Source organism: Sphingomonas sp. ERG5 (genome assembly GCF_000803065.1).
Lineage (GTDB): Bacteria > Pseudomonadota > Alphaproteobacteria > Sphingomonadales > Sphingomonadaceae > Sphingomonas.
Window position 1 is genome coordinate 55,196 of sequence record NZ_JSXI01000001.1, and the last position, 115,343, is coordinate 170,538.

The window sequence follows — 115,343 nt, forward strand, 5'->3', positions numbered from 1 at the left end:
GTTGCGAAACAGGTTGGTGCGGCGCGCCAGGAACAGGATCACGCTGGGCCAGAAGATCGTGTTCCACAGATCATGGACATTGGCGGCGAAATTCTGCGCCGTACCGTCGACATAGCGATCACGAATGTCCCAGATCTCGCCGATCACGGCCCCCGCCGCGACAACCAGCCATGGCTTCCAGCTGCTCAGACGCCAGCCGAACAGCAAAGCCGACCCGAACAACAGGCCAAGCGCGACATAGATGTGCAGCGCGTCCTTGGCGAGATTCAGGTTGTTGACCAGCCACAGCTTGGTCGCCTGAAGCGGGCTCAAACGCGTGCCTTGAACGGCGTGAAGTCCGTCCCTTCGTCAAACACGTCGATGCCTTCGCGACGCTTGAGGAAGCCGACCACGATGTAGGTGACCGGCGTCAGGATCACTTCCCAGCTGACTTTCAGCACCCATTGCGTGACCAGCACGGTCAGGACGAGATTGGTCGTCCATCCTTCCGCACCCCAAAAGGCAAGCGGATAGAAGATCAGACTGTCGACCCCCTGCCCCGCCACCGTCGACCCGATCGTGCGAGTCCATAAATGCCTGCCCTTGGTCCAGAGCTTCATCTTCGCCAGCACATAGGAATTGACGAACTCGCCGACCCAGAAAGCGCAAAGCGATGCGAAGACGATCCGCGGCACCTGGCCGAAAATGGTCTCGTACGCCGCCTGGTTGCCCCAGCTTGGTGCCGGCGGCAGTTCGACGACGACCCAGGACATGAACGCCATGAACAGCACCGCCACCGACCCTGTCCAGATCACCCGCCGCGCCCGCGCATAACCATAAACCTCGGTCAGCACGTCGCCGATCACATAGGAGATCGGGAAGAACAGGATGCCCGCACCGAACGGCCAGTCGCCAATCCACGGCAGATTGACCGTCGCGACCTTCCCCGCGCCGAGCACATTCGACAGCAGGATGATCGCGACGAACGCCGCCATCACGAAATCGAAATAGCGCAATTGCCCCCCGGCAATCTCGCCCGCCGAAACGGGCTTTGGCCCGCCAATATGCCCATCACTCATGAACTGATTTATGAAGCCGGTTTCGCTCCCGCGCAATCCGCGCTAACCGCATCCCGCACGCGCCCGTAGCTCAGTTGGATAGAGCACGAGACTTCTAATCTTGAGGCCGCAGGTTCGACTCCTGCCGGGCGCGCCAATATTTTCAATGAATTATCAGCCCCCTCAAACGTAGTGCGACCGGCATAACGAGCCACGCAATCGGTTCGCCCATTCGATCGGGCCATCGAACCTGATTGGGGTCTGATTAATTCCCTATATTACTCAGCTATTTACTAGATTATTTGGCGTGAGACTAAGCAGTCGAAATTGGGTGGAGCCTGCCCCCAAGCGCCCGCAATCGAGATACTTTTGAAGAAATGGACAGCGGATGTTAGACATTTCGCATGATACGGCCTGCCTTGCTGAACAGGTTGCGCCAGTAAGCCGCCGCTAGGCGCGGGCCACGTTCGTCGTCGGGACGACACGGGCGGAGGCGGTAGCACGCGCTACGCAGCCCCCCTCAGCGTCGAACAACTCGCCTTCCAAAAACGCGATCGTTTTGCCCATCTGGACGATCCGGCCAACTCCAGTGAACAAACCAGGCCGAGCGGGGGCGAGGTAACTGACATTGAGGTCGATCGTCGCGCAGTAATGAGCGCCTCCTGATTTCACGAGAACCGTTGGTCCGAGCGTGTCATCGAGCATCGCGGCAAGGAAGCCACCCTGTATGTTCCCGCCCGGATTGCAGAACGCCGGCTTTCCCTCCATCGCAACGCGCACGGTGCCCGTTTCGGGATCAGCTTCAATAAGTTGCCAACCAAGCGTTTCAGCACATGGTGGCCGTGCGAAGGTGTCGAAGACGCTCATTCCTCTCTCCCGTCACGCCAAGCTTATGGCAGCTATCTGCCGTTTCTATGCTGAAAGCCGACCGTCGCAAGACCATCAGGCCCAGCCATACCCGGATATCCAGAATTACTCTCCAACATGGAAACCGGACCGGCAGGTTTCGGGAAGCAACGTCGAACGCTGGAACGACCGTTGAAGAACGGAGGCAAGCTCCCGGACTTTGTCGACGAGCGGTGGAACTTGACCCCAATGATCAGACAGTCATCGCCCTCATAGTAGTGGGTGCCATCCGCTCGGGCGTTGATGACCTCGCCTCCAATCCTCGTTCCGGCAGTCGGCAAGCGTTGGCGCGAAACTCCTAAGATGCAGGATCGTGGGACGACTGCGCCTCGACACAAATCGGCACGCATATGACCACAGCAGCGACGATCCACCTCATACAAACAATCGCCCATCGTCGCGGACTTGGGGTAGTCCGATCAGGCGCAGCGCGTCCGGCCCGTCAGCGGTTCGCCCGTTGGCCACATATCGGTGAACCGGCCTGATCATTTGATCAGGCCGGTCCGTCCGTTACGCTATGAGATTGCCGGATTATGAGCCGCTTGCAGATATTTGAACCAGGTCGTGCCCGCCCCATTTGCGCCCAAAGCCTGTTGTTCGGTCTTCTTCTGGCTGCGCCGGGTCGTTGCCGTCGTCTCTGCGGTTGTGAGGTCGCTGCCGCTTTGCCCCAGATGTAGTCTCAGGATCGAGGGTGCCGCGATGAGCTGGTCCATTGCTTGTCCGTCCCTGAGGTCGGTTGAGCCGCCATACTGGAACACGTCCCAGGTGGGCGAATTACCGTTCTGCGTCGCGACTGCCGCATAGGTTTGCGGCAGGGAAGCGGCAGCACCGCCAGCGCTGGACATGGCGCTGCCAGGCCACAAGGTAAACAGGTAGTCGGACCCGGTGCCAGGGTTGGCGAGCGGCGCATTGTTGATTCGACCCACCACCCTTTTCCTGTGCTGCGCAATGATCCAATCCAGCACCGCACCCGCCTTGGTCGAAGCCGCCCGCAGCGCCGCATTGAAACCAAGACGTTCGCCAATTCCGAGCGCGGTCAGCCAGTAGCCGATGTAGAAGTCGTGCTGGACCACCGCATCGTCCAACCATCCACACACACCAAAGCGCTGGGTTGCCGCATACACCGCCAGATTCTGATCGACGCTGCCGCCGGCCATCACGTTCGCCGGTGGATGATCGAAGCCCGGTGTCGACGTCTTGTGCTGATCACTGAATGATTCGAAATCGTTGACGACGAACTGCATGATTTCGGCTCGCGAATAGAGCCGGTCGGACGTCCGCGATGCGGTTTTCCAGATCAGGACGCTATGCAAGAACTGCCACGCCGCGCTTCTTTCGGCGAAGAGCGAGCCGACGCCGAAACTGCTCGCCAAAATGAAGTTCTCATAGAGCCGGCCCTGATCGCTCAGCTTATGCCCCAGAAAAGCGAACTCCGGTGTCTTGCAGAGCAGCGATCCCCAATGCGGAAACTGATGCGCATGCGGCAGGTCGATTTCATTGGCCCCGAAATAGGGCTTGCGGATCGCCGAGCCGCCATAAGGCACCTTTGCCGTCCAGGGGTTGTAGCTATCGGCCATCTCATAGGGGCGCCCGCCCTGGATATACCAGGAACGGTTGGCGGGACGAGACGCCTCTCCCTGCCCGTAATAGTGATTGCGCAGACCGATATCGCGACCGCCGTTCGCGCCCTTGAACAGTGGCACGCAGCGCCCGCCCTCGAAGCAATGATAGGGATCGCTCACATAAGCGGTCAGATAATCGAGTGCGATCGTGGACCATGGCTTGCTGTCGTGAGGCCGGTTCGCCGCGACATTATACATATATTGGCCCACCGGTTCGGCCAAAGCCGCGCGATCGTCCCGAACCCCGCCCGGCCCGGTAAGGGGCGAACGGCCCGACTGATTGAAGGGCGTATATTTGAGCCAGGTGGACGCCACTGCCGCCAGCGAACCGAACGAGTAGAGCGAGCCCTTCCACGGGTCGGACGTCAGGCCCACCTGAGTCGTCAGCGTCGCATAGTTGGACGGCTCGTATGGCATCACCCTGGTATTGCCAAAGCCGTTGCTGTTGTCCGCGCCCCAAAGTCTCACATCGAAGCCGTTATTGGAATAATGAGTGTGCGACGCATAGCCGATGGTCACGTCGTATCGCGGCAGGTTGGCATTGATGAATGCCTGGTCATAGGCGGCTGGCGCCCCGGACCGCCAGATGACGCCGGCGCGCACCGTTCCGCGCGGATACCATTTGTTCGTGGCATTGGTGACGGCAACGCCGTTGCCGTCATAGGTGCCGGTGAAGATTCCCGGGACATCGTTGCCATTCAGCGGACCGCCATCGGGTCGCTGGATGGTTGCCAGTACCGTGCCGTTCTTGTCCTCGATTCGCCACTTGTGCGGCACCATATAGCTTTCCTTGCCGCTCGGGTCGCCGAACGGGTTGTCGGGCATGGTCGCGGCAGTCCAGTCATAGCCGAACTGGAACTGCACATAGGTGCCGATACGTGTCGCCTCGCAATAATAGGCGATGTTGGAGATGACCGGCACCGGCCCTTGGGGCAAGCATTCCATCCAGCGCGGCTGATTGGCACGCAGCGTCGCATCCTCGAACTGACAGTTTTGCCGCACCGGCCTGGTCATGACGAGGACATTGGCGTCGCTGACTGCGGAACCGGTCGACCAATTCTCCAGAATCGCGCGATATGCCGTACCGACAGGCACATCGAGCGGGCCGACAATGACGTTTACGGTCGATGCCGTCCCTCCGCCGGCCGGCGTATAGGACACTGTTCTGCTCGGCTGCGGTGTCGAAACGGAAAGCGCATCGACATAGAGCCGTTCGATATCAGCGCCGCTAATCGATCCCGACGACACCGGCGTGAACGTCTCTGTGTCGGCCAGCACCTCCAGTTTCACGGAGATTTCCTTGACCTTCAGATTGACCGAGTTGCCGGTGTTGCCGAACGACGCGTTGGATTCGAGCAGCATGTCAGGCGTGATCTTCGGCTTGAACGCGACAGGCTGTGCCGGTCCGAACGCCGCGCCGTTGCGCAGGAAGATGATCGTTCCCCCGGCACCGGCGAGATTGTCGTCGTAACGAACGCCGATGTCCTCCTGTGCGGTGTTGGAAAGACCGGTCGCGCTGTAGAGGACCACAGTCTGGCCATCCCGTTCCAGATAGACCGCAACCTGACCCGTTGACCAATAGCCATAGAGCGAGAATTGCGCTTCGCCATAATCATAGAGCGACACCAGCGGCGCTTCGGCCAGCGGCAGGATGCCTTTGAAGCCGAGGGTCATCGACCGCGGGGTGCGAGTCTTGGCTGGATCCGAGTTGGTCGGCAGGGAGATGCCGATTGCGCCGGCCGACAGATAAGTGCCGGTCGGCAGGTTGAGGCGGCTGCCGGTATAGGTCGCACCCGACCCGACGATACCGAGCGCGTTTGCGATGATACCCCCGTTGGTCTGGGTGGGCGGATAAGACGCGGCCAGCGCATTGATGGTATAGGCTGAGGTCTTCGTCACCGCCGTCGGCGTCACTGTCCGTTTCACCAGCGTCAGGCCTGACGGGACGGTCAGGTTATAGCTGCCGCTTGCCCCGCCCAGATCGACGCCAAGGGCGAAACGCGTGGCCGGATCACCATAGACTGTCATGTCGCCCGGGCCCGGAGGAGTGACGGGGTCGCTGGTTTCGGTCACGCTGATGGCGATCTGCCTGACTTTCTGGAGGGCGGAGTTACTTGTGTTGCCAACCGAGGCATTGCACTGAAACTCGCACTGCGGCGTCACGCGAAGCTTGAAGGCGATCGCCTGGGGTGGGCCAAATGCCGCACCATTGCGCAAAAAAGTAACGGTGCCGCCGGCACCGCTGGGGTCGTCGTCATAGCGCACCCCCACGGTTTCCTCGGCAGTCATCGACAGGCCGCCGATGCTATCAAGCGTCGCTGTCGTTCCGCTTCGCTCGACCTGCACGCGGAGCTTGCCCGCGTCCCAATGAGCCGTCAGCTCGAAGCGCGCATCGCCATAATCGAAGAGGGAGCAGAGCGGACTCTCGGCCGCCGGCAGGATGCCGATCCAACTCAGCGTCAACGAGGCGGGAGTTTGCGTCAAGGCAGGATTGGCATTGGTCGGCAGCGTGATCCCGAGCTGCCCGGCATCGAGATAGGTGTTGACCGGCAGGTTGAGCCGCGTCCCGCTATAGGTCGCGCCGGACCCGATGATAGCGAAGCTGTGCGTCGTCGCACCGCCGTTGGTCTGTGTCGGGGCAAACGGCCCCGTGGCATTTGTAAAACTATAGGTCGAAATTACCGGCCCGGGCATGGTGTATCTCCAAGCAAATGAGGTGCGACGCAGGCACAGCGCCTCGCCCGAGATCGTCCTCGAGTAAGCCAGCACCTGGTCGCGCAGTCATTTGATCGCTTTTGCCCGGCGGTTGAATCGACGGGGTCCGCGGCCCCGGATGCGGTACTACTTTAGGAAGCGGGCGCTTGTGATGTCCTGCAAGTCTGGCGCTGCAGATCTCGACGTCACGGGCTGGTTGTGATGATCGGGAAGTCTAGAAGTGAAGGGACAACCGCTGCGCTGCAAGAGCGATCGCAAGCGCGATTCCGCCCAGCACGAGGCTGCGCCGATCGGTGATAGCAAAGGCAATCGGATCGCCGGACACCTGGCCGCGCCGGGCCATCATCCATATGCGGTTGAGCCAATAGAGCAGGACTAGGCAAAGGCCCCAGAGCAATTCGGGCGTGCCGTGCTGATAGGCGGGCGAGGCGCTCTTGATGAACAGCGCGAGGACCAGGATGGAGACCATGCCACTGGCTACACCGCTCGTCATCACGATCGCGATATCGCTACCGACATAGCCACGCCCGCTCAGCAGCCGGTCCGGCGCCTGGGTGGCACCGGCAAGCTCGGTATAGCGTTTGAGATAAGCGAGGCTGAGGAAGAAGAAGACTGCGAAGGTCAGCAGCCAGGAACTGACCGGCACGCCGACGGCCACACCACCGGCGAAGATGCGGATGGTGTAGAGGCACGCGAGCACGATCACATCGAGCGTCATCGCCTGCTTCAGCCGTAACGAATAGGCGGTCGTGACGACAAGATAGGTGCCCAGGACCGCAGCAAACGCCAGATCCAATGTCAGCGCAGCAATCAGAAGCGGGAGGGTCAACAGCACCAGGCCGAGCCCGAGCGCCATGGGGATCGGCAACGCGCCGGACGCGATCGGTCGGCTGAATTTCACCCGGTGCGCACGATCTGCTTCGATGTCGAGCAAATCGTTGATGAGATAGACACCGGAGGCTGTCAGCGAGAAGAGCACAAAGGCCAACCCCGTACGCAGGATTGCCGAAGGCTCAGCCCATAAACCCGAGGTTGCGAGAGGCACGCCGATCAGCGCGTTCTTTGCCCATTGATGTGGCCGCATTGCGCGCAAGGCTGCACGCCAGAGCGGAACGCGTCGGCAAGGCAGGATCCGCACATTGGCCTGTCGCGGATTATGGCCGACCGTCAGCCCCTCATACGCGGCGGACCAGATCGGGCGATCGGCGCGACTATCGCCGACATAGTCGAACGCTCCTTCGGCATCGCCATCGATCCATAAAAGCTTGGTGCGCCCCTTGAGATTACGCCGCCCCAAGGTTCCAACCGCGGCATCGAACAGCCCGAGATGGCGCGCGATACGAGCGACGTGCCGTTGGTGCGAGCCACTCGCGAGCACTACGCGCCGGCCCTCGGCCCGCGCGGTGCGAACGATCTCCAACACTTCCTCCCGATAAGGTAACATCGCGGGATTCAGCGAAACGCGTCGCGCCACCATGGACTTGGCATAGGCGCGGCCACGCAACAGCCACCAGCACAAGAGCAGCGCCGGACCGATGCCGCGTTTTGCGAAAGTCAGCCAGGTCTCCATCGAGACGTCCGCCGCGATCAACGTCCTGTCCAGGTCCACATAGAGCGGGCGGGCGAGCGGCGCCTTCAGGCCGATGACCGGGGCGTTCATGCCGGCACCGTCGCGGCGGGCACGCGGACCGGACGCCGTGCGAGTGGCAATGCGGCACTCGCCGCCGAGATGAGCAGCAGCGGCATGATCGGCAAGCGATAGCGCGGCATGACATAGGCCGCGGCATGAATTGCCCAGAAGCCGGCGATCACCAGGAGGATAAGGCGCTCGGCCTTCGTGCGACGGCGCCACTGCACAACCGCCAACAGGCCCAATGCGACGATCAATAGATGTTGGAGCCCGTCGATCCACCGAAGGGTGGTTATCGCAGCGCCACGGGATTGATCGGTGCTGTCGGGAAAGTCGGGTGACCAGAAGAGCGCAAGCTTGCGTAGGGCGAGTATGCCGGTTTGCACGGGATACGCCCGCATATGCGCCACCGCAAGTTCACCCAGATAGTCCGTCGCCCGCAGTTCGCCGTCGCGGGCCCGGATGACGCGCCATTCTGCGCCGAGCGGCGTATCCGCCATGCTGACGAAGCGTCCGTTGGCGGCCGGATTGTTACCGACATACAGATTGAATGGTCCATTGGTATTCAGCGCGGGGCGCCCGAGCACATGATCGACATGAAGGACCCACGGACCGAGCATGAGGGCAGTGCCGGCGGCGAACGCGAACGCAGCGGCGCTCGTTCCGGGCCAGGAGCGATGGCGCCATAGCAGGGCAACCACCACAGTCCCGCCGGTGAGGATGACCGAAGCGCCGGCGAGCATGCCGGCACCGTAGAGCAGCCCTGCCACCCCGGCGACGAGCAAGGGGCGCCTGGTCTCCAGCAGTATCACGATTGCCAGCGTGAAGCCGAGCAGTAGCGGCACCGAAAGATTCTCGCGCAACAAAAGGGCGGATCCGGCGACTGCGGGAATCAGAACGGCGAAACCAGCGGCTGCAATCAGTGCAAGCACACCATTTCCCGTCGCACGCCGAGCGAGCAAATAGGTGAGCAAGGTGGAGATCGTGGCAAGTATGAGATTGAGCGTGAGTGCCGCGCTCAGCTTTACCCCCGCAATGCCGAACATGGCCGCCAGGGCGAACGGATAACCGGGACTGTAGAAGGCGGCATTGCCATATGTATCATGCATCGCGCCAGGCGCGAGCAGTGTACGCGCCATCTCGAAATAAGCGGCGGAATCGCTCTGGAGCGATTCTTTGAGCACCATCATGGCAACGCAGCGTGCACCGATCCCAAGGAGAAGCACGACGCCGAGCGCCGCCCATTCCAGGCGAGGATCCAGCCTCGGTTTCGAGAATGCCGCTGACGGGGACAAGTGCATATCGCATGCGCTATCCGCTCCTGCTTACTATTGAATTAAGCGGTTCTTATTCCGTGCCACCCTATCGCCAGATCGGAGCATTTTCATGAAGACAACCGATCTAATCCTGATTCTGAGTAGTGTTGCCCTGAGCGCTACGGCCCAATTGCTGCTGAAGCTCGGCGCCACCGCGCCGGCGGTACGCGCCGCCATGGCCAGTGACGGGGCATTGGCTGGTCGAGCCGTCGCGTTGATGACGTCCCCGACCCTGGTCGGCGGCCTGGCAATCTATGCCTTGTCGGCCGCGTTCTGGATCGTGGTGCTTTCCAGGGTCGAGCTCTCCCTGGCCTATCCGTTCGTGGGCCTCGGCTTCGTTCTTACCTTCCTGATAGGCACCGTGTTTCTGGGTGAAACCGCGAATGCGGCGCGCCTGGCCGGTACGCTGTTGATCATGGCAGGGGCCGTGTTGGTGGCGCGAAGCGCATAAGATCGCGCCACCATAGTGCTCCTTCGAGAACGACGCCCTGCAGCATGGCGAGCAACAGTGGTCAGACTCTCAATGCGAGAGGCGCCCTTTCATAGTTGTCCATCGAGCCAGCTCCTCCTGTCGCTCCGCATTGCCGGTGCGCTCTTTCTCAGTGTCAAAAACAGCATCGCGACAGGGCTATCGGTGCTGCGATACTCCAGCATCTGCGCGCTCCGTCAGAATGGCTCGCACGCCTGTGAGCGGCAGCGAAACCATTCCCGGCAGGCCGGATGGCCAGCGTAACCGGGTCTATCCGACGTCAGGCAACCATGCCGCATTGCTGTCGGCACGGGTCCGCCCCGCCAGCCATTGCCGTACCGCTCTGCCCATAGACCGACTGACCGGAGCCTCGACGCCATTCCGCAACCGGACGCGCCAGACCGATCCCGCACCGCGTATCCCCTCGACCGCCTCCAGCCGCACGATCGCCGATCGGTGGACGCGCATGTACCGGTCTTCGGGAAGCCGGTTGACCCAATCCTTCAATCGCCCCCTCACAAGATACTGCTTGGACGGCGTGTGCAGGCGCACATAATCGCGCTCGGCTTCAAACAGGATGACATTCTCCATTGGCACCCGCACGCGCCAATGCGCATCCTCGCTCCACACGTCGGGCCAGTTCATCGGCTGGTCGGCGGGCATGGCCATTCGGCCGGGGGCACCGGCAGTGGTCTCGCCCAGAACCAGAAGACAGAAAGTCGCCCATAGGGCGATCATCCATCCCGGCCCCCCGCTCAGGGCGCTGGCGACGACCTCTGGTTCGAGCGGGCCCCACAAAGGACGGTAGAGATGGAACACGGCCAGCCGGACAGCGAGATGGATGAGATATGCAACGGAGCTCAGGACCAGAGCCACGCCGATCCGCTGCGGCATCGGCCGTGAGCTGACCCGTTGCAGAACCGGCACCATCGCGAGGCAAAGCGCGAAGCCGGCGACGCAGGTGACGATCCGGCGCAGCGCCCGTTCCGGCTGATGCTCGATCGGTGGAGTGAGCCAGCCAAGATTCAGGATGACATAGGTGATCACCCAGAGCGCGAGGGCGATCAGCAGCAGTTGAGTGCGCTCGGGTCTGCCAATGCCGGGGAAGGGATTCGGTACCGCAATGCGTCGTTCAGCCATACCTACCTCTCATCGAATTCCGTCGACCGATCGTCGCTCCGGGCTCGCGGATGCCGCTCGGTCCGGCTTTGTATGGGCCGCTGGCGACGTTCGTGTCTGCCATACATCGATCAGAGGGGAAATGGCGTTGCCCGGGCAAGAAATAGGGTTGGAATTCGATCGTCGTCGACGCGGCATCGCTGCCGCAAATGTTCAGGGAGGCATGAGGATGGTAGCTCTCCAATCTGCAATCGGCCGCCACTGGACGGCTTCCGCCATGGCAATGGTCCTCGGCTTGGCCGCCACCCCCATGGCAAGCGCCACCGACTACACCGTGCTGACGTCTGGCCAGCCCAGCGGCGCGATGTCGGTCGTGGAGGCACCCGGAGGCCGCGAGATCAGCTTCCGGTTCAATGATCGCGGCCGCGGCCCTGAGGTCCGGTCGGTCGTGACGGTCGACAGCGACCTCCTCCCCGTCAACCTCAGCATCGATGGCGTGGATTATTATAAGCTCGCCGTCTCCGAACACTTCAAACAGGCGGGCCCGGCCGCGACGTGGCGAGCGGCCAATGACAGCGGAACCGTCAAGGCCGCCGGCTTTTATCTGCCGAGCGAAACAACACCCGAACACCTCTCCATGCTGGCGCGGGCGCTCCTGCGCAGTCCCGGACACCGCATCCCGCTCCTGCCCTCCGGCGAAGCGCGCCTCGAACCCTTGATCGAACGCCCGATCGACATTGGCGGCACGCCTGCCGTAGCGCGGCTCTTCGCGCTTCAGGGGCTAGGCTATGAAGCCCGTCCGATCTGGCTGGATGCGCACGGCGAATTGCTGATGCAGGGCAACGCCTGGTTCGCGACCGTCAGGCACGGGATGGAAGCGCAGGCCGAAGGTTTGATACGCGCTCAGGCCGAAGCGCTCGAAAAACGCGATCTGGCCAGGAGCTCGGCGCTCATGCGGCGGCCGTCCGGTCCGGTCATGTTCCGCAATGTTTCCCTGTTCGACGCCGTGGCGCGCGTGACGCGCGCGAACATGACGGTCATTGTCGATGGCTCGCGGATCGTCGCGGTCGGCCAGAATGGAGAAACCGCGGCGCCGCCGGGCGCGACCGTGATCGACGGGACCGGAAAAACATTGTTACCCGGCCTTTGGGACATGCACGTCCACCTGGCAACCAACAGTGACGGGCTGCTTCATTTGGCTGCCGGCGTCACGTCGGTGCGCGACCTGGCCAACACCATGGAGGACACCCTTCTGCGCAAGCGGCGCTTCGAGACCGGAGAGCTTCCCGGTCCGAGAATGGTGCTGGCGGGCTTTATCGACGGGCCGGGGCCGCTTTCCGGGCCCATCAAAGTGCTGGTGAGCACACCCGAGGAAATGCGCGCCGCGATCCGCACCTATGCCGCGCGCGGCTATGAGCAGATCAAGCTCTACTCTTCGCTCGATCCCGCCCTGGTCCCGGTCGCAGCGCTCGAGGCGCATCGGCTTGGCCTAAGGCTGAGCGGCCACGTGCCGGCCGGCATGACGATGCGCCAGGCTGTCGCAGCCGGATTCGACGAAGTGCATCATCTGAACTTCACCGCCCTGAACTTCATGAGTGCGGACATCAATGCCAAGACCAATGGCATCACCCGCATCACCGCGATCGCGGAGCATGCCTGGGAAATCGATCCTGGCTCGCCGAAGGTCCGGGAGTTCATCGCCTTCCTGAAAGCGAAGGGCACTGTCGTCGATCCCACCATGTCGCTTTACGAGAGCGATCTGCTTGGCCGACCCGGCACGCCGGCGCCGAACCTCGCCGCGGACATCGATCGGCTGCCTCCGGTCGTTCGTCGAGCCGCCTACGGCGCCGGCCTCGCGCGAGGCGAGAAGGAAGTGGTTCGCAATGCGGCTTCGTTCCGCACCATGAGCGGGCTGTTGAAGGCTCTCTACGATGGCGGCGTGCCGCTCGTGGCCGGAACCGACGACACACCGGGATTTACCTATCATCGCGAGCTGGAACTCTATCAGAAGGCGGGGATTCCGGCAGCGGACGTCCTCTACATCGCCACTCTTGGCGCCGCTCGCGTCGCGGGGCGGGAAGCGGAACTCGGCTCGGTCTCGCCCGGCAAGTTGGCGGATCTTATCCTGGTCGACGGGAATCCCACCGCCAGTGTCTCGGACCTGCGCAAGACGGTCCTGGTGATGAAGGATGGCGTGCTGTTCCAGCCGGACACATTGCTGTCCGAAGTGGGCGTCGGCCCGGCAGCGAAGTAGGGGCGCAGCTCGCACCCCGTTTGCGCACTCCTGTGGATTTCCCAATGCGCGATGCCCGGTCACGGCTCAAGACCGAACCGACGGGTTCGGAAAACGGGCATGGTCGGGCATCCGCAACAAAGAGACCCGGCTGCCCGGCGGCACGCGCTACTTACCTGTGAAGAGCTTGTGCAGGCGACCGAAAGTGCGGGCGAGGACGCACCGCCACTTTAACAGGAAGAGCGCAGACAGATACGGCTTCCGCCGTCGAGAAACCGGAGAGCCGCAGGCCTCCAACTCCCCCTGAGCCTTACCTCAGGATCACTTGATTCCGCACGATCGATCGCCCACGACGTGATCGACCGACTTGGCAAAGAACGGAGGGGGAAATATGGCTGACGACATGCTCGTACTGGAAGATTTCGAGCGTCATATCGGCACGACATTCGTCCTGACCGACGAAACGGGACAAACCGCCGACCTGGTATTGACCGAGGTCACAGCGGTGAGCGCCTCTTCCGCGGCTGCGCAGCGCGCCCAGTTTTCACTGTTGTTCACGTCGCACGAGGCCATCGTCCGGCCGCAAACCGTCTATTCGCTCGGCCATGCGGAAATGGGCGATCTGGCGATATTCCTGGTACCGATCGCGCGGAATGAGACAGGCGTTAGCTATGAGGCGTGCTTCGGCTGATCGCCGCCCGGTTCGTAAGCCCGCTCCATTTCGAGATAGACTTCAGTCTCGCTGATCTCGGTAAAACCGAGCCGTCGATAGAGCCTCAGCGCGGGGTTGAAGCGCTCGACGAAAATGCCGATACCGCGCCCCGATACCGCCGCCGTGGCGATCAGCGCCTCGATAATGGCGCGCCCTACGCCCCTGCCCCGTGCGTCGGGCATCAGCGCGATGTCGACGATGGATATCTGGGTCTGGCGCTGCTCCAGATACAGCCGGCCGACCGGCGCACCATGATGCTCGATCAGCGCAAAATCGCATGCCATCTGTGTCTTGTAATGATGACGCTGCGCTGCGAATTGCTGCGCCAGGAACAGGGATTTTTGCTCCGCGCTCCAATCGACCTGCGCCAGTTCGTCCTCGCGAGTCGACGCATAAAGCTGCATCGCGAACGGCACGTCCGCGTCGGTTTCGGCGCGCAGCGAAAAGCCCTCGGCAACCAGCGTTGCCGGGAGCTCGAACGGAAACCCGGCATCCGCCATCATCGATCCGCCACGGCGCTTAATTGCGCGCGGGGAAAACGCCTTGCAGCGCAATGCAGAAGTTCAGCGTGAGATAAGGCTGTAGATTGTCATGCGGCTGCCCTCCCCCCTGTGGCAGAAGCGCCTCATTGGCCAACGCTACCGCCGGCGTCGCCACCGACGAATAGGCATTCCCGGGATTGGATGTGCCCAGTTGCGCGCCGCTGTTCGGCGTCGGCACGTTCTGCGCCTGGTTGATCGGGTTCAGCGTGGCCGCGTTGAGCACATGGTCGTGGGCAGGCATCTCGGTGATCAGCAAAGTCACGTCGCGTTCGCCGCTTTGTTCGCCAAGAACATAGTCGCTCAGGCCCGGCCCCTGTCCCGGGGCCATGGGCGCGCGGTCGCGGAGATCAGGCAGCGCAAAGGTCGAGGTGCCATTGCCACCATAGGTGGTGCCGAGCAGCGAGAACAACGCGGTGTTCTGCGAAATCGGCAGAATCTGACCAGCGCAGAAAGCCCAGCCTCTTGGCGCGAAGTTGAAACCGAAGATCCGAATCTCGGCCACAAATGGATTAGACATTGTCCGAGGCTCCTAAATTACTGCGTGGGGAAGACGCCGAACAGCGAAATGATGAACGATATGTTCAGCGCCGGCATCCGGTTCTCATGTGCCTGGCTGCCGCCGATCGGCGAGATGCTCGTCGGGGCCATCGGCGCCTGAACCATCGTGCTCGTTCCCGGCATGACATAAAAGGAGTATTGGGTTGCGGTCGGATTGACCGTACCAGGCAACGCGCCGACAGGCGATGGGAGCGTCGCAGGGGTGGTGGACGCCACCAGCGTGTGGCTGTGCGTCGGCAACTGGTTGATATTCACCGTCACGCTTTCGGTGCCGGCCGCTTCGCCTATGGAGCGAGTCGTGAGGCCGCCGCCCGTCCCCTGATGCACCGGCAATCGGCCACGCAAATCGGGCAAGGCGAAGGTATTCTGGCCATCGCCCCCATAGGTGGTACCGATCAGCTGAAACAGCACATCATTTTCGGAGATGGCCACCAGGCGGCCATCGCAGAACGCCCAGCCCACCGGGGGGAAGTTGCCCCCGAACATCCGAATTTCACCGACATATGGTTGCGACATAAAATTCTCCGTGCCGATTGGCCGAACGCTGGATCAATTGCGCGAGGGAAAGATGCCCTGCAGCGCGACGACGAAGGTGATGACCAGATAGGGCTGCATATTGTTATGCGCCTGGTTCCCGCCGCGGCTGCCGACCGATGCGGGGGCCAAGGGGATTGGATTGGTGACGGGCGAGTAGAATTGCACATCGTTCCGCGAATCGGCGGCCAGCGTATTGCCGTTCGCGAACCGCTTGTCGCCGACGGCGGAGGTGCCGTTCAGTTGATGGTCGTGCTGCGGTATCTCAGTGATGAGCAGCGTGTGATTTTCCTGGCCCGCGCGCGCGCCAAGGGTAAAGTTACTGCCGAAACTATTCGGCGTTCGCCCCCGCAGGTCGGGAAGCGCGAATGTCGTTCGGCCATCGCCGCCATAGGTGGTTCCGAACAGCGAAAACAGCGCTTGATTCTGATTGATCGGCAGGAGCTGGCCATTGCACAGCGCAAAGCCCCTTGGCGCGAAGTTGAAAGCGCACAGCTTAATTTCACCGAGATAAGGAGTGCTCATGGCGGCCTCTCAAGCTTCGATCGGGGAAAGAAGCCGTCTGTCAGCCACCCGCCCCCAAGTGTTGAAATGTGTGGATGGATCGTTTTGCGACAGGACACAACAGCAATTTTTCGCCCTGGCGCAGCATAAGCTTGCGATGACCGACTAAGTCATGGAAAGTGTGCGCCGATTATGATTTGCGCCCGTCGGATCGGCGACCCGCACTCCCGCCCTGCGCGACAGCCACAAGAATTTACCCTCAAGCGATCATGTTGCGCGGCGCAGTCTATTCTGTCATCCTGAAGAGAACGGGCAACTGGCGTAGCGCGCCTTGGGGAGCATTTGGGGGCATGAAGGCGATCAATTTCAAAACTGCGGCGTCGGTCGAAATAGAGACTGGGGGCGAAACGACCCTGACCGAATCGATCGGCGTGGCAGGTAACACCCGCAAAGCCTGGTCAACACCGATGGTGATCGTCGGTAGCACGGCACAGCAAACCACTCACTATACGGTCGGCTTTGGGACAGATGCAGCGACTGGGCCATACGGACCGTTCGGCTCCTGACGGATTTCGTTCCTCCCGCAGTCAACGGTTGGAGTCGTCGAACCAGGCGATGAAGCGGGCGAGCGCGATCGTCCGCGACGCCCGATGTAGCGCGCGCAGGTTCAATCGCGAAATCTCCTCCGGCCGATCGACGGCGGCATTCAGTGGCGCGATCGACTCCATTACTTTGGCAAAATCGATATAGCGCGATAAGCGGCTGTCCTGATCGAGCGTCTGTACTGCCGCCAATGCTGCGGGGACGCTATCGCGTAGCGCCCGGTACATGTCAGGGCCTTCCGAGACATTACCCGGTCCACTGCGCAACAAGCGCTCGGGCAGGACATCGGCCAGCGCCTGCCGCGCCAGATAGCGTTCATTGCCACATCGAAATTGCAGCGCCTCCGGTATCGCCAGCGAAAGCTCGACGACGCGGCGATCCTGATAGGGCCTGGAATAGGTCAGTCCCTCGCTTGCTGCCAAGATCGTCTCGAGCGGTTCGCCCCACGCCATTTTGCGCAGGAAATCCAGCCAGCGCGCCTGCCATCGATGATAGGCGGGCGCAGGAACGATCAACCGCTTCGGATTGATCGTACCGTCATCGAACAATCTTTGCGCAAAAGCGGCATTGATGGCGCGGGTGCGCCACATCGGCACCCCCCGCCGGCGATAGGAGCGGATCGCAGCCGAGAGCCATAACGGGATCAACGCCGGAAGCACGTCCTCGCGTATGACATGCCGCAACGATCGTCCGGTTACCCGCCGTCGTGCGCGGACTTCGCGCGCAAAGGTGATCACGCGGCCGCGCAAGAGGAACCGGCCGAGCATCGCCCCCGCCCGGACATTCAGCGTGACATCGCCCCCAGTGCCGTCCAGCACCAGGCGTGCACCGGCTGACGATGCCATGCGATACAGGCCACGCCGGACATACGCCGTCCCCGCACTGTCCTCGGTTGCGGCGAACGTCGCTTCGATATCGCTGAAAGGGGTTTCGTCACCCCTGACGAAATACCGCAGGTCGATATGGGGGTAGCGACGGAATGCCTCTGCGGCAGCGCGAGAATCGCGCACCGGCGGCGGCGCATCCTCGGCCAGCGCCGAGCACAAGGCGATCAATTGCCGTCCCTGCGCGACAACGACCGGCGCGGCGAGCGCGGCAATCCCGCCGCTGTCGAACCCGCCACTGAACAACAGCGCAGGCGGCCGTGTCAGCCGACGCAACCGGCAGGCGACCGCCTCGCCCAGCACCCTGCGATAGGCTTCGATGTAATAGGTTTCGTCCCGGCCGATATGTTCGGGCGCCGCCTGCGGCTCCCAATAGGTTCGCATTTCGCACGAGCCATCCCCTGTCAGCACCAGCAGGCACCCGCCGGGAAGGATTGCGATTCCGTCATACAGTGTCGCACCCGGCGTGATGTCGACCGGGAACAGCAACCGGTAGCCGATAGCCTTTTCCGACAGGCGGCGTGGCACGCCTTCCACCGCCCACAACGCCTTGGCTTCGCTGGCAAAAGCGAAGAAGCCGTCGCCATGATGATAGAATAGGCCACGCTGGCCCATATGGTCGCGCGCAACCGTGAGCGCACGCGTCGCACTGTCCCAAATCGCGAAGGTGAAATCGCCGAGCAGGTGACTGGCGCACTCTCCTCCCCAATGGCGATAGGCGGCGAGCAATATGACGCTGTCCGGCATGTCGCGCAGCGCCGTGTCGTCGATGCCGAGCGCCGATGCCAGCGCCTCGCGATTGTCCAGCCTGATGTCCGCGACCAGCGTGATGCCCCCGTCGCGGATCGGTTGCGCTTCGTGCCAGTCCTCCTGTGTGACGCGCATCAGGCAATGCCCCATGCCAACGCCATCATGGACCGCGATATGACGGCCATCGGGCCCGCGATGGGCCAGCGTATTGGCCATACGCCCGATCTCGCGTTCCGACACCAGCGCGCCATCGGTCCGGACGACGCCGAATATCGCGCTCATCGGGAGCCTGAGATCGCGCCTTGCGCGAGGCGCAGTTCTTCGAGGCGACGATAGGGCTCGGCCAGATGCTCGGCAGCCGCGGTGCGAACTGCCGGCGTCGCCGCTTGCTGCTTGCGTTCAGCATCGCGTTGGAACGCGTACACTGGCGCCTTGGCATCTTTCCCGGCTGCGCCGCGCAACGCAGCGCGGGCATCGTCATCGGGATTGATCCCGAAATGGGACAGGATTTGCGTTTCAACGGCACCTGGCAGCGCATCATAGTTGATCAGCAGCCCGCCTCCGAGTCCCTGATGTTCGATCGCCGCCTCCGAAATGCGGCGCAGCACGCGCGCCGCATATTCCTCGACCGGCATATTCTGGCCATCGACGATCCCGAATGTCTCGATCGAGGCTCCGGCGACGGTCTGCATGCCCCTCATGCGCATATGCGACACGAGGATCTCGACCGGATCACGGTAGAGAAAGACCCATGGTGTGTCGGGAAAGGCTCGCCGCAACAGCGGCAATGCCAGCATATGCCAGCAGTCGAGCTTGACCACATAATGCCGCGATCCGCCAGTGCGGTCGCGCCCGAGCGCCCCGACCATCGCCCGCAAAATGTCGACGCGGATGTCGATCGACACATCAGTCCGCATGCGCGCCCATTGGATGACATCGTCGAGCGGCGGCGGCTCCGACACGACGATGGTATCATCCATCGCCGCCAGCATCTGGGCGACAAGCGTCGAGCCGCAGCGCGACAGATGAAAGATGAATCCGTCCGGGACCGGCAGGCCGTCGGCTGGCGCTGCTTGTGCGAAATTGGACAGCGGCGTGCGATAGCGCATCAGCCGGTTGATCGGCAGCGGTCGCGCGTTGAACAGCGTGTCCGTGAAGAACGGATCGGCAAGAGGCCGACCGGCAAAATGCACCCAGTCCACCGCCATTTCCGGGCCCGCCGCGACCATTGCCGAGGGCAGCCATTGCGGACCGGGCCAGGCGAGTCCGCGCGGTGGCCTCGTGTCGAACCGGTCCATGCCGGCCGGATCGGGCTTCAGGGCGCTCCGGACGTCTGCGGTCGAAAGCGCAATGCCCAATTCAGCGGCGGCATCGACGACGGCAGTGGCGAAAATATTGTCGTCGTAGATTGGCGCCAGGCGCTGCTGCAGCGCCACGTTGCTCATTGCGTGACCACGAAACTGCTCAAGCAACGCCGCCGCGTCGCGAATATCGGTACTGCCTGTCATGGATCGCGAACGCCGTCTTTCCAACCGCCCCCACGGCCGATAGTCTGACCGGATATCGGGGCGTCGACCCCGGTCAGGGGTGTTCGCCTATCATGCTCATTGTGCCGCAACAATCCGCACCAACCTATGCCGATCGGCTGCGCCTGCCGCTGTCGTTCGACCCCGTGCGACTGCGCGAAGATTTCGAGCGGCTCGAACGCAATGCCTGGACCAGGCACTATGTGCCGCAGAATTACGAGGGCGACTGGAGCGTGTTGCCGCTGCGTTTCGCCAAGGGCGCGACGCATCCGATCAAGATGATCTATGCAGATCCGACCGCGACCGAATTCGTCGACGGGCCCAATCTCGCCGCCTCGCCCTATCTTACCGAGGTGCTGGCGGCGTTCGACTGTCCGATGGACGCGGCGCGGTTGATGCGGCTGACCCCGGGGTCGGTGATCAAGGAACATACCGACCATGACCTGGCCGCAGACTGGGGCAAGGCACGGATCCATATCCCGATCACCACCAATCCCGGCGTCGAATTCATGCTTAACGACGTGCACGTCGCGATGCTGCCGGGCAGCGTCTGGTATCTGCGGCTGTCCGATCGGCACCGGGTCGCCAATCGCGGCACCGAAGACCGCGTCCATCTCGTCATCGACTGCAAGATGAACGACTGGCTCGAATGTATGCTGCGTACCGCCGCCTGAACGCTTGTACCGAGCCGGCCGCGCGGCTACGCAAAGACCAACGGGGATTGGCAAGCGGCGGGCAAACGCGCAATATCCGGATCGATTCTGGTGACGAAAGTCCGGGTGGGGTAATCGCGTGAAGTTCCAAGGTAAATCAGCGTCAGTCTGGCTGGCAGGCATTGCCGCCATGGTTCAATCGAGCGCCGCCACGGCGCAGGATTCGCTCACCGATCCAGCGGGCTCGGGCGTGCTGGTATCGGCCGTGCAATGGATGCAGGGAACCTTGCTCGGCACCGTCGCGACCGTCGTCGCGGTGATCGCGGTCGCGGTGGTCGGTTTCATGATGCTGACCGGGCGGATCAACTGGCGTTACGGCGCGACCGTGATCCTCGGCTGTTTCATCCTGTTCGGCGCGGCGAGCATCGTCGCGGGCATCCAGTCCACCGCCAGCCTCGGCAACTGAGCGGTGAACGGGCTGGAACGCGATACGGTGTTCGTCGCCCTCACCCGGCCGCAGATGTTCGCCGGCGTCACCTATAGCTATTTCGTGGTCAACGCGGTCGTCGCCACGGAATTGTTCCTGATCTTCCATTCGATCTGGGTGCTGGCGGTGGCGCTGGTCGTCCATATCGCGGGCGTGCTGCTGTGCCTGCGCGAACCGCGCATCTTCGACCTCTGGCTGACACGCGTGTCGCGCTGCCCGCGCGTCCGCAACCATGCGATCTGGCGATGCAACTCCTACCGCCCCTGAGCCAGGACCCAAAGGCGGCAGCGCGAGAAAAACCGGCCGGCCATCACCTCCCTTATGCGCGCCATGTTGACGATCACACGATCGCGACGCGCGACGGGATGCTGATGCAGGTAATCCATCTGCGCGGCCTGTTGTTCGAAACCGCCGACACCGAGGAAATCAATTACCGCAAGACGCTGCGCAATGCGATGCTGCAGGCGATCGGATCGTCGCGCTTCGCGCTCAACCATCATGTCGTGCGGCGGCGCGTCGAGACCGATCTGAGCGCCGAATTCCCCGACCCTTTTTCCGAACAGCTCGACGCCGCTTGGCGCGCGCGGCTGTCGGCCAAACAACTCTATGTCAATGAACTGTTCCTGACGCTGATCCGACGGCCGCTGCAAGGCCGGGTCGGCATCGCCGATCGGGTTCGCGGGCTGCTCGGCCGGACGATCACCACAGCGGACGACGAATCGATCCATGAGGTGCGCCAGCTCGATGCCGCGCGCGACGCGCTGCTCGCACAGCTCGGCAGCTATGCGCCACGCCTGCTTGGCGTATATGACACACCGCAAGGTCCCTGTTCCGAACCGCTGGAATTCCTCTCCTCGCTGTACAATGGCGAGATGCGTCCAGTGCTGCTGCCGATGCAGGACGCCGGCGATTATCTGCCTTATCGCCGCATCAGCTTCGGTCAGGACACGATCGAGCTGGCCCCCGCCGGTGCCACGCCGCGCAGCTTTGTCGGCATGGTGTCGATCAAGGATTATCCCGGCCAGACCGCACCCGGCATGCTCGACGAGCTGTTGCGGCTGCCGTTTGAACTGACCGTGTCGCAAAGCTTCGGTTTCGTCGATCGCCAGGCCGCGCTCGGCAAGATGAACCTGGCGATGCGGCGGATGAAATCGGCCGAAGACGAGGCCGTCAGCCTGCGTGCCGAACTGTCCAGCGCCAAGGACGAGGTCGCCGCCGGCCGAGCCGGTTATGGCGAACATCACATGACCGTCGCGGTCCGCGGCGCTTCGCCCGCCGATGTCGATAATGGCGTGGCCGAGGTGCAGGCATCGCTCGCCGATCTGGGCATTATCGCGGTGCGCGAGGAAATTGCGCTGGAGCCCGCCTTCTGGGCGCAATTCCCTGGCAACTTCAAATATATCGCGCGACGCGGTCTGGTCTCGACGGGTAATTTCGCCGGGCTGGCGAGCAGCCATAATTTCCCGCTCGGCCGTGCCCAGGGCAATCACTGGGGCGATGCGGTGACCTTGCTCGAAACGACGGCCGCAGGCCCCTATCATTTCAATTTCCATCAGGGCGACCTGGGCAATTTCACCGTTATCGGCCCGTCCGGTTCGGGCAAGACAGTTGTGCTCAATTTCCTGCTCGCCCAGGCGCGCAAGTTTCGCCCGCGCATCATCTTCTTCGACAAGGATCGCGGTGCGGAATTGTTCATCCGCGCGATCGGCGGGCGCTATGACCTGTTGCGCCCCGGCATCGCGTCGGGCCTTAATCCGCTGCAGATCGACGACAATCCGGCCAATCGCCAGTTCCTGATCGACTGGGTCGCGATGCTCGTCGGGGGAGCCGACATCGACGATGTCGCCAAGATCAAGGACGCGATCGACGCCAATTTCGGCCAACCGGTCGAGCATCGCCGCCTGCGCCATCTCGCGGAGCTGTTCCGCGGCGGACATCGCCCGCATGCCGCCGACTTGTGGTCGCGACTCCGTCCCTGGTGGGGTGATGGTGAGCGCGCCTGGCTATTCGACAATGAGCGAGACCTGACCGATCTTTCGGCCGAAGCGGTCGGGTTCGACATGACGGCGATACTCGACGATCCGACGGTGCGGACCCCGGCGATGATGTATCTGTTTCACCGCGTCGAGGAACGGCTCGACGGTACGGCCGCAATTATCGTCGTCGACGAAGGGTGGAAAGCGCTTGATGACGAGGTGTTCGTGCGCCGCATCAAGGATTGGGAAAAGACCATCCGCAAGCGCAACGGCATTGTCGGTTTCGCGACGCAAAGCGCGCAGGACGCGCTCGAAAGCAAGATCGCCAGCGCGATCATCGAACAGGCCGCGACGCAGATCTTCATGACCAATCCGAAGGCGCGGGCGAGCGACTATGTCGATGGTTTCGGCTTGACGCCGCATGAATATGAACTGGTGCGCTCGCTGCCCGACGATGCGCATTGCTTCCTGGTCAAGCACGGCACCGATAGTGTCGTGGCGCGGCTCAACCTGACCGGCGAACGCGACCTGCTGACCATTTTGTCGGGCCGCGAGCGCACCGTCCGGTTGCTCGACGAGATACGCGAAGCGAACGGCGACGATCCTGCCGACTGGATCCCGCGATTGCTGGAGCGCGCCTGATGGCTTGCCCCTCACTCTATTCCGGCGGCGCCTTCCTGTCGGGCGTGCTCAACTATGTCGACTGCCAGGCTCAGGCGGTCGGCCAGAGCGGCTATCAAGCACTGGCGACACCGGGGTCGGGCATCTCGCTGCTGCTCACCGGCGTGCTGACGATCTTTATCGCGATGTTCGGCTATCGGATGATCCTGGGACAGACGCCCGATGCGCGCGATGGCGTGACGGCCGTGGTCAAGATGGGGCTCGTGCTGGTGCTCGCGACAAGCTGGCCTGCTTTTCGCACCCTGGCCTATGACGTCGCGATGCACGGCCCTGCGCAACTTGCCGCCAATATCGGCCAGCCCGCCGGTTTGCCTGGATCCGATGGCGGCCTGGTCAGCCGATTGCAGGGCGTCGACAATGGGATCGCCGCGCTGATCACACTTGGCGCGGGCAAGCCCGACAACACCGACGTCATCGCCGGACCAACCCAGGCGTTGACCCCGCAACAACAGCAGCAGGAACAGCAACGCCTGCAAAGGAGCCTGCAGCGGCCGCGCTGGGATCCGGCCAAGGATAATGACCGTCTGGGTCAGGCGCGCACTCTCTATCTTACCGGCGCGATCGCCGCCTTCGCCTCAGTGCGCCTGGTTGCCGGCCTGCTGCTCGCTTTGGGGCCTTTGTTTGCTCTGTTCCTGCTGTTCGATGCGACTCGTGGCCTGTTCGAAGGCTGGATTCGCGGCGTGGTTGGCGCCACGCTCGGCGCGCTGTCCACAGCGATCATCCTGGGCGTCGAGCTCGCGCTGATCGAACCCTGGCTGGCCAATGTCCTTGCCCAGCGCAATCTCGATATCGCAACGCCCGCCGCGCCCGTCGAGTTGCTGGTGATGACCCTGGTGTTCGGGCTGACCCTGATTGCCGCCCTGATCGCGACGGCGCGTGTCGCACACGGATTCCGCATTCCCGATAGCTGGCGCCTGATGCCCACGCGGCTGGCCGACGCGCTTGGCGGACTGGAGGGACGCCGTGGGCTGGCATCACCGGGCAGTCATTCAAACGCCGCCGATGAACCCCGTTCGCGCGCGATCGCCATTGCCGATGCCGTGGCAGCGAGCCAGCGGCGCGAAAGCGCTGGATCGCCGCCACCGGTAACGCAGATCGGTGCGCGAGTCGGCAGCCAGGCCGTATCGCGTGACATTCCGGTGGCGACGGCGACGCCGCTCGGCCAAAGCTATCGCCGCCGAACCAAGGGACGCGTATCGGCGGGGGCCGCGCGGCGGGACGGGAACGCATGAACAAGAACACAAAGATACCACGCGAAGGCTATTACAAAGCGGCCGAAAGCTGGGCCAACGACCAGCAGGAAGCGTTGCGCGGGTCGCGCAAGACGGCCTGGATCGTCGCATCGGTCGCCGCAGCGGTGGCGCTGGTCGAGGGCATTGCGCTGATCGTGCTGATGCCGCTCAAGACCGTCGTCCCCTATACCTTGCTGGTCGATCGCAACACGGGCTTCGTCGAAACGCTAAAGCCGCTCGACGCGGCGACGATCGCGCCGGACAAGGCGCTGACCCAGTCCTTCCTGGTGCAATATGTCATTGCGCGCGAAAGCTTCGACATCGATGCGCTGCAATCCAATTACCGCAAGGCATCGCTTTGGTCCGCCGATCAGGCGCGATCGGACTATGTCTCAAGCGTGCAGGTCGCCAACCCCGATAGTCCGCTCGCGCGGTTGCCGCGCTCGACCGTTATCTCCACTCGCGTGAAGAGCATTTCGCCGCTCGGCAACAACTCGGCGCTCGTCCGCTTCGAAACGCAGCGCCGCGATGCGGTCGGACAACCGAAACCGGCTCAGGCCTGGGTATCGATCATCCGTTATCGCTTCTCGGGCGAACCGATGCAGCGCGAAGACCGCTTCGTGAATCCGCTTGGCTTCCAGGTCGTGCGCTATCGCCGTGACGCCGAAAACCTGCCGGCGACCGATCCCGCCGTGCCGGTCGCCGGCGATGACCCGCAAACCACGGGGGCGGTCGGGAATACGGTACAGGGCTATACTCCGGCACCCCAATTCCCGCCTCAAGCTCCAATGTCGAACAGACGCCCACAAGGCATCGAGATCGTCCCTTGAGGTTGATCCTGCTCCTCTGCTGCCTGCTCGCCGCGCCAATCGCCGCGAGCGCGCAAACGCGCCCCGTTCCCGGCCCGGGCGATCCCCGTATCCAGACGGTCGCTTATGACGCCGCGCAGGTCGTCTCCCTGCAGGTGGCGAACGGCTATCAGCTGACGATCGAATTCGGCGCCGGCGAGCGGATCGAGAATGTCGCGATCGGCGATAGCGGCGCGTGGCAGGTGACACCCAACAAGCGCGGCGACCATCTGTTCATCAAGGCACTGCAGAACGGCGTGTCGACCAACATGACGGTGGTGACCGATGCACGAAGCTATACGTTCGAATTGCTCCCGCTCTATGGGCCGCTGCCCGACATGGCCTTCATCGTGCGCTTTACCTATCCCATTCCTGCAGTGGCGACGATCGCCACCGCGGTGGCGGCCCAGCCGGGGCGCTACAAGCTGAGCGGCGCGCGCGATATCTGGCCGACCACCATCGATGACGATGGTGCCAAGACGTTCATCGCCTGGCCCACGGATCGCGCCTTGCCCGCGGTCTTCGCGATCGATTCGAGAAAGAACGAGACATTGCTCGATGGCGCAATGCGCGACGGGGAATATGTCATTGATAGCGTGCAGCAAAAACTGGTCTTCCGTTTCGACAAGAAGGTCGCGCGCGCCGAGCGGATCAAGGCGAAGAAGTGATGGCAACCAGAGCCTCAGGGGGCGATCCGCGCCTCTCCGGCGATCGCGAAGCCGATGTCCGGCCGATCGTCGCCAAGCCGTCGTCCGGTTTGCCGATATGGGTGATCGCCGCAGGCGTCGTCATCGCCGCGGTGCTGTTGTTCACGATCCTGGACGGCCGCCGCCGCTCGCTGTCCGCGCCCGCAACCAAGGCGCGCGCATCCGATCTCTCGGGTGGCGCGGCACTGCAGCCCGCACCGCTCTATGTCCCACCCGTCCCGGCCCCGGTCGTCGTACAACCGCTCACCGCACCAGCGCCGCCGCCATCCAGTGTGGCGCCGGCCCAGCCGCGCATCGTCTATGTACCGCAACCAGGTCCGCCCATGCAGCAGCAGATGCCGGTGCCCCCGACCCCTCCGGTCGTGCGCAATGCGGCAGATCCGGTCCTGGTGGTCGATCTCGGCACGGCCGAGCCACCTGCACCCGCCGCCGATCCCGCAGCGAGTGCCGGCGGCATTGCCGGCGCCGGGGTGCGTGCCGGCTATATGCGCAATCGCGCAACCACCGTGCCGCAGGGTGCGCTGATCCCCGCTGTGCTTGAGACCGCGCTCGATTCGACCCGGCCCGGCCTCGCGCGGGCGCTGGTGCAGACCGATGTCCGCGGCTTCGACGGCAGCAAGGTATTGATCCAGCGCGGCAGCCGCCTGATCGGCGAGTACAAGGCCGACCTGCAACCCGGCCAGAACCGCGCGCTGGTCATGTGGACTCGGTTGGTGCGACCCGATGGCGTAACGATCGCGCTCAATTCGCCCGCGGCCGACCCGCTCGGCCAGGTCGGCATCAAGGGCAAGGTCAACAGTCATTTCTTCCAGCGCTTCGGCGCGGCGATCCTTCAGTCGGCGCTCGACATCGGCGTCAACGTCGCCTCGCGGTCTGTCGGCGGCAAGAATTCCGCCCTGGTCGTCGCGCTGCCCGGCGCCGTGCAGAACAGCACCGCATCGCTGACCAACGGCGCGCAGATTCAGCCGACCCTACGCGTCAAACAGGGCACCGCGATCGGCGTGTTCGTGGCGCGCGACCTCGACTTCACAGGCGTCGAGGGCCGACGGTGAACGCGGCTGCCGCCAGCGATCGGCCACTTTATCTGCACAGCTATCTCGCGCCGCTCGCCGATTATCTGAGCCGGCCCGACATCACCGACATCTATATCAACCGCCCGGGCGAAGTGTGGATCGAAACCATCACCGGCGCGATCGATCGCCACAATGCGCCGGGCCTGGACGAAGCGACGCTCGCGCGACTCGCACGCCAGATCGCGGCCTTGTCCAACCAGGGGATCAGCCGCGAACATCCCTTGCTCTCCGCGTCCTTGCCCGACGGCGCACGTGTACAGATCGTCATCCCACCGGCCACCCGGTCCGGCCTGGCACTGGCGATCCGCAAGCATGTCTCGCCCGACCTGACGCTCGACGATTATGTCACGACCGGCGCGTTTGCCGACACCAGGCGCGGCGATCTTTCGGTGCGCAGCGAGATCGACGAGAGATTGGCGGCCCTGCTCGATGCCCGTGACATCGCCGCGATGCTGTCGCTGGCGGTCAAGTCGCGCAAGAATATCCTGGTGTCCGGCGGCACATCCACCGGCAAGACCACGTTCCTCAATGCATTGCTGCGCGAGATTCCGCCCGAGGAAAGACTGATCCTGATCGAGGATACGCCCGAGCTCAACCTGCGCCACGCCAATGCGATCGGCTTGCTCGCGGCGCGGGGCGACCTGGGCGAGGCACGAGTGACCGCCGACGATCTGCTCGCGGCGTCGCTGCGCATGCGGCCCGACCGGATCATCGTCGGCGAGTTGCGCGGCAGCGAAGCCTATACCTTTCTGCGCGCGGTCAATACGGGCCATCCGGGCTCGTTGACCACCGTCCATGCCGACAGCACCCAACGCGCGATCGAGCAGATCACCCTGCTGGTGCTGCAGACCGGTACGCAACTCGGCCGCGAGGATGTGCACCATTATGTCCGCAGCACGGTCGATGTCTTCGTACAGCTCGCACGCAGCAATGGCCGCCGCCACATCACCGAGGTGATGCTCGCGCGCTAGGATATGGTTGTAACCATCAGGATCTGTCGTTACGCTGTCGATATAGCCATAGTGGCGACATTTTGGGGGCCAGCATGTCGAACGAAACTGATCTCGTAACCTCGTCGGTGGAGCAACTCGCCGCGAAGCCGATCAATCGTCGCAAAGTTGTCGCCGGAATGGCGGTCGCGCCGATCGCGACGTCGGCAATCGGCGGCGTTGCGGCTCCGGCAATGGCCGCGACGATTGACCCTTCGGATGCACGCATCAATGCCTATAAGGGCCAATATGCCCTTAGCGGCGGCAAGATCATCGACGGCTATTTCGCGCAGCCGCGTGGCAAGACCAACCTTAACGTCGTGCTGGTCATGCCCAAGGGCAACGCGCTCGACGCCGAGACCGAGAACGAAGTCCGCCGCCATGCGCTGGCCGGCTATCTCGCCATTGCGCCCGATCTGAAGGCGACCGGCGGTGCATTGTCGCTCGCCGGGCGCGACGCGATGATCGCCGACATGATGACCGCCCTGCCTGGCCTGAAGAAGATGGCGCATGGCAATGACCATCTCCGCATCGTGGGCGCCGAGGGCTGAGCGCTTTTTCACTGAAGCACTAACCGCCATGCTTTCTGCCGCTTCCTGCCGGGAGCGGCAGGCAATACTCATCCGGGCCATAAGCTGATCGTTTCCCTTCCTCGCAAATCACGATAGCCTGGGCGCATGTCCAAAGGCGGTCGCCCATGAACCTGCGCCATATCGAAATCTTCCACGCCGTGTACGTCAACGGCTCGGTCAGCGCCGCCGCGCGAGCACTCAACGTGTCGCAGCCCTCTGTATCCAAGATGCTGCGTCACGCTGAATCGCTGCTTGGCTTCCCGCTGTTCCAGCGCACCAATGGCGGCCTGGTCGCGACCGAAGACGCGCATACGCTGTTCAGCGAGGTCAGCGAAATCCAGGACCGCGTCTATGCACTGCGCGAGGCTGGGCGGAACCTGAAGCGCGGAGCGACCGGGATGCTGCGCATCTCCGCGCTGCCCTCGCTCGCGCTCGATGCGCTGCCGACGGCGGTATCACGCTTCCTGCGCAGCCATGAGAAGGTGCGCTTCGACCTGCAGACCGTCCATCACGATGACCTGCTGCGCAAACTCTATGAGCGCGAGACCGATATCGCGCTGGCCTTCGAAGTCCCGCCGGCGACGCCGATCAGCCATCGCTGGCTCGGCGAAGGCGAACTGGTCGTGCTGTACCGCGAGCAGGACATGCCCGACGCGCCGCCAAGAGTGGAGCTGGAAGCGCTGCGCGGGCAACGTTTCATCAGCCTCGCGGGCAGCGGCCCGATCGGTCATCTCTTTGCCCAGGAGCTGCAGCGGCTCGACCTAGAGCTCGACGAAGTGGTGTCCGCGCGCACCTTCTACATCGCCGCCGCGCTGGTACGGCAAGGTGTCGGCATGACCGTGGTCGACAGCTTCACCGCGCAGGCATCGCTCGCCCCCGGCCTGTCGATCCGGCCGCTCAAGCCGCAACTGACTTTCGACGTGCACGCCATGTTCCTGGTCAACCGACCGCCGACCGCACTGGCCACCGACTTCCTCAACATGCTCGCCCGCGTGATCGACACGCCATAACGCGAGGCTATAGCCAGCCTTTCACTCACTATGCCGGAGACGAACAAGGCGAGGATACCATCCTGCAGATGATCCCTTCCCCTTATCTGCTTTACCTCGGTCACAGCACCGACCCGGTCGGCATCAAGACCTCGCGCGGTCTCGCCGTGTTCCGCCGCGACGCCTGTGTCGGCGAGTTCCGCTACGATGACTGCCCCTTCACGCTCGACTTGCCGCGCATGACCATGGCGGAGGGCGCGGCTGCGGGTGCGCGCACGCTCGTGCTCGGCATCGCCAATTCGGGCGGCACGATGGGCGACGATTTGATCGCCGACGCCGCCGCTGCTCTCGAAGCCGGGATGAACATCGCGGCCGGCCTGCACCAGCGTCTGCGCGACGTACCGCGCCTTGCCGCGTTGGCCGAGGAACGCGGGTTGCAGCTGTTCGATGTGCGCGACCCGCCGGCGGACCTGATCGTCGGCACCGGCTATGCCCGCACCGGGCATCGCCTGTTGACGGTCGGCACCGATTGTTCGGTCGGCAAGATGTACACCACGATCGCGCTCACTCAGGCGTTGCAGGCGCGCGGCGTGATCGCCAGTTTCCGCGCAACCGGGCAGACCGGCATCCTGATCGCGGGCAGCGGCGTGCCGGTCGACGCCGTCGTGGCCGATTTCATTTCGGGCGCGATCGAGCAGCTCGCCCCGGCGCGCGGCGATGGCGGCTGGGATGTGATCGAAGGCCAGGGTTCGCTCTATCATCCGTCCTTCGCCGGTGTCTCGACCGGCTTGCTGCACGGTGCCCAGCCCGAAGCGATCGTGTTGTGCGATGATCCGGTTCGCCGCCATATGCGCGGTATTCCAGGACGCAAACTGCCCGGCATCAAGGAATGCCTGGAGATGAACCTGCAGGTCGCGCGACTGACCAGCCCGGCGGTACGCGCGGTCGGCATTTGCCTCAATACGTCGGCGATGGACCTCGAAACGGCACGAGCGCTGTGCGACGCGACCGCGGACGAGCAAGGCCTGCCCTGCACCGATCCGATGCGCTTCGGCGTCGAGGGCGTGATCGACCGATTGCTGCAATGAGCCGCACGCTCCACGCGCAGCATGACCGGTTCGACCTGATCGCGCCGTTCCGTATCGCGCGCGGGGTCAAGACCGCCGCCGATGTGGTGACGGTGACGATCAGCGATGGCGCCACGATCGGCCGCGGCGAGGGTGTCCCCTATCCGCGCTATGGCGAGAGCATCGAGAGCGCGCTGGCCGCGATCGAAGGCGTGAGGACGGCAATCGAAGCCGGTGCCGACCGGCAATCCCTGCTCTCGCTGCTTCCCCCAGGCGCCGCCCGCAACGCGATCGATTGCGCCTTGTGGGACCTGGAAGCGCGGCAGTCGGGCAAGAGCGTGGCGAGCCTGATCGGGGCGCCGGAACCGCAGCGGCTGGCAAGCGCGCTGACCATCGTCATCGATACGCCCGAAGCGATGGCCCGCGCCACTGTCGCGCTGGCCGACGCGCCGCTGCTCAAGATCAAGGTCGATGCCAACGACCCTGCCGCACAGATCCGTGCCGTGCGAGATGCGGCACCCAAGGCCGCGCTGATCGTCGACCCCAATGAGAGCTGGAATCAGGCCTTGGTCGAAGCGCTGCAGCCGGTGCTGATCGATGCCCGGGTTGCGCTGCTCGAACAACCGGTCCCGGCCGATGCCGATGCCTGGCTCGAGGGCTTTACATCGACCGTGCCGATCTGCGCTGACGAGTCGGTCCATGTCACCGCCGATCTCGACCTCATCGCGCGCCGCTACAGCCATGTGAATGTCAAGCTCGACAAGGCCGGCGGGCTGACCGCCGCGCTCGACCTCGCGCAGGCGGCGCGGGCGCGCGGGCTGGGGCTAATGACCGGCTGCATGGTCAGCTCCTCGCTCTCGATCGCCCCTGCCCTGCACATCGCGCGCCTGTCGGATTTCGTCGACCTTGACGGCCCGATCTGGCTCAAGGAGGATCGCGCGGGCGGTGTCACGGACGAGAGCGGCATGCTCGCCCCGCCGGCGACAGGCTTTTGGGGAAATTTATGAACCGCACCGCGCGCATCCTGGCTGTGGCGACGATCGCCGCGAGCGCCTGCTCCGCTGCACCGGCACAGCAGAATGTCGATGTGCTGATCCGCGGCGGCACCGTCTATACCGGGTCGGACGCGCCGTTCGTCGGCGATGTGGCGATCAGCGGCGACCGTATCCGCGTCGTCGATGCTCATGCCAACGTGACCGCCAAGCGCGTCATCGATGCGACCGGCATGATCGTCGCGCCCGGCTTCATCGACCCGCACACGCATATCGGCGACGCGCTGGTCGCCAGGGACCCGGGAACGCGCCTGATCCCCGCTTTCCTGATGCAGGGCGTGACCACCGCCTTTATCGGCAATGACGGCGGCGGCGACCCCGATGTCGCCAAGGTGCTGGGCAGTGTCGCGGTGAAACCGGTCGGCATCAACTTTGCCGCCTATGTCGGGTTCGGCGCGCTGCGTTCGAAAGTGGTCGGCGCGGCGGACCGCGCGCCCACCGCCGCCGAACTGACGCAGATGAAAGCGTTGACCGCGACCGCGATGTGCCAGGGAGCGATGGGCCTTTCGACGGGTCTGTTCTATGCACCGCAAAGCTTTTCCAAGACGGATGAAGTGGTGGCGATCGCTGCCGAAGCGGGCCGGCATGGCGGTATATATGACAGCCATATCCGCGATGAATCGAGCTACACGGTCGGCCTTGCCGCAGCGATCGACGAAGCGATCACGATCGGGCGCGAGGGCAAGCTGCCGGTGCACATCTCACACATCAAGGCGCTTGGCGTGGACGTTCAGGGCCAAGCCGCGGCGATCATCGCCAAGGTCGAGGCCGCGCGCAGCGCCGGCCAGGACGTCACTGCCGACCAATATCCCTGGTCGGCATCGGGCACGAGCCTGACCGCATCGCTGATCCCGCTCTGGGCGCAGGATGGCGGACGCGCCGCACTGCTCAAGCGGTTCGACGATCCCAAGCTTGCCGGGAAGCTGCGCACCGGCATGACCGAGACGCTGCGCAAGCGCGGCGGCGCGGCATCACTGCTGATCACCGAAGGCCAGTTCAAGGGCCGCACCCTGGCCGACATCGCCAAGGCGCGGAAAGAAGATCCGCTCACCGCCGCCATCGCCGTGATCCGTATCGGCGATCCGTCGGTCGCGTCGTTCAACCAGATCGAACCCGACATCGCCGCATTCATGAAGCAGCCCTGGGTGATGACCGGTTCCGATGCCTCGACCGGGCATCCGCGCGTCTATGCGACCTATGCACGCAAATACGCCAAATATGTCGTCGCCGATAAGGTGCTGACGCTGCGCGAGTTCATCGAGCGGAGTTCGGCGCTGGCCGCCGACACCTTCCATCTCGAAGGGCGCGGGCATCTGAAGCCCGGCGCGTTCGCCGATGTCGTGGTGTTCGATCCCAAAAGCTATGCGCCCCGCGCGACCTATGAGCAGCCGACGCTGCTGACGGTCGGCGTGCGCACCGTGCTGGTCAATGGCGTGCTCGCGGTCGACAATGGCGTGCTGACACGCCGCGCCGCCGGACGCGCCTTGCCGCACAAACCGACGCCGGGAAGCTGCTCTTGACTCTGCTTCGCGGCTGGTTCGCAATCGCATTGTGGAAGCGCGTGCTCGGCGCGCTGGCGCTTGGCCTGATCTTCGCGCTCGTCTGGCCAACGGCGACGCCGGCGGTCGCGTTCATGGGCGATCTGTTCGTGCGCGCGATCCGCATGCTGGTCGCGCCGATCGTGCTGGTCACCATCGCCTCGGGCATAACATCGCTTGCCGATCCCAAGCGGCTGGGCGGGCTGGGTGCAAAGACCATCGGCCTGTTCGCCTTCACCACCGCAATCGCCATGTCGGTCGGCATGCTGGTCGCGACGCTCGTCCGCCCCGGCATCGGCGCGCCGCTCGGCACCGCCGTCGCGCATCCGCTCGGCAACCCGGTCACGCCCTATGATCAGCTGATCGGGATCATCCCGCTCAACATCGTCGATGCGCTGGCCAAGGGCGACATGCTCGCGCTGATTTTCGTCGCGATCCTGTTCGGGGTCGGCACGGTCATTTCAGGCGAGGCGGGCAAGCCGCTCGCCGCGCTGCTGCAATCGACCTCGGCCGTATTGCTCAAGATCGTCGGCATCGTGATGGAGGCGACCCCGTTCGGCGTGTTCGCGCTGATCGCCGGCGCGGTCGCGGCCAATGGCGCGGCGGTGTTCGTGCATGTCGGCTGGCTCGCACTCGCCGTGGTCCTCGGCTCGCTGATCCAGATCCTGGTGGTGCACAGCCTGTTGCTGAAATTCGCCGCGCGCCTGCCCGTGCTGCCCTTCTTCCGTGGCATTGTCGACGCGCTGGTCATTGCCTTCTCGACCGCATCCAGCTCGGCGACCCTGCCCGTCGCGATGCGCGTGGCGGAGGGTAATCTCGGGGTCGGCCGGCCAGTCTTTTCGACCGTGCTCCCGCTCGGCGCGAGCATCGGCAAGGATGGGACGGCAATGTATGTCGGCCTGCTCAGCCTGTTCGCGCTGCAGGCGTTCGGCACGCCGCTCACGCCCAGCGTCTATGGCCTGGTCCTGCTCACCGGCGCGCTGGCCGCATTCGGCACCGCGCCGGTTCCGTCCGCCTCGCTGTTCATGCTTGCCGCCGTGCTGTCGGCGGTCGGCATCCCGCCCGAGCAGACCGCGCTGGTGGTCGGTTTCGTGCTGCCGTTCGACCGGCTGCTCGACATGACCCGCACCGTACCGAGCGCAAGCGCCAATCTGGCCGTCGCGACCACGGTCGCGCGTTGGGAAGGCGAGCTTGACGAGGCCATCTACCGGTCGCGGCGCGACGACTGAACCATCGACGGGAGGAGCGCCATGGCGAACACCGATCAGGACGACATCGCCGCCTATCATCGTGATGGCTATGCGATCGTGCGCGGCGTGTTCACCCCCGCGGAGATCGAAACGATCGGCGCGGCGGTCGATCAGGTCCATGCCGAGGGCGTGCGGCATGGCCGCAGCTTCCGGCACGGCAACCTGTTCTACAATGTCGCGGACGGTGGCGGCGACAACGGGGGCGATCCGATCGTGCGGATGGTGCAATGGCCCTCCTATCATCAGGCCGTGCTCAATGAAGTGCGCACGGATCGCCGCATCGCCCGGATTCTTGAGCCGCTGATCGGGCGCGACCTGAAGCAGATCATCAACCAGCTTCACTGGAAAGTGCCGGGCGGCCAGGGCGATTTCGCCTGGCATCAGGATTCGCGCTTTCGCAAGCCCGACGCCGCCTATCGCCATCTCGGCACGTCCTACATCCAGACCGGCCTTGCGATCGACCCACACACGCGCGACTCCGGCTGTATGAGCTTCATTCCCCGCAGTCATCTGCGCGGCAATCTCGACCTGGATTCGGCGGTCGAAGTGCTTGGCCGTTCGATGACCGATTCCGCGCTGCTGTCGGCCGGCCTGGCGCCCGAGGATGCGATCGACGTGGTGCTCGATCCGGGCGATCTCGCGCTGTGGAGCCCCTATCTGGTCCACGGATCGGGCACCAATCGATCGACTCATCGCCGTCGCCTGTACATCAACGGCTATGTTCGTGCCGAGGATTGCGATCGCGGCGAATGGGCGTTCCGCAATGGCGAGCCCGTGCCGCTGGGTCCGGAACCGGCGCTGGTTCATTATGAGGAACTGCACGAGCGCGGCGAACCGCATTACGTTTAGAATCGGCCATCGGTCGCGTGTTGGGCGGACCCGAGTCGCGAGCGGTTTCGATACTGTTTTTGCTGTTATTTCGACCCGAATTTTTCCGATGCTGTTAAGTTGGATTTTCGACCAAAAATTTCACCTTGTTCTCAATCGCTTGCCGGGAAATATGCTGTTATCGATTAACAGCATGAAAACAACATCGGAACAGCACGGAACAGCGTCCCATTCCGGCCCATAACAGCAGGGCGGAAAATTCGATTTTTTGCGGTCATGTGAAAGAGCGGATCGCGGCGCGGATGACACCCCGTTCGGCGCCACCTTGCCACCAGCCGCAATGACATTGAATCGGTGTTACCCGCGCCGATCGCCGCAGGGAAAGGCGATGGTTATTCGGTAAAGGCGGCGAGGTTATCGAGCGACGATTTCAGACCGACGGCATGATCCTCCGGCTTGATGCCTGCGGGCACATTCTCGCAAATGATGCGCACCTCGGTCCCCTCGGGTACCGCTGTCAGCGACCAGGTCATGGTCATCTCACCCGCAAAGGCCGGGTCCTCGGCCTCGAACTCGACCAGCTGCACGACACGTTGGTCGGGAACCAGCCTCACGAACCGACCGCGGACGACATCCGAATCCGGCGAAGCCTTGCCGGATGTTGCGGCACCAGGATCGTCATAAGTGAGCGTCATGCGATAGCGCCCGCCCTCGAATGGCTGGAACAGTTCGATACTGCCCGTCATGCCCTGAGGTGGAAGCCAGATGAGCCAGGCATCGGAATCGAGAAAGGCGCGATACAGCGCCTGTGGCGAGGCCCTGATGATCCGCGATGCGGCATCAATGCGTTTGGCGCTCAAACTCACCTCCCGGATTCAGGCCTGACGGTCTGCGGCAGGCTATTCAATGAATGCGGCGTCACGGCACAAGGTTCCGCAGATGCGGCGGCAATCGACGGCGTTGCCAGTCCCGTTCCGCCTCCTGCCCCTGCCCCATAAGGGCGATCGCCTTCAGCGCATAAGCCGCCGCGTGCGGCGCATGAGTCGCGACATGCGCGGTCGCCGCAGCATGCCCGGCCGCGCGAGCGGCGGCGGCAGCAGCGGGACTGCCGGCCTCGCGCGCCGCAGCATGGGCGGCAAAGGCGAATATACGTGCAGCGGTCATTGCCAGATCGCCATTCTGCCATAGACGCACGGCCCGAACCGCCTCGCGCGCCCTGGTATCTTCGGGGTGCTGGGTTTCGAACAGCGCCAGCACCCGCTCCGCGCAATCCGCCGCCCATAAGGCCAGGTGCTGGTGATCGTTCATGGCGGACGCAGTACCATAACCGCCGAACCGATGTACGCGACCGCGTTGCCCCGATAGGTCATCATATCTTGACGGAAGATGTTTCCAGCGACGACCCTTTGAGCCCGGGTCATTGGAACACCCGTATCATTGGGAATATGTGCGGATGAACGATGAACCGACACAGCTCGTTATCTTCCTGTTCCCAGTGCTTTTCATCGGCATGTGGTTGATGATAACCACCATGCTCGGCGCGATCGCCGGATGGTTCACGCTCCAGCAGCACTATCCCGCCAGTGATCAACCGATCTTGCTCAAGCTGCGCGCTCGCTCGGGCTCGATGGGACCCGGCGTTGCCTTGAGCGGCATATTGACCCTGAGCGCCGGCCCCTCGGGCCTGCGTGTCGGCATCTCGCGCCTGTTCGGTCCCTTCCAGAAACCGTTCCTTGTTCCATGGCGGGAAATCCGCGCGGAGGCGAAAACCTTCTTCTTTGTACCAATGGTCAAATTGTCGTTCGGGAATCCCACCAACGGGACGCTCAAAATCGACGCCCGGACCTGGCAGCGTCTCGCCGCGCATTCTCCGAGCATCTCGCGCGCCAATGCTTCGCACGTGTCGCTGGGTCAAAATGCGCGGGGCCTTTTGCTGCAATGGGCTTGCATCACTTTGATTATTGGTAGCTTTTTCTACGTCACCTCACGCGTGGGGCCCCAGTCCGAGAGAATCCCGCTGCTTGCCTGTTTCGGATTTCCGGGAATTCTCTACGGCTTCGGCCAGTTGATCCGCTTTCTTCGACAATGACGCGCAGCGAGGAAGCGTTCGGCCTTGTCATTCGGTTGCGACTCAGGCCGCGCGCTCAAGTAGGGACTGAGCAACGTCCTGATAGGTGACGCGCAGTGTGTCCGGCCCCAGCGCGCTCAAAAAGGCATGAGCGTCGAACACCTCGCCGAGCGCGCGCACGCCGGTCCGGTCGCCGGCTTCGCCGGCCAGCAGCCGCTCCAGCGCTTCGACGATGATCGGCGCGGTAATGGCGTAGATGTCCTGACCGCTGGCGGTCGCGCGGCGCAAGCGGTCGCCCTTGCGGACCAGCACGTCCATCGCGAACAATTGCGCCGAACGCCCCTGCGCATCGCTTGGCTGGGGTGGTGGCGTCGCCGGGTCGCGAAGATCGCGCAACGGTGCTTGGTTCATCCAGGAATCGATCGTTTGCGGCTTCAGATGATGCGCGAGCACGATCATTTCGGAAAGCGGGAGCGTGACCATGTCCTGACGTCCGAACGGCGCCGGAAAGGTCCAGTGACCGACCGGGGCCGGGTCCGGCATCGGCTCCAGCCGGCCCTGCCGCAGCACGAGGCGTTTGGCGGTGTTGCGCTGCCCGGTCACGCGGGTGCCCCTGGTCGGGTGCCAGCTGTCCAGGGCCATCGCGACGGTGATCTCATCGACCGGTTCCGGCTCGTCATTGATCGCGCTGGCGAGAAGATCAGCCAGCCCGCCATAGAAGGCGGCAGCCGGCAGTAAAACGACACCCGCCTGTCGTGCCGCGGCGTCGCGTTGCGCGATGATCGCCTGCACCGTTTGCTGTTCGGCATTGGTGTCGAGATAGGGGATGCCGGCGCGCAGTGCCGCATCGATCACCGGCATCGCCGTGTCGAGAAACGGCCCCGCGCAATTGATCACCGCCACCGCGCCCGCCAAGGCGGCATCGAGCGATGCCGGATCGTCCATATGCGCCACCCGCACCACGCCGTCCGGACCGGCATCCGCCAGCGCGAGCGTGTGTTCATCGCGCCCCACCAGGATCGCAGCCAGGCCGCGCCGATTCAATTCGGCGAGCACGAAGCGGCCGGTATGACCGGTCGCGCCAATGACCGCGATCCGCTTGTCTTGACCGATATTGCTCATGACACCCCTTCAAATGCTACAGACCTGTCTGTTTTAATGATACAGATCTGTAGCGTCGTCAAGCTTTCGCATGTACGGTGCGAGGATCGAGCGAAACCGATGAGGTTGGACAGAGTGACACAAAGCCAGGTCAAGCCGAGCGATGACGCCACGAGCGTGCGGGATCGGATCCTGAGAACGGCCGGCGAGCTCTTCTATCGCGAGGGGACGCGCGCGATCGGCGTCGACCTGATCGTCGAGCGCGCCGGCGTCGCCAAGACCAGCCTCTACCGGTATTTCCGCACCAAGGATGATTTGATCGAAGCGTTCCTGCACAATGAGGATCGCGATTTCTGGCAGCGATGGGATGAGGTGTCGGCCGCCCATGCCGGCAAGCCGGCCCGGGAGCTCGACGCGCAGCTGAAATGGATCGGCGATCGTATCGCGCGGCCCGGCTATCGCGGCTGTCCGCAAATCAACATCGCGGCCGAATATGCCGATGAGGACCACCCCGCGCGCAAGGTCGCCGTTGCGCACAAGGCGGAACTGCGGCGGCGGCTGGCGGTGCTGGCGAAGGAGACGGGGATGGCGGAGCCCGAACGCTTCGCGCTGCAACTGTCGATCGTCATTGATGGCGCGCTGAGCAGCGGGCGTACGCTTCATGCCGCAGGCCCGGCATCCTTCCTGCAAGATATCGCGCGCACCATCAGCGCCGCGCCCCGGTCCGGCTAAGGACTAGAGTTTGATTCAGCAAGACGGCACCGCCCTCCACAGCCATTCCAACGATGCGTTGCATCGCCGGAACCTTGGGCTGCTCCGCCCGCTCCCCCACCCGGCCACCCACAGAATATACTGAATGGGTGGCCGGGTGGGGGAGCGGGCCGGTGCCGCGCTTCAGTGCAGCTGGATCAAACTCTAAAGTCAGGGATCGGCGCGGTAGAAGCGGAGGTTCGCCAGTTCGAGCCAGGCCTTGCTGTCGGGCGAGCCATCGAGCCGGACGATCAGCGCACGCAAACGCGCCAGGTCGAGCACTGCTTTATCGTCCCGGCTGCGAAAGGCGCTGAACGGGATGCGGATGTCGCGGCGGCTTTGATCCGCCGCGAACGGCGCTTCGAAATCGGCGCGATTGTCCAGGCCATAGCTGTCGAACAACAGCCGGTACTGGCCCCCGCCCCGCGCCTCGAACGCGACGCCGGTAAAGCCGCGCGCATCGGCAAGCTGCACCGCGCCCCGGGTCAACGGCAGGATCAGTTGTGCAAAGGGTTTGGGCGCGGAGCCCATCTGCGCGACCATGAACAGTCTTTTATCCGCATCATGATCAGGGCGGGCGAAATCGAGATGGCTGTGATCGGCACCGGAATCGGTGCTTTCCACCGGCAGCGTGTCGAGGTCGGTGCGTCCGGCAGGACCAGCCCCGGTATCGATCGGCCCGGTCATAAGGTGCACCGGCAGCGGCGACATCGCCGCGCCGTCGAGCGCCGTGCGCAACGGCTTCAGCGGCACTTCGCGGCCTGACACGAACACGCGGCGGACATCGTAGAGATCGTCGATCCGCTCGTCGGGTTTGCCGCCGGTCAGCACCAGGTCGGCGCGCTGGCCGACCGCGATGCGGCCATGGTCGGCGCCTTCGCGCAGGATACCGGCGCTGGTCGCGGTCGCCGCAATCAGCGCTTCGGCGGGGCTATGGCCAAGCCGGGTCAGCCAGCGGATCTCACGGAGAGTCGCGCTACCATGATAGACGCCGCCGATCCCGGCATCAGTACCCACGCCAATGCGAACGCCCGCCGCCTTCAGGCGCCGGATATTCTCCTGCATGATCGCCCAGCGTTTCGCTTCGAGCTCGGGAATCGCCTCGATCGGTTTCGCCAGTCTTTGCTCTTCCTGTGCGCGCTCGGGCGGGCGCAGTGCGCGCCATTCGGCGGGTTCGAAAGCGCGATCCTGTTGCGGCTCATACACCACCAGGGTCGGGATATAGGCCGTGCCCCTGGCCTTCATCAGCGCGATCAGTTCGTCATCGACCAGCGCATCGCCGACGCCGTGACCGACCGCATCGACGCCCGCCGCTGCGGCGAGCTTCGCGCCGGCCAGCGTCACGGTGTGCGTGATGACCGGAATATCGGCGGCATGCGCATCGCGCACGATCGCCGCCAGGGTCGGTTGGTTCATGCTGTCGAGGCCCGGACCACGGCCATAGCGCCAGCCATCGGCGAACACCTTGATGACGTCGGGTTTGTAGGTCAGCGCCCGCACCATGGCGAGATGCGCGGCACGCGGCGTCTGCACTTGCAACGTGAAGAAATTGCCCCAGCCATATTCGGTGCCATGCCCGCCAGGCACGCCGAAGCGGATCGCCAGTTTCAGGTTCGGCGCGGTCACCGCGCCGGAACCGGTCATCTCGCGGATCGGTTCGAGCATTTCACCCGATACGGAGAATTCATTCACCGTGGTCACGCCGTGGCTGAGATAGCCGGCATAGGATTTGGGCAAATCATCGGGCCCGTCGAACGCCGGCGAGCGCATATGCGTGTGCAGATCATGCAACCCGGGAATCAGCGTCAGGCCGCGCGCGTCGATCACGTTGCTGCCCGCCGGGGCACGCACATGCTTGCCGACCGCCACGATGCGATCGCCCCGGATCAGGACATTTTCGACCACCGCCGGCGCACCGCTGCCGTCGAACACGCGCGCACCACTGATCAGCGTCGCGCGCTCCCCGCCCGAGGCCGCGCCGACCCCGGCCACCGCAGCGAGCAGCGCCACCGAATTGCGCAGCCAGGTCATCGCAACGGCTCCTTGCGCATCACGGTCCGCGCCAGGAACGCATCGGTCGCACGGTAACTGGCAAGCCAATTGGCGTGGCGCAGAAAGGCGTGGCGTTCATTGGGGAAGATCAGCGTGCGGAACGGAATACGCCGCGCCGCCAGTTCGCGCGCAAGCAGCAGCGATTGCGCGAAATCGACATTCTTGTCGTCATCGCCATGGATCAGCAGCACCGGCGAGCGCCATTGCCCGATCGACGCCATGGGCGACGAACTCCATTGCAACTGGCGCGCGGCAAGCTGCGCATCGGGCGAGAGATTATTGTCGACCGGGCGCAGCATGGTGTGCACGCCATGGAAATCCACGCCGGCGGCGAACAGGTCGCTGTTCCGCGCCAAAGCCAGCGCAGTCAGATAGCCACCCCAGCTGCCGCCCCAGATGCCGATGCGCGCCGGATCGACCTGAGGCTGCGCGGCGAGCCAGCGCCCGGCGGCCAGGATGTCGCGATATTCCGACGCCCCGCCGCGCGCGATCTCGGGCGCGTCGCGAAAGGCGCGGCCATAGCCGGTGCCGCTGCGGTAATTGACCGCAAGCACGTCATAGCCCTGCGCGGCGAAATGCTGGTTGAGGATATAGGCGTTGGAATAATAGCCGCTGAAATGGAAGCCGAGCAGCATTTGCCGCCGCGGCCCGCCATGCGCGAAGATCAGCGCCGGATGCTTGCCGGCGCCGCGAGCGCGGAACAGCTGCGCATGGACTTCGACGCCGTCCGCGGCCGTGAAGATCACCGCTTCGGGCGTGACGAAACCGCGTGCCTCGACCGCCCTGCCGAGCGGCGTCAGCATGCGATCCACCAGCGCCGGATGCGCCGGATGCGTCACATCGGTCGCGATCACCGCCAGCGTATCGCCGCCCAGTGTCGGGAAGGTCTCGATGCCCGTCCCTTGCGTCACACGCGCCGGTGCACCGGCGGAGAGCGGCACGCGCCAGATATGCTTGCGATCGGGATCGCCCGCATTGGCGGCATAGAGGATCGACCGTCCGTCGCGGGTGGGCAGGAAGCTCTCCACCTCGAATGCGCCCGGGGTCAGGTCTCGGGGTTCATCGCCCTTCGCCACGTCGATCGCATAAGCGTGCAGCCAGCCGCTGCGCTCCCACGGAAAGATGAGCTTTCCGTCGGTGTTCCAGAACAGGTTGCGGCTGCGCGTCCCGTTATAGCGCGCGCCGTCGCCCGAGGGTGCGGCCCATAATTCGCGCGCTGCGCCGCTGGCGATATCGGCGACGCGCAGCGACCAATAGGGTCCGCTGTCCGCCGTCGCCCCCGAAGGGGCATCGAGATAGCGGATGAACGCCACCTGCTTGCCATCGGGCGACAGGGCCGGCTCGACCGAGAAACCGGGCGACGGATCGAGATAGCGGACCGACGCGCCGGTAATGTCGAGCACGGCGACAAAGCTGTGATCGTCGCGATTGTCGACGAACACCAGCCGCGTGCCATCGGGCGACCATTGCAGTCGCGTCACCTCGCCCGCAACACTGGCGAGCTGGCGCGGCTTCGCGTTTCCGTCCGCCAGCCAGATCTCGCCCTTGCGGGTATAAGCGATGCGATCGCCATCGGGCGCGAAGACCGGCGAGTGGCCGTCGCCGATCGACACTGGCGTGCCGCCATCGGTCGGACCGACGAACACCAGCTGGCGCGGCGTCGCGGTCGCCGCGCCCGGATTGGGCAGCGCGCCGTCGGGAAACTCGTCATCGCCGCCGCGCACAAAGGCCAGGCGCGTGCCGGCGGCATTCAAGACGACATCGTAAAGTTGCTGCCCGTCATCCTGGTCGAAGCCCGTGACTCGCCGCGCGGGCTGGCCGCGATCGGCAACCCAGACATTGCGCACGCCGGCTTCATTCTCGACCCAGGCGAAGCGCGCCGCATCGCGCGCGCCCGTCAGGTCGCCGGCCACGGGAAGCGCCAGCGCGATCGCCAGCGCATCGGGTTCCGCCGGGGCCGATGCGCTGCTCAGCGTCAGCGCCGCCCCGCACGCGATCAATCGAAGAGCTGCCTGCCATGCCATGCCGGCTGTTCTGACCCGCGCACTCCCCCCCGACAAGCGCAGAACGGCCCAGCCATGCGCATCGGTTATGGCCACGCCAACGCTCTGAATGAGCCGCACACGGTTGCTCCCGGCGTCATTCCCTCTAGGCTCCAGCCATGACGCCATCGAAACTGTCCGCCGCGCTGCTCGCCCTGACGCTCGCCTCCCCGATCGCCGCGCAGGAGGCGCAATCGCTCCGCCAGCGCGTCGAGGCGAAGCTTGCCGAGGTCGGGCCGGGCACGCGGTTCGGCCTGATCGTCACGGCCGAGGATGGGCGCGAAATCGTCGCGATCAATCCGGATCAGCGTTTCATTCCCGCCTCCAACACCAAGATCTTCACCACCGCGGCCGCCTTTGCGACCCTGAGCGGCCTCGACCAGCCCGATGCCGATAGCGGCACGGCGGTGCGGCTCGACCTGTCGGGCAAGACCGCACCCGATGTGATCCTCGAAGGTCATGGCGATGCGCGCCTGTCGAGTGCGAAGGATTGCACCGCCGATTGTCTCGCCACGCTGGCCGATGCGGTCGCCGCCAGGACGCGCGTGGTGCATGACGTGATCGGCGACGACAGCATCTATCCCGACCAGCGCTGGGGCCCGGGAATGAGCTGGAACAACATCCCGTCGCGCTCGGGCACCGCGGCGTCGGCGCTGACGCTCGACGATAATGAGCTGCCGCTGAGCGTGACGCCGGGCAAGATCGGTGCGGCGCCCGCGCTCGACTTCCCGCCTTATTATCAAGTCGACAACCGCGCGGTGACGGTCGCAGCGGGCGAGACGAAGCTCGATTTCGACCGTGCGCCCAATGGCATGTCGCTTCGATTGAGCGGGGTGATCGCGGTCGGTGCGAAGCCGGAAGTGCTGCGGCTCGGGATCGACGACCCGGCACATTATGCCGCCTGGACCTTCCGCCGCCTGCTGGAGGCGCGTGGCGTGCGCGTGACCGGTGCGGTCACCGCACGGCATCGCCCGCTGACCTCGGCCGACGACCCGAAGGAGCGGCTGGGGGCACCGGTAACGCGTCAGCCCTTCGCGGCGCCGCTCGCCCGGCTCACTCCGCTGCCGTTGGCGCAGGACCTGACGCTGATCAACAAGGTCAGCCAGAACCTCCATGCCGAATTGATGCTGCGCCGGGTCAGCTATCGTGACGGCAGCGGGTCGATCGCCGATGGCGCGGCGGCGGTGGGCGCAATGCTGGAACGCGCCGGCGTGCCGCGCAGGGCTTATGACTTTTCCGACGGCTCGGGCATGTCGAGCTATAATCGCGTGGCGCCGCGCGGCGTGACGATTTTGCTGCGCTGGATCGCGGGCCAGCCCTGGGGCGCGGCGTTTCGCGAAACCCTGCCGATCGCCGGTGTCGACGGCACGCTCGCCAAGCGCTTCAGCGGTACCGCGCTCGAGCGCAGGCTGTTCGCCAAGACCGGCACGCTCAATGCAAGTTCGGCGCTGTCGGGCTATATGACCGGCAAGAGCGGGCGGACGCTGATCTTCTCGATCTACGCCAACGACATGCCGGAGGGGGTGAGCGCGACGAAGACAATGGACGCTGCGCTGGAACTGATCGCGGCGGAGAATTGAGGCGGCCTGCGCGGGAATGACGGCGGGTTAGCCAGGGCCATCCTGCCCTAAGCCTTCACCGCATCCCAGGCATTCACCACCGCATCGCCGATTTCGGGCCGCAGCGCGAAGATGCCGCTGTCGCGGTGGCGCGTCGGGTGCACACGGTTGGTGAGCAGAGTCCAGGCAAGGCCGCGCTCGAAATCGATCCACAATCCGGTGCCGGTGAAACCGGTATGGCCGATTGTTTGGGATGAGCAGGCATCGCCACCGGGCCAGCCGGCGAAGCGGCGTTCCCAGCCGCAGGTGCGGTCGCCGTTCGCAGGTTCGCGGATCGCCGCCAGCATCGCCGGCGACGCGCCGCTGCCGTCGAGCAGGCCCCGGGCGAAATCGAGTACGCCAGCGACCGTCCCGAACAGGCCGGCATGGCCGGCATCGCCACCAAGCGCGGCGCAATTCTCGTCATGTACCTCGCCCTTGAGCACCCGCCCGCGCCAACTGCACGCCTCGGTCGCGACCGCCGGGCCGGGCGGCGGGCCGTAGCTCAGGCCGGGGGCGAGCGGCCATACGGAGAGCGATGCGCCAGTGATGCGCTCGATCGCGATGCCGAGCAGGATATAGTTGATGTCGGAATAGACCGAGGGTCCCTGTTTCCATTCGCGTTGCAGCACGAAGGCGCGCAGCCGGGCGGGATCGTCGCCATACGTGTAGATCGGTTCGACCGCGGGCAGGAAGCTGCGATGCGCGAGGCAATCGCGGAAGGTCAGCCGACGCTCGGCCGCATTGAGCACGTCATACTGACGCAGGTCGGGGATCGCGTCGGTCAGCGGGCGATCGAGATCGATCCGGCCTTGATCCGCCAGCGTCAGGATCATCGTCGTGGTGGCGATCACCTTCGAGACCGACGCAAGGTCGAACCAGTGACCTTCGGTCAGCAACTCCGGCTCGGGCACCAGCGCGGCATGACCCATGAGTTTCACGGCACGCCGTCCATCCGCCGAGACAATGCCCAATGTCGCGCCCGGGATACGCCCATCGGCGACCGCTGCGGCGGCGGGCTCGAAAGCCCGTTCGACCAGGTCGGCGATCATATCGTTTCGTGATCCGGTGCGCGGGGCTTCATCCGGCCGATGATCGGCAGGAACAGGATCGCGGCAAGGCTGAGCACGCCCGACATGACAAAGAAGGCGTCATAGCCAATGGCTTTCTGCATCGACCCCACCGCCCCGGCGAGGAGGCGCGCCAGCAGGAACGCGAAGCCCGACAAAAAGGCATATTGCGCGCCGGGATAGCGCGGATTCACCAGCATCGAGAGATAGACGACGAACACTGCGCCGGCGAAGCCGTTGCCGAATTGATCGGCCCCGGTCGCGATATAGAGAACCATGTTGCTCGGCGCCTGATGCGCCAGCCAGACAAAGCCAAAATTGCCGAACGCCGCCAGCGCCGCACCGACCGCGAGCGTCCATGACTGCGACCAGCGCGTCGTCAGCCAGCCGCCCAGCGCCACGCCCGCCATGCTCGACAGCAAAGCGACAAGGCCATCCGCCGTACCGATCTGCGTCAGCGTATAGCCGATCGATTTGACCAGCGGCTTGGAGAGATTGAGCGCAAGCACATCGCCCATGCGGTACAGCGAGACAAAGGCGAGGATCGCCAGCGCGCCATAGCCGAAGCGCCAGAAAATATCGACATACGGGCCGATCGCCGGAGACTTGCGAAACCAGACCGTGGGCGGTGCGCTGCGGATCGTCCGCAACGTCAGCGCCATGATGATGAACGGCACCATGCAGATGATCAGCACGACCGGAGTCACATTGCTCTTCGAACTGATCCCGGCGGCAACGGCGAGTTGCAGCACCACCGACCCGATCGCCGCCGTCACGGCAGCCGCGATCGCGAGAATCACCGCGCTCGCGACCAGTCCGGTAACCAACGCGACCCAGCGACCGCCGCCGCCCCTGACCTCCGGACGCATCGCCACCAGCAATGGAAAAGGCAGGAACGCGGCCGTCGCGATCAGGAGATAGGCCTGTGTCCAGCCGGTTCGGTCAGCGACGAGCAGCGCGCCGCTGCCCGCCGCGACCATTGCGGTACGATATCCCCATAGATTGGCGGCGACGATCGGTCCCTGCTCATCCTGGGTCGGCGCGAGTTCGATGCGCCACGCGTCAGCCGCAACCTCAAGCGTCGTCGTCCAGAAGGCAAGCAGCACGGCGAACAGCGCCGTCACCGCGAGACTCTTGTCCGCAGCGGTAAAGGCCATCGCCGCCATCGAGGTGAAAATACCGAGTTGCGACAGCATGATCCAGCCGCGCCGCTTGCCCCAGAAGCGCCCGAAACCCGGCACGTCGAACCGATCGAGCAGCGGCGCCCACAGGAATTTGAAGGTCGGCAGCAATTGCACCCAGCCGAAGAAGCCGATCACGACAAGCTCGATGCCATGGGCCGTCAGGCGCAGCTGCAGCACGGTCGAGAACATGTAGAAGGGCAGACCGGCGGAGAAGCCGAGCAGCACGTACAGCGCCATGCGGCCAAAGCCCGGCCGAATGGCCGGTGCAGCCCCCCCGGTCGGCGCGACGTCAGTCAAGGCGAGCAACCGGAACGACGGTCAGAACAAGCGGCATCACGGCTCCATCGGCAAGGGTCGCCACACGCTCGACCGCCCATCGGGATCAGTCAATGGCGTAGTGTGGCACAGGGGCAACGCTATTGGCCATGTTTCAAGGGTGACATGCCGCGAAGCTATGGCTCTCCCCACAGAAACTATGGAGCAGCGCAACATTCTTGTTACTTAATGCAATCGGACGCACGGGCAATGCGTGGTTCACGGGGGTTCATAACATGATTGGTTCAAAGTCACTCAAATCGGTCCTGGTCTCGGGCACCGCTTTCGCCGCCCTGACCTGTGCGCTACCGGGTGCAGCAATTGCGCAAACCGAGGCAGCGCAGGACGCATCGGCCGAGCCTGCCGCCGATCAGGAAAAGGGCGAGATCGTCGTCACCGGCACGCGCATCATCCGCGACGGCTTCCAGGCGCCGACACCGCTCACCGTGCTGACTCAGGAAGAAATCCAGAACCAGTCGCCGTCGAACAACATCGCCGATTTCGTCAACCAGTTGCCGGCGCTTGCCGGATCGACGCGGCCGGCCAATTCGCGCCTCAACCTGAGCAGCGGCCAGGCCGGCATCAACGCGCTCAACCTGCGCAACCTGGACGGCTCCGCCACCGGGACGCGAACGCTGGTGCTGATAGACGGCCGCCGTTCGGTAGCCTCGACGATCACTGGTGTGGTCGACATCAACACGATCCCGCAGGGGTTGATCAAAAGCGTCGAGATCGTCACCGGCGGCGCCTCGGCAGCCTATGGATCGGACGCCGTCGCCGGCGTCGTCAACTTCATCCTCGACAAGAAATATCAGGGGCTGAAACTCTCGGCCGACAGCGGCATCACCACGCATGGCGATGGCCGCAACTATTCGTTCGAAGCGACCGCCGGTCATTCGTTCGCCGGCGGGCGCGGCCATATCCTGCTGAGCGGCGAAGTCGCGCATCGCGACGGCATCTTCCAGGTCGATCGCGACTGGAACGCAACGGGCTATGTGCGCATCCAGGACCCCAATTGGACGGCGGGCAATCCCGCGCTCAACATCCCAGCGAGCACGACGCCGAAATTCCTGATCCGGCGTCAGGTCGGCGCGGCGAACTCGACGCCGGGCGGCCTTATCACCGGATCGACCGGCGGCACTGCGAACAGCCTGCGCGGCCTCTATTTCGGCCAGGATGGATCGGTAAACCAGTATCAATGGGGTGCGCTGACCTATCCGTCACCAACGGGAACCTCTGCCCCGTCGCTAACGCAAGGCGGCGACTGGCGGGTCAATGATTCCGGTCGTCGCATCGGCCTGGATCCGCAGGATGACCGTTACGGTGTTTTCGGGCGGCTCAGCTACGAGCTTTCCGACAATGTCGAATTGTTCGCGGAGGGTTCGTACAATCGGCAACATATCGTGTTCAATGCCGGCCCGAACCTGCAAACCGGCATCACGCTGCAGAAGGACAACGCCTTCCTGATCAACACGCTCGGCGCGGCACGTCTGACCGGCATCAATACGGTGACACTTGCCACGACCTCCGCCGACCTGCCCTATCGCGGGGTGGACAACAGGCGGAAGGTCCAGCGTTACGTGATCGGCGCCGAGGGCCAGTTCCAGGCATTCGGCAAGGCGGCGCATTGGGACGTCTATGCCCAATATGGCCGCACCGACATGCGCGAGCAGCTGACCAACATTCAAAATACACAGAAGATGCTGAACGCCGTCGACTCGGTGTTCGCTCCGGCCGGCAATCCGGGCGGCTATGCCCCCGGCTCGATCCAGTGCCGTATCAACGTCGATGCGATAACGACCAACGACGACAAGGCTTGCGTGCCGCTCAATCGCCTCGGCATCGGCGTCGCGAACCCGGCCGCGTTCGGCTATGCGCTGGGCAATCCCTATCGCGACGAGGTTGCCAAACAGAAAGTTGCGGGCGCCAATTTGTCACTGACGCCATTCGCGACCTGGGCCGGCGACGTCAGCATCGCGGTTGGCGGCGAATATCGCGAGGAGAGCATCCGCGGCTTCGTCCCCGCTCAATTCCAGCCAGCCATCACCGCCCTTCCCGGGGGTGGCCTCAGAACCGACAACACATGGTCAGTGGGCAATTATCTGCCGACCAACGGCAAGTATAATGTGAAGGAAGCCTATCTCGAAACCGTGGTGCCGCTGGGCCTGGGTCTGGAATTCAACGGCGCAGTGCGTGCGACCGATTATTCGACCTCGGGCTATGTCACGACCTGGAAGGCTGGCGCGACCTGGCAGCCGATTGAAGATATCCGGTTCCGCGTGACGCGCTCGCGCGATATCCGCGCGCCGAACCTCAATGAACTATATCAGGCAGGCTCATCGAACAGCGACTCGGTGCGCAATCCATTCGCTCCCGGAACGGGACCGGGCGGCGTCCTTTATGATGCAACCATCGGCTACTCGGCCACCATCACGGGCAACAAGAATCTGCGCGCGGAAAAGGCGGATTCATGGAATATCGGCGCTGTTTTCTCGCCGCGATTCCTGCCCGGCTTCAACGCGTCGGTCGACTATTTCCGCATCGACATGAAGGACGCGATCGGCACGCTCAGCGCGCTGGAGATCATCAATCGCTGCGCCGATGGCCGGACAGAATATTGCGCCGCCATGACGCAGGATCCGAACAACTCGAAGCGCCTTCTCTTCCGCAGCCAGCCGTTCAATTTCACGAGTCAGCTGGTGCGCGGCATCGATTTCGAAGCCTCGTATCGCCTGCCGCTGAACAAGCTCTTCGCGAAAGCCGACGGCAGCTTCACACTGCGCGGCACCGCGACACGCTATATCGATAACATCATCAACCAGGGCATTGCCGGCACCGTACCTCTCAATACCGTCGGCGTGAACGGCGGCCAGGCAAGCACACCGACATGGATCTTCCGCGCCAGTGCGACCTACGACACGCCGAGCACGTCGGTCACCGTGGTGGGACGCGGGGTGAGCGCGGGCAGATATGACGCCGGCGGCATCGAATGCCAGACCAATTGCCCCATCCCAACCACGACCCAGTTCAACACCTATGACGACAACCATGTCTCGGGGCTGTTCTATGTCGACTTCAACCTGACGCAGAAGATCAAGGCCAGCAGTTCCTCGGATGCGCAGATCTTCCTGAACGTGACGAACGTGTTCGATCGCGCGCCTTTGCTGGTGCCTGAAACCGGTCTTGCGGCGAACAGCACCTATTCGGACCTGCTCGGACGTACCTTCCGCGTCGGCGTCCGCTTCCAGCTGCGCTGATCGGTACGCCGGCTCCATCCCCACGGGATGGAGCCGGCATTGCCCGACAAAGTGCTTCGATCGGCAAGAGAGGAACAATAGGCACATCGCATGATGCTTTCGATTCTCCTGCTTGCCGCCGGCGCGCAGCCCGTTGCGACGGTTCGCGTGGCGTTCGACCGCAAGGGGGAAACAGCGGTCAGCGTGTCGGGCATCGCCGATCTCGCCACGCAGCGCCCGGTGACCGCCGACGATCCGGTGCGGGTCGCCTCGATCTCCAAGTTGGTCATGGCGATCGGCGTGATGCGGCTGGTCGAACAACATAAGCTCGACCTCGATGCCGATGTCTCGACGCTGCTCGGCTGGCCATTGCGCAATCCCGCCTTTCCCGACCGCAAGATCACACTCCGGCTGCTCATGTCGCACCGGTCGAGCCTGACCGACGGCGTCGATTATGTCCTGCCGCTCGACGCCGATCTTCGCACCGTCGTTGCCGATCCGAAGGCGTGGGACGCCGATCATGCGCCGGGCAGCTTCTTCCGCTACACCAACCTCAATTCGCCGATCATCGCGGCGGTGATGGAACGCGCGACGGGCGAGCGGTTCGACCGGCTGATGGACCGGCTCGTGCTCGCGCCGCTGAAGGTCGACGCCTGTTATAACTGGGCCAGTTGCAGCGACGCCATCGCGGCGCGCGCGGTGGTCCAGTATCGCGCGGGTGAGCCGGCGAAGGACGACAATCGCGGAGCAAAGCCGCCCTGCCCGGTCCAGCCCGCCAGCGATGGGAGCTGCGATCTCTCCCGCTGGCGCGCCGGGGTGAATGGCGGAATATTTTCGCCGCAGGGCGGACTGCGCATCTCCGCGCGCGGGCTGGCGAAGATCGGCCGGCTGCTGCTCAACGGCGGCATGGTGGACGGCGTCCGGCTGCTCGGCCGAGGCTCGATCACGCAGCTCGAAAAACCGCTATGGACGTTCGACGGCACCAATGGCGACACGCTGAAGGGCTTCCATTGCAGCTATGGGCTCGACGTCGCGTTCCTGGCCACTGGCATCAAGGATTGCCGTGACGATCCGTTCGGCGACGAGCGGCGCCAATGGGGCCATGCCGGCGATGCCTATGGTCTTTATTCGGGCCTGTGGATCGATCGAAAGCGCGGTACCGGGGTTGCCTATTTCGCGACCGACGTGCCGGCGATGCCGGGACAGCGATCGGCCTTCACGGCGACCGAGGAGACGCTGGCCCGGCCGGGTCGGTGAATGCCGGCGTCGACTCAATGGCGCGCCGGACGTCGCGAGCGCTAGATCCATCCCTTCGGAGCCGTGGCATTGACGCGGAAAGGCCGCTAAACGCTTGCCATGGCGAAGACCCACCCCTTTCATTCGATCCACAGCCACGGCCTGATCCGCGCCGGCGCCTGTACCCCGCATGCGACGGTCGGCGATCCGGCCGCCAATGCCGCCGCGACGATCGCGCTGGCCAGGGATGGGCACAAGCGCGGCGCAGACCTGCTGGTTTTTCCCGAACTCAATATCAGCTCCTATGCGATCGACGATCTGCACCTGCAGGATGCGCTGCATACCGCGACCGAAGACGCGCTGGCAGCGGTGGTCGCGGCGTCAGCGAAGCTGCATCCGGTGTTGCTGATCGGCGCGGCGCTGCCGCGTAACGGACGGCTGTACAATTGCGCGGTGGTGATTGCGCGCGGCCGTATCCTGGGGGTCGTGCCCAAGACCTTCCTGCCCAACTATCGCGAATATTATGAGAAACGCTGGTTCGCGAGCGGCGCCGGCATGTCGGGCGACATCGACGTGGCGGGTCAGACCGTGCCGTTCGGCACCGACCTGATCTTTGCGGCGAGCGACTTGCCGCATTTCATTTTCCATGCCGAAATCTGCGAGGATTTCTGGGCCCCCACCCCGCCCTCGACCGCCGGCGCGCTGGCCGGGGCGCTGATCTGCTGCAACCTCTCAGCGTCTAACATCGTCGTCGGCAAGGCGCGCGAGCGGGCGATGCTGTGCGCGGCACAATCGGCGCGGGCGGCCTGTGCCTATATCTTCTCCGCCGCCGGGCCGGGCGAAAGCACCACCGACATGGCGTGGGACGGCCAGGGCACGATCCATGAGCTTGGCGAGTTGCTGATCGAATCCACGCGCTTCGAACGCGGTGCCGACACCATTTATGCCGATGTCGATTGCGGTCGGCTGCGGCAGGAGCGGATGCGCGTCGGCACGTTCAACGACAGCGCGGCGCTGGCCGGCCATCCCGAAACGCGCTTCCGCCGGATCGGGTTCGAGCACAAGCCGAGCTTTGCCGATATCGGGCTGGAGCGCGCGGTGCGGCGCTTCCCCTTTGTGCCCAATACGCCGGGAAAACTCGACGCCGATTGTTTCGAGGCGTTCAACATCCAGGTCGAAGGGCTGCTCAAACGGATCGAGGCGGCCAGGGCCGATACACTCGTTATCGGTGTGTCGGGCGGGCTGGATTCGACTCATGCGCTGATCGTCGCGGCCAAGGCGATGGACCGGCTCGGCCGCCCGCGCGACCATATCCTCGGCTTCACCATGCCGGGCTTCGCGACCGGCGATACGAGCAAGGGCAATGCCTGGAAACTGATGCGCGCGCTCGGCATTGCCGGCGACGAGATCGACATTCGCCCCGCCGCGCAGCAAATGCTGCATGACATCGATCATCCGTTCGCGAACGGCGAGCCGATCTATGACGTGACGTTCGAAAATGTGCAGGCGGGCCTGCGCACCGATTATCTCTTCCGCCTCGCCAATCAGCGCGGCGGGCTGGTGGTCGGCACCGGCGACCTGTCGGAACTCGCGCTGGGCTGGTGCACTTATGGCGTCGGCGACCAGATGAGCCATTATGCGGTCAATGCCGGCGTGCCCAAGACGCTGATCCAGTTCCTGATCCGCTGGTGCGTGAAGACCGACCAGTTCGACCGCGAGACCGATGCGATCCTCGAGGCGATCCTGGGCCAGGAAATCTCCCCCGAACTCGTCCCCGCCGATGGCAATGGCGCGATGCAAAGCACCGAGGCGCGGATCGGGCCGTACGAGCTCAACGACTTTTTCGTCCATTATGTCGTGCGCTACGGCATGGCGCCGTCCAAGATCGCGTTCCTTGCCTGGCATGCCTGGCGCGATGCGGCGGCCGGGCGCTGGCCGATCGATTTCCCGCGCGACGGGCGGCACCAATATGACCTGGCGACGATCAAGAGCTGGCTGGAGAAATTCCTGTTCCGCTTCTTCGTCACCAGCCAGTTCAAGCGCTCGGCGATCCCCAATGGTCCAAAGGTCTCGGCCGGTGGCGCCTTGTCGCCGCGCGGCGACTGGCGCGCGCCATCGGATGGGACCGCCGCGCCATGGCTGGCGGAGCTGGCGAAGAACGTGCCGTAAATGGCTCGATACCTCTTATTTACTTCGCAGGGGAAGCGAATTGGAAAGGAGTTGGATCGACGCGAGCTGGTATAACCGACGCGGCGGCGATCGCTGTCATCGGCGCGCAACATCATCAGCCGATGGATGGTCGAATCGCGTATCGAAAGACTGAGATGACCCATATCAGCCGCCGCTCGCTCATCGCCGGCGCAGCAGGCAGCGCCGCATTGCTGTCGATCGGCGCGCGTGGCGCGGTCGCGCTGCCACATGGCCTGTTCACGCTCGGTGTCGCGTCGGGGGATCCGCTTGCCGACGGCGTGGTGCTGTGGACTCGCCTCGCCCCCGCCCCGCTCGCCGATGATGGCGGCTTGCCGCCGATCGCCGTCGCAGTGCGCTGGGAAGTGGCCGAGGATGAGCGCTTTGGCCATGTCGTGCGCAGCGGAGAGGCCCGCGCACTGCCTGAATTCGGTCATTCGGTTCATGTCGACGTCAGCGGCCTTCGCCCCGCGCGCCGCTATTGGTACCGCTTCATCGCCAATGGCGAGACCAGCCCGGTCGGGCGAACTCGCACCGCGCCCGCCGTTGGCGCGCCGGTCGACCGGCTGCGGCTGTGCTTTTCATCGTGCCAGAAATATGAGGCCGGTTATTATGCCGCCTATCGCCACATGGTGGCGGAGGACCCCGACCTGATCCTGTTCCTCGGCGATTATATCTATGAAGGCGCGCCCAACAATCTCGGCGTGCGGCGGCACCTCAATCCCGAGCCGGTCGACCTGCCCGGCTATCGCGCGCGCTACGCCACCTACAAGCTCGATCCGCTGCTACAGGCCGCGCACCAGGCCGCGCCCTGGGCGCTGACCTGGGACGATCATGAGGTCGCCAATGATTATGCCGACGCGCTCGACCAGGAAAATAGCGATCCGATCGCCTTTCTGCGCCGCCGCGCCGCCGCCTATCAGGCCTATTTCGAGCATCAGCCGTTGCGCGCCGCCGCGCGGCCGTCGGGATCGTCGATGCGGCTGTACCGCACGCTCGACTGGGGTCGGCTGGCACAGTTCCAGATCATCGACGACCGCCAGTATCGCGGGCCGCGCGCATGCCAGCCCGACGGACTGATCGCCGCACACAAACGCTATCAGAATCTGGTCGGCCCCTGCCCCGATCTTTATTCGAACGACCGCACCATGCTCGGCACGGTGCAGGAACAATGGCTGATGGACCGGCTTGGCAAGAGCAAGGCGCAGTGGAACCTGCTCGCGCAGCAGACGCTGATGCGGCAACAGGGTCGCATCGATCCCGTCCACCCCGAACGCGGCCCGCAATTTTCCGCCGACAGCTGGTCGGGCTATCCGGCGGCGCGCGACCGGATCTTCCGCCGCTGGGTGGAGGCGGGCACCGCCAACCCGCTGGCGCTGGGCGGCGACATCCATGCCTTTGCCGCCGCCGATATCCAGGACCCTGCCAAGCCCGACGGGCCCGCGATCGGATCGGAATTCGTCGGCGGATCGATCTCCTCGCTGTTCAACGACCCCAGCTTCAAGGCGCAGGCAGCGGCCAATGGCCTGACGTTCGCCGAGAATGAAGTACGCGGCTATGCGCGGGTCGATCTGACCCCCGGCCTGTGTGTCACAACCTTTCGCGGCGTGAGCGACGCCCGGCGCGAGGACGCCGATATCCGCGACCTGGTGCGCTTTTCGGTGGAATCGGGACGCCCCGGCCTGCAGCTCTAGAAATGTTTCAGAAACACTTCACACTGTCATAATTGCTACATGGAAGCTTCCTAGGTCGGCCTCGACTCAGGGACGATACACACAAAATATCCGGAGAATTGATGCCAACCCGCTTTCGCGGATGGCGTTCGCTCGCCTGCGTCTGATCAATTCACCTCGGGGGCGCATCGATGACTTTTCCTTTCACCAGCCGGTCCGGCAAGGCCAAGACCGGCACCTTCCTGCTCACCGCAAGCCTGTTGAGCCTGGCCAGCGGCACGGCCTGGGCCGCAACGCCCGCGGCGAAGGAAGCCGACACCGCGATCGTCGCCGACCCGGCCGCGGATGAAGCGGCAGCGCCGGCGGACCAGATGGGCGACATCACCGTCGTCGCGCGCAAACGGTCGGAAAATGCTCAGACCGTACCGATCCCGATCACGGTGATCAGCCCGGTCGAGCTGACGCGGCAGAACCTCGTCAACTTCACCAATTTCCAGGTCAAGTTCCCGGCCTTCTCGGTCTATCTGACCAACCCCAAACAGCTCAATCTGGGCATTCGCGGGATCGGCAATAACGGCTTCAATACCGACGGCATCGACGGCTCGGTCGGCATCTTCGTCGACGGCGTCTATACTGGCCGCCAGGGCATGGTCTCGAGCGATTTCAACGACATCGCTCAGGTCGAGCTGTTGCGCGGGCCGCAAGGCACGCTGTTCGGCAAGAACACCACCGCGGGCGCGGTGCTGATCAACACGCTGAAACCCAGCTTCGATTTCGGCGCGACCGCCGAGGCGACCGTCGGCAATGAGGGATTCTATCAGTTCAAGGGCAGCGTGACCGGGCCGCTGATCGACGACAAGCTGGCGGTGCGCCTGTCGGGTTTCTACAGCGACAAGGACGGCAATTACCCCAATGTCTATAACGGCAAGAAGCAGAATGGCCGCCAGGGCCAGGGCCTGCGCGGCCAGTTGCTCGCAACCCCGACCGACAATCTGTCGATCCGCCTGATCGCCACTTATGGTCGGCAGAGCTTCCCGAGCATCTCGCCGGTGATCTTGTCGATCTACAACCCGGCCGCGCTGCAGGCCCGCATGGCGAAGGCCGGCTACACGCTGCTGACCAGCAACGCCAAGGATCGCAAGATCAACATCGACAGCCCGCTCAATGCGAAGACCGATCTGTTTTCGACCAGCGGCGAAGTGAATCTCGGGCTTGGCGATGCGGGCGACCTGACCTCGATCACCGCCTATGAGCGCTGGTCGTGCTTCACCAACAACGACAATGACTATACCCAGCTTGATGCGCTGTCCGATTACGGATCATGCAACAAGGAACGCCAGTTCTCGCAGGAGCTGCGCTGGTCGACGCCAAGCGACCGTCCGGTGGTCGGCACGTTCGGCGGCTTCCTGTCGCGCCAGCGGCTGCAGGTGGACTCGCGCGTCCGCTTCGGCTCGCAATTCGGCATCTGGTCGGGCAACACGCTCGCCGCCGCCAAGGTGACCGGTGCGGGATTCAGCAGCGTCGCAGTGTTCCATACCGATACCGACGCATTGTTCGGCAATGTCACCTGGCATCCCGATGAAGCGCGGCGCCTCGCCATCGACGTTGGCCTGCGCCAGACCTGGGAGCGGCGATCACAAACCTATGACGGTGTCGTCGCATCCAACCCGGGCGGGCTGACTCAGGCAGAGCTCAACTCACTGTCACCAAGCGGCGCCAATGCTCAGCTGGGCCATGTCGATACCAGCCTGAAAGACAGTTCATTGTCGGGTGAAATCGGCGTCAATTACCGCGTCACCAACGATGCGTTCGTCTACGCCAAATATGCGCGCGGCAATAAATCGGCCGGTTTCAACCTGTTGCCCTATAATGACAGCAACCCCGACAAGGGCGTCACCTCGGCAATCGCACAGGGCGCCAGACAGACCGTCAAGGGCGAAAAGGCCGACAATTTCGAGGTCGGCTTCAAGACCGAATGGTTCGACCGGCACCTGCTGATCAACCTGACCGCGTTCCACACCAAGGTGCGGAATTACCAGGCCAACCAGGCGGTGGGCGTTGGCAACACCGCGCTCAAATTCCTCGCCAATGTCGGGTCGCTCACCTCCAAGGGCGTGGAACTGGAAGGTGAAGCCTGGCCGATCGAGGGCCTGCACCTGAAGGGGTTCGCCGCCTATAACGAAGCGACCTATTCCTCCTTCCACAATTCGGTCTGTCCGGGCCAGCCCGAGTTCACCAAGCCCACCTGCGACCTGACCGGGCGTCAGGTCGCCTGGGCGCCGAAATGGACCACCGATCTGACCGCCGATTATACCCATGCCATCACACCCGATGTGACGGGCTATGCGCTGGTCGACGTGAACTGGCGCTCGAAGCAGAACACCACCATCACGCTCGATCCGTCGGCCGAGATCCAGGGCTATGCGCTGACCAGCTTCCGCGCCGGTGTGCAGTTGCTCGACCGCAAGCTCGACCTGCAACTCTGGGTCGAGAATGCGTTCAACAAGAGCTATTATATCAACCTGCTCGGCTACACGAAATCGACCGGCATCATTCAGGGCTATCCCGGCAACCCGCGCACCTTCGGCGCGACCGTCCGCGTCACTTTGTAAGCTTCCGTTGATCAGAACTGGAGCGGTCCCGGATTCCATCCGCGGCCGCTCCTTGTATTTCCAGCGCAGGGATGGCGGCCGACAAGGCCGTTCCGCGTCGACCTGTCGCCATGCTGTTCTCGACACGAAGAAAGAGCGGGCCGACATTATTCCGGCAAGGACGACATGCCAGATCGCATGGACGCATTGAATCGCCGCCGGCGACCACCCGTGAACGGCTGAGCCGCAAGCGTGGCGACGGGAGATATGTTACACCGGTAATGTAACATATCTCACCCCGCCAGAGCCTCGGCGAGAGAAAAATACTATTCAATATCAATTACTTGATGTGGAATAGGCAGCAAGCCGATCAAAACCGAAATCGTCAAATCCTGCAAGCTCGTCCACGCGAGCCAACTCGCCTTTCACCAGGCAGAGCGGGGTCGGCGCTCCATGCCCGGGTCACAATATTGACATTGATGTTCAAATCGATATACGGACATCAATGTCAATACGGCATGGAGACGAGTCATGACCCAACAGGCCACCCTCACCCCGCCCGACCTGCCGATCCCGCTGCGCGACCTGCGCTTCAACCGGGAGCAGTCGGGTCACCCGCATTGGTGGCATGGCAATGATCCTGTCCCCACCGCCTTCTTCAACGCGCTGTCCTGCACTTTCCCGGCCGGCGAGAAATTCTTCATGGATGCGGTGCGCGCCTTCCGCCGCGACGTCAGCCCGCATCTCCAGATGCAGATCAAGGGCTTCGTCGCGCAGGAAGCGGTGCACAGCCGCGAACATGCCGCGTTCAACAAGCTCGCCGCCGACAGCGGCTATGAGATCGAGCGGCTCGAAGCCCGCACCAAGAGAGTGCTCGACATCGCCCGCAATCGCGGCAAACACCATCAGCTTGCCGCGACCTGCGCGCTCGAACATTTCACCGCGATGCTGGCGCATGAACTGCTCGCCAATGACAGCCGCGACATGGATGCCGCGCCGGCCGACATCAACCGGTTGTGGAGCTGGCACGCGATCGAGGAAATCGAGCACAAGGCGGTCACGTATGACACGTACTTAGCCGTGACCGCGGACTGGTCCGGGTTACGGCGCTATTTCCTGCGCACCCGGGCCATGATATTGGCCACGCTCATCCTGTATGGGACGATAGCGGCCAATATGCGCGACCTTTACCATCAGGACGATTTGCGTGGCGTGCGCGTCTGGGGCCGCACGATCAAATATCTCTTCGGCAAGAACGGCATCCTGCGCCGTATCGGCCCCGCCTGGCGCAGCTATTTCAAGCCCGGCTTTCATCCCTGGCAGCATGACGAACGCGCCTTGCTCGCCCAGTCTCAACAACGCCTCGGGCTTGGTGCCGCATAATCTAAGGGAGAACCGCGTGAAGACCTATTTTTCGGCCGGTATTGCCGCAACTTTGCTTCTGTTCTTAGGCTCCGGTGCGGCAACCGCCGCGCCGGACAGTGCCCTGCTCGGCAAATGGCGTACCCAGCAGCGCAACGGCGTGGTCGAGATCCATCGCTGCGGCAAGGCATTGTGCGGCCGCGTGCTCGACGGCGATCCGCTCCGCGCCAATCCCGACCAGCGCGACATCCGCAATTCGGACACGACGTTGCGCGGCCGAAAGGTGCTGGGTCTGCGCATCCTGAGCGGCTTCACCGGTGGCCCGACCGAGTGGAAGGGCGGGCCGCTTTATGATCCCAATACCGGCGACGGCGCGACGTCCGGTTCGCTGACGCTGGAGAACCCCACCACGCTGAAGGTGAAGGGCTGCATCGCGGTGTTCCTGTGCCGGACCCAGACCTGGACCCGCGCGCCGCGCTGACAGTTGCGCAGTGAGAGGGACGACGTCACTGGCCCCGGCGAACCCGGGGGCGGTGGTGTTTGTCGTGAGTGCTGGCTGGGGCAGGATAGTATCTGATCGAGCCCCTCGTCATCCCCGCGAAAGCGGGGATCCCGCTGCCCTTCCCCGCACATAGAAGAAGAAGAAGAAGAAGAAGAAGAAGCGGGATCCCCGCTTTCGCGGGGATGACGAGGAGGTAACCAGCTCACCCTAGCGCCTGCTAACCTCCAATCACCGTCCTGGCATTCGCGATCGCATCGGCGGTCTTCAGCTTGCCGGCCTTGATATCGTCGGCATAGCCCATCAGCCGCTCGCCCGAGGCAGAACCGGTGCTCCTGTGAGTCGGGTTGCACCTCGGTGGCAATTCGACCTATCGCCAGCCATGGCAAGATTGGGAAACTTCCTGCGACTAATTTGCGGCTGGCTATGGGTTCTGATGCTGAGCCCCGCCCCAGCATCTGCCGCAGAGCCCTGGCGTGTGGCGTCGAGCGCCAACTTCGTCATCTACGCGCAGTATACGCCGGAGGCCTTGCGAAACTACGCGGCGCAACTCGAGCGCTTTGACAAGGCCATGCGGGTCTTGAGACGACTGCCGGACACGCCCGTAGGCAAAGCCAACAGACTGACTATTTTCATCGTCCAGAACAATGAAACGGCGGCGAAGCTGGCAGGTGAGCCAGGCAGCGGCATCGCCGGCTTCTATCGCAGCAGGGCTGGCGCCTCGATAGCAGTCAGCTCTCGCGAGAAAGCGGAGCATTGGTCTGACCTTACCCCGCAGGTCGTTCTGCTCCACGAATATACGCACCACTTCATGCTGCGCCGCTTCCCTGGGGCCTACCCGACATGGTTCGTCGAAGGCTTCGCCGAATTCTATTCCACGGCCAGGTTCCAGGCCGACGGCGGCATGGAGATCGGCGCCCCGGCCAATCACCGCGCTTATGAGATCGCAGTCATCAAGGATCCCGACTTGCCGCGCATGTTGGCCGATCCAGACAATTCCCAGGGTGTGGGGGTGATGGAACTATATGGCTTCGGCTGGCTCCTGACGCACTATCTGACGTTCAACGATGCCCGCAAGGGCCAGCTCGCCACCTATCTCGACGCGATCAATCGCGGCCAGCCGCCGCGCGAGGCGGCGGTGAAGGCATTCGGAAATCTGAAGCAGCTCCAACGCGAGATGATGGCGTACCGAACCAAGCCGATGAAGAACGCGCGGATATCGCCCGAAGAGCTCTCGATCGGTCCGATCGATGTGCGTGATCCCACCCCTGGTGAAGCGGCGATGATCCCGACGCTTATCCGGGCGCGCCTGGCGACCGGGAAGAAACACGACCGTGACATCGCCTCCGATGCTCGACGAATCGCGGCGCAATGGCCAGAGGATGTGCAGGTTCTGGGCACCCTCGGAGAGGCCGAACTGGCAAGCGGAAACATGGACGAGGCAGGCGTCGCAGCCGATCGCGTTCTCGTTTCGGATGGAACGTCAATAGATGCCCTGATGATCAAGGCCGAAGTAGCGCTGAGACGTGCATCGGCGAGTACCGGGAAGGACGATAAAGTGCGCTTCGCCAAAGAGGCGCGACGTTTCGCCTTGAGCGCGAACAGGATCGATCCCGATCATCCCGTCCCTCTGATCTTGTTCTATCGTAGTTTCACCGCCGCCGGCGAAACGCCGACACCGAATGCCGCGACGGGATTGATGAGAGCGCATTTGCTCGCGCCCGAAGATGCCGACCTGCGGCTGATGCTCGCAAGACAACTTTTTGCCGACCAGAAGCCAGACCAGGTCAGACTGCTGCTGACGCCCATCGCGCATAGTCCGCACGGTGGAGACCAGCGCACGGAAGCGCTTGCTTTGCTGGCCAAACTTACCGCGGCAAGCCCTGACAAGTCGGAATAATTGGCCGTCTCATCGCGAAGAATGGATATGCTGATTCGTCTTAACGAATGACAGCGTCCGAGGTTGGGTGGCAGTCGATCGAGTGACCGGCAATGGGCGCAAAGCTGCTATTTTCTTCGTCACCCAAGAGATTCAAACGGCGACCTCCAGCGAGTTATACCATCGGCGACCCCGAGAAAGCGGAGATGACGACAGGAAGCTGCCTTAAATCACCGAACCCTACCGCCTGGTAACCTCAGCAATCACCGCCCTGGCCTTCGCGATCGCATCGGCGGTCTTCAGCTTGCCGGCCTTGATATCGTCGGCATAGCCCATCAGCCGCTCGCCCGAGGCGGAGCCGGTGTCGGCGACTTCGGCCACGACCACGCCCTTGTCGGCGGTGATCGCCACATCCCAGGCGGCGCGTACCGCGGCCCAATAGTCTTTGGTCGCGGTCCAATAGGCGTCGGCGAATTCGACGTCGTAATCACTGTCCTTCACATAGGTGTTCAGGACCGATTCCTGGACGAAGGGCACGAGTTTTCCACCGACCGGACCCATCTTGATATTGTCCTGCCAGTGGATCCAGCCGTTGGGCGACGGCGAATGGCGGTTGATGCTGAAATAGCGGTCATAGGGCGGCTTGCGCACCGCGTCGCGACGCGCAAGCGGACGCCATGACCCGTCGCTTTGCCAACGCCGCACGCCGCCTTCATCAGTCCATTTGCCCCAGCCGCCATAGCGCGGGGAATCGTCGGTCTGCCACACGGTCTGCGACCAGCTGCCCCGGCGCTTGTCGGCCGGCACGTCCGTCAGCACCCATTTTCCCTGACCCGCATAGGTCAGCACCGTGGCCGGTTCATAGGTCCAGTCCTGCCGCCAATGCTTGATCACCATCGGATCGCTGCCGGTCGTCCCGACCACCAGGAGGTGCTGCAGGACAATCCGTGTCGGACTGTCCTCGACCACCCGAACGCTTTCATGACCGCCCGACAGCTTTGACTGGATCGGCGTATAATCGGCCCGCCATGGGGTCGTTTCGCGGAAATCGAACGTCACCTTGTAATCGCCCGCCATGGCGAGGATCGCGGCGCGGTCGGCGGCAAGCGCCGACTGGTCCACCGTCGCCGCCGCAATTGAGGCGGGGGGATTGCCGGCAAAGGCGGGCGCGGCAAGCGGCAGCACCACAAGCGCGCCGAGCAGGCGGACGGTCCCGAAACGAATCATGCTCTTGATCCTCATTATCAAAATCTTGCGGTGAGCGAGATACTCGCATTGCGACCGGGCTGGGAATAGGCGTCAGTGACCGAAGACGCGGCGGAAAGCCCGCGCACGTCGCTCCACCAGGCGTATTTCTTGTCGAAGATGTTGAACACGCCCGCGCGCAGCGTGAAGGCGTCGGCGATACGGACATAGGCGGTCGCATCGAGGATCTCGAAGGCGGCCGGCCGGAACGCGGTGGGCGCTGCCGAATCCGCTTCCTTGCGCGCCGCATGGGTACCGATCAGTTGACCGCCGAAGCGCTTGTCGGGATCATCATAACCGACCCCGAGCACCAGCTTGAGCGGATCGACCGATATTAGCGGCGCGCGGATATTGCCCGCGCCGATCGACTCACCCTTGGCATAGCTGACCGCAAACCGCGCGCTGAGGCCGCTCGCGCTGCGCGCACTCAACTGCCCTTCCAAACCCTTGATATTGACCCGAGCAAGATTGATGAACTGGAAGATGGTCGGATTGGCGGGCGAAGGATTGAGGCCACCGCCAACCACTTCCTGGCTGATGAAATCGCGGTAACGGCCGGTGAACCCGGTGGCCGAGGCGGTGACAGCTCCTGTGCCGATGCGCACGCCCCCTTCCCAGGTTTCGCTTGTTTCGGGCCGCAGGTTCGGATTGGGCCGCGACGTGTAGCCGACCGCGGGATTGTCGAAGAACTGATTGACCTGAGTCGGTGACGGCGCCTTGAAGCCGCGCGCATAATTGGCGAACAGCCGCACCTCACCAAGCTTCACCACCGCGCCGAGCTTGGGCGAGAATTTCGACCCGTCCTGCCCGGCGACCGCCGACCCCGGCGTGATGCCGTCGCGCTTCGGGGTGAGCTTGTAATAATCGTAGCGGATCGCCGGATAGAGCGTCAGCGCGCCATCCGCGATGGAGATCTGGTCGGCCAGGAAGGCGCCGCCGAGCGTATAGTCGGTGACCGGGAAGGCACGGGTCGGGAAGACATCCGGCGGCGACGGCACGGTGCCGTCGCGCACGCCCTTCTGGCGGGTAAAGCTGAGATCGCCTCCGGTGACGACGCGGTGCTCGATCGCGCCGGTGGTGAAATGCGCGCGTACATCGCCGCTGACGCCGTAGACGCGATTGGCGAAGGTATTGAGGCGGGTACGATCGGCCGAGACCCGACGATCCTCAGCGGTGAACTGGCGGTTCTCGCCATCCTGATACCAGCCGGTCAGCTGCGCCGCCTCGATCGTGCCGGTGCCGGTATAGTGCCAGTCGAGACTGACCCGGTCGCGGCGCGTGCGGTCGCGCGCGGTGAGCCCGATGACGCTGCTGGCGCTCGGCAAGCTGGGCGGAATCGGCGGCAGCGTAATACCGCTCAGCACATTGGTGGAAACATGGTCATCGAGATGGTCGACCGTCAGGCGGAACCGATGCGCGTCGGAAGGCTGCCAGACGAGCTTGCCGAGGATCGCGTTGGAACGCGTGTCCTGCGGATTTGGCGTGGTGCGACCGGCATTGGGGCTGTCGTTGGTGCCCTTGTTCTCATACTCATGCCCGTCGCGGCGGGTATAGGCGACCATCGCCGACCAGTCGCCGGCGCGTCCGGCGATGATGCCGGTTTCGCTGAACTGGTTATCGGCGCTGTCATACGCCGCCCGGGCCATGCCGCCGAACGACCGGCCATGCAGGAAATCAGCCGGGTCGCTGGTCACGAAGCTGACCGCGCCGGCCAGACCGTCGCTGCCGTACAACGCCGAAGCCGGGCCGCGCAGGATCTCGACCGACTTGATCACGCCGAGATCGACATAATCGCCGCGCCCGGCGGATTGCGCGCCGAATTCGAAGCCGTCGGGGACTCGCACCCCGTCAACCTGGATCAGCACCCGATTGCCATCGAGCCCGCGGATGTTGAAGCCGGTATTGCCGTCGCGCCCGGTGACGCCCTGTGCAGCGCCGAAGCGGGTCGGCGCGCGGCGCACGCTGACACCAGGTTCGAACCGAACCAGATCCTTGATGTCCGAGGCAAGCTGATCGGCGATTTGCTCGTCGTCGATGACGGTGACGGTTGCCGGCACGTCCGACACCGGTTGCGGCAGCCGCGTCGCGGTAACGGTGATGGGGTCACCTGCGCTATCTGCCGCCACGGCATCGTCGGCAGCCGTGTCAGCGGCTTCGGCGGCCCGGGCGGGCGTCGTCCCGACAAGCAAGACCATCGCGATGGCGGCGGTCGATGCGGCCCGATATGCGTTCCGCCCCCTTGTCCCTGCCAACATGTGATGCGTCATGTCATATCCCCGATCTTCAATGCTAGTGCGAGTCATTCTCGTTAGCACCTAGGAGCAGTGATCGTGGCGCGTCAACCCGCTGCGCAGGGCCGGTTGATCGAGTTCATGCTGATCGCAAGGCGGCTCCCCCGGGGAGGCGCGATTCAAAGGCGGACCGGCTCATGCCAGTCCGCGAAATGCCGTGCCCGAACGACTCACGGCACACTCTATTCTCATGATGAATATCGTTGAGGTCGGTAGTCCTGTTTCCCGCCGGGAACAGGGAGCGAATGCACCTGTTATCGACCTGTTTTCACCTGTTATTCGAATAACAGGTGGGATCGGCAGGCAACTGACAAGCAGGTCAGGCGGTCAGCGCTTGCCCTTCTTGCGCGCGGCGTAACGCGCATCGCGCGCGGCCTTTTTCTCGGCTTCGGTCAGTTGCGCGCGCTCGACGGCGGCGGCAGCTTCAGCGAGCGCGGCTTCGGCGCGGGCGATCTTGTCGAGCTTCGCCTGTTCGGCGGCAGCAAGCTTGTCGGCGCGGCGCTTGGCGTCGGCCACTTCCTTCGCCGCGCGCGCAGCGGCGCGCGCCTCGACAATCGCCGGATCGATCGGCGGCTTGGCTTTCAGTTTCTCCAGGGCCTTCTGCTTGGCTTGCGCGGAAAGCGCCGCCCGGTCCTGAAAGCTCGGTTCCTTGTATGCCATGCGGTATCGGGCCTTTCGGGCACGTCTATATCATGAAAATTGGCGGAGAGGGTGGGATTCGAACCCACGGTACCCGTGAGGGCACAACGGTTTTCGAGACCGTCCCAATCGACCACTCTGGCACCTCTCCGGGAGGGTATTTCATCGACATCCCCGCCCGTGAAAACGGAGGATGCTGGCCGAATGAGCGCGCGCCTCTAACGCAATCATTCGGCGGGCACAAGCGCCTCCAGCCGCATTCGATCCCGTATCCGGCCGGTATCTGCTTGTGCGGCGCAAAACAGTGACTAGATTAAGACCATGCCCCGCTCACACATCCCAATGACGCCGGCCGACAGTAATGTCGTCATGCCGCCAGTCGCACACGCTCGATTCACGATCGGCGATGTCGTGCGCCACCGTGTGTTCGATTTCCGCGGCGTGATCTTCGATGTCGACCCGATCTTCGCCAATAGCGAGGAATGGTATGAAGCGATCCCCGAGGACATCCGTCCGCGCAAGGACCAGCCCTTCTATCACTTGCTCGCCGAGAATATGGAGTCGAGCTATGTCGCCTATGTCAGTCAGCAGAACCTGATTCCCGACGAAAGCGACGAGCCGATCGACCATCCGGCGATCGCCGGGCTGTTCACCGATTATGCCGATGGACGCTACACCTTGCGGCGCGAACACCGCCACTGAGTCGCGACTTTATGCTGGCGGACGACTTGGTGAAGCGTCTGAGAGTCTTCCCACGAGCAACATGCTCGCCACGGCGCGCAGTGCTGGCTGGATTCTCGATATCACTGCCGTCACGGCTCGAAAATGGCTGCTTCGCGGTTGACAGCGGCGCCCTCCTCGCCTAGCTGGCCACTCTTTCCCGCGTCGGGCTTGCTCGACGTGGGTCATTATCGTTTTGAAAGTGATGTAGGCCATGTTCGCAGTCGTGCGCACGGGCGGCAAGCAATATCGCGTCGCCGCCGGAGACAAGATCGTCGTCGAGAAACTCGACGGTGAAGCAGGTTCGTCGATTTCGTTCAGCGACATTCTGCTCGCCGGCGAAGGCAGCGAGCTGAAGTCGGTCGAGGGGCTGACCGTCTCCGCCGAGATCATCGCGCAGGCGAAGGCCGACAAGGTCATCGTCTTCAAGAAGAAGCGTCGCCACAATTATCGCCGCAAGAACGGCCATCGCCAGCAGCACACGATCCTGAAGATCACCGCGATCGGCGCGGCCGAGAAGAAGGCGAAAGCAAAGAAGGCCGATGCGGCCCCGGAAGCAGCTGGTGCGGAAGCGCCGGCAGCTCAGGCGTAAGGAGTAATTCGAGATGGCACATAAGAAAGCAGGCGGTTCATCGCGCAACGGTCGTGATTCGGCCGGCCGTCGCCTTGGCGTGAAGAAGTTCGGTGGCGAAGCAGTCGTCCCGGGCAATATTCTCGTGCGTCAGCGCGGCACCAAGTTTTACCCGGGCACCAATGTCGGCATGGGCAAGGACCATACCCTGTTCGCGCTGACCGGCGGCCGAGTGACCTTCAAAGAAGGCAAGCTTGGACGTAAATTCTGCTCGGTAGAAATTATGGCGGCCGCGGCCGAATAAACGGGCAACCGATCGGGTTGCCCAGCAGGGCGACCCGGGTTTTCAACAGGAAACCGTAAAAAGGGAGACGGGTCGCCCCGCCTCCCTTTTTTCATGCTCCCTCCCCAACCATTGTCGCTGACACGTCATGCAGACGTGGCAGCGGCGGCGCGACGAGGAGAGTATCGATGTTCGCTCGGACCAAGAGATTGACGCTGCGGCCCGGCTGGCCGGAAGAAGCCCCCGAACTGGCCCAGGCCATTGCCCATGAAAGCGTGGCGATGAAGCTGGCCCGCGTGCCCTGGCCCTATCGCCAGGACCACGCCGCCGACTGGCTGGCGCGACCGCGCACCGCGACGGACACGAATTTCGTCATCGTCAGCCATGAGCATGGCTATCGCATCGTCGGCGGCATCGCCCTGAGCGATCAGGACGGATTGCCCAACCTCGGCTACTGGCTGACGCCCGACGCCTGGGGCCGGGGCTATGCCACCGAGGCCGGGCGCGCGGTGCTGCACATGGCGCAGCATGCGCTGCGGTTGAAGCGCGTGACCTCCGGCCATTTCGTCGACAATCCGGCCTCCGGCCAGGTGCTGCGCAAACTCGGCTTTCGCGAGGTCGGCCGGGAGCCGCTCTATTGCCTCGCGCGCGGGCGTGAGGTGGCGAGCGTCAAGATGGAGCGCGATCTCGGCGACGACGATCGAACCGCCGATATGTGTCTGGCGGCCTGATCCTGGATCAGGCCGCCACGGCTTCGCGCGGTAGAATCGCGGCGGCATAGTCACTTTCCGCAAGGCCGATCAGTTCGCGATCGTCATGCTTCCAGGGATGGAAGCCAGGCAGGAAGAAGGACAGCCACGCACCAAGGATCTTGCGCGCCATGCCGGGACGGCCGAGCGCATACCAGATGATGCCGCGATGCGCGCGCCAGCCAGTGATCCCATCCTGGCGCAACAGCTCGAGCATGCCGCGATAGCGCCCCTCGAAGAACTTGAACGTGGTGCCCAGCATCACCAGCGCCTTGATGTACCAGCGCCTGATCCGCGACCAATCCTTCGTCGCGTGGAGCCAGGTGTCATAAGCGACACCCTTATGTTCGATCTCCTCCGCCGCGTGCCAGCGCCACAGCGCGGCGGCCTGCTCGTCGCCGCCGTCCAGATGCCGCGGATTGGCGATCAGTTCGTGCGCCAGCATTGCAGTGAAATGTTCCAGCGCCATGGTCGCGGCTAGGCTGGCGATCGCGGGACGACCCTTGGTCAGCGCCAGCGCCTCGTCGATGTGCCGGATGAGCGTCGACACATCATAACCCTGATCGGTAACGTGCCGATTGAAGGCGACATGCTCGCGGGTATGAATCACTTCCTGTTTGATGAAGGCCTGAATCTCCGCGGCAAGACGCGGCGACGCACCGCCGCGGAAATTGCGCACACTATCGACGAAGAATCCCTCCCCCTTGGGAAAAGTGACCGACAAGGCATTGTAAAAGGCGGTCGCAAACGGGTCGTTATTGAGCCACCAGCGCTTCATCACATGGCCACGGCCGAAGCGCAGATCGCGCGGCGTGATCGTCAGATCATCGGGAGTTGTTGCTTTCGCCACGAAAACCTCCAAACAGGAATGTCGACGGTTTAACTTACACCACTGTCAATAGGACATATCTACACTCGTGTCAATAACTCGCAGACGTCTCAGCCCGGAAGAATCTCGTGATGCCGCGATCGAGGCGGCGCGCGCGCTGCTCGTCGAGGCCGGCCCTCAGGCGGTCACGCTAAAGGCGGTTGCGGCTCGGATCGGGCGCACGCACGCCAATCTGCTGCATCATTTCGGATCGGCTGCCGATCTGCAAAAGGCATTGATCGCGCATCTTGCCGGTACGATCACCGCCCAGATCGGCGAGGCCGCGAAACGCGCGCGCGCCAGCGACCAGAATCCGCGCGAAGTGGTCGACATGACGTTCGACGCGTTTGCGCGCGGCGCCGGCGCGATGGCGAGCTGGATGATCCTGACGGGCAATGAGGATGCGCTCGACCCGATCCTCGAAGCGATCCACCAACTGGTCGACGATCTCGCCGAAGACCATATTCATCCCGGGCCATCGATCCATGAGGAGACGCTTCAGCTGGTGCTGACGGCGCTTGGCGATGCCTTGCTCGGGGGACCGATGGCGAAGGCGCTCGGCCTGCCCCGGACGGCCGCGCGCGAGCTGGCGGTCAAGGCGCTGATCGCGTCGCATACGAGTGTGCCCGCGGCGTAAAGTCGTCGCGCTGGCGAATGCGCGCCTTTCAGGCTAAGGGGCGCGATGCATTTTCTCGACCAAGCAAAGATCTTCGTCCGATCGGGCGCGGGCGGCGCCGGCGCCGTCGCGTTCCGGCGCGAAAAGTTCATCGAATATGGCGGTCCCAACGGGGGTAGCGGCGGCAAGGGCGGCGACATCATCTTCGAAGCTGTCGCCGGACTGAATACGCTGATCGATTTCCGCTATACCCAGCATTTCCGCGCCCCGCGCGGTGCCGGCGGGTCGGGCCAGAACATGACCGGCGCCGGCGGCGACGACATCATCATCCGCGTACCGGTCGGCACGCAGGTCCTGTCCGAGGACAAGGAGCAAGTGCTGGCCGACTTCACCGCGCCCGGCGAACGCGTGGTGTTTCTGCGCGGCGGCGATGGCGGCCGCGGCAATGCCAGCTACAAGACCTCGACCAATCGCACGCCGCGCCAGCATGGCACCGGCTGGCCGGGCGAGGAGATGTGGGTCTGGCTGCGGCTGAAGCTGCTCGCCGATGCCGGGCTGGTCGGCATGCCCAATGCCGGCAAGTCGACCTTCATCAACGCGGTCACCAATGCCCAGGCCAAGGTCGCGGCCTATGCCTTCACCACCACGCGCCCGCAGCTGGGCGTGGTGCGCCACAGGCAAAGCGAATTCGTCGTTGCCGACATTCCCGGCCTGATCGAGGGCGCGGCCGACGGCGCCGGGATCGGCGACCGCTTTCTCGGGCATATCGAGCGCTGCCGGGTGCTGCTGCACCTGGTCGACGCGAACGACAAGGATGTGGCGGAAAGCTATCGCATCGTCCGCGACGAGCTCGAAGCCTATGGCGGCGGGCTGATCGACAAGCCGGTGGTCGTCGCGCTCAACAAGATCGATACGCTCGATGACGAGTTGATCGCCGCCCTGTCGGCCGAACTCGAGGAAGCAAGCGGTGCGGAAGTGATTCCGATCTCGGGCGCGGCCGGCACCGGCGTCGACTGGGTGCTCGACAAGCTGCTGGAAGCGATCGGACCGGGTCCGGGTCGGGTCGGCGAGGACGATGAAGGCGAGGATGCCATCGAATGGTCGCCATTGTGATGGTGCCGGCGCGTTAACCGTCGGCTCGCCGGCGCATGAGGCCAGGGCGCAGATCACGAAGTTGCGCATTGGCGCGGACGTGGCGGCGCGCTAACGCACGCCGATGGCTCTCTTCCCGCCCCTTTCCTGCCCAAGGCTGACCGTCAAGATCGGTTCGGCGCTGCTGGTCGATCCCGATGGCGGCGTACGCCGCGACTGGCTGGCGGGGATTGCCGCCGACATCGCTGCACGCGTTGCCGCCGGGCAACAGATCGCGGTCGTGTCGTCGGGGGCGATCGCGCTTGGTGCACGGCGGCTGAAACTGGCCAAGGGCGGACGCGCAAGCCTTGAAGACGCGCAAGCCGCCGCCGCGGTGGGGCAGATCGCGCTCAGCCAGGTCTGGGCCGAAATGCTTGGCGCCGAGGGGCTGATGGCGGCGCAGATGCTGGTGACGCTGGATGATCTCGAGGATCGCCGCCGCTACCTCAATGCCGCCGCCACACTCGATCGGCTGCTGGGCCTGAAGGTCGTGCCGATCCTCAACGAGAATGACAGCGTCGCGACCGAGGAAATCCGCTTCGGCGACAATGACCGCCTCGCCGCCAGGGTTGCGCAGGCTGCCGGGGCACAGGGCGTGGTGCTGCTGTCGGATATCGACGGATTATACGACCGCAATCCCGCCCTGCCCGGCGCCGAACATATCGCACGTGTGGAGCGGATCGATGCGGCGATCGAGGCGATGGCCGATCGCGGTTCGGCCTCCGGCATGGGATCGGGCGGCATGGTCTCCAAGATCGCCGCCGCGCGCATCGCCAACGCGGCAGGCGCGCATCTTGCCATCGCGAACGGGCGGGTCGATCGGCCATTGTCGAGCGATGCCCGGCATACTTTGTTCGTCGCCGAGAAAAGCGCTTCGGCGCGCAAGGCATGGCTTGCGGGCGGGCTGACCGCGAAGGGCATGGTCCATATCGACGCCGGCGCGGCCAGGGCATTGGCAGGCGGCAAGAGCCTGCTTGCCGCGGGCGCCACGCGGATCGAGGGCAGCTTCGCACGCGGCGACCTGATCGCCATCTCCGGTCCCGACGGCGCGCCGTTCGCGCGCGGCCTGAGTGAATATGATGCCGCAGATGCAGTGCGCATCACCGGCAAGCGCAGCGGCGAACTTGCCGCGATCCTCGGCTACGCACCCCGCGCGGCGCTGGTGCATCGCAATCATATGGCTTTGCTGTGAGCATCATCGCCATCACCGGCGGCACCGGCTTTGTCGGCGGCAAGCTGATCGAGCTTGCGCTGGCCGCCGGTCATCAGGTGCGCGCCCTCGCCCGGCGCGATCAGCAGGCGCGAGCGGGCCTGACATGGATCGCGGGATCACTTGAAGATACTGACGCACTGGTCGCCCTCGCGACCGGCGCGGATGCCGTCGTCCATGTCGCCGGCGTGGTGAACGCGGCCACGCCGGCCGGCTTCATCAGCGGCAATGTCGAGGGTACGGCGAACATGCTTGCGGCGGCAACGTCGCTCGGCATTCGTCGCTTCGTGCATGTTTCCTCGCTTACCGCGCGCGAGCCGCAGCTGTCCAACTATGGCCACTCGAAGGAACGTGCCGAGGCGAAAGTGCTGCAATCGAATCTCGACTGGACGATCGTTCGCCCGCCCGGCGTCTACGGCCCCGGCGATATGGACATGCTCGACATGTTCCGGCTGGCGAAGCGCGGTATCGCGGTGCTGCCACCACCAGGCAAGATATCGCTGATCGAGGTCAGTGACCTGGCGCGATTGCTGCTCGCACTCGTGTCGCACGACCCGGGCCGGATCATCCTCGAACCCGATGACGGCGCCGCGGACGGGTGGACGCATGACGCATTCGCCCGCGCGATCGGTGCGGCGGTCGGGCAGCGCGTGCTGCCGCTGGCCTTGCCCAAGGCGATACTGTCGCTGGCGGCGCGCGGCGACCGGCTGTTTCGCGGCGAGAAGGCAAAACTGACCCTGGATCGGGTTGGCTATCTCAGCCATCCCGACTGGCGCATCGACCCCGCGCGGCGTCCTGCGCCCGACCTGTGGCTGCCGCAAATCCCCACGCCGCGAGGCCTCGCCGCGACCGCGGCATGGTATCGCGCCAACTCACTGCTATAACTCCGCCGGAAAGCCGCCGTATTTTCTTGTCACGGATGGCACCGACAGATCATGCCCAAAGCATCAAAGGACCATCATGAGCGATCGCCAGCAGATTTTCGACACCGTCGCCGCCCAGATCGAACCGTTCAACAAGAAGGGCGTGGCGCTGTCGGATGCGACGACGTTCCAGGGCGATCTCGAATGGGACAGCCTGACAGTGATGGATTTCGTCGCCGCGATCGAGGATGAATTCGACATCATCATCACGATGAACATGCAGGCCGAAATCGAGACCGTCGGCCAGCTGGTCGATGCCGTCGAGAAGTTGAAGGCCTGAACCGATGACCGATGCCGACCTGACCCCCGAGGCGCTGCCCGCCGATCCGCCCGCAATCGCACCGGAACGCGACTTGATGTCGAAGTTCGACAACCTGATCGCGGAACGCCAGGCGCTGATCGATACCGGCGTGACCGATCCGTTCGCGATCGTTATGGAACAGGTCAAATCGCCGACCGAAGCCGTGATCAACGGCAAGGACACAATCCTGCTCGGCACCTATAATTATATGGGCATGACCTTCGACCCCGACGTGATCCAGGCGGGCAAGGATGCGCTCGACCAGTTCGGGTCGGGCACCAATGGGTCGCGCATGCTCAACGGCACGTTCCGCGACCATATGGAGGTCGAGGAAGCGCTGCGTGAATTTTACGGCGTCAGCGGCGCGATCGTCTTTTCGACCGGCTATATGGCCAATCTCGGCATGATCTCGACGCTCGCCGGCAAGGGCGAATATGTCATCCTCGACGCCGACAGCCATGCCTCGATCTATGACGGTTGCCAGCAGGGCAATGCCGAGATCGTGCGTTTCCGTCACAACAATGTCGAGGATCTCGACAAGCGGCTTGGCCGCTTGCCCAGGGAACCAGGCAAGCTGGTCGTGCTCGAGGGCGTCTATTCGATGCTCGGCGACATCGCGCCGCTGAAGGAAATGGTTGCCGTCGCCAAGAAGCATGGCGCGATGGTGCTGTCCGACGAAGCGCATTCGATGGGTTTCTACGGCCCCAATGGCCGCGGCGTATATGAAGAACAGGGCTGCGAGGGCGATGTCGATTTCATCGTCGGCACCTTTTCCAAATCGGTCGGTACGGTCGGCGGCTTCTGCGTGTCGAACCATCCCAAATTCGAAGCGATCAGGCTTGCATGCCGTCCCTATATCTTCACAGCATCGCTGCCGCCGTCGGTCGTCGCGACCGCCGCGGCGTCGATCCGCAAGTTGCGCTACGCGCATAACAAACGCCAGCATCTATGGGAAAATGCTCGCAAATTGCATGGCGGCCTGACCGCGATGGGCTTCCGGCTCGGCACCGAAAAACCGGACAGCGCAATCATCGCGGTGATCCTTGAGGATCAGGAACAGGCCGTGACAATGTGGCAGGCGCTGCTCGATGGCGGCCTCTACGTCAACATGGCGCGCCCGCCGGCAACGCCCGCCGGCACCTATCTGCTGCGCTGCTCGCTTTGCGCCGAGCATACGACCGAACAGATCGACGCGATCCTTGGCATGTTCAGCGCGGCCGGCCAGGCGGTGGGCGCGATACGTTAAGCGCAGGCCGCGACTTCCCACAGGTTACGTGAGAGTGTAGATTCACCCGTAATGAGTGGGATCGAGGGCGAGATCGAGGTTTCGGCAAAGCCGCAGACCCCCTGGCGCACCATCATGCTGGTCGTGATGGCGCTGCTGGGCGCGGCCGTGCTTGTCGCATTGGTCCTCACATTGGGCGAGGCGAATCGCCAGCGCGACCGGGCGATCCGCGCGCAATCGCACAGCTACGAAGTGATGATCCTCGCGCGAACCCTGTCGGGAACGATCGCGCGATCGGAGGCATCGCTTGGCCGTTATGTGATCAGCGCCGACAAGTCGCTCGGACGGCTTTATTTCGACGAATGGCAGCTGGCGGGACAGCAAATCACGCGGCTCGACCAGGTCACGAACGACAATCCTCCGCAACAGGCGCGAATCGATGCCTTGCGCCGCGCCTATAATGCGCGCGGCGCCGAATTGTCGCTGACCGCGCTGAGCACCAATTACGGCAAGAACAATCAGGCGCTCGCGCGCTACTATCAGGCGCGCAAGGCGACCTCGCTGACCGAAATCAACCAGCAACTCGACGGCATCATTGCCCAGGAGCGCCGGCTGCTCGACCGGCGCACGGGTGCGGCGATGCGCTCGGTCGATCAGTCGAACAGCGTCGCCGGCGTGCTGGTGGTGTTCGGCATCATGATCGTGCTCGGCGCGATCGCGCTTGGCTGGTTGACCGTCGAGGCATTGGGCCAGCGCGCCAGCGCCCGCGCCGAAGCCGAGGCCGAGCGCGAACGCGCGCATGAACTCGAAGAAGCCGTCACTCAGGCGACGGCTGAGCTTCGCCAGCAGGAAGGCAAGCTCCGCCAGGTCCAAAAAATGGAGGCGGTCGGTCAGCTGACTGGCGGCATTGCCCATGATTTCAACAATATGCTGGCCGTTGTTCTGGGCGGACTTGAACTCGCCAAGCGGCAGCTGAGCAAGCAGCCCGGCCCGGCGCTGCGTCATATCGACAGTGCAATGGAGGGCGCGAACCGCGCCGCAGCACTGACGCGGCAGCTGCTCGCCTTCTCGCGCGAGGAATCGCTGCGGCTCGAGCCGATCGCGGCGGGCGAGCTGATCACTGGCATGTCGGACCTGCTCGACCGCACATTGGGCGATGCAATCACAGTCGTCGCGCGCGATATCGGCCAGGGCTGGCTGACTCGCGCCGACCGCCATCAGCTTGAAAATGTCATCCTCAACCTTGCGGTCAATGCGCGCGATGCGATGGAAGGTCGGGGTACGTTGACCATCGTCACCGCCGGCACGGAACTGGTCGAACATGCGGTGGGCCGCTGTCCGGCCGGCGAATATGTCACGATCGCCGTATCCGACAGCGGATGCGGCATGACGCCGGAGGTGATGGAACGCGTATTCGAACCATTTTTCACCACCAAGCCGGTGGGCAAGGGAACGGGCCTGGGCCTTAGCCAGATCTTCGCATTCGTGCGTCAGGCAGAGGGCGAGGTCGGCCTGCAATCCGAACCCGGCAAGGGCACCACCGTGACCTTGTACTTGCCGCGCGACGCAACGGCCACCGCATCGGTAAAGGAACAGGTTGCGGCCGCCCCCGAGCCGGTCGCTCCCCTCGCCCTCGACGTCCTGGTGGTCGAAGACGACGAGCGCGTGCTCGCCGCGACGATGGGCGCACTGGAGGAACTGGGCCACCGCGCGATCGCTTGCGGCGACCCGTTGGCGGCGCCCGCCCTGCTGGAGAGCAGCAGCCATATCGACCTGATCATGTCGGACGTGCTGATGCCGGGTCAAACCGGCCCCGAGATGATCGCCGCACTTGCGCCGGATTACCGCCATGTCGCCGTGTTGTTCGTGACCGGCTTTGCCGGCGAAGCGAGCGAAGCCGAATTCGGCGGCCATCATGTGCTGCGCAAACCCTTCACGATGGCGGCGCTGGAGCGCGGCATTGCGGCGGCGATGGCGGTCGAACGCCCAACAGCGCCGCACAGTATTGCGGCAGAATGATTTTCCGGTGACGTAGCGTCACACCCCCGATATAGCCGATCGACACGGTTTCGCCCTTTCTTCCCCGCCTTTCTTGAAAGCCCGTCCCCCGCCCGATGAAATCCATCGATCGCTACATGGTCCGGCTGGTCGCGGTGCCGCTGATCTCCACGCTCGTCATTTCGGCGATGTTGCTGGTGCTCGATCGCATGCTGCGCCTGTTCGACTTCGTCGCCACCGAGGGCGGGCCGGTGACCGTGGTATGGAAGATGCTGGCGAACCTGCTGCCCGAATATCTCGGGCTGGGCATTCCGATCGGCCTGTTGCTCGGCGTATTGCTGGCCTTCCGCAAGCTCGCCACCACCTCCGAACTCGATGTCATGCGCGGCGTGGGCATGAGCTATTGGCGGCTGCTGCGCGTGCCCTATATGTTTGCGATCTTCCTGGCGACAATCAATCTGGCGATCGTCGGCTTCGTCCAGCCCTATGCGCGCTATGCCTATGAAGGGCTGCGCTTCGAACTGCGCACGGGCGCGCTCGGCGCGTCGATCAAGGTTGGCGAGTTCACCCATTTCAGCGACAAGATGACGGTCCGGATCGAGAAGAGCCGGGACGAAGGGCGCAAGCTTTCCGGTATTTTCGTCAAGGCGGTATCGAAGACCGGCAGTTCCTATGCGGTGACCGCCGAAAGCGGCAAGTTCCTCGCGACCGACAATCCCGACGAAATCGTCTTCCAGCTTAGCAACGGCGTGCTCGTCAACGAAGCGCCGGGCATCGTGACACCGCGCGTGCTGACGTTCAGCACGCATAACCTGCCGATACCGCTGCCCCAATATGGCAGTTTCCGCCGACGCGGCGAGCGCAACCTGGAATTGACCTTGCCCGAACTGGCCCGGATCGGCCGCGACCCCGGATCCAATGCCGAGCTTCGCGACACCAGCCGGTCCGCCTTTCACTTCCGGGTGGTCGAAGTGGCGACGATGTTCCTGCTGCCATTGCTTGCGCTGGCGCTCGGCGTGCCGCCGAAACGGTCGTCCTCAGCGCTCGGCGTGTTCCTGGCGATCGTGATGGTGGTGACCTATCATAAGGTCAACCAATATGCCGAGGCGATCGGCGGGCTCGGCCGGATCGATCCCCTGATCGCGCTATGGACGCCGTTCCTGGTCTTTGCCGGGCTGGTTCTATGGATGTACTACACCATCGCCTATGTGCCTGACGGCCAGCCGATCGGTGCGCTCGAACGCGTCTTCTCGAAGATCGGCAAGCTGATCGCGCGGTGGATCCCCGGCCGTCGTCTCTCCGATGCGGTGAAAATATGAATTTCCTGCAGTTCTTCCCGTCACGCGTCGTCGCCGTCTACATGGCGCGACTGTTCGTCGTGCGGACCTTTGCGATCCTCGCCGCAATGGTGCTGGTGCTGCAGGCGCTCGACTTGCTCGGCCAGACGGGCAAGATTCTCGAATATGCCGGCAATGGCGATGCCGAGGTGTGGCGTTATGTCAGCTTGCGCGCACCGCAGATCATCGCCTTTGTGCTGCCGTTCTCAGTCCTGCTCGGGACGATCCTCACGCTGACGACGATGAATCAGAACAGTGAGATCATCGCGCTGAAGGCATCGGGCCTCTCGGCGCATCAAGTGCTCGCGCCACTGATCATTGCCAGCTTCGCGGTGGCGGTTATTTCCTTCACCTTCAACGACCGCATCGTGTCGCGTGCCACCGCCACGCTCAATCAATGGGAGAAGGTCGATTTCGGGCCGCTGCCGGTCGATCGTGGTGACCGCGTCAATGTGTGGGTGCGTGACGGCGACGATCTGATCCAGGTCGATCAGATCAAAGGTCGGGGCAAGACCGCACAACTGACCGGCGTCAAACTGTACGATCGCGAAAAGGGCAATCTGGTCGGCATCATCGAGGCGGCGCGCGGCACCTTTACCGGCCATGCCTGGCGGATCGAAGGCGCGAAGCGATTCAGCGTCAAGAGCGGCAAACTCACCACGCTGGGCACGATCGTGGTCGCGCAGGGCGTTCGCCCCGATCAGTTCACGCTCGCCAGTGTCGATGCCGATGGCTTGTCGTTCGGGTCATTGCGGTCGGCGATCAGCGACCTTTCCGATGCCGGGCGTCCGACTCAGGCGCTGGAAGGCGCCGCATGGCACAAATTGTCGGGGCCGTTATCGTCAGTGCTGATGCCCCTGCTTGGTGCGGTGGCGGCATTCGGCGTCGCGCGGTCGGGCAAATTGTTCTTGCGCGCCGTCATCGGCATGATGCTCGGCTTCACTTTTTTCGTGGCGGATAATTTCGCGCTGGCGATGGGCAATCTCGGCGCCTATCCGCCCTTCCTCGCCGCTTGGGCGCCGTTCCTGCTCTTTTTCCTGATCGGTGAAGCGGTGCTGGTGCGCACCGAGGAATAGGATCCTAGCGCGCACCCATGGTGCTGCGCGCAATCTTCATCACCAAGCCGGGCAGGCCGGGATAGCTCGCCTTGTGATAAGGCGACTGAGCGTCCAGCGCCGCTGAAATCCGGCGATGCGCCTCACCCAGTGCATGATAGGGCACACCGGGCAGCAAATGATGCAGCGCGTGATAGCGCAGACCCACCGGCGCCCACAGCATCGGCAGCAACGCCGGCGGCGGTACGTTGACCGTGTCGAGATATTGCGCGGTGACGGTCATCACCTCACCCTCATTCTCCCACAGATGCGCGACGAGCGTGCGGACCTGGTTGATCACCGCGACACTGGAAGCGACCGCAAGGAAGATCAGGAAGGCGCGCAGCGGCACGATACCCGTCGCGACCATGGTCAGCAGCGCGATCGCCCAGACGCTCGCCCCAGCTTCCTGCCACAGCCATTGTGTGCGGGCGGCGCCCTCGGGTGCACGGCGGCGAAACGAAGGATTGATCGACAGAGCGGAATAGCGCTCGACCACCAGCTTGCGCATGCCCGGGAACACCGCCGACAGCGGCGACAGAATGGCGAAGCGCACCAGCAGCGCCACCGGCGCAAGGAATGCGGCCAGCACGAACAGCGGCAACGTGTAGGGCTTCATCAGCGCGAGCGGCAGATATTCGGGATCGTCGGCGGTGCCGTAGCGCGTACGCGCATGGTGCAAATTGTGTACGCCTTCATACATGAAGGAGGGCACCAGCAGCGGAATACCGGCCAGCGCGTTCCAGCCGAAGCGGAAGCCGGGCAGCGACGCATGCTTAAAATGAGTCAGTTCGTGGATGAAACTTTCGGCGCGATACAGCGCGAGAACGGCGACGACGCCCGCCGCAATCGCCCAGCCGGTCGGCGCCAGCAAAATCGCAGCCGCGAGCGCGCCGAAACCGACCACCACCGAAGCGATCAGGTCCGACCAATAGATCCAGGGCCGTGGGGCATTGAGATCGCGAGTGAGTTCCGCCGCGGTCCGGAGCATTGCCTTGTCATCGGCAATGTCCTGCGCACGGACGCGGGCCGCGTCAGCCGGACGGGCCGATGGCGCACGCCGATCGATGGTGAGCGAGGTATCCATGGGAAGGTGCATTGCACAAAAATAGTGGCGGGATGGTGGCAATAACAGGTGCGGCGCTGCGGCGCGCGCCGCCCATATGCGTCAGGCTGGTGCCGGCTTGACAGAATGACGCGCAAGCAGGACTGCACTCTCCTGCTGAAAAGAGGCGATCACATCTTGGCCACCCTCCCCCTCTCCATCCGCCCGGTCACCAGCAAGCGCGACCGCAAGGCGTTCATCGACCTGGCCTATCGGCTCAACAGCGACGACCCCAATTGGGTACCCCCGCTGAAATCCGAAGAGGCGGGCAAGATCGACCCGAAGAAGAATGGCTGGTTCAGCCATGCCATCGCACAATTGTTCATCGCCACGCGCGGTGACCAGGTGGTCGGGCGTATTTCCGCGCATATCGACACGCTCGCACTGACCTTGCCGCCCGAACAGGGTTTTGGGCCAGGCGTCGGATGCTGGGGCATGGTTGAGGCAGAAGACCGCAACACCTGGCGCGCGCTGGTCGCCGCTGCGGAGGGCTGGCTGAAGGCGCAGGGCATGACTCGTGCTCTAGGGCCAATCAGCTTGTCGATCTGGGAAGAGCCCGGCCTGCTGGTCGAGGGGCATGACCATCCACCAACGGTGATGATGGGCCATCACAAGCCGCATTATCAGGAATGGATCGAGGAAGCAGGCTATAAGGGCGTGAAGACGCTCTATACTTATGAACTTGATATCAGGAAGGAATTCCCGCCAATCGTTGGCCGCATCGTCGCCGCCGGCGAGAAGAATAGCCGCATCGTGATCCGCAAGGTCAACAAGGCGAAGTTCGCCGACGAGGCGGCAACCATCCTGGCCATTCTCAACGACGCCTGGTCGGACAATTGGGGCTTCATACCGCTGACTCAGCCCGAGATCGATGATGTCGGCAAGAAGCTGAAACCCATTGTGTTCGAGGATCTGATCCGCATCGCCGAAGTCGATGGCGAACCCGTCGCATTCATGATCACGCTTCCCGACCTCAACGAAGCGATCAAGCCGCTCAATGGCAGCCTGTTGCCGTTCGGCTGGGCCAAATTGCTGCTGTGGTTGCGCGCGCCGAAGGTTCGGACGATGCGCGTTCCGTTGATGGGCGTGGTCAAGCGGATGCAGGCATCGCGGCTCGCCAGCCAGCTCGCGCTGATGATGATTGAATATATCCGCCGTGACGCAGTGGCGAATTTCGGCGCGTCGCGAGGCGAGATCGGCTGGATTCTCGACGACAATCAGGGAATGCGGTCAATCGCCGAGATCATCGAATGCACCGTCAACCGGCGCTATGAGATTTACGAAAAAACGCTGTAAAGCGACGGCGAGTGGCCTGCAGTCCGATAACCGGACCGCAGGCCGCGCTCATCACTGATCACCCTTGAGCGGATCGTAATCGCGCGCCAGCCACTCCTTGCGAGTCAGGCACACTTTCGTATCGACACGGCTGCCGGTGAGCTTCTCAACCACGCAATATTTGGTCTCTTTGGCCTTGGCCTTGACCTGAGCTGGGGCCGCATCGCTCTGGGCAGCGCTTGCACTTGGCGCCACTGGGTCGTTGGCGAGAACAGGTGTCGCGGTGATCAGAACGGCACTCGCAAGTGCCAACAGGACGGGATTGGTCATTGTCTTCCTCCGCTATGGTGCGAACCAATACTCCTTGATCCGCTACCGTGTTACTGCACTAGTCGTGCCAAACACTAAGAAGACGCAATTTCAACGACTTAAGCCAGCGCAATTTTTGTCGAAATGGAATTTGTGCCATTGATCAGCAACCATTGCCAATTATCGGCGCATATTGACCATGCCAGCCGCACCACCCGTCAATGGCTGGGTTTCCGGTAAGAATTTGCGAATGGGTTCGCCCGGATCACCAACCGGATGCCCCGCGATCGCGCCCATGATTTACGAGGAAGCACCCTGGCATGTCAGCGAGCGGCTCGGCGACGGAGAGTGCCGTGGGCGACCTGCCTATTGAGGCTGAAGCGGATCAACCCCGCGTTCCAGCCACTCCTGACGGTTTAGGCAGGTCGTCGTATCGATCCGGTTGCCAGAGGCTCTTTCCCTCTCGCAATATCGGCGCTTCTTGACTTGTGGCTTGGCCTGACCGGCTTGTGCCGCGCCCGCATTCGGGTCCGCCGCTTTCTTGGCGACAGCGGGAGTGGTGGCCATCAGCATGCCACCAGCAAGCACCAGAAGAACTTGCCTGCCCATCGTCTTCCTCCACTGCAATGCGGGCCCATCATCACCAGCCCCACCCTATCGCGACTCTGACTATCCCAAATGATCGCATCGGCCAATCTCGATGGCTGGACTGATTTCACCGCGATCAGCTTACAAGCAGGAAGCCCGAGGTCGTCGATTTCCACCGGTCGTCGACTGCGAAACCGCTAGAAGCGCCGTGAAATTCCGAGATAGAGCTCTCCATCGGGGCTCGCATGATTGAGCCCGACCGCACCGCCGATATCGAGTTGCAGCGCGTCGCTCGCCATCCAGCCAAGCGAAAGACCAGCCCGTGTTTGCGTCGTGGCGCCGGACGGGTCGTCGTCGCGCAGGGCCTGAAACTCGATGGTGCCGGTCACTTCATGGTTGAGGGCGACGGCAAGCCCCACAGTGCCGCTGAACGCCAGGTGCCGACCGCTACCATCCTGATCCACCGCCGCATCGAGTTCGGGCGTGAATGCCAGGTTGAGCGTGTTGCTCAGGTCATAGGTGGCCGGCACGACAAGCCCCGCCCCCCAATCCCCTGCCCCGATGGGGCTGCGCCCTGTCGGTAACGTCACAAACGGATGCACCGCCACGGCAAATCCGCTGCCATCGGGATTGCGCAGATTGGCCTTGAAACCCAGCGAAACGTCGCCGACCCGGTTCGCACGGTCGATCGCGCCACTATTCTTGTCCCGCGTCCGCATATGGCCGAACGGCGTCCATCCGACCTGCGCTTCGATCGTATCGGTCAGGCCGATCCGCACCAGAGTATCGCCGATCAGGATCGTATCGCTGCGCTGGCTCGAATCCTCATCGCGCGTCCAGTCGACAAGACCCGTTTCGACCGACACGCGGCCCGGCGCAATCGTACAGGCTGGGGTACCAAGACCCGGACGCTCCGGGCAATAATCGCGTTCCTCGGCATGTGCGATGCCGGGCAGCAAGGCGATCGCAGCGGCGGCGATCAGACGCTTCACACCCACCTGACCGATGCGGGATTGTCGCGCTGGGCGGTTTCGAACTCACCTTTGCGATGAAGCATCTTCTGCACGGTGAAGCTCACCACCGCACGGTCAGCGCAACCGCGCCCAGGTGGGGGCGTGATCGCTCGCTTTCTCGCGAGCGCGATAATCCTTGTCGACGCCTGCATCGACGAGGCGATCGGCGGCGATCGGGCTGAGCAGCAAATGGTCGATCCGGAAGCCCGCATCGCGCTGCCACGCACCGGCCTGGTAATCCCAGAAGGTCCATACCCCGCCCTTTGGGTGGCGGGTGCGCAGCGCATCGGTCCAACCCTGTGCGACCAGGCGGCGAAATCCTTCGCGGCTTTCCGGCTGCATCAACGCATCATCCTGCATCGCGCGTACCGAGAATGTGTCGTCGTCATTGGGGATGACATTATAATCGCCCGCGAGCACGACCGGCTTTTCTTCAGCCAACAGATCGCGCGCGCGTGCAGCAAGGCGCTCGATCCAACGCAATTTATAGTCGAATTTCGGCCCTGGCTGGGGATTACCATTGGGGAGATAGATCGAGGCAATCACCACGCCGTCAACCTCGGCCTCAAGATAGCGGCTATGGTCGTCTTCGGTCTCCCCAGCCAGACCACGCTGGCGCTCGACCGGATCACTGCCCCTGGCGAGCACCGCGACACCATTCCAGCTCTTCTGGCCATGCCACACCGCACCATAGCCGGCAGCGCGGATGTCCGCTTCCGGAAAAGTCTCGTCGCTGGACTTCAACTCCTGCAGGCACACCACATCGGGCTGCTGTTCGGTGAGATACTCGACCAGGCGCGGCAGGCGCGCCTTGATGCCGTTCACATTATAGGTGACGATCTTCAAGGCGGATCAGACCGAAAAACTGGAGCCGCAGCCACAGCCGGACGCAGCATTGGGATTCTCGACCTTGAATGCCGCACCGCCAAGCGATTCGACATAATCGACCGCACAGCCGCGCACGAGATCAAGGCTGATCGGATCGACCACAAGCTTGACCGCTTCGGTCTCAGCTACCGTATCATCATCGGCCACCGCATCGGCGAGCTCGAACTTGTACTGAAAGCCGGAACATCCCCCGCCATCGACCGCGAGCCGCAGGATGGCAGGCTTTCCCTGTCGCGCGGCAATCGCGGCGACACGCGACGCCGCGGACGGCGTCAGGGTGATCTCGGCTTGAGCTAATGTGGCCATGGTCAGGAGATAGGCGGTCGCGCGTGTGACGGCAACCAGCCGATCAATTCTCCCCCTTCTCCGAACGGGAGAAGAGGAAAGAAAATTACTGGCCGGCAGGTCCACCGATCGACGTCGGGGTCATCTTGAGCGCGCGATCCTGCACAGCCTGCAGATAATCGGCCGTCTGCAGGAACGGAACCGGATTGACCGCATGGCCATCGATACGAACTTCATAATGAAGATGGCTGCCGGTCGAACGGCCGGTCGAACCCATCAGCGCGATCAGCTGGCCCCGCTTCACCCGGGTATTGGCGGCAACAAGAATCTTCGACAGATGGCCATAGCGCGTCTGGATGCCCTTGCCATGGTTGATCTCAACCAGGTTGCCATAGCCGCCCGCACGTTCGGCGCGGCCAATGATGCCATCGGCGGTGGCATAGACCGGCGTGCCGAGCGGACCGGGGATATCGACCCCTGCATGCATCGCCGCGGTGCCGCGGAACGGATCGGAGCGCACGCCGTAATTGCTGGTGAAGCTGAGATGCTCGACTGGCTGAACCGATGGGATCGCGATCACGCCCTGTTCGAGCGAATCAAGCTTCTTCCAGGTCATGAACAGCGAGCGGAATTGAAGGTCGGCACGCGCTTCAGCGGTTGCTTCGGCGCTGTCGGCGGCTTCGAACGGGCCGCCCATTGCCGGCATTTTCGCGCGAGTGGCAAAGCGCTCAGGCGCGATGCCGAGGCGGCGCACATGCTGTATGGTCATCGCATAGCGCTGCTCAGCGGCCTGACGGGCTTTCACGGCGAGCGAAACCTGGCGGCTCTCGACTTGCTGAAGCGGCTTGATCACATCAGCAGCCACCTTGGCGTCTTCCGGATCGATGGTTGGGGTCGCCATCGACAGGGCGCGGGGATCGGCCTTGCCGGTCATCACGGCGGAGATCAGCGCCTGGCGCTGTTCGACACGGGCGGCGTGCGCCTCAGCGACATTCTTGATCGCCGCAACATCGGCCTGCATCTTGGAGACCCGAGCCTGCATTTGCGCAACCTTGGCCTCCGGCGACAACGGGGCATCGACGATACCGCTCAGCGCCACCGCGCCGACCGCGGCCTGCGCCACGCCATAGGCCGAAAAGCACAAGGTGATGCCGGCAACGCCTGCCATCATGGCCTGGGTGCGGCCACCAATGCTAAACCGGCGAAGGTCGCGGCCATCGTGAAAAATCACATCACGCGTGGTAAAATACGTCTGGTACCGCGCGATTAGCTTCGCGGCGGACGCGATTGAAATCTTGCTCATTGAGTCCCCAGCGACCATTTTTGGAAGTGCCGAAACATACCGGCCCTCCTTTTTGTCGTCTCGATCGCAGCCCCTCCGCGTTCTTGACGACCGGGTTCTGACTCACGTTGTCACAGTACAGCAAGAGCTGAAGCGGCTTAGCGGGGCAAACCGGCTGAGTTGCACGGCGAGTCGTTGAACGCTCGCTTAATCGTGGCGAAAATTGTCGATGAACCAATGACGATTTGGTGCGTTTAGCGCCGAATCTACTGGCCGAATTCGCGATTCACGCGCTCAATCGAGCGCCCTGATCGCCTCCAGCACCGCAGCGGCATGGCCGGGTACGCGTACCCGTCGCCAGGTGCGAATGAGCGTTCCTTGCGCGTCGAATAAAAAGGTCGAACGGTCGATGCCCATATAGGTCCTGCCGTACAGGCTCTTTTCGACCCAGACACCAAATGCATCAATCGCTTCATCCTTGTCATCGGTCGCGAGCGGCACGGTCAGATCATATTTGTCGATGAATTTCTGATGCTTGGCCGGCGTGTCGCGCGACACTCCGAGAATCTCCGCACCGAGCGCGCGGATTTCCGGATAGAGTTGACTGAAATCCTGCGCCTCGCGCGTGCAGCCGGCGGTATCGTCCTTGGGATAGAAATACAGCACGAACGGCTTGCCGGCATAGTCGCGCAAATTGATCCGGCCGCCACTTGGTGTCGCCAGATCGGCATCCGGGAGCTTCGATCCTTCCGCGATCTTTTCAGCCATCACTCTCTCCCCGATACCGCATGCCAGAAGTCGCCGACTTCCTGCCGCGTCCGATCGAACGAGGCAATGGCCGCATCCCAGCTTTCGATCCCCAGGGCGCGCGCAATCAGCGCCTGAGTCGCCGGCGCGGGCATTTCCGCCTCAGGCGCGACGAGCCGCAGCGTGACGATCATGCGCGTGAGCAGATCATGCGCCGCCTTCATCGCGGGCGGTGCCAGGCCGGCGGCAATCAGTCGGTCGATCGCCCGGCCGAGATGCGGATCGAACCCGGCGACATGAGTCAGTTGCGCGACATGAACCGCGAATTCCAGGTCGACCAGCCCTCCCGGCAGCAGCTTGGCATCGAGCGGGCCCTGGGGAGGCTTATGCATCGCCATCTCGCTCCGCATTGCCGCAGCCTCGGCAATGACGTCGCGCTCGGGCCGATTCCCCGCCAGCACATCGTCGATCACCGCGATCACCGCCGCGCGCGCCGCCGCCGAGCCGAATACCGGCCGGGCGCGCGTCAGTGCCATATGCTCCCAGGTCCAGGCGCTCTCGCGCTGGTAGCGCGCAAATCCGTCGAGCGAGACACTGAGCGGCCCCTGCGTACCCGACGGGCGCAGCCGCGTATCCACCTCGTAGAGCGGCCCGGATGCGGTCGAGACCGATAGAGCCGCCGTAAGACGCTGTGCAAGCCGATTATAATAAAGCACTGCGCCTAAAGGCTTGTCGCCATCGGATTCAGCTGAAAAATCTCCGGTGAACAGATAGATCAGATCGAGATCCGACGCGTGTGTCATCACGCCACCGCCCATTCGGCCCAATGCGAGGATCACCAGTTCACTGTCCGGCACATGCCCATGCCGGAGCGCGAATTCGGCTATGGTGGCACGCGCCAGCGTCTCGATCGCCGCCTCGGCGACGCGAGCATAGCCTGCCGCCACATCGAGTGGGTCGCTCGCACCGGCCACAATCTGCGCACCCAGTGCGAAACGCTTTTCGCCGACGACTTTGCGGACATGATCAAGCTGTGCCTGATAGTCGGCATCACCCTCACCCGCCGCCATTTCCCCCGCGAGTTGGTCGACCGGTCCAACCGGATCGAGCGCTGTCGCATCGATAAGCCCGTCGAGCAGCTCCGCACGCCGCCCGAGTGCCTCCGCAAGCGGCGCGGCATGACTCAGGATTGCGCCGAGCAATCGTGCCAAGGCAGGCCGCGCTTCGATCAGGCGCAGAAAATTGATCGCGCTCGGCAATCGCGCCAACATCGCGTCAAGCCGGAGGATCGCGGCATGCGGATCCGGCGACAGGCCGAGCGCCTCGACCAGACCCGGCAACACCGCCTCCAGCGCTTCCAGTGCGGCCGGGCTGCGCAATGCGGCATAGCTGCCGGCGCGCCACTGCACGATGCGCTGCACGGCCCCCTCAATGTCGGCGAATCCCGCGGCGGCCAGTTGCTCGGCAAGTCGCTCGGGATCGCTCGACAGTGCGCTATTGTCCTCCGGCTCGATCGAATCATAGATTTGCGCGGTGCGAGTGACATGCGGACGCAACAAGTCGAGCAACGCATCCGCATCCGCGACGCCATGTAGCCGCGCGACGCCATCCAGCGCCGGGCCAACCGGCAAATGATGCGTCTGGCGATCATCAATCATCTGAACGCGATGTTCGACGGTGCGAAACAAGGTGTAGGCGGCGATCATTGCCGCCGCTTCATCGGCTCCGATCCACCCCGCCCCGGCCAGCTGTGCCAGGGCGTCGCGCGTCGCGGGCGCGCGCAGCGCCGGGTCACGGCCGCCATGAATGAGTTGATGGATCTGCGCGAAGAATTCGACTTCCCGGATACCGCCGCGACCACGCTTCAGGTCGAAACCGGGGCCAAATAGCTGGCCCTGGGCATGATGATCGCGGATGCGGCGGGAAATACCCCTGATCTCGCCGATGGCGCCGAAATCGAGTGCGCGCCGCCACACAAATGGGCGCACCGCCTCCAAGAAGCGCCGGCCCAGGTCGATATCGCCGGCCGCCGCACGCGCACGGATGAAGGCGGCACGCTCCCACGGAAGTGCTTGCGATTCATAATAGGAAATCGCCGCATCGACCGGCAGCGCGATCGGTGTTGCCTCGGGCGATGGTCGCAGACGGAGATCGACGCGCAGAACATAGCCATCGCCATCGCGCGCCTGGAGCAATTCGACCACGCGCTTGCCGATCCGTACTGCTGCTTCTTGTGGCTCCTCCTTCGGGCGGCACGGCAAACTGTCGGGATCGAAGATCAGGATCGGATCGATATCGGACGAATAATTGAGTTCGTGGCTACCCTGTTTACCGAGCGCGATTGCGGCGAAACCAACCGGTTCGGCATCCGGCGTGCGTTCATGGATCGCGGTGCGGATCGCCGTGTCGAGCGCGCGGTCGGCAAAACCGCTCAACGCGCCGGTGACGGAAGTCAGATCGAGCGTCCCGGCCAGATCGCCCAATGCAACAATCAGTGCCAACCGGCGCCGCTCCAGCCGCAAACGCCGTGCGACCGGCATGGCGGGATCGTCGATCGCCACGGTGTCGAGGGCCGGCAACACGCCAGTTTGCGCGCATGCCACGATCTCCGGCTCACGGCCCATGATCATCGCCAGAAATGGCGCATCGACCGCCGCCCGCGCGACGGCATCGATGATCATGGGGTCGGTTGGCGCGCTGGTCATGTACTGATCAGGGACATCGGCCCGGAGACAAAGCCCTGGCAAGCAACAATTTTCGATGTCAGGCGTTTAGCGCGCATGTCGAAGCCATTATCACCGGCCCCGGGGGAAAATTCCACAGGCTCATTCATTGTCCAGCCGCCGCGTGCGGGGGATATGATCGGTCGTGCATTACGGTCGGCTTTTCAGCAAGATGGAATGCCCGACGATCTGGCGGCGCTGCTGAAAAACCTCGATCAGGTCGAGGCGACGCCCGCTCGATTTTAAGCGATCCGAACCGGACCGCCAGGTTCGGTCCCGGGAGATTACCCCCGGTCGCGACTCAATTCTTCGACATCACCCATGATCGTGTCGAGCGCCGTCATGCCCGCTTCATTGCTGTGCGTCCGCCGCGACGGTAATGAGCCATCGTTGAGGATCGTCTCGAGCGCAACGCGTCCACGCGCGACACGGCTCTTGATCGTGCCGACCGCGACACCGCAAATCTCAGCCGCCTCCTCATAAGCGAAACCGCCCGCGCCGACCAGGATCAGCGCTTCGCGCTGCGGCTGGGGCAAATGCAGCAGAGCGCGTTGCATATCCCCCAGCTCGACATGCTTGTCCTGGCTTGCAGGCGCGGCAAGGATGCGATCGGCGACCAGATCGTCCCACTCGCCCTTGAAGCGCGCGCGACGCATCTGGCTAAGATAGAGGTTGCGCAGGATGATGAAGGTCCAGGCGCGCATGTTGGTGCCGGCCTGAAAGCGCTGGCGCGCCGCCCATGCTTTCATCAGCGTTTCCTGCACCAGATCATCGGCCAGGTCGCGATTACCGGATAACGAGCGACCAAAGGCGCGCAGATGCGGAATGACCTGCGCCAGCTCCTTCTTGAACTCGGGATCTGAAAGCGGAACGTGCTCGACCGGCTCCTGGCCGATATCGTCGTCGTTCGCGTCGGCCTCAGTCATGCACATCCGTTTCGTATCGCTGGCGACAAACATAGGGCGAGCGGCCAGCAAAAGCCAGCACGCGCCAGATTTCAATTGCTTGGGCTCAGCGCCAAAGCAATAGAAGAGCAAAGATCACGATGACCAATGGCAATGAGATGCCGAGAATATAGCGCGTCATCTTCGGCGTCGCGCCCGCGCGGGCGTCCTGGCCACTGATATGGGTTTCTTCCTGGTCGGTCATGCGGGTTCAACCCACGAAAACCGTTTTGGGTCCGTATCGTTATCCTGCCGGCAGCATTTTTCGTCTTGAAGCCTGCTGCCGGCCTCCCGGTGCCCGATCAGGCGGCCGGAACGGTTGCCTGATCGAAGAACAGTGCCTGGCTGATCGCAGCCTTGACCGTGGAGCGCTGGAACGGCTTGGTGATCAGGAAAGTCGGCTCGGGCCGCTCCCCGGTCAGCAGGCGCTCCGGGAAGGCAGTGATGAAGATCACCGGCACGCGGAACTCCGCCAGAATATCCTTGACTGCGTCGATGCCCGAACTGTCGTCAGCAAGCTGGATGTCGGCCAGCACCAGGCCAGGCCGGTCCTCCATCGCCAGCGCGACGGCTTCGTCGCGGGTGACGGCGACGCCGGTCACATCATGGCCGAGGTCGCGCACGATCGCCTCGATATCCATCGCGATGATCGGTTCATCCTCGATAATCAGAACGCGAGCGCGGGTCTGCTTGTCGATTTCCGACAGCGCCTCGGCGACAAGGCTGTCGACCTCGCTCGCATCGACTTCGATCAGATAGGCCGCATCTTCGGGCGTAAAGCCCTCCATCGCGGTCAGCAACAAGGCCTGACGCGAAAGAGGGGTCATCCGCGCGAGCCGCGCGCGAGCGATCGATTCGTAATCGTCGCTGCCCGAATTCTCCGGCGTCTCGTCATAATTAGTCGAATTCCAGATCGCCTGGAATGTCCGGTAAAGGCCAAGCCGCGGATCGACATCGCGCGGGAATTCGGCCGGGGCCGCAACGATCGCTTCCAGCGTCGCGCGAACATAGCGGTCGCCATGTGACTGGCTCCCGGTCAGGGCGCGGCCGTAGCGGCGCAGGAAAGGAAGATGGGGGGCAAGCTGCTGTCCAAGCGACATGGCTGTCGGGGTCTCCTGACGTGAAAGCGCCGCCCTTTTGGAAGGGGCGTATCGCCAATGCAACGCGTTTTGCTGCCCATACGGAAGTGTCGGGCCTTTTTGCATCAAACGTGGAACAAACGAGACGATCTTTTGTTTCATGCTATCGTCGCGGGCTGTATGCGCGACAAATCGACCGGGCTTTCCCGGCCGTTTTTTTCCGGTATGCCCGGTTTTTCGCCGGATGCTCAGGGGGGACGACATTGAGTTCGGGCGACGAGTCTTTGAAAAAGCCGCAAGCTTCCGGGGCGGCCAAGGTCCAGAATAAGGATCGCGACATGGGAGCCGCGTTGCGCACTGTCTATCAAAAGACCGTGGAAGAGGACATTCCCGCCGAAATGCTCGACCTTCTGGGTAAGCTCGACTGACGGTCGCGTGATCGAACCGGTCACCGAGCGCGTTGTCGTTAGCCGCTCATCGCTATTCCTGTCACAGATTCCGACCGGCGCGAAGATTTTCCTGATCCTGAGTACCGCTCTGCTGCCTTTGGCAATCATCGCCTTTTTCGCCACACTGAAGACCACGCAGAATGCCGATGCCGATGCGCGGACGCGATTGAGCGTCGCCATGTCGGAAAGCGCGCGCAAACTGGCAATCGAACTGGTCGGCGACATGACCGCGCTGCGAGTCGCGCTCAATGCGCTCGACAGCGACCCGGGCGATGCGCCGAACTGCGCGCGGGTTCAGGGTGTCTTTGCGCAACAGGCATCGGCCGGCACTCGTTTCATGATTACCGATGATGCGGGGCGCGTGCTGTGCGGTACCACCCTGCCGCCCGAAATGGCGCTGGCGCCGGCGGCCAGCGATGCTCCGATCGCGGCCCGACTGGTGCCCGACCGGGGCCTGGTTCTCGCCATCAAGGGCGCCAAGGGCGCGGCAACCGCAAGTGCTTATTTTCCCGCTCCATTTCTAGCCGACATCGGACGGCCAAGTGGCTTTACCGCAGCTTATGCCGCCACGCTGCTGCACGGCGATGAAGCAGTGAGACTGATAAATCTGCCTTCTAGCGGGCCGTTGGAGCGCCGCGAAACATTGCATCAGCAACTCGGCATCGGCGGACTGAGCCTGCAGATGAGCGTGCGCAGCTTGCCGATCACCTCGCCGTTGCTGATCGCGCTGCTGCTTCCGATCCTGATGTGGGCGGCTGCCGCCAGTATCAGCTGGTTCGTCGTCGACCGCTTGCTGATTCGTCCGTTGCGGCAATTACGCACAAGCGTTGCCGCTTATGTGCCCGGTGAGGAAATCGATCCCGCACAAGTACGCGCCCTTCCGGCGCAGGAAATCCGCGAGCTTGGCGATACGTTTCGGATGATCAGCCGCACCGTCGCGGAACATGAAGCCGGGTTGGCTGAAGGACTGGTCCGGCAAACCCGACTGACACGCGAAGTGCATCACCGCGTGAAAAACAATCTTCAGGTCATCGCCAGCCTGATCAACTTCCACGCTCGCGGCGCCAAATCGCGCGAAGCGACCGATGCCTATGCCGGTATCCAGCGCCGTGTCGATGCGCTCGCAGTGGTTCACCGCCACCATTTCGCTGAGATGGAGGAACATCGCGGACTGTCGCTGCGCTCGGTAGTCGGCGAGCTCGCCTCAAATATCCGCGCCACGGCGCCGGAGGGGCCATCGCAGATCGGCATCACCCTCGACGTCGAACCCTATCTGGTCAATCAGGATGTGGCGATCGCAGTCGCGTTCCTGATTACCGAGATCGTCGAACTGGCAATGAGCTGCAATCCGTCGGCGCAAATCAGGATTTCGGTCAAGGGCGCAGACACACCGGATCGCGCGGTTCTCCGCGTCAGCTCCCCTGCTCTGATCGAAGGCGACGCGCTGCGCGAGATCGTGACTGAACGCTATGGCCGGGTGATCGAGGGATTGTCGCGTCAGCTCCGTTCCAAGCTGCATCACGACCCGCTGATCGGTGCCTACGAGATTGCCGTCGCCATCACCGGACGCGATTGATTCAAAAGATTCAAAAGATTCGAATTTTTTTCGAAAACCGTGGAACTCGATTTAGGCAAGCACGTTCTGATATTCGGATAGTGACTTTATGCCCCCCCGCTCTCGCTATCCAAGACATGGGCCCGGACGCGTCAACCTCCCCCCCCCGGTGGCGCTTCCGGGCCCAAATCGTCTCAGCTCTTCACAGACCATCTTGCGGCGAATCATTACCGGCTGCGGAACGAAGGTCCGGGGTCGATCATTGATCCGGCAGGGCATAGGCCTTCAAGCAGGAGATCACCGATGCGCAAAGTTATGGGAATGGCCGTTGTCGCGGCAGCGTTGCTGGTCAGCGCGTGCAATACAGTCGAAGGCGTCGGCCGTGACATCAGGTCGGCTGGCGACACCGTCGCAAAGACCGCCAACAGCGCTAAATAAACCGTTTCTCGGTTCGCCAGCGATGGCGTGGGGCGAAACCCTCTCCCGGCATCGGGAGAGGGTTTTTTCTTGTCAGGCGCTCTCGCCGGCGTCGATCGTGGACGCTTCCTTGGCGCGCTTGCGCTCAGTGAACCAAATCCCGATCAGCGCAATTTCGTAGAGCATCACCAGAGGAACCGCGAGCAGCAGTTGCGATCCGATATCGGGTGGCGTCAACACGGCAGCAATCGCGAAGGCAGCAACAATGGCATAGCGCCGCGCGCTGACCAGTTGCTTGCGTGTCACGATCCCGGCGCGCTCAAGCAGCATCAGCAGCACCGGCAGCAGAAATGACAGGCCGAACGCGAACAGGAACTGCATCACGAAATCGAGATAATTGCCGACCGAAGGCAGCGCCTCCTGCTGAATGCCGCCCAGATCGCCCTGGTACGAGAGCAAGAAATGCAACGCCATTGGCACCGCGATATAATAAGCCATCGCCGCGCCCATGATGAACAGGATCGGCGTCGCGAGCAGGAACGGCAGCAAGGCGCGCTTTTCCTGGCGATACAAGCCTGGTGCGACGAATTGCCACAACTGGTTCGCGATGACCGGGAAAGACGCCATCATCGCAGCGAAGAACGCAACTTTCACCTGGACGAAGAAAGCTTCGAAAATCTGCGTGTAGATGATTTTGCTCTGCCCTGCCGCGACCAGCGGGTGGACCAGAAAAGCGAAGATCGGACGCGAAAAATAAAAGGCGACGATGAACGTCAGCACCAGCGCAGCCGCGCAATACAGCAACCGCCGTCGCAATTCGATCAGATGATCGAGCAAGGGCGCCCGAGTGGCGTCGATCTCGCTGGTCTCGTTCACGGTTTTGGTTTGGCCTTGGAGGGCGTTTTTGCTGCGGACGACGCGCGCGGCGCAGCTGTCTTGGCAGGCGCTCGCTTTGCCCTGGGAGCAGGTGCCAGCGCGACGTCCGTCGCCGGTACCAACGCGACGTCCGTCGCCGGGGCGGGCGCTACGACCGGCATCTCGACCGTTACCGGCGGCGCATCTTCCGACGCACCACCGCCGGTCTCGCCAGCAGGCATGGGTAGCATATGCTGCGCGGTCGGCGGGTGCTCGCGCATGATCCGCTCATTCTCCGCCGCCCAACGCTTTTCCATGTCCTGCAGTTCGGCCTCGCGCACCATCGAATCGAAGCCCGAGCGGAATTGCCGCGCGACCCCACGCGCCTTGCCGACCCAATAGCCCACAAAACGCATCGCCTTGGGCAGGTCCTTCGGACCTATGACGACCAGCGCGACGGCAGCAATAAGGAGAAGTTCTGTAGGCGCGACGTCGAACATTCAAACGGCCTGTCAGCGCAATCGCGCGGGTCAATAGTTCAACGGTAACAGATCAACGCTCTTCGCGAAGCTTCTCGCCATCGCGGTCGAACGCAGGATCGGGAACCTTCTTGGCATCGATTCGCGCCGGATCGACCTTGTCGTCTTCCTCGGCCATGCCCTTCTTGAACTGCTTGATGCCCTTGGCGACGTCCCCCATCATATTGGAGAAACGACCGCCGCCGAGAAGCAGGATCGCAACGATCCCGAACACCAGCCAGTGAACCAGGCTGAAACTACCCATTACCCATCTCCTTGGAGCTTGGGTCCTATCTAGTCGTCCTCGACAGAAGATTCTACCTCTAGCTGCTCGAAAGCGAGATCGACCGGATCGAGCAGCCCCGCCGCCTTCAAATCATCGATTCCAGGCAGGTCGCGCCGGCTCGAAAGACCGAAATGCGCCAGAAACTCAGGCGTCGTGGCATAGAGCAAAGGCCGCCCTGGCACTTCGCGGCGACCGGCCGGGCGGACCCAGCCCGCTTCCATCAGCACATCGATCGTGCCCTTGGAGATTTGCACGCCCCGGATCGCCTCGATCTCGGCGCGAGTCGCGGGCTCATGATAGGCGATGATCGCCAGCGTCTCGATCCCGGCGCGGGACAGTTTACGCGGCTCTTCACGATCGCGGCGCAGCAAATGCGCCATATCGGCGGCGGTCTGGAAGTGCCAGCGGTCGCCGCGCCGAACCAGTTCGATGCCGCGCCCGGCATAATCCCGCTGCAGCGTCTCGAGCGCTTCCCTGATACCGGCCGCATCATTCAGGTGCGCGCGAATCGCTTCTGCCGTCATCGGCTCGGTCGCTGCGAACAGCACCGCTTCAACCGCGCGGGCGAGATCGTCGGGCGGGGTCATGCCGGACCCTTGATATAAAGCGGCGCGAAGGGCGATTTCTGGCGCAGTTCCACCCTGCCCTGCCGCGCGAGTTCCAGTGCAGCGACGAAGCTCGAAGCCAACGCCGACTTGCGGAAAATACCCGTCGCGCTTTCGGGCAGGAACGTTTCGATCACGCTCCAGTCGATTCGCTCGCCAAGCAGCCGCGAGACTCGCTCCAATGCCGCCTCCAGGGTCATCACCGGCCGGTTGGCGACGATGTGCATCACCGGACGCGTGCGTGCGGTGATGCGCCCATAGGCGGCGATCAGGTCAAAAATCTCCGCCTGCCACAATGCTTTGCGTACGGTCCTGAGGCCTTCGGGCGCCCCACGCAGGAACACGTCGCGCCCGGTGCGGTCGCGTGCCATCAATCGTGCGCCGCCTTCGCGCATCGCATTGAGCCGTTCGAGGCGAAGCTGCAGGCGGAGCGCAAGTTCTTCGGGATCGGGTTCGACCTGCGGGTCACGCGGCAACAGAAGTGCTGATTTGAGATAGGCAAGCCATGCTGCCATCACGAGATAATCGGCGGCCAATTCCAGCTTGATCGCCTTGGCTTCTTCGATGAAACGCAGATATTGCTCGACCAGTGCCAGGATCGAAATCTCGCGCAAATCGACCTTCTGGTGCCGCGCCAGCGCAAGTAGCAGGTCAAGCGGACCTTCCCAGCCATCCAGGTCGAGCGTGAGGGTTTCCGGATCGGTCATCGGCAACAGGTGTAAGCGTTGGTCGTGCCGCAACACAATCCTCCGCAATTGCGGGGTGAGCTAGGTCACGCCCAGCAATTGATCCCGCTTCGCGATCAGCGCCGCCAGGTCACCCTCGGGCCGTGCGTGGGCGATCGTCGCCATCGCCCGATCGAGCCGCTCCAACGACCGTGCCGAAATCTCGCCCAGCCGCTCCGCAATATCCTCCATCTCGGCCATCCGACCCCAGCAATCGAGCACAATATCGCATCCGGCAGCGATCGCGCCGGCCGCCTTGTCACCCGCCGTACCCGACAGGGCCTTCATGTCGATATCGTCGGTCATCAGCAGTCCGTCGAAGCCGATCCGTTTGCGGATAATTTCCTCGATCACGATCGGCGACAGCGTCGCGGGTCGATCCGGATCCCAAGCCTGGAACACGATATGCGACGTCATGCCCATCGGCGCGCCGGCCAGCGCCTTGAAGGGCGCAAGGTCGATCTCAAGGTCCTCGTCCGACGCGGTGACGGTCGGCAAATGGTAGTGCGTATCGACCACGGCGCGACCATGCCCCGGCATATGCTTGACCACGCCGACCACGCCGCCGCGCTGCAGCCCGTCAACGATCGCCCGCCCCATCGCGGCGACCCGCATCGGCTCGCTGCCGAGCGCACGGATCGAGATCGCCTCCGTCGTGTCGGGCTGCGACACGTCGAGCAAGGGCAGACAATCGACTGTGATGCCGACTTCGGCCAACGTCAGCGCGATCGCTTCGGCATTGGCGCGCGCCGCCTCGATGCCCGAGATCGGCGCGGTTTCGTATAGCGCATCGAACACAGGCCCTGCGGGAAAGGCGGGCCATTCGGGCGGCTGCATTCGCGCGACACGCCCGCCCTCCTGATCGATCAGGATCGGTAGATCGTCACGCCCGGTCATTGCACGCAAGTCGTCGGTCAGCGCGCGGACCTGCACCCGGTTTTCGATATTGCGCTTGAACAGGATATAGCCAGCCGGATCGGTGGCGCGGAAAAAGGCGCGCTCGTCCGCGGTAATGGTCAGGCCCGACAGGCCGTAAATGACGGGAATCATGACACGCTCTTCTCCCCTCCCTGGACGGGACGGGTCGGGGGTGGAGTGGTTTCCCAGGATATTCATCCTGGGGAGAGAAACCCACCCCTAGCCCTCACGCCGACAGAGGGAAATAATTTTACGCGTCAGTCATGCGCGACGAAGCATGCCTCACCCGCAACCTTCAGCTTGCCGCAAAGGCTCGATGCCTGGCCCGCACTGCCCGCATTGACGCGCAACCGGTACATCGTCCGGCCATTGACCTCGGCCTTCTGAACCGATTTGCCGAGCGGCGCGAGATAGGTGAAGCGCTTGGATGTCTTGGCCCAGGCCTGGTTGGCCGACGCTTCGTCGGGGAATGAACCGAGTTGCACCAATGCGCCGCCAGATGCGCCAGCCGAAGCCGCGATCGCCGGGCCGGTCGGCGCCGCCTTCAACGCACCGCTTGAGGCCGGGACCGCTGTGACTGCCTTGGAACCGCCCGCCGTCGCCGCATCGGTCTTCGCCTTGGTGCCGGCGATCGGCGCCTCGGGGATTGCATCGACATTGATCTTGGCATCGCCGGACGCGGCGCCATCGCTCGTCGCAATCGCGCTGTCGCCCTCCCCTTCGACCTTCAGGCCGCCCGGATCGTCGGGCTTGACCTTGTACTCGCCTTCTTGCGCATTGATCAGCGTGCCGTCACCCGCTTCGCCAAGCGACCTCTGATAATAGAGATACCCGAAGATCGCCGCAGCAATCAGGGCCAGGCCAAGCGCGACGTAGAGGACGATCCGAAGCATGCTCGGGCCGTCGTCATAATCCTCGTCGACGGTTTCAAGCCAGGGCAGCCGATCTTCATCGCGCATGTCGAATTCGTTCGACGTGGCCATTTGTTACATCTCCTGGACCGCCTGCACCCCCATGATGCCGAGTCCGTTACGGATAACCTGCCCGATTGCCTCGGCCAAGAAAAGCCGCGCGCATGTCAGCTCGGCGTTGTCCGCGATCATGAAGCGACGGGCGGCATCGTCCTTGCCCATATTCCACGCCGCGTGCAGCGCTGCCGCCAAGTCATAGAGATAAAAAGCAATTCTATGCGGCTCACGTGCCGCCGCCGCCGTGTCGACGATGCGTGGAAACTGCGCTGCGAGCTTCACCAGCGCCAGTTCCTGCGTGTCAAGTTGGGACAAATCGACCGTGCTGCACGTGATGCCCGCTTCCGCGACCTTTCGGCCGAGCGATGCGATCCGTGCATGGGCGTACTGCACATAAAAGACCGGATTGTCCTTCGACGCCTCGACCACTTTGGCAAAGTCGAAGTCCATCTGCGCGTCCGACTTCCGCGTCAGCATGGTGAAACGGACCACATCCTTGCCGACTTCGTTCACGACCTCGGCAAGCGTGACGAAATTGCCCGACCGCTTCGACATCTTGACCGGTTCGCCAGCGCGCAGCAGCCGCACCATCTGCACCAACTTCACATCGAAGCGCGTCTTGCCGCCGGTCAATGCCTGCACCGCTGCAACGATGCGCTTGACCGTGCCGGCATGGTCAGCACCCCAGATGTCGATCAGCGCGTCGGCGCTTTGTGCCTTCTGGTAATGATAAGCGAGGTCCGCACCGAAATAGGTCCATTCGCCTGAAGACTTGCGGATCGGTCGGTCCTGATCATCGCCGAATTTGGTCGAGCGGAACAACGGCAGCACGACCGGCTCCCAGTCCTCGGGCGTCTCGCCCTTTGGCGCTTCCAGCACGCCGTCATAGATCAGATCGCGCGCGCGCAGATCCGCCTCGGCCGCCTCGGGCTTGCCGGCCGCCTGCAATTCCGCTTCCGACGAGAACAAGTCATGATGGATACCGAGCAGCGCGAGATCAGCCTTGATCAGCACCAGCATCGACGCCACCGCGCTCTTGCGGAACGGCGCAAGCCATTCGGCTTCGGGCGCGTCAGCATATGTGTCGCCGAATTCCCTGGCCAGCGCCTGGCCGACGGGGACCAGATAGTCGCCGGGATACAGCCCCTCCGGAATCTCGCCGACATCGTTGCCGAGCGCCTCGCGGTACCGCAGGTGCACCGAGCGCGCGAGCACATCGACCTGGCCGCCCGCATCGTTGACATAATATTCGCGGATCACCTTGTGCCCGGCAAATTCCAACAGGCTGGCCAGCGCGTCGCCAACCACCGCGCCGCGGCAATGCCCCATATGCATCGGGCCGGTCGGGTTGGCGGAGACATATTCGACATTGACGGTTACGCCCTTGCCGCGCGACGACTTGCCATAATCCTCACCCTCGTCGCGGATCGCGGACAGTTCGGCGCGCCACGTGTCCTCGGTCAGCGCCAGATTGATGAACCCGGGTCCTGCGACCGATACCGTCTCGACCTCATCGAGCTTGCCGAGTTCGGTGGCGATCTTTTCGGCCAGCGCGCGCGGGTTGGTCGCGGCGGGTTTGGCCAGCACCATCGCGGCGTTGGTGGCGAGATCGCCATGCGTCACATCGCGCGGCGGCTCGACCGTCACGGCGGCGCGATCCAGCCCAGCGGGCAAGTCGCCCGACGCAACAAGCGTATCGAGCGCCGCATCGAGATGCGCGGCGAAACGGGTATAGAGGGTCATGGCTGGTCCGGTCGATGTCAGAGGCGAGCGCGGCCCTTAGCCGAAGCGGACGCGCGCTTCAAATTTCACCTCATGCGCAAATTCGCGCGCTGGGGAATTTTGGACCGGCGAGGCACAACCCCTTCTTGGTTGAGCCTACGAAATAGCGGTGCCCCGCCGATCCCCTCCCCCGAGGGGGAGGAACTCATACAAGCGCTCTATCAGGCGCGCAGCAGCCCCTGCACCACCGGCGTTCCCGGTGTATTGGGGAAAAGCGTCATCATCGTGCGAACAGGATCGGTGTCGAAATGGCTTGCGACCGCGCCACCGATAAATGCGTCGAGTTGCATCGTCGGCTTGAGATCGCGCCCCTCATACAACGCGCTCATACCCAGGCCCGGCCAATCTGCAATCACCCGCCCCCCTTTCACGCCACCACCCAACAGCATCGCTGAACTCGCAGTGCCGTGATCGGTTCCACCAGTTCCATTTACCGCCACCGTCCGGCCGAATTCCGTGGCGACCAGCACCATCGTATCCGCCCAGAGCGGACCGAGCCCCGCCTGCAGCGCGCCAATCAGCGCATCCAGCCCCTTGAGTTGCGTGCCCAGCCGGCCGCGTTGTTGCGCGTGCGTGTCCCAGCCGCCGGTCTCGATCATCGCGATTCGCGCGCCATCGGGTGCGGCGAGCAGTTTCGCCGCCAATGCGCCGGTCGCTGAGGCGTTACGACCATTATCGCCCGCCAGGTCGTCCGTGAGCTTTCGCGTATTCATCGCCTCGCTCCACAACTGGTGGAGTTGGCTGTCTCCCTCGTACAGCATGGTCACGCGCTGCAAAAGATCATCCGACGCATCGGGCAAGCTGGAGGGAGCATAGGATGAAACCTCATGCGGTCCGCGCAGTGCCATCGGCACTGCCGAGGCGACCGCGATCGCTCTCGCCTCGCCGGAGGGGATCACCCCGAGCATGCGATTCATCCAACCGTCCTTGACGCGATACGCACCGGCACCGCCCGTCTCGAGGACATTCTGCCCGTCGAAATGCGATCGATCACGATAAGGTGAGGCAATGGCATGCGCGAACAAGGCCTGGTTCTGGCGGTAGAGGCCGCCGACCGTGGCCAGAGAAGGATGCAGCGCGAACATCGAATCGAGCTTCATGGCGTTGTCGAAATCAACCGCCAGCACGCCGCGCGCACCGGCAAAAGCCGGATCACCCACCGGGGCGACAGTGCCGAGACCATCCGCTGCACCGCGCTGGATGATGAACACGAAGCGCTTGTCGGTTTCGGCCTTGGCCCAGGCGATGCTTGGGGCCAGCAACGCCAGAGATCCGAGCGCACCGCGGCCGATCAGGGAACGACGGTCGATCATCGCCTATCTCCGCATGAATTCTGGCGCGACGAGAAGCAAGGCAAGCGCCTGCCCCGGGCTTTCCGCGCGTGCCAGCGCCTGAGTCGTCGAAGCCCCGACCGCAGCGGGGAAAAGCTTCGGCGCGAGCGCGCGAGCGTCGATCGCCCCGCCGGCCCGGGTCGCGAATCGTTCCGCCGCCTCGACCCGACGCATCACGGCGTCGGGACCGGCCCAACTGGCATTGATATCGTCGTAACCGGCGGGCGATCCCGGTCGCCATATCGGCTGACCAAGTTGATTGAGCAGACCGTTGACGACCAACGGCTGCACCGTCTTCATGCCCAGCGCGCGCATCGCGGACACCGACCATTCCCAGGGTGTCTTGAACTTCGAATTCGATTCGCTCCAGGCTTCGGGTGCTGCGATGAGCGCGCGATAGACAGTTGGCAGGTCGCCGTCCGATGTCAGAAATGCCGTTTCGAGCCGCGTGACCAAGGCGGGCGCAGGCGCATCACCGGTGAAGTGCCGCGCCAATTTGGTGGCGATATGCTTCGCGGTCGCCGGATGCACGGCGAGATCGGACAGCACCGCCTGCGCCTGCCGCTCCCCGTCCTGCGCATAGCTCCTGCCGATGATCATGCGCGCACCCGGTTCATGGATCCGCTCGGCAAACACGAAATCGCCGGGGACACCATCCACTCCGACCACCCGCGCAACCGGGCCGTTGGTCAGGCCCGAGACTGTCCAGCCAGTCAGCGCACGTGCAAATTCGGTCACATCCGCTTGCGAATAGCCGGTGCGTACCCCCAGCGTGTGCAGTTCCAATATTTCGCGCGCCAGATTCTCGTTCAACCCCAGCCTGCGATTGGGGCGATTGGCGGCACGGCTGCTGATCGGACTGTTCGGGCCGATCGATTCCGCTTGATCGAGATAGAGCAGCATGGCCGGATGCCGCTCGACCGCCGCCAACATGTCACTGAACTTGCCCAGCACATGCGGCCGGATCGCTTCGAATTCGAGCAGTCCGGCCAGGCCGATCACCGTCAGCTTGTCGGCCGATACCGCGAAATGATTGGACCAGAAATGCACCAGCCGCTCGACGAACGGCGCGGCGCTGGTCAGCGAAGAAAGAGCCCGGCCGCCGACCGCCGTGACGTAATTGTCGCGACCCTGACGCTGTGCGAATTGCCGCGCCTGCCTGATGGGGTCCTTGCCATCGTCAACCATCTTGCCGGCCGCCGCAGCGGTCGTTGCTGTGCTCATTGCCGGATTGTCGCCGATCATCGTTGCGGCCTCGGCGGCGACGGACATAGAGCGCGAACCGGACATTGCGCGCAATTGGCGCGCTTCGGTCAGATAATCGGCCAGTTCGCCCGCGACCTGACGCCGCGTCGGCATCGCAGCGATCGCCGCGGGCCGCGCCTCATACCGGTCGAACTGGCCCAGCAGATATCCAGCTGGACCTTCCGGCACCGCATCATCCGCGCGCGCGCCCAGCCCGAAGCGATTCAATGCAATACTAGCCTGCGACATAGGCCTTTCCCTGGCGCCCCAGGACAATGACTATACCGGGTTTGTCGCAAGAGTGTGCCAGTAGCGGGTTTTGTCGTTCGTTTCGTACAGCTTGTCGCGCGACACCGCCAAGGGAGGTCAGAACCCCTCGGGCAACACGATCGATCCAACCACGTCGCGATAACGCGTGACAGCATAGCGATCGGTCATACCGGCGATGAAATCGGCAATATGACGGCTGCGCTCGGGCTCGCTATCGGGCAGCCGCGACGACCATGATTCCGGCATCAGCATCGGATCGGCATGATAGGCCGCGAACAGGCCGGCAACCACGCCGTGCGCCGCATCCGCCGCCGCCAGTTGGCGCGGGTGATGATAGAGATTGTCGTACATGAAGCGCTTGAGCGCGCGTTCGTCCTCGCGCATGCCGTGCGAAAAACCGACCAGCTGCCCCGCGGACCGCACATCCGCTGCCGTTTCGATCCTCGCCGCCGCCAGCCGCGTCCGGGTCTCGGCGATCACGTCATTGACCATCGCGCCGATCTGTCCCCGGATCAACTCGCCGGTCAGTCGTTCCAGCGGGACATCGGTAAAGCGCGCGCGCGTGTCAGTCCAGCCCCGTGCGACCACCGGCACCGCCATCAACTGGTCGAGACTGAGCAATCCGGCACGCAAGCCATCATCGATATCATGATTGTCATAGGCGATGTCGTCGGCGATCGCCGCGACCTGCGCCTCCAATGATGGCCAGCGGCCAAGGTCGAAGGGGAAAGCAGCATTCGCTGCTGCCAGCGCCCAGCCCGGCTCGGCGATCGGCCCGTTATGCTTGGCCAGTCCTTCGAGCGTCTCCCAAGTCAAATTGAGCCCGTTCCAGCGTGGATAAGGGCTGTCGATTTCCATCAGCGCGCGCAGCGTATTGCCATTATGGTCGAAGCCGCCCTGCCCGGCCAACGCGGCTTTCAGCGCGTCCTCGCCGGCATGACCGAAGGGTGGATGACCGATATCGTGCGCCAGACACAGTGCCTCGGTCAGATCCTCGTTCAAGCCCAACGCACGTGCGATCGTGCGCCCGATTTGCGCGACTTCGATGCTGTGGGTCAGCCGGACACGGAAATGATCGCCGTCCGGCGACAGGAAAACCTGGGTCTTGTGGCGCAATCGCCGGAAGCTGATCGAGTGGACGATCCGATCGCGATCGCGCTGAAACGCGTCGCGTGGCCCGCGTTCGGTGCTGCCCTGCTCCTTGTGCTGGCGCCCTTTGCTGTGCGCCGGATCGGAAGCCCAGGGCACCGCTGTCCTCATGATGCCGGGACCATCCTCATTTACCGCCCCCTCATTTACCGCCAAGCTTGGTGACCTTCTGCCCTGCTTCGCTGGTAAAGGTGAACCCCGAAATATCCGATTTCGCGATCAGATTGACGAAGGCGCGTGCCTCTTCATTGGTCTTGAATGGCCCGGTCAGCACCCGGTTGGTCAGACGCAGCGGCGTGGTCCAGCCCGATTTTCCCTTGAACGCCGCGGGCGACTTGTCACGCACCCGCGCCCATTCCTTGGCCAGACTTGCCTCATTGGCGCCACCCGCGACCTGCACCCAGATCCGCGACGGCTCGAGAATCTTGGGGTCGTTCTTCTTCTTGAGTTCCTCGGCCTTTTTGGCATCGGCCAATTTCTTGTCGGCGAGCTTCTTGTCCGCCAACTTCTTGTCTGCGAGTTTCTTGTCGCTGGCCTTCTTCTCCGCCGCTTTCTGATCGACGATCGCCTTGGCCTGGATGGCGGCATCATCGGGCGCGGGCTTGGCGGTAGTCAAAGGCTTCGGCTCAACTCGTGCAGGCGGCGCTTCGGCAAGCTTGATCGGCGCGACCTCAGGCACAGGATTGGGCTCGGGCGGCGCCTGGACCGGATCCACGCCAAGCTCGGACCCGGGCACCGTGATATTGGCGATGATCTTCGACAGGATCGAATCCTCGCCGCGCGCCGCGCCTGGTGGATGCAGTTCAGACGTGACGGTCGCTACTGGCTGCTGGGCCGGTGGCGCTGATACGGGTTTGGACGATGGCGCGGATTGTACGGGCGCGGGCATGGGCCGATCGACCGGCGACACAGCGACTATAACATGCGGTGCGGTAACAGCGGCAGGCGCGAATTGAGTCGTGGACGGATTCTCGAGGACGTCGGGCCCTTCTTCAGCCGTATCCGACCCGCTCCCGTCCATCACGGGTGCTGGCGACGTCGGTAGCTTCGTGACAACGGGCGCTGACGCGACGACGGGCTTGCTCTCTTCAACCACCGGTCGGGCAACCGAGGGTATCGGCGCCATGTCGCGGCGCGGCGCCGGCACAGCCGTGATCGTCACGGGCCGGGCAGAGGCCAACGTAACCGGCGGCAATTCACCGCCCGCGCGCGATGGCGTTGCTCGCACCACCTCTGTCCGGCCCGGTATCTCCTGCACGATTTCCCTGCTCACCGGTGGCCCGACATAGGCCGGGGGCGCCGGCAGCGGGACCGGCGGAGTCGTCGTTGCGGTCGCGAGCCGGACAGGGTCATTGCCGCTCTTGTCTTTCCTGTCCCGCTTGCGGTCGCGACGATCCTTCTTCTCAACCACCGGCACGGGCGGCTTCACCGTGCTCGCCATCACCACTGGCCGTCCGGGCTCGGGTTGCAATGCCGGCAAAGGCGGCGCCAACCGCGCATCCTGCATGCGCTGCACCGAGCCGCGCACCTCGCCGAAATGCACCGCGAACGCGCGATCGACTGCGCTCAGTTGCGGCAATCGCTGGAAAAAGGGCTCCAGCCCTTGGGCAAGGCCGCCCGGCATCATGCTCGTCGCAATCCGCTCGGCTCCATTTGTGTCGCCCGTCATCGCAAGGATGAAGGCGCGTGCGCGCCACGCCGCGCGGTCGCTGCGGCGAAGCAGTGGATCGAGCTGCGACAGGGCCTCGTCCCGCCGTCCGGAAATGCCCAGCGACAAAGCGTAACGCCGGATCGTCTCATCGGCCGGCCCATTCTTCAGGGCCAGTCGATAATCGCGTTGCGCTCGCTCCTGTTCACCGATCAGATCATAGGCAAGCCCTCGGTCCGCCACGAACAGGCGCACATCGCCCCGAAACGATTCCGCCTCGGCAAAGCGGCGCAGCGCCTCGCCCGGTCGCCCACCCTGGACGAGCAAGGTCCCCAACCCAGCCTTGATCCTGGGATTTCGCGGATCGAGACGCTCCGCGCGTGCGAAAAAGCCAGACGCAGCCGTCGCATCATCAAGCTTCAGGGTCAGTTCTCCGGCACGAACAAGCGCCTCCACATCGCCCGGATTGGCGGCGAGCAGCCGCATCTCGGCCGCCAGCGCATCCGCATCGGGTGTCGGTGCCTGGACGATGGCATATTGCGCGCGCACAGGCATGGCGGTCGCCGCCAATGACAGGGCGAGCGCAAGCGTGGCGGCATCGGAACGTCGGAACAGTCGCATCAGTCGGTCAGCCTAGACGCTGGCTTGGCTGAACCGGCAATGTCCGGCGACATGACGGCGCGCCAAGCCGACGCGAACCGGCGGTAAACCGGCAGCGTCGGTGGCCTCGCGGTCGTTTCCCGCGCGCAGATGGCGCTCGGGCAAGAACAAGTTACTGATTATTCTGGCGATGCAGGAAACGCGGAATGTCGAGCGGATCCTTGTCGGTCGGCTCTTCTTCCCGCGCCGCGCCGCGCGAGGCGCCCGACATGCGCTCGAACAATGTTCCACCGAGCTTGACGCGCGGTGCAGGCGGCGGGGGCGCCGGCTCGTCCGCAGCGGCTTCTTCGGCCGGCGGCGTGCCGGGCGACAACCAGCGACGGCGCGCGCCGCCATCGGTCGCCACACCAACGTCCTTGGCCGGAGCAGCATCGATCGCAGGCTCGTCACCGAACACCTGGACCGGTGGCACTTCGACCGGGTTGTCGAGATCGACCACTTCGGTTTCGCTACCCAGCACCAGTTCGTCGGTATCGGAAGCAAGCGAGTCGGCAACGGGTTCCTCGACCGGCGTTTCCGCTACGACAGGTTCGGCGGCCACCGGCTCTTCGGCTTTTTTCGGCGCCGTGAAGGTAAAAGCGCGCGATGCGGGTGCAGCGGCTTCCACCGGCCGCGCGCTCGCCTCGATGCCGGTCGCGACGACCGACACGCGAATCCGACCTTCTAGATCGGGATTGAACGCCGAACCCCAGATGATGTTCGCATCCTCATCAACCAGTTCGCGAATATGGTTCGCGGCTTCATCGACTTCGAGCAGGCGCATATCGTCGCCACCGGTAATCGATACGATGACGCCCTTGGCGCCCTTCATGCTCACGCCATCGAGCAGCGGGTTGGCGATCGCCTTCGACGCCGCCTCGATCGCGCGATTGTCGCCCGACGCTTCGCCGGTGCCCATCATCGCCTTGCCCATTTCCTGCATCACGGAACGGACGTCAGCGAAATCGAGGTTGATAAGGCCGGGCATGACCATCAGGTCGGTGATGCCGCGCACGCCCTGCTGCAGCACCTCGTCCGCCATCTGGAACGCCTCCTTGAAGGTGGTGTTCGCATTAGCCACCAGGAACAGGTTCTGGTTGGGAATGACGATCAGCGTGTCAACGTACTTCTGCAGTTCCTCGATGCCCGCCTCGGCGCTCTTGGCGCGGCGATTGCCCTCGAACGCGAACGGCTTGGTCACCACGCCGACGGTCAGGATGCCCATGTCGCGCGCCGCCTTGGCGATGACCGGGGCAGCACCAGTGCCGGTGCCGCCGCCCATGCCGGCGGCGATGAAGCACATATGCGCGCCTTCCAGCGTCTTGATGAGCTGGTCGATCGTCTCCTCGGCCGCGGCGCGCCCGATCTCCGGCCGGCTGCCGGCACCCAGACCTTGCGTGATCTTCGCCCCGAGCTGAATGCGGTGCGGTGCGCTGGACTGTTTCAACGCCTGCGAGTCGGTGTTCGCGACGAGAAAGTCGACGCCCTGCACTTCTGCACGCATCATGTTGGCAATCGCGTTGCCGCCTGCACCGCCCACGCCGATCACGGCAATGCGCGGCGTCAGTTCGTCAACTTCGGGCGGAAGAAATTCGATGCTCATGCGCCTGTCTCCACTGCGCTTCAAAAACCCCGAAGCGCCATTTACTCTTGTTCGTTCTGCACCATCGCTTGCGGTCGTTCCAGCGCGAAAGATACCACGTGTCGTATTTCTTTAATAATTAGCCCGCGCCATCGCGATCAAGCGTCGAATCACCGCAAAACCCTTGGGCCGATGCACGGTCGTATGCCCGTTCGACAACTCGCGCAGGTCGACCGGGTCGGACGCGGCATAATAAGCCAGGCCCGCCAGAGTCGCGAAAGCGGGACCGCTATGCGCTTCGGGCAAGGCGGTCAGCCCGCGCGGGCGACCGATCCTGACTGAGCGCCCCAATGCCTGTTGCGCATAGTCGGCGATACCCTTCAATTCCGCACCGCCGCCGGTCAGCACGACCTGGCGCCCGACCGGCCCGGAAAATTTCAGGTCGACCAGCGCCTTTTGCACTTCACCGATCAGATGATCGAGCCGCTGGCGGATCACCGCGATCAATTGCGCGCGCGTGATCCGACTGCCCTCACGCGCATCGTCCTCGGCATTGAGGGGTGCGACTTCGATCATTTCGTGATTGTCACGCGGCGATGCATTGGCCGAACCATAGAAGCACTTCATCCGCTCGGCCTGGGCCGGCGTCATGCCGAAGGTCGAAGCGATGTCGCTGGTGATGTCCGACGCGCCGAACGGGATCGAGGTCAGCCCGACCAGCATCCCGCCAGCGTAAAGCGACACATTAGTCACCCCCGCGCCCATTTCGACCAGTGCGACGCCCAGTTCGCGCTCATCGTCCGACAAGCAAGCCATGCCCGTCGCGACCGGTGAGGCGATGATCGACTTCACTTCAAGATGCGCGTTGGCCACGCACAAGCCAAGATTGCGTACCGGTGATCCGTCGGCTGCGACGACATGGATATGTACGCCAAGCCGGTCAGCATGCAGCCCGAGCGGCTTCTTGACCCCGGTCAGCCCGTCGAGCGTGTAGAGCGCGGGCTGCGCATGCAACACCATGCGGCCCGCCGGGTCGATCGACTCGCGCCCCGCCTGCAACAATGCGTCGATGTCCGACTGTTCGACCCGGTGGCCGCCCAGTTCGAACTCGATCGATGCGACATCGGACACCAGGCCGCCAGCCGAAAAGCTCACCCAGACATTCTGGATGTTGACCCCGGCGATCCGCTCGGCCTGCTCGACCGCTTCGCGCACCGCTGCCTCGGTCGCATCCGCATCGGCGATATAACCGCGCTTGACGCCCCGGCTCTCGCGCTGACCGGTGCCAAGCACGATCAGCTCGCCGCCATCTCCCTTCTGCGCGATCATTGCCGACACCTTGGACGATCCGATATCGAGCGCGGTGATCAACCCCTCTGGTGTTACTTTTGCCATACCCCGTTTACCCCTGCCCCATTACGCCAACATGTTTCTTCGCTTCGATCACTGCCGGCTTCGGCGCCCGGCTCTTGTCGTTCGGGTCATCGCCGCTCGGATCGGTGATCGCCCGTGCCGTTTCCTCACCCGGCTTGCGCGCCACCAGCTTAGCTGGATCGCGCATGTCGAAGCGCAGCCAGCCTTTGTTGAGCAACGGCCGCACACCGTCCATCTCGGCAAACTTGACCAATGCATGCGCGGCCGCGGCATTGCCTTCCGGCAATTGTAGTGTCTCGCCGCTTTCGAAAGTCAGGTTCCATCGCCGGTTGCCGACCCAGGTTGCCGCCTTGACCAGCGGGCGTAGCGCTGGCGCGGCATTGAGCAATTGCTGATACGCCGCCTCCTGCTCGTTTGCACCCGGCCCGATGACCAATGGCAAATCGGGCATGGCGTCCGCCCTGACCGGCTCGAGCCACACGCCATTCGCCGCGATCAGCGACAATTGCCCCTTGTCCTGCCACACTGCCGTCGGCTTGCGCTCGACGATATGCACCAGCAGCGTGTCAGGCAGCCGGCGCGAGACATGCGCGTCCTCGATCCAGCCATATTTCAGAAGTTTGGCGCGAACTTCTTCCAGGCTGACCAAAGGCATGGCGCGCGATTGCTGGTCGAGCGCAACGGCATAGACGGACATCCGGTCCATCCGGCTCAACCCGGTGACTTCGATTTGCTGCACGCGGAACCCGGCGCGGCCAACCCCTTCGGCCACCGCAATGCCAATGGCACCGGGAATCCCCATCCAGGCGGCGAATGTCACCAACCCAGCGATCACCGCGCCGGTGATCGACCAGGTGGCGACCCGGTGCAGCGTCGCCTCGGAGATCGGCAGGACAGCGATCAGTCGATCGATGATCGACTGGCGCGGCTGCTTGCGCTTCTGGACCGGCCGCCGCGCCGGCGCGCGCTTGAGCGTGGCGGCCATTACACCTCTCCCCCAACCAGTGCGTCATCGACGATTCTCTGCACCAGCTCGGCATAGCTCATGCCGATATGCCGGGCTTGTTCGGGAACCAAGCTGAGCGGCGTCATGCCCGGCTGTGTGTTTACTTCAAGCAGGAACAGCCCGTCCACACCGCGTTCGTCATCCCAGCGGAAGTCCGACCGCGACGCGCCCTTGCACCCGAGCAACCGGTGTGATTCGACCGCGATCGCCTTGCATGCCTCGGCGATCTCGTCCGGTATATTGGCCGGGCAGATATGTTCCGTCAGCCCTTCGGTATATTTGGATTCATAATCGTAGAAGCCGCTCTTCGGCCTCAGTTCGGTCACGCCCAGTGCCTCGCCACCCAGCACCGCCGTGGTCAGTTCGCGCCCACGCACGAACGGCTCGGCTAGCAGCTCGTCGAACTCCTGCCACGGCCCAACGGCGCCCGGTGCGATCGGGTTGCCGTAGTTGCCGCCGTCAGTGACGATCGCGACACCAACCGAGGACCCTTCATTGACGGGCTTCAGCACATAGGGCCGGGCCAGCGGGTCACTTTCATACAGACTCGCGCTCTTGACGATGCGCCCACCGGGCATCGGAATGCCATGTGGCACCAGCGCCTGTTTGGTCAGCACCTTGTCGATCGCGATGACCGATGTGACGAGACCCGAATGCGTGTATTTCAGGCCCATCAGGTCAAGCATGCCCTGCACCGTGCCGTCTTCACCAGGGGTCCCGTGCAGCGCGTTGAACACCACATCCGGGGCGGCCTCGGCCAGCTTTGCCGCGACATCGCGACCCATATCGATCCGCGTGACGCGATGGCCACGACTTTCCAGCGCATCGGCAATGCCGCTGCCCGACATCAGCGACACTTCGCGCTCGGCGGACCAGCCGCCCATCAGCACCGCGACATGGAGCTTACTCACGACATCACCCCCACGCGCTGTATTTCCCACTCCAGTTCGATTCCCGACTGCGCCTTTACCTTGGCACGGACTTCCTCGCCCAGCGCCTCGATCTCCGCGCTGGTCGCCGAACCGAGATTGAGCAGGAAATTGCAATGCTTTTCACTGACTTGCGCATCGCCACGCGTCAGGCCGCGACATCCCGCCGCATCGATCAGGGCCCAGGCCTTGTGACCGTCCGGATTCTTGAAGGTCGATCCGCCGGTGCGAGAGCGCAAGGGCTGCGACGCTTCGCGTTCTGCCGCGATGCGATCCATTTCCGCACCGATCATTTTGGAATCGCCGGGAACGCCTTCGAACAGGGCTTCGACCACCACCGCCCCTCGGGGCAAGTCGGAATGACGATAGGTGTAGCCAAGCCTCGCCGCCGGCCACACCTCGACCGATCCCTCGCGCGTCACGACCGTCGCTTCGATCAGGATATCGCTGGTATCGCGCCCATAGGCACCGGCATTCATCCGCACCGCACCGCCGACCGTGCCCGGTATACCGCGCAGGAATTCCAGACCGGCAATCCCCGCATCTCGGGCGCCGCTGGCGACTGAAATGCCCATTGCCGCGCCCCCTGCGCGAACCCGGTTGCCCGGTTCGACCGAAACCTTTGCCATCGCCTTGGGCAACCGCACCACCACGCCGGGGACGCCGCCATCGCGCACGATCAGGTTCGATCCGACGCCGACCGGCAATACCGGCGTCTCGTCGTCCAATCCAGCCATGAAAGCAGCCAGATCATTCACATCCTGCGGCCGCACCAGCCATTCCGCCGGCCCGCCGGTCCGGAACCAGATGAAATCGGCAAGGCTACCTTCATGCGTGGCGGTGCCGCGCAAGGGAGGAAGGGCGTAGCAGACGCTCACGCGACAGACCCCGATCCGGTCATTTCGAGCGGTGGAGAGAGAGACCAGCTCATCGCTTCGCCTCGATCGCATCGGCCAGGCCCGCTGCCCATTTGGTGATGTCGCCCGCGCCCAGGCACACCACCATATCGCCCGGCTGCACCACCACCGCCAGCGCTGTCGCCAAAGCATCGGCATCCGCAACCGTCGCCGCCGAACGATGCCCGCGCCGCTTCAGGCCCTCGACCAGCGCATTGGCGTCGACGCCTTCGACCGGCGCCTCACCCGCGGCATAGACCGGCGCGACCAGCACCATGTCGGCATCGTTGAATGCCTGCTGGAACTCCTCCATCAAATCGCCGAGCCGTGAATAGCGATGCGGCTGCACCACCGCGATGACGCGGTTCTGCACGCCCTCGCGCGCTGCCGCCAGCACAGCGCGGATTTCGACCGGATGGTGACCGTAATCGTCGATGATCGTTACGCCGCCCGTTTCACCAACTTTGGTGAAGCGCCGCTTCACGCCGCCGAACTTGGCGAAGCCGGTGCGGATCGTTTCATCGGGAATGGCCATTTCCAGTGCCACGCCGATTGCCGCGAGCGCATTCTGGACATTATGCCGGCCGGGCATCGGCATCTCGATTCCCTCGATCGAACGCACCGATCCGTCGCGGCTGCGTACCAGGCATTCGAAGCGATTGCCGCCGGGAATCGGCGTGATGTTGACCGCACGCACGTCCGACTGCGCGGCAAAACCATAAGTCACCACGCGCCGGTCGCGCACACGCGGAATAATCGCCTGCACTTCGGGATGATCGAGGCACAGCAAAGCCGCGCCATAGAAAGGCACATTCTCGATGAAATCGACGAACGCATCCTTCACCGCATCGAACGAGCCATAATGATCGAGATGTTCGGGATCGATATTGGTGACGACCGCGATCGTCCCGTCGAGGCGCAGGAAACTGCCGTCGCTCTCATCGGCCTCGACCACCATCCAGTCGCTCGCGCCGAGCCGCGCGTTGGAACCATAACTGTTGATGATGCCGCCATTGATCACCGTCGGATCGACCCCGCCCGCATCAAGCAGCGCCGCGACCATCGAGGTCGTCGTGGTCTTGCCATGCGTGCCCGCCACCGCAACGGTCGATTTCAGCCGCATCAATTCGGCAAGCATCTCCGCGCGGCGTACCACCGGAATGCGCCGTTCGAGCGCCGCGTCAACCTCGGGATTGTCGCGCTTGATCGCGGTCGAGGTGACCACCACGGCGGCATCACCAAGATTATCGGCGTGATGGCCGATATGCACAGGGATGCCCTTGTCGCGCAGGCCCTGCACGACATAGCCTTCCGCCACGTCGGAGCCCTGCACGGCATAACCGAGATTCTTCATCACTTCGGCAATGCCCGACATGCCGATGCCGCCGATACCGACGAAATGGATCGTACCGATATCTGTCGCGACCCCTCTCATGCGAATGCCGCCTTGTCGCCGAATTTCTTGGGGCGCGCTTCGCCAACCGGCATATCGCCGAGCGGCGCATCCAGGCTCTCGACCAGATCGGCGAGATCGCGCGCCGCATCTGGCCGCCCGCAACTCCGTGCACGTCCCGCCGCATTCTGCAAAGCTGCCGGATCGAGCCCCAATCGTTGCATTTGCTTGGCCAGTTCCTTGGGGGTGAAGCTGCGTTGATCGATCGTACGCGCACCGCCCGCCATGGTGATCTCGCGCGCATTGGCGGTCTGATGATCGTCGGTCGCGGTGGGCAATGGCACGAGAATGGCCGGCCGTCCGGCAGCGGTCAGTTCGGCGATGGTGGATGCCCCTGCCCGCGCGATCACCAGATGCGCCCAGGCGAGCTGCTCCGGCATGTCGGGCAGATAGGTGGCAAGATCGGCCGCGATCGACAGTTCGGCATATTTGGCCCGCGCCGCATCGATATCCTCGATCCGCGCCTGGTGCGTCACTTGCAGCCGGCGGCGGAAATTGACCGGCAGCAGCGACAGCCCGTCGGGCACGACCTGACTCAGCACGCTCGCGCCCTGGCTGCCGCCTGTGACAAGCACGCGGAAGATGCCATCCTCCTCAAGCAGGGGATAGGGCTGGCTGCGCAGCGCGAGCACCGCGTCGCGCACCGGATTGCCGACCAGATGGGTCTTGCCGCGATACGAATCCTTCAACCGCTCGACGTCGGCATAGGAGGTGGCGATCGCGCTGACCTTGCCCGCGACCAGCCGGTTGACCCGACCCAACACGGCATTCTGTTCGTGCACCGCGGTCGGAATGCCCTGGTTGAATGCCGCGAGCAGCGCCGGGAGCGCGGGATAACCGCCAAAACCGATCACTGCGG

General features: G+C 63.7%; 103 protein-coding genes and 2 tRNA genes (2 of these 105 running past the window's edge). 49 read left to right on the forward strand and 56 right to left on the reverse strand.

Annotated features, from left to right (window positions below; all coding sequences use genetic code 11):
- Both OO12_RS00290 and OO12_RS00295 read right to left on the reverse strand, forming a co-directional pair.
- On the reverse strand, positions 1–312 hold the 5' portion of the coding sequence (locus tag OO12_RS00290; protein ID WP_034156633.1) for a hypothetical protein. Its footprint begins 18 nt before the window's first position; the window shows 312 of its 330 coding nt (coding positions 1–312); its start codon is at positions 310–312; its stop codon lies off the left edge, out of view.
- A complete protein-coding gene (locus tag OO12_RS00295) occupies positions 309–1,058 on the reverse strand; it encodes a queuosine precursor transporter (protein ID WP_034156634.1) in 750 nt (249 codons plus the stop codon). The genes OO12_RS00290 and OO12_RS00295 overlap by 4 nt, the downstream gene beginning before the upstream one ends.
- A gap of 59 nt (positions 1,059–1,117) precedes the next feature.
- Here OO12_RS00295 and OO12_RS00300 point away from each other — a divergent pair.
- A tRNA-Arg gene (locus OO12_RS00300) sits at positions 1,118–1,194 on the forward strand.
- A gap of 293 nt (positions 1,195–1,487) precedes the next feature.
- Here OO12_RS00300 and OO12_RS00305 read toward each other — a convergent pair.
- The 4 genes from OO12_RS00305 to OO12_RS00320 all read right to left on the reverse strand — a co-directional run bounded on the left by OO12_RS00305 (position 1,488) and on the right by OO12_RS00320 (position 9,097).
- Positions 1,488–1,904, reverse strand: a complete 417-nt coding sequence (locus tag OO12_RS00305; protein ID WP_034156635.1) for a PaaI family thioesterase — start codon at positions 1,902–1,904, stop codon at positions 1,488–1,490.
- A 554-nt stretch (positions 1,905–2,458) separates the two neighbouring features.
- The gene (locus OO12_RS00310) at positions 2,459–6,259 is read right to left on the reverse strand and encodes a hypothetical protein (RefSeq protein ID WP_082006241.1); all 3,801 of its coding nucleotides are present in this window, start codon (positions 6,257–6,259) and stop codon (positions 2,459–2,461) included.
- Between the two features lie 235 nt (positions 6,260–6,494).
- Entirely contained in the window at positions 6,495–7,940 is a 1,446-nt protein-coding gene (locus OO12_RS00315) for a UbiA family prenyltransferase (RefSeq protein WP_034156636.1), read from the reverse strand.
- On the reverse strand, positions 7,937–9,097 hold the full coding sequence (locus OO12_RS00320) for a glycosyltransferase family 39 protein (RefSeq protein ID WP_160296696.1): 1,161 nt from the start codon (positions 9,095–9,097) through the stop codon (positions 7,937–7,939). The genes OO12_RS00315 and OO12_RS00320 overlap by 4 nt, the downstream gene beginning before the upstream one ends.
- Positions 9,098–9,296: 199 nt before the next feature.
- Between OO12_RS00320 and OO12_RS00325 the strand changes: the two genes are divergently transcribed.
- Positions 9,297–9,677: an SMR family transporter gene (locus OO12_RS00325; protein WP_034156638.1), complete on the forward strand. Its 381-nt coding sequence runs from the start codon at positions 9,297–9,299 to the stop codon at positions 9,675–9,677.
- A gap of 288 nt (positions 9,678–9,965) precedes the next feature.
- Here the strand turns inward: OO12_RS00325 and OO12_RS26595 are convergent, their stop codons facing one another.
- Positions 9,966–10,835, reverse strand: coding sequence for a LytTR family DNA-binding domain-containing protein (locus tag OO12_RS26595; RefSeq protein ID WP_052215366.1), 870 nt, complete (start codon positions 10,833–10,835; stop codon positions 9,966–9,968).
- Between the two features lie 148 nt (positions 10,836–10,983).
- On the opposite strand from OO12_RS26595, the gene OO12_RS00335 reads away from it, so the two are divergent.
- Both OO12_RS00335 and OO12_RS00340 read left to right on the forward strand, forming a co-directional pair.
- The gene (locus OO12_RS00335; protein WP_235364619.1) at positions 10,984–13,068 is read left to right on the forward strand and encodes an amidohydrolase family protein; all 2,085 of its coding nucleotides are present in this window, start codon (positions 10,984–10,986) and stop codon (positions 13,066–13,068) included.
- 370 nt (positions 13,069–13,438) lie between these two features.
- Positions 13,439–13,738 carry a DUF6916 family protein gene (locus OO12_RS00340; protein WP_034156640.1) on the forward strand — a complete coding sequence of 100 codons (300 nt, stop codon included), beginning with the start codon at positions 13,439–13,441 and terminating at the stop codon, positions 13,736–13,738.
- On the opposite strand, the gene OO12_RS00345 is transcribed toward OO12_RS00340, so the two are convergent.
- From OO12_RS00345 to OO12_RS00360, 4 genes are read right to left on the reverse strand one after another with little or no spacing between them, the layout of a single operon-like run.
- Entirely contained in the window at positions 13,717–14,259 is a 543-nt protein-coding gene (locus tag OO12_RS00345; protein ID WP_200887351.1) for a GNAT family N-acetyltransferase, read from the reverse strand. The two genes, OO12_RS00340 and OO12_RS00345, sit on opposite strands and share 22 nt — an antisense overlap.
- A 19-nt stretch (positions 14,260–14,278) precedes the next feature.
- A complete protein-coding gene (locus OO12_RS00350) occupies positions 14,279–14,818 on the reverse strand; it encodes a phage tail protein (RefSeq protein ID WP_034156641.1) in 540 nt (179 codons plus the stop codon).
- A gap of 17 nt (positions 14,819–14,835) precedes the next feature.
- Positions 14,836–15,375 (reverse strand): phage tail protein, encoded by a 540-nt coding sequence (locus OO12_RS00355; RefSeq protein WP_034156642.1) that lies wholly within the window; start codon positions 15,373–15,375, stop codon positions 14,836–14,838.
- 33 nt (positions 15,376–15,408) lie between these two features.
- Entirely contained in the window at positions 15,409–15,918 is a 510-nt protein-coding gene (locus tag OO12_RS00360; protein ID WP_034156643.1) for a phage tail protein, read from the reverse strand.
- A gap of 329 nt (positions 15,919–16,247) precedes the next feature.
- Between OO12_RS00360 and OO12_RS00365 the strand changes: the two genes are divergently transcribed.
- The gene (locus OO12_RS00365; RefSeq protein WP_034156644.1) at positions 16,248–16,463 is read left to right on the forward strand and encodes a hypothetical protein; all 216 of its coding nucleotides are present in this window, start codon (positions 16,248–16,250) and stop codon (positions 16,461–16,463) included.
- Positions 16,464–16,484: 21 nt separating this feature from the next.
- Here OO12_RS00365 and OO12_RS00370 read toward each other — a convergent pair whose 3' ends face one another.
- A complete protein-coding gene (locus OO12_RS00370; RefSeq protein WP_034156645.1) occupies positions 16,485–18,416 on the reverse strand; it encodes an asparagine synthase-related protein in 1,932 nt (643 codons plus the stop codon).
- Positions 18,413–19,642 (reverse strand): sulfotransferase, encoded by a 1,230-nt coding sequence (locus OO12_RS00375; protein WP_052215367.1) that lies wholly within the window; start codon positions 19,640–19,642, stop codon positions 18,413–18,415. The genes OO12_RS00370 and OO12_RS00375 overlap by 4 nt, the downstream gene beginning before the upstream one ends.
- Before the next feature lie 92 nt (positions 19,643–19,734).
- Here OO12_RS00375 and OO12_RS00380 point away from each other — a divergent pair, with 92 nt between their 5' ends.
- The 16 genes from OO12_RS00380 to OO12_RS00455 all read left to right on the forward strand — a co-directional run bounded on the left by OO12_RS00380 (position 19,735) and on the right by OO12_RS00455 (position 35,623).
- A complete protein-coding gene (locus tag OO12_RS00380) occupies positions 19,735–20,334 on the forward strand; it encodes an aspartyl/asparaginyl beta-hydroxylase domain-containing protein (protein ID WP_052215368.1) in 600 nt (199 codons plus the stop codon).
- Positions 20,335–20,485: 151 nt separating this feature from the next.
- Positions 20,486–20,779 (forward strand): TrbC/VirB2 family protein, encoded by a 294-nt coding sequence (locus OO12_RS00385; RefSeq protein ID WP_034156821.1) that lies wholly within the window; start codon positions 20,486–20,488, stop codon positions 20,777–20,779.
- 3 nt (positions 20,780–20,782) lie between these two features.
- Positions 20,783–21,067 (forward strand): type IV secretion system protein VirB3, encoded by a 285-nt coding sequence (locus OO12_RS00390; RefSeq protein ID WP_034156646.1) that lies wholly within the window; start codon positions 20,783–20,785, stop codon positions 21,065–21,067.
- On the forward strand, positions 21,046–23,418 hold the full coding sequence (locus OO12_RS00395) for a VirB4 family type IV secretion/conjugal transfer ATPase (protein ID WP_034156647.1): 2,373 nt from the start codon (positions 21,046–21,048) through the stop codon (positions 23,416–23,418). Before OO12_RS00390 ends, OO12_RS00395 begins: the two co-directional genes overlap by 22 nt.
- Positions 23,418–24,689, forward strand: a complete 1,272-nt coding sequence (locus OO12_RS00400) for a type IV secretion system protein (RefSeq protein WP_034156648.1) — start codon at positions 23,418–23,420, stop codon at positions 24,687–24,689. The genes OO12_RS00395 and OO12_RS00400 overlap by 1 nt, the downstream gene beginning before the upstream one ends.
- The gene (locus tag OO12_RS00405) at positions 24,686–25,519 is read left to right on the forward strand and encodes a virB8 family protein (RefSeq protein WP_082006244.1); all 834 of its coding nucleotides are present in this window, start codon (positions 24,686–24,688) and stop codon (positions 25,517–25,519) included. The genes OO12_RS00400 and OO12_RS00405 overlap by 4 nt, the downstream gene beginning before the upstream one ends.
- 2 nt (positions 25,520–25,521) lie before the next feature.
- Complete coding sequence (locus tag OO12_RS26600) at positions 25,522–26,205, forward strand: TrbG/VirB9 family P-type conjugative transfer protein (RefSeq protein ID WP_052215370.1); 684 nt, start codon at positions 25,522–25,524, stop codon at positions 26,203–26,205.
- Positions 26,205–27,296: a TrbI/VirB10 family protein gene (locus tag OO12_RS00415; protein WP_052215371.1), complete on the forward strand. Its 1,092-nt coding sequence runs from the start codon at positions 26,205–26,207 to the stop codon at positions 27,294–27,296. Before OO12_RS26600 ends, OO12_RS00415 begins: the two co-directional genes overlap by 1 nt.
- Entirely contained in the window at positions 27,293–28,288 is a 996-nt protein-coding gene (virB11, locus tag OO12_RS00420; RefSeq protein WP_034156649.1) for a P-type DNA transfer ATPase VirB11, read from the forward strand. The genes OO12_RS00415 and virB11 overlap by 4 nt, the downstream gene beginning before the upstream one ends.
- A 74-nt stretch (positions 28,289–28,362) precedes the next feature.
- On the forward strand, positions 28,363–28,857 hold the full coding sequence (locus OO12_RS00425; protein WP_034156650.1) for a hypothetical protein: 495 nt from the start codon (positions 28,363–28,365) through the stop codon (positions 28,855–28,857).
- A 146-nt stretch (positions 28,858–29,003) separates the two neighbouring features.
- Positions 29,004–29,888 (forward strand): LysR family transcriptional regulator, encoded by an 885-nt coding sequence (locus OO12_RS00430; protein WP_034156651.1) that lies wholly within the window; start codon positions 29,004–29,006, stop codon positions 29,886–29,888.
- 68 nt (positions 29,889–29,956) lie between these two features.
- Positions 29,957–30,955 (forward strand): N-acetyltransferase DgcN, encoded by a 999-nt coding sequence (gene dgcN, locus OO12_RS00435; RefSeq protein WP_034156652.1) that lies wholly within the window; start codon positions 29,957–29,959, stop codon positions 30,953–30,955.
- Positions 30,952–31,941: an N-acetyl-D-Glu racemase DgcA gene (dgcA, locus tag OO12_RS00440; RefSeq protein ID WP_034156653.1), complete on the forward strand. Its 990-nt coding sequence runs from the start codon at positions 30,952–30,954 to the stop codon at positions 31,939–31,941. Before dgcN ends, dgcA begins: the two co-directional genes overlap by 4 nt.
- The gene (locus OO12_RS00445; protein ID WP_034156654.1) at positions 31,938–33,506 is read left to right on the forward strand and encodes an N-acyl-D-amino-acid deacylase family protein; all 1,569 of its coding nucleotides are present in this window, start codon (positions 31,938–31,940) and stop codon (positions 33,504–33,506) included. The genes dgcA and OO12_RS00445 overlap by 4 nt, the downstream gene beginning before the upstream one ends.
- Complete coding sequence (locus OO12_RS00450; RefSeq protein WP_034156655.1) at positions 33,503–34,753, forward strand: dicarboxylate/amino acid:cation symporter; 1,251 nt, start codon at positions 33,503–33,505, stop codon at positions 34,751–34,753. Before OO12_RS00445 ends, OO12_RS00450 begins: the two co-directional genes overlap by 4 nt.
- Positions 34,754–34,774: 21 nt before the next feature.
- Positions 34,775–35,623: a phytanoyl-CoA dioxygenase family protein gene (locus OO12_RS00455; RefSeq protein WP_052215372.1), complete on the forward strand. Its 849-nt coding sequence runs from the start codon at positions 34,775–34,777 to the stop codon at positions 35,621–35,623.
- Between the two features lie 371 nt (positions 35,624–35,994).
- Here OO12_RS00455 and OO12_RS00460 read toward each other — a convergent pair whose 3' ends face one another.
- Both OO12_RS00460 and OO12_RS00465 read right to left on the reverse strand, forming a co-directional pair.
- Positions 35,995–36,462, reverse strand: coding sequence for an SRPBCC family protein (locus OO12_RS00460; protein ID WP_200887352.1), 468 nt, complete (start codon positions 36,460–36,462; stop codon positions 35,995–35,997).
- A 58-nt stretch (positions 36,463–36,520) separates the two neighbouring features.
- The gene (locus OO12_RS00465; protein WP_034156657.1) at positions 36,521–36,910 is read right to left on the reverse strand and encodes a putative immunity protein; all 390 of its coding nucleotides are present in this window, start codon (positions 36,908–36,910) and stop codon (positions 36,521–36,523) included.
- 145 nt (positions 36,911–37,055) lie between these two features.
- Here OO12_RS00465 and OO12_RS00470 point away from each other — a divergent pair, with 145 nt between their 5' ends.
- Positions 37,056–37,691: a hypothetical protein gene (locus OO12_RS00470; RefSeq protein WP_034156658.1), complete on the forward strand. Its 636-nt coding sequence runs from the start codon at positions 37,056–37,058 to the stop codon at positions 37,689–37,691.
- 42 nt (positions 37,692–37,733) lie between these two features.
- On the opposite strand, the gene OO12_RS00475 is transcribed toward OO12_RS00470, so the two are convergent.
- Positions 37,734–38,792: a saccharopine dehydrogenase NADP-binding domain-containing protein gene (locus OO12_RS00475; protein ID WP_034156659.1), complete on the reverse strand. Its 1,059-nt coding sequence runs from the start codon at positions 38,790–38,792 to the stop codon at positions 37,734–37,736.
- 99 nt (positions 38,793–38,891) lie between these two features.
- On the opposite strand from OO12_RS00475, the gene OO12_RS00480 reads away from it, so the two are divergent.
- Positions 38,892–39,503 carry a TetR/AcrR family transcriptional regulator gene (locus OO12_RS00480; RefSeq protein WP_052215373.1) on the forward strand — a complete coding sequence of 204 codons (612 nt, stop codon included), beginning with the start codon at positions 38,892–38,894 and terminating at the stop codon, positions 39,501–39,503.
- 189 nt (positions 39,504–39,692) lie between these two features.
- On the opposite strand, the gene OO12_RS00485 is transcribed toward OO12_RS00480, so the two are convergent.
- Together OO12_RS00485 and OO12_RS00490 are read right to left on the reverse strand one after the other, a co-directional pair.
- On the reverse strand, positions 39,693–41,552 hold the full coding sequence (locus OO12_RS00485; RefSeq protein ID WP_034156660.1) for an amidohydrolase family protein: 1,860 nt from the start codon (positions 41,550–41,552) through the stop codon (positions 39,693–39,695).
- A complete protein-coding gene (locus OO12_RS00490) occupies positions 41,549–43,696 on the reverse strand; it encodes a S9 family peptidase (protein ID WP_235364620.1) in 2,148 nt (715 codons plus the stop codon). Before OO12_RS00490 ends, OO12_RS00485 begins: the two co-directional genes overlap by 4 nt.
- A 38-nt stretch (positions 43,697–43,734) precedes the next feature.
- Between OO12_RS00490 and dacB the strand changes: the two genes are divergently transcribed.
- Entirely contained in the window at positions 43,735–45,195 is a 1,461-nt protein-coding gene (gene dacB / locus OO12_RS00495) for a D-alanyl-D-alanine carboxypeptidase/D-alanyl-D-alanine endopeptidase (RefSeq protein WP_034156661.1), read from the forward strand.
- Between the two features lie 47 nt (positions 45,196–45,242).
- Here the strand turns inward: dacB and OO12_RS00500 are convergent, their stop codons facing one another.
- A complete protein-coding gene (locus tag OO12_RS00500; RefSeq protein ID WP_034156662.1) occupies positions 45,243–46,265 on the reverse strand; it encodes a serine hydrolase domain-containing protein in 1,023 nt (340 codons plus the stop codon).
- Complete coding sequence (locus tag OO12_RS00505; protein WP_235364621.1) at positions 46,262–47,764, reverse strand: permease; 1,503 nt, start codon at positions 47,762–47,764, stop codon at positions 46,262–46,264. The genes OO12_RS00500 and OO12_RS00505 overlap by 4 nt, the downstream gene beginning before the upstream one ends.
- A 254-nt stretch (positions 47,765–48,018) precedes the next feature.
- Here OO12_RS00505 and OO12_RS00510 point away from each other — a divergent pair, with 254 nt between their 5' ends.
- The 8 genes from OO12_RS00510 (at position 48,019) to OO12_RS00545 (ending at position 62,466) form a co-directional block, all read left to right on the forward strand.
- Positions 48,019–51,039 carry a TonB-dependent receptor plug domain-containing protein gene (locus OO12_RS00510; RefSeq protein WP_034156664.1) on the forward strand — a complete coding sequence of 1,007 codons (3,021 nt, stop codon included), beginning with the start codon at positions 48,019–48,021 and terminating at the stop codon, positions 51,037–51,039.
- 90 nt (positions 51,040–51,129) lie between these two features.
- Positions 51,130–52,275 (forward strand): serine hydrolase domain-containing protein, encoded by a 1,146-nt coding sequence (locus OO12_RS00515; RefSeq protein ID WP_034156665.1) that lies wholly within the window; start codon positions 51,130–51,132, stop codon positions 52,273–52,275.
- 99 nt (positions 52,276–52,374) lie between these two features.
- Positions 52,375–54,423 (forward strand): NAD(+) synthase, encoded by a 2,049-nt coding sequence (locus tag OO12_RS00520; RefSeq protein ID WP_034156666.1) that lies wholly within the window; start codon positions 52,375–52,377, stop codon positions 54,421–54,423.
- A gap of 155 nt (positions 54,424–54,578) precedes the next feature.
- Positions 54,579–56,135 (forward strand): alkaline phosphatase D family protein, encoded by a 1,557-nt coding sequence (locus tag OO12_RS00525; RefSeq protein WP_034156828.1) that lies wholly within the window; start codon positions 54,579–54,581, stop codon positions 56,133–56,135.
- Positions 56,136–56,305: 170 nt separating this feature from the next.
- Positions 56,306–58,726 carry a TonB-dependent receptor gene (locus OO12_RS00530; protein WP_082006247.1) on the forward strand — a complete coding sequence of 807 codons (2,421 nt, stop codon included), beginning with the start codon at positions 56,306–56,308 and terminating at the stop codon, positions 58,724–58,726.
- Between the two features lie 510 nt (positions 58,727–59,236).
- Entirely contained in the window at positions 59,237–60,088 is an 852-nt protein-coding gene (locus OO12_RS00535; RefSeq protein WP_034156667.1) for a metal-dependent hydrolase, read from the forward strand.
- Positions 60,089–60,104: 16 nt separating this feature from the next.
- A complete protein-coding gene (locus tag OO12_RS00540) occupies positions 60,105–60,548 on the forward strand; it encodes a DUF2147 domain-containing protein (protein WP_235364622.1) in 444 nt (147 codons plus the stop codon).
- Between the two features lie 454 nt (positions 60,549–61,002).
- Positions 61,003–62,466 (forward strand): tetratricopeptide repeat protein, encoded by a 1,464-nt coding sequence (locus OO12_RS00545; protein ID WP_152616187.1) that lies wholly within the window; start codon positions 61,003–61,005, stop codon positions 62,464–62,466.
- Between the two features lie 219 nt (positions 62,467–62,685).
- Here OO12_RS00545 and OO12_RS00550 read toward each other — a convergent pair whose 3' ends face one another.
- From OO12_RS00550 to OO12_RS00565, 4 genes are all read right to left on the reverse strand, one after another.
- Complete coding sequence (locus tag OO12_RS00550) at positions 62,686–63,672, reverse strand: DUF6607 family protein (protein ID WP_034156832.1); 987 nt, start codon at positions 63,670–63,672, stop codon at positions 62,686–62,688.
- A gap of 17 nt (positions 63,673–63,689) precedes the next feature.
- Complete coding sequence (locus tag OO12_RS00555; protein WP_235364623.1) at positions 63,690–65,885, reverse strand: TonB-dependent hemoglobin/transferrin/lactoferrin family receptor; 2,196 nt, start codon at positions 65,883–65,885, stop codon at positions 63,690–63,692.
- Positions 65,886–66,308: 423 nt separating this feature from the next.
- Positions 66,309–66,641, reverse strand: coding sequence for a DUF6481 family protein (locus tag OO12_RS00560; RefSeq protein WP_034156668.1), 333 nt, complete (start codon positions 66,639–66,641; stop codon positions 66,309–66,311).
- A 40-nt stretch (positions 66,642–66,681) separates the two neighbouring features.
- A tRNA-Ser gene (locus OO12_RS00565) sits at positions 66,682–66,771 on the reverse strand.
- Between the two features lie 191 nt (positions 66,772–66,962).
- On the opposite strand from OO12_RS00565, the gene hspQ reads away from it, so the two are divergent.
- From hspQ to OO12_RS00585, 4 genes are all read left to right on the forward strand, one after another.
- Positions 66,963–67,322 carry a heat shock protein HspQ gene (hspQ, locus tag OO12_RS00570; RefSeq protein ID WP_235364624.1) on the forward strand — a complete coding sequence of 120 codons (360 nt, stop codon included), beginning with the start codon at positions 66,963–66,965 and terminating at the stop codon, positions 67,320–67,322.
- 232 nt (positions 67,323–67,554) lie between these two features.
- Positions 67,555–67,932, forward strand: a complete 378-nt coding sequence (gene rplU / locus OO12_RS00575; protein ID WP_034156670.1) for a 50S ribosomal protein L21 — start codon at positions 67,555–67,557, stop codon at positions 67,930–67,932.
- 13 nt (positions 67,933–67,945) lie between these two features.
- Complete coding sequence (gene rpmA / locus OO12_RS00580; protein WP_034156671.1) at positions 67,946–68,215, forward strand: 50S ribosomal protein L27; 270 nt, start codon at positions 67,946–67,948, stop codon at positions 68,213–68,215.
- A 167-nt stretch (positions 68,216–68,382) separates the two neighbouring features.
- Complete coding sequence (locus OO12_RS00585) at positions 68,383–68,925, forward strand: GNAT family N-acetyltransferase (protein WP_200887353.1); 543 nt, start codon at positions 68,383–68,385, stop codon at positions 68,923–68,925.
- Between the two features lie 7 nt (positions 68,926–68,932).
- Here OO12_RS00585 and OO12_RS00590 read toward each other — a convergent pair whose 3' ends face one another.
- Entirely contained in the window at positions 68,933–69,793 is an 861-nt protein-coding gene (locus OO12_RS00590) for a metal-dependent hydrolase (protein WP_200887354.1), read from the reverse strand.
- A 67-nt stretch (positions 69,794–69,860) separates the two neighbouring features.
- On the opposite strand from OO12_RS00590, the gene OO12_RS00595 reads away from it, so the two are divergent.
- The 9 genes from OO12_RS00595 (at position 69,861) to lptG (ending at position 79,628) form a co-directional block, all read left to right on the forward strand.
- A complete protein-coding gene (locus tag OO12_RS00595; protein ID WP_034156674.1) occupies positions 69,861–70,448 on the forward strand; it encodes a TetR/AcrR family transcriptional regulator in 588 nt (195 codons plus the stop codon).
- A gap of 45 nt (positions 70,449–70,493) precedes the next feature.
- On the forward strand, positions 70,494–71,540 hold the full coding sequence (gene obgE, locus OO12_RS00600; RefSeq protein WP_034156675.1) for a GTPase ObgE: 1,047 nt from the start codon (positions 70,494–70,496) through the stop codon (positions 71,538–71,540).
- Positions 71,541–71,643: 103 nt separating this feature from the next.
- Complete coding sequence (gene proB, locus OO12_RS00605; RefSeq protein WP_034156676.1) at positions 71,644–72,750, forward strand: glutamate 5-kinase; 1,107 nt, start codon at positions 71,644–71,646, stop codon at positions 72,748–72,750.
- The gene (locus OO12_RS00610; protein ID WP_034156677.1) at positions 72,747–73,652 is read left to right on the forward strand and encodes an NAD-dependent epimerase/dehydratase family protein; all 906 of its coding nucleotides are present in this window, start codon (positions 72,747–72,749) and stop codon (positions 73,650–73,652) included. The genes proB and OO12_RS00610 overlap by 4 nt, the downstream gene beginning before the upstream one ends.
- 76 nt (positions 73,653–73,728) lie before the next feature.
- Positions 73,729–73,971 carry an acyl carrier protein gene (locus OO12_RS00615; protein ID WP_034156678.1) on the forward strand — a complete coding sequence of 81 codons (243 nt, stop codon included), beginning with the start codon at positions 73,729–73,731 and terminating at the stop codon, positions 73,969–73,971.
- A 4-nt stretch (positions 73,972–73,975) separates the two neighbouring features.
- A complete protein-coding gene (spt, locus tag OO12_RS00620) occupies positions 73,976–75,238 on the forward strand; it encodes a serine palmitoyltransferase (RefSeq protein ID WP_034156679.1) in 1,263 nt (420 codons plus the stop codon).
- 51 nt (positions 75,239–75,289) lie between these two features.
- Complete coding sequence (locus OO12_RS00625; RefSeq protein ID WP_034156680.1) at positions 75,290–77,236, forward strand: ATP-binding protein; 1,947 nt, start codon at positions 75,290–75,292, stop codon at positions 77,234–77,236.
- Between the two features lie 95 nt (positions 77,237–77,331).
- Positions 77,332–78,534, forward strand: a complete 1,203-nt coding sequence (gene lptF / locus OO12_RS00630; RefSeq protein ID WP_200887355.1) for an LPS export ABC transporter permease LptF — start codon at positions 77,332–77,334, stop codon at positions 78,532–78,534.
- A complete protein-coding gene (gene lptG, locus OO12_RS00635) occupies positions 78,531–79,628 on the forward strand; it encodes an LPS export ABC transporter permease LptG (protein ID WP_034156681.1) in 1,098 nt (365 codons plus the stop codon). The genes lptF and lptG overlap by 4 nt, the downstream gene beginning before the upstream one ends.
- A gap of 4 nt (positions 79,629–79,632) precedes the next feature.
- Here the strand turns inward: lptG and OO12_RS00640 are convergent, their stop codons facing one another.
- On the reverse strand, positions 79,633–80,733 hold the full coding sequence (locus tag OO12_RS00640; protein WP_034156682.1) for a fatty acid desaturase family protein: 1,101 nt from the start codon (positions 80,731–80,733) through the stop codon (positions 79,633–79,635).
- 156 nt (positions 80,734–80,889) lie between these two features.
- Here OO12_RS00640 and OO12_RS00645 point away from each other — a divergent pair, with 156 nt between their 5' ends.
- Positions 80,890–82,047, forward strand: a complete 1,158-nt coding sequence (locus OO12_RS00645) for a hypothetical protein (RefSeq protein WP_034156835.1) — start codon at positions 80,890–80,892, stop codon at positions 82,045–82,047.
- A 51-nt stretch (positions 82,048–82,098) separates the two neighbouring features.
- Here OO12_RS00645 and OO12_RS00650 read toward each other — a convergent pair whose 3' ends face one another.
- The 11 genes from OO12_RS00650 to OO12_RS00700 all read right to left on the reverse strand — a co-directional run bounded on the left by OO12_RS00650 (position 82,099) and on the right by OO12_RS00700 (position 91,905).
- Positions 82,099–82,356, reverse strand: coding sequence for a hypothetical protein (locus OO12_RS00650; protein WP_034156683.1), 258 nt, complete (start codon positions 82,354–82,356; stop codon positions 82,099–82,101).
- A gap of 345 nt (positions 82,357–82,701) precedes the next feature.
- Complete coding sequence (locus OO12_RS00655) at positions 82,702–82,944, reverse strand: hypothetical protein (protein WP_034156684.1); 243 nt, start codon at positions 82,942–82,944, stop codon at positions 82,702–82,704.
- Between the two features lie 176 nt (positions 82,945–83,120).
- Positions 83,121–83,915: a transporter gene (locus tag OO12_RS00660; RefSeq protein WP_034156685.1), complete on the reverse strand. Its 795-nt coding sequence runs from the start codon at positions 83,913–83,915 to the stop codon at positions 83,121–83,123.
- Between the two features lie 96 nt (positions 83,916–84,011).
- Positions 84,012–84,782, reverse strand: coding sequence for an exodeoxyribonuclease III (gene xth, locus OO12_RS00665; protein WP_034156686.1), 771 nt, complete (start codon positions 84,780–84,782; stop codon positions 84,012–84,014).
- A 6-nt stretch (positions 84,783–84,788) separates the two neighbouring features.
- Positions 84,789–85,130 carry an iron-sulfur cluster insertion protein ErpA gene (gene erpA / locus OO12_RS00670; protein ID WP_034156687.1) on the reverse strand — a complete coding sequence of 114 codons (342 nt, stop codon included), beginning with the start codon at positions 85,128–85,130 and terminating at the stop codon, positions 84,789–84,791.
- 85 nt (positions 85,131–85,215) lie between these two features.
- Positions 85,216–86,412, reverse strand: coding sequence for a peptidoglycan DD-metalloendopeptidase family protein (locus OO12_RS00675; RefSeq protein ID WP_034156688.1), 1,197 nt, complete (start codon positions 86,410–86,412; stop codon positions 85,216–85,218).
- Positions 86,413–86,685: 273 nt separating this feature from the next.
- The gene (locus tag OO12_RS00680; RefSeq protein WP_034156689.1) at positions 86,686–87,159 is read right to left on the reverse strand and encodes a peroxiredoxin; all 474 of its coding nucleotides are present in this window, start codon (positions 87,157–87,159) and stop codon (positions 86,686–86,688) included.
- The gene (gene glnE / locus OO12_RS00685) at positions 87,159–89,843 is read right to left on the reverse strand and encodes a bifunctional [glutamate--ammonia ligase]-adenylyl-L-tyrosine phosphorylase/[glutamate--ammonia-ligase] adenylyltransferase (RefSeq protein ID WP_082006250.1); all 2,685 of its coding nucleotides are present in this window, start codon (positions 89,841–89,843) and stop codon (positions 87,159–87,161) included. Before glnE ends, OO12_RS00680 begins: the two co-directional genes overlap by 1 nt.
- Before the next feature lie 302 nt (positions 89,844–90,145).
- Complete coding sequence (locus tag OO12_RS00690) at positions 90,146–90,787, reverse strand: sigma-70 family RNA polymerase sigma factor (RefSeq protein ID WP_034156837.1); 642 nt, start codon at positions 90,785–90,787, stop codon at positions 90,146–90,148.
- Between the two features lie 85 nt (positions 90,788–90,872).
- Positions 90,873–91,010, reverse strand: a complete 138-nt coding sequence (locus OO12_RS28850; RefSeq protein ID WP_034156690.1) for a hypothetical protein — start codon at positions 91,008–91,010, stop codon at positions 90,873–90,875.
- A gap of 97 nt (positions 91,011–91,107) precedes the next feature.
- Complete coding sequence (locus tag OO12_RS00700; protein ID WP_034156691.1) at positions 91,108–91,905, reverse strand: response regulator; 798 nt, start codon at positions 91,903–91,905, stop codon at positions 91,108–91,110.
- Between the two features lie 20 nt (positions 91,906–91,925).
- On the opposite strand from OO12_RS00700, the gene OO12_RS28980 reads away from it, so the two are divergent.
- The 3 genes from OO12_RS28980 to OO12_RS00710 all read left to right on the forward strand — a co-directional run bounded on the left by OO12_RS28980 (position 91,926) and on the right by OO12_RS00710 (position 94,326).
- On the forward strand, positions 91,926–92,312 hold the full coding sequence (locus OO12_RS28980) for a NepR family anti-sigma factor (RefSeq protein ID WP_152616189.1): 387 nt from the start codon (positions 91,926–91,928) through the stop codon (positions 92,310–92,312).
- A gap of 7 nt (positions 92,313–92,319) precedes the next feature.
- Entirely contained in the window at positions 92,320–93,909 is a 1,590-nt protein-coding gene (locus tag OO12_RS00705) for a sensor histidine kinase (RefSeq protein ID WP_235364625.1), read from the forward strand.
- Positions 93,910–94,191: 282 nt separating this feature from the next.
- Positions 94,192–94,326, forward strand: a complete 135-nt coding sequence (locus tag OO12_RS00710; protein WP_034156692.1) for an entericidin A/B family lipoprotein — start codon at positions 94,192–94,194, stop codon at positions 94,324–94,326.
- 72 nt (positions 94,327–94,398) lie between these two features.
- Here OO12_RS00710 and tatC read toward each other — a convergent pair whose 3' ends face one another.
- The 19 genes from tatC to murG form a co-directional block, all read right to left on the reverse strand.
- Complete coding sequence (tatC, locus tag OO12_RS00715) at positions 94,399–95,181, reverse strand: twin-arginine translocase subunit TatC (protein ID WP_034156693.1); 783 nt, start codon at positions 95,179–95,181, stop codon at positions 94,399–94,401.
- Positions 95,178–95,660 (reverse strand): Sec-independent protein translocase protein TatB, encoded by a 483-nt coding sequence (gene tatB / locus OO12_RS00720; RefSeq protein ID WP_034156694.1) that lies wholly within the window; start codon positions 95,658–95,660, stop codon positions 95,178–95,180. Before tatB ends, tatC begins: the two co-directional genes overlap by 4 nt.
- A gap of 52 nt (positions 95,661–95,712) precedes the next feature.
- Positions 95,713–95,943 (reverse strand): twin-arginine translocase TatA/TatE family subunit, encoded by a 231-nt coding sequence (locus OO12_RS00725; protein WP_034156695.1) that lies wholly within the window; start codon positions 95,941–95,943, stop codon positions 95,713–95,715.
- 29 nt (positions 95,944–95,972) lie between these two features.
- Positions 95,973–96,551 carry an SMC-Scp complex subunit ScpB gene (scpB, locus tag OO12_RS00730; protein WP_034156696.1) on the reverse strand — a complete coding sequence of 193 codons (579 nt, stop codon included), beginning with the start codon at positions 96,549–96,551 and terminating at the stop codon, positions 95,973–95,975.
- Positions 96,548–97,276 (reverse strand): segregation and condensation protein A, encoded by a 729-nt coding sequence (locus tag OO12_RS00735; RefSeq protein ID WP_034156697.1) that lies wholly within the window; start codon positions 97,274–97,276, stop codon positions 96,548–96,550. Before OO12_RS00735 ends, scpB begins: the two co-directional genes overlap by 4 nt.
- A gap of 60 nt (positions 97,277–97,336) precedes the next feature.
- Positions 97,337–98,344, reverse strand: a complete 1,008-nt coding sequence (locus tag OO12_RS00740) for a glycoside hydrolase family 3 N-terminal domain-containing protein (RefSeq protein ID WP_034156698.1) — start codon at positions 98,342–98,344, stop codon at positions 97,337–97,339.
- 125 nt (positions 98,345–98,469) lie between these two features.
- Complete coding sequence (locus OO12_RS00745) at positions 98,470–99,195, reverse strand: SPOR domain-containing protein (RefSeq protein ID WP_034156699.1); 726 nt, start codon at positions 99,193–99,195, stop codon at positions 98,470–98,472.
- A gap of 3 nt (positions 99,196–99,198) precedes the next feature.
- Positions 99,199–100,923 carry an arginine--tRNA ligase gene (gene argS, locus OO12_RS00750; RefSeq protein WP_034156700.1) on the reverse strand — a complete coding sequence of 575 codons (1,725 nt, stop codon included), beginning with the start codon at positions 100,921–100,923 and terminating at the stop codon, positions 99,199–99,201.
- Positions 100,924–101,123: 200 nt separating this feature from the next.
- On the reverse strand, positions 101,124–102,275 hold the full coding sequence (locus OO12_RS00755; protein ID WP_034156701.1) for a DUF1501 domain-containing protein: 1,152 nt from the start codon (positions 102,273–102,275) through the stop codon (positions 101,124–101,126).
- 3 nt (positions 102,276–102,278) lie between these two features.
- Positions 102,279–103,787, reverse strand: a complete 1,509-nt coding sequence (locus tag OO12_RS00760) for a DUF1800 domain-containing protein (RefSeq protein WP_152616190.1) — start codon at positions 103,785–103,787, stop codon at positions 102,279–102,281.
- A 117-nt stretch (positions 103,788–103,904) separates the two neighbouring features.
- Positions 103,905–105,068: a deoxyguanosinetriphosphate triphosphohydrolase gene (locus tag OO12_RS00765; protein WP_034156703.1), complete on the reverse strand. Its 1,164-nt coding sequence runs from the start codon at positions 105,066–105,068 to the stop codon at positions 103,905–103,907.
- Positions 105,069–105,099: 31 nt separating this feature from the next.
- On the reverse strand, positions 105,100–107,226 hold the full coding sequence (locus OO12_RS00770; RefSeq protein WP_034156704.1) for an SPOR domain-containing protein: 2,127 nt from the start codon (positions 107,224–107,226) through the stop codon (positions 105,100–105,102).
- 151 nt (positions 107,227–107,377) lie between these two features.
- Positions 107,378–108,847, reverse strand: a complete 1,470-nt coding sequence (gene ftsZ, locus OO12_RS00775; RefSeq protein WP_034156705.1) for a cell division protein FtsZ — start codon at positions 108,845–108,847, stop codon at positions 107,378–107,380.
- A 111-nt stretch (positions 108,848–108,958) separates the two neighbouring features.
- On the reverse strand, positions 108,959–110,221 hold the full coding sequence (ftsA, locus tag OO12_RS00780) for a cell division protein FtsA (protein ID WP_034156706.1): 1,263 nt from the start codon (positions 110,219–110,221) through the stop codon (positions 108,959–108,961).
- Positions 110,222–110,228: 7 nt separating this feature from the next.
- The gene (locus OO12_RS00785) at positions 110,229–111,185 is read right to left on the reverse strand and encodes a cell division protein FtsQ/DivIB (RefSeq protein WP_034156707.1); all 957 of its coding nucleotides are present in this window, start codon (positions 111,183–111,185) and stop codon (positions 110,229–110,231) included.
- A complete protein-coding gene (locus OO12_RS00790) occupies positions 111,185–112,117 on the reverse strand; it encodes a D-alanine--D-alanine ligase (protein WP_268747905.1) in 933 nt (310 codons plus the stop codon). The genes OO12_RS00785 and OO12_RS00790 overlap by 1 nt, the downstream gene beginning before the upstream one ends.
- Positions 112,114–113,013 carry a UDP-N-acetylmuramate dehydrogenase gene (gene murB / locus OO12_RS00795; RefSeq protein WP_034156708.1) on the reverse strand — a complete coding sequence of 300 codons (900 nt, stop codon included), beginning with the start codon at positions 113,011–113,013 and terminating at the stop codon, positions 112,114–112,116. The genes OO12_RS00790 and murB overlap by 4 nt, the downstream gene beginning before the upstream one ends.
- A 49-nt stretch (positions 113,014–113,062) precedes the next feature.
- Positions 113,063–114,466 (reverse strand): UDP-N-acetylmuramate--L-alanine ligase, encoded by a 1,404-nt coding sequence (gene murC / locus OO12_RS00800; RefSeq protein ID WP_034156709.1) that lies wholly within the window; start codon positions 114,464–114,466, stop codon positions 113,063–113,065.
- On the reverse strand, positions 114,463–115,343 hold the 3' portion of the coding sequence (gene murG, locus OO12_RS00805; RefSeq protein WP_034156710.1) for an undecaprenyldiphospho-muramoylpentapeptide beta-N-acetylglucosaminyltransferase. It continues 280 nt past the right edge of the window; the window shows 881 of its 1,161 coding nt (coding positions 281–1,161); its start codon lies beyond the right edge, outside the window — the gene reads right to left on this strand; the stop codon is at positions 114,463–114,465. Before murG ends, murC begins: the two co-directional genes overlap by 4 nt.

Coding starts and splice junctions, on each gene's coding strand:
- OO12_RS00375 (WP_052215367.1), bottom strand. CDS start 19,642: ATGACAGGCAGTACCGATATTCGCGACGCGGCGGCGTTGCTTGAGCAG.
- OO12_RS00445 (WP_034156654.1), top strand. CDS start 31,938: ATGAACCGCACCGCGCGCATCCTGGCTGTGGCGACGATCGCCGCGAGC.
- lptF (WP_200887355.1), top strand. CDS start 77,332: ATGAAATCCATCGATCGCTACATGGTCCGGCTGGTCGCGGTGCCGCTG.
- OO12_RS00740 (WP_034156698.1), bottom strand. CDS start 98,344: ATGATTCCCGTCATTTACGGCCTGTCGGGCCTGACCATTACCGCGGAC.
- OO12_RS00525 (WP_034156828.1), top strand. CDS start 54,579: ATGACCCATATCAGCCGCCGCTCGCTCATCGCCGGCGCAGCAGGCAGC.
- OO12_RS00345 (WP_200887351.1), bottom strand. CDS start 14,259: ATGGCGGATGCCGGGTTTCCGTTCGAGCTCCCGGCAACGCTGGTTGCC.
- OO12_RS00770 (WP_034156704.1), bottom strand. CDS start 107,226: ATGCGACTGTTCCGACGTTCCGATGCCGCCACGCTTGCGCTCGCCCTG.
- glnE (WP_082006250.1), bottom strand. CDS start 89,843: ATGACCAGCGCGCCAACCGACCCCATGATCATCGATGCCGTCGCGCGG.
- OO12_RS00520 (WP_034156666.1), top strand. CDS start 52,375: ATGGCGAAGACCCACCCCTTTCATTCGATCCACAGCCACGGCCTGATC.
- OO12_RS00755 (WP_034156701.1), bottom strand. CDS start 102,275: ATGATCGACCGTCGTTCCCTGATCGGCCGCGGTGCGCTCGGATCTCTG.
- OO12_RS00515 (WP_034156665.1), top strand. CDS start 51,130: ATGATGCTTTCGATTCTCCTGCTTGCCGCCGGCGCGCAGCCCGTTGCG.
- OO12_RS00725 (WP_034156695.1), bottom strand. CDS start 95,943: ATGGGTAGTTTCAGCCTGGTTCACTGGCTGGTGTTCGGGATCGTTGCG.
- OO12_RS00480 (WP_052215373.1), top strand. CDS start 38,892: ATGAGGTTGGACAGAGTGACACAAAGCCAGGTCAAGCCGAGCGATGAC.
- erpA (WP_034156687.1), bottom strand. CDS start 85,130: ATGGCCACATTAGCTCAAGCCGAGATCACCCTGACGCCGTCCGCGGCG.
- OO12_RS00400 (WP_034156648.1), top strand. CDS start 23,418: ATGGCTTGCCCCTCACTCTATTCCGGCGGCGCCTTCCTGTCGGGCGTG.
- argS (WP_034156700.1), bottom strand. CDS start 100,923: ATGACCCTCTATACCCGTTTCGCCGCGCATCTCGATGCGGCGCTCGAT.
- OO12_RS26595 (WP_052215366.1), bottom strand. CDS start 10,835: ATGGCTGAACGACGCATTGCGGTACCGAATCCCTTCCCCGGCATTGGC.
- OO12_RS00310 (WP_082006241.1), bottom strand. CDS start 6,259: ATGCCCGGGCCGGTAATTTCGACCTATAGTTTTACAAATGCCACGGGG.
- OO12_RS00325 (WP_034156638.1), top strand. CDS start 9,297: ATGAAGACAACCGATCTAATCCTGATTCTGAGTAGTGTTGCCCTGAGC.
- OO12_RS00320 (WP_160296696.1), bottom strand. CDS start 9,097: ATGGTGCTCAAAGAATCGCTCCAGAGCGATTCCGCCGCTTATTTCGAG.
- OO12_RS00745 (WP_034156699.1), bottom strand. CDS start 99,195: ATGGCCACGTCGAACGAATTCGACATGCGCGATGAAGATCGGCTGCCC.
- OO12_RS00655 (WP_034156684.1), bottom strand. CDS start 82,944: ATGGGCAGGCAAGTTCTTCTGGTGCTTGCTGGTGGCATGCTGATGGCC.
- OO12_RS00340 (WP_034156640.1), top strand. CDS start 13,439: ATGGCTGACGACATGCTCGTACTGGAAGATTTCGAGCGTCATATCGGC.
- proB (WP_034156676.1), top strand. CDS start 71,644: ATGGCTCTCTTCCCGCCCCTTTCCTGCCCAAGGCTGACCGTCAAGATC.
- OO12_RS00455 (WP_052215372.1), top strand. CDS start 34,775: ATGGCGAACACCGATCAGGACGACATCGCCGCCTATCATCGTGATGGC.
- OO12_RS00560 (WP_034156668.1), bottom strand. CDS start 66,641: ATGGCATACAAGGAACCGAGCTTTCAGGACCGGGCGGCGCTTTCCGCG.
- OO12_RS00395 (WP_034156647.1), top strand. CDS start 21,046: ATGCAACTCCTACCGCCCCTGAGCCAGGACCCAAAGGCGGCAGCGCGA.
- obgE (WP_034156675.1), top strand. CDS start 70,494: ATGCATTTTCTCGACCAAGCAAAGATCTTCGTCCGATCGGGCGCGGGC.
- OO12_RS00355 (WP_034156642.1), bottom strand. CDS start 15,375: ATGTCGCAACCATATGTCGGTGAAATTCGGATGTTCGGGGGCAACTTC.
- OO12_RS00785 (WP_034156707.1), bottom strand. CDS start 111,185: ATGGCCGCCACGCTCAAGCGCGCGCCGGCGCGGCGGCCGGTCCAGAAG.
- OO12_RS00535 (WP_034156667.1), top strand. CDS start 59,237: ATGACCCAACAGGCCACCCTCACCCCGCCCGACCTGCCGATCCCGCTG.
- OO12_RS00710 (WP_034156692.1), top strand. CDS start 94,192: ATGCGCAAAGTTATGGGAATGGCCGTTGTCGCGGCAGCGTTGCTGGTC.
- OO12_RS00680 (WP_034156689.1), bottom strand. CDS start 87,159: ATGGCTGAAAAGATCGCGGAAGGATCGAAGCTCCCGGATGCCGATCTG.
- OO12_RS00625 (WP_034156680.1), top strand. CDS start 75,290: ATGAGTGGGATCGAGGGCGAGATCGAGGTTTCGGCAAAGCCGCAGACC.
- OO12_RS00465 (WP_034156657.1), bottom strand. CDS start 36,910: ATGAACGATCACCAGCACCTGGCCTTATGGGCGGCGGATTGCGCGGAG.
- OO12_RS00555 (WP_235364623.1), bottom strand. CDS start 65,885: ATGGTCTTGCTTGTCGGGACGACGCCCGCCCGGGCCGCCGAAGCCGCT.
- lptG (WP_034156681.1), top strand. CDS start 78,531: ATGAATTTCCTGCAGTTCTTCCCGTCACGCGTCGTCGCCGTCTACATG.
- OO12_RS00500 (WP_034156662.1), bottom strand. CDS start 46,265: ATGATCGCCGACCTGGTCGAACGGGCTTTCGAGCCCGCCGCCGCAGCG.
- OO12_RS00550 (WP_034156832.1), bottom strand. CDS start 63,672: ATGATTCGTTTCGGGACCGTCCGCCTGCTCGGCGCGCTTGTGGTGCTG.
- dgcN (WP_034156652.1), top strand. CDS start 29,957: ATGATCCCTTCCCCTTATCTGCTTTACCTCGGTCACAGCACCGACCCG.
- murC (WP_034156709.1), bottom strand. CDS start 114,466: ATGAGAGGGGTCGCGACAGATATCGGTACGATCCATTTCGTCGGTATC.
- OO12_RS00425 (WP_034156650.1), top strand. CDS start 28,363: ATGTCGAACGAAACTGATCTCGTAACCTCGTCGGTGGAGCAACTCGCC.
- OO12_RS00295 (WP_034156634.1), bottom strand. CDS start 1,058: ATGAGTGATGGGCATATTGGCGGGCCAAAGCCCGTTTCGGCGGGCGAG.
- hspQ (WP_235364624.1), top strand. CDS start 66,963: ATGACGCCGGCCGACAGTAATGTCGTCATGCCGCCAGTCGCACACGCT.
- OO12_RS00315 (WP_034156636.1), bottom strand. CDS start 7,940: ATGAACGCCCCGGTCATCGGCCTGAAGGCGCCGCTCGCCCGCCCGCTC.
- OO12_RS00700 (WP_034156691.1), bottom strand. CDS start 91,905: ATGTCGCTTGGACAGCAGCTTGCCCCCCATCTTCCTTTCCTGCGCCGC.
- ftsA (WP_034156706.1), bottom strand. CDS start 110,221: ATGGCAAAAGTAACACCAGAGGGGTTGATCACCGCGCTCGATATCGGA.
- tatB (WP_034156694.1), bottom strand. CDS start 95,660: ATGTTCGACGTCGCGCCTACAGAACTTCTCCTTATTGCTGCCGTCGCG.
- spt (WP_034156679.1), top strand. CDS start 73,976: ATGACCGATGCCGACCTGACCCCCGAGGCGCTGCCCGCCGATCCGCCC.
- OO12_RS00470 (WP_034156658.1), top strand. CDS start 37,056: ATGAACGATGAACCGACACAGCTCGTTATCTTCCTGTTCCCAGTGCTT.
- OO12_RS00760 (WP_152616190.1), bottom strand. CDS start 103,787: ATGTCGCAGGCTAGTATTGCATTGAATCGCTTCGGGCTGGGCGCGCGC.
- OO12_RS00650 (WP_034156683.1), bottom strand. CDS start 82,356: ATGACCAATCCCGTCCTGTTGGCACTTGCGAGTGCCGTTCTGATCACC.
- OO12_RS00735 (WP_034156697.1), bottom strand. CDS start 97,276: ATGACCGATCCGGAAACCCTCACGCTCGACCTGGATGGCTGGGAAGGT.
- OO12_RS00485 (WP_034156660.1), bottom strand. CDS start 41,552: ATGACCTGGCTGCGCAATTCGGTGGCGCTGCTCGCTGCGGTGGCCGGG.
- OO12_RS00640 (WP_034156682.1), bottom strand. CDS start 80,733: ATGGATACCTCGCTCACCATCGATCGGCGTGCGCCATCGGCCCGTCCG.
- OO12_RS00545 (WP_152616187.1), top strand. CDS start 61,003: ATGCTGAGCCCCGCCCCAGCATCTGCCGCAGAGCCCTGGCGTGTGGCG.
- dgcA (WP_034156653.1), top strand. CDS start 30,952: ATGAGCCGCACGCTCCACGCGCAGCATGACCGGTTCGACCTGATCGCG.
- rpmA (WP_034156671.1), top strand. CDS start 67,946: ATGGCACATAAGAAAGCAGGCGGTTCATCGCGCAACGGTCGTGATTCG.
- OO12_RS00690 (WP_034156837.1), bottom strand. CDS start 90,787: ATGACTGAGGCCGACGCGAACGACGACGATATCGGCCAGGAGCCGGTC.
- OO12_RS00405 (WP_082006244.1), top strand. CDS start 24,686: ATGAACAAGAACACAAAGATACCACGCGAAGGCTATTACAAAGCGGCC.
- OO12_RS00475 (WP_034156659.1), bottom strand. CDS start 38,792: ATGAGCAATATCGGTCAAGACAAGCGGATCGCGGTCATTGGCGCGACC.
- OO12_RS00360 (WP_034156643.1), bottom strand. CDS start 15,918: ATGAGCACTCCTTATCTCGGTGAAATTAAGCTGTGCGCTTTCAACTTC.
- OO12_RS00365 (WP_034156644.1), top strand. CDS start 16,248: ATGAAGGCGATCAATTTCAAAACTGCGGCGTCGGTCGAAATAGAGACT.
- OO12_RS00765 (WP_034156703.1), bottom strand. CDS start 105,068: ATGAGGACAGCGGTGCCCTGGGCTTCCGATCCGGCGCACAGCAAAGGG.
- OO12_RS00675 (WP_034156688.1), bottom strand. CDS start 86,412: ATGAGCAAGATTTCAATCGCGTCCGCCGCGAAGCTAATCGCGCGGTAC.
- OO12_RS00585 (WP_200887353.1), top strand. CDS start 68,383: ATGTTCGCTCGGACCAAGAGATTGACGCTGCGGCCCGGCTGGCCGGAA.
- dacB (WP_034156661.1), top strand. CDS start 43,735: ATGACGCCATCGAAACTGTCCGCCGCGCTGCTCGCCCTGACGCTCGCC.
- scpB (WP_034156696.1), bottom strand. CDS start 96,551: ATGACCCCGCCCGACGATCTCGCCCGCGCGGTTGAAGCGGTGCTGTTC.
- OO12_RS00510 (WP_034156664.1), top strand. CDS start 48,019: ATGATTGGTTCAAAGTCACTCAAATCGGTCCTGGTCTCGGGCACCGCT.
- OO12_RS00380 (WP_052215368.1), top strand. CDS start 19,735: ATGCTCATTGTGCCGCAACAATCCGCACCAACCTATGCCGATCGGCTG.
- rplU (WP_034156670.1), top strand. CDS start 67,555: ATGTTCGCAGTCGTGCGCACGGGCGGCAAGCAATATCGCGTCGCCGCC.
- OO12_RS00615 (WP_034156678.1), top strand. CDS start 73,729: ATGAGCGATCGCCAGCAGATTTTCGACACCGTCGCCGCCCAGATCGAA.
- ftsZ (WP_034156705.1), bottom strand. CDS start 108,847: ATGAGCATCGAATTTCTTCCGCCCGAAGTTGACGAACTGACGCCGCGC.
- OO12_RS00305 (WP_034156635.1), bottom strand. CDS start 1,904: ATGAGCGTCTTCGACACCTTCGCACGGCCACCATGTGCTGAAACGCTT.
- OO12_RS00350 (WP_034156641.1), bottom strand. CDS start 14,818: ATGTCTAATCCATTTGTGGCCGAGATTCGGATCTTCGGTTTCAACTTC.
- OO12_RS28850 (WP_034156690.1), bottom strand. CDS start 91,010: ATGACCGACCAGGAAGAAACCCATATCAGTGGCCAGGACGCCCGCGCG.
- OO12_RS00530 (WP_082006247.1), top strand. CDS start 56,306: ATGACTTTTCCTTTCACCAGCCGGTCCGGCAAGGCCAAGACCGGCACC.
- OO12_RS00370 (WP_034156645.1), bottom strand. CDS start 18,416: ATGAGCGCGATATTCGGCGTCGTCCGGACCGATGGCGCGCTGGTGTCG.
- OO12_RS00430 (WP_034156651.1), top strand. CDS start 29,004: ATGAACCTGCGCCATATCGAAATCTTCCACGCCGTGTACGTCAACGGC.
- OO12_RS00415 (WP_052215371.1), top strand. CDS start 26,205: ATGGCAACCAGAGCCTCAGGGGGCGATCCGCGCCTCTCCGGCGATCGC.